At 58.1% G+C, this 115,343-nt stretch carries 99 protein-coding genes, 4 tRNA genes and 1 pseudogene (1 of these 104 running past the window's edge); 28 read left to right on the forward strand and 76 right to left on the reverse strand.

The annotated features are described in order from the left end of the window. Nucleotides 1-78: 78 nt before the first annotated feature. From tyrS to uvrA, 18 genes are all read right to left on the reverse strand, one after another. On the reverse strand, nt 79-1,338 hold the full coding sequence (gene tyrS / locus IEU99_RS06455) for a tyrosine--tRNA ligase (protein ID WP_128889910.1): 1,260 nt from the start codon (nt 1,336-1,338) through the stop codon (nt 79-81). A gap of 67 nt (nt 1,339-1,405) precedes the next feature. Then, a complete protein-coding gene (locus IEU99_RS06460) occupies nt 1,406-1,576 on the reverse strand; it encodes a Trm112 family protein (protein WP_128889911.1) in 171 nt (56 codons plus the stop codon). A 169-nt stretch (nt 1,577-1,745) separates the two neighbouring features. Beyond that, nucleotides 1,746-3,185 (reverse strand): argininosuccinate lyase, encoded by a 1,440-nt coding sequence (gene argH, locus IEU99_RS06465; RefSeq protein WP_128889912.1) that lies wholly within the window; start codon nt 3,183-3,185, stop codon nt 1,746-1,748. Further along, the gene (locus IEU99_RS06470) at nt 3,186-4,385 is read right to left on the reverse strand and encodes an argininosuccinate synthase (protein WP_128889913.1); all 1,200 of its coding nucleotides are present in this window, start codon (nt 4,383-4,385) and stop codon (nt 3,186-3,188) included. Between the two features lie 122 nt (nt 4,386-4,507). Continuing rightward, entirely contained in the window at nt 4,508-5,023 is a 516-nt protein-coding gene (locus IEU99_RS06475) for an arginine repressor (protein ID WP_128889914.1), read from the reverse strand. Nucleotides 5,024-5,175: 152 nt separating this feature from the next. Next, entirely contained in the window at nt 5,176-6,135 is a 960-nt protein-coding gene (argF, locus tag IEU99_RS06480; RefSeq protein ID WP_128889915.1) for an ornithine carbamoyltransferase, read from the reverse strand. Nucleotides 6,136-6,144: 9 nt separating this feature from the next. Beyond that, entirely contained in the window at nt 6,145-7,329 is a 1,185-nt protein-coding gene (locus IEU99_RS06485) for an acetylornithine transaminase (RefSeq protein ID WP_128889916.1), read from the reverse strand. After that, nucleotides 7,326-8,300, reverse strand: coding sequence for an acetylglutamate kinase (gene argB / locus IEU99_RS06490; RefSeq protein ID WP_128889917.1), 975 nt, complete (start codon nt 8,298-8,300; stop codon nt 7,326-7,328). The genes IEU99_RS06485 and argB overlap by 4 nt, the downstream gene beginning before the upstream one ends. 90 nt (nt 8,301-8,390) lie before the next feature. Further along, nucleotides 8,391-9,569, reverse strand: a complete 1,179-nt coding sequence (argJ, locus tag IEU99_RS06495) for a bifunctional glutamate N-acetyltransferase/amino-acid acetyltransferase ArgJ (protein ID WP_128889918.1) — start codon at nt 9,567-9,569, stop codon at nt 8,391-8,393. Nucleotides 9,570-9,628: 59 nt separating this feature from the next. Continuing rightward, complete coding sequence (gene argC, locus IEU99_RS06500) at nt 9,629-10,696, reverse strand: N-acetyl-gamma-glutamyl-phosphate reductase (RefSeq protein ID WP_128889919.1); 1,068 nt, start codon at nt 10,694-10,696, stop codon at nt 9,629-9,631. 115 nt (nt 10,697-10,811) lie between these two features. Continuing rightward, entirely contained in the window at nt 10,812-13,316 is a 2,505-nt protein-coding gene (gene pheT, locus IEU99_RS06505) for a phenylalanine--tRNA ligase subunit beta (protein ID WP_128889920.1), read from the reverse strand. 101 nt (nt 13,317-13,417) lie between these two features. Beyond that, nucleotides 13,418-14,455 carry a phenylalanine--tRNA ligase subunit alpha gene (gene pheS, locus IEU99_RS06510; RefSeq protein ID WP_128889921.1) on the reverse strand — a complete coding sequence of 346 codons (1,038 nt, stop codon included), beginning with the start codon at nt 14,453-14,455 and terminating at the stop codon, nt 13,418-13,420. A gap of 65 nt (nt 14,456-14,520) precedes the next feature. After that, on the reverse strand, nt 14,521-15,351 hold the full coding sequence (locus tag IEU99_RS06515) for a TrmH family RNA methyltransferase (protein WP_128889922.1): 831 nt from the start codon (nt 15,349-15,351) through the stop codon (nt 14,521-14,523). Between the two features lie 113 nt (nt 15,352-15,464). After that, nucleotides 15,465-17,423: a hypothetical protein gene (locus IEU99_RS06520; protein ID WP_128889923.1), complete on the reverse strand. Its 1,959-nt coding sequence runs from the start codon at nt 17,421-17,423 to the stop codon at nt 15,465-15,467. 101 nt (nt 17,424-17,524) lie between these two features. Then, the gene (gene rplT, locus IEU99_RS06525; protein WP_123960305.1) at nt 17,525-17,908 is read right to left on the reverse strand and encodes a 50S ribosomal protein L20; all 384 of its coding nucleotides are present in this window, start codon (nt 17,906-17,908) and stop codon (nt 17,525-17,527) included. 61 nt (nt 17,909-17,969) lie between these two features. Then, nucleotides 17,970-18,164, reverse strand: coding sequence for a 50S ribosomal protein L35 (gene rpmI / locus IEU99_RS06530; protein ID WP_123960306.1), 195 nt, complete (start codon nt 18,162-18,164; stop codon nt 17,970-17,972). A 34-nt stretch (nt 18,165-18,198) separates the two neighbouring features. Next, entirely contained in the window at nt 18,199-18,720 is a 522-nt protein-coding gene (infC, locus tag IEU99_RS06535; RefSeq protein WP_128889924.1) for a translation initiation factor IF-3, read from the reverse strand. A gap of 309 nt (nt 18,721-19,029) precedes the next feature. Then, nucleotides 19,030-21,879: an excinuclease ABC subunit UvrA gene (gene uvrA / locus IEU99_RS06540; protein ID WP_128889925.1), complete on the reverse strand. Its 2,850-nt coding sequence runs from the start codon at nt 21,877-21,879 to the stop codon at nt 19,030-19,032. Nucleotides 21,880-22,113: 234 nt separating this feature from the next. On the opposite strand from uvrA, the gene IEU99_RS06545 reads away from it, so the two are divergent. The 3 genes from IEU99_RS06545 to IEU99_RS06555 all read left to right on the forward strand — a co-directional run bounded on the left by IEU99_RS06545 (nt 22,114) and on the right by IEU99_RS06555 (nt 26,063). Continuing rightward, complete coding sequence (locus tag IEU99_RS06545) at nt 22,114-22,728, forward strand: MBL fold metallo-hydrolase (protein ID WP_229718414.1); 615 nt, start codon at nt 22,114-22,116, stop codon at nt 22,726-22,728. Nucleotides 22,729-22,845: 117 nt separating this feature from the next. Next, nucleotides 22,846-23,688, forward strand: coding sequence for a DoxX family membrane protein (locus IEU99_RS06550; RefSeq protein WP_128889926.1), 843 nt, complete (start codon nt 22,846-22,848; stop codon nt 23,686-23,688). A 137-nt stretch (nt 23,689-23,825) separates the two neighbouring features. Next, entirely contained in the window at nt 23,826-26,063 is a 2,238-nt protein-coding gene (locus IEU99_RS06555; protein ID WP_503826567.1) for a HelD family protein, read from the forward strand. A 53-nt stretch (nt 26,064-26,116) separates the two neighbouring features. Here the strand turns inward: IEU99_RS06555 and IEU99_RS06560 are convergent, their stop codons facing one another. From IEU99_RS06560 to coaE, 3 genes are all read right to left on the reverse strand, one after another. Further along, complete coding sequence (locus IEU99_RS06560; RefSeq protein WP_128889927.1) at nt 26,117-26,557, reverse strand: universal stress protein; 441 nt, start codon at nt 26,555-26,557, stop codon at nt 26,117-26,119. Nucleotides 26,558-26,696: 139 nt separating this feature from the next. Beyond that, nucleotides 26,697-28,802 (reverse strand): excinuclease ABC subunit UvrB, encoded by a 2,106-nt coding sequence (gene uvrB, locus IEU99_RS06565; RefSeq protein ID WP_128889928.1) that lies wholly within the window; start codon nt 28,800-28,802, stop codon nt 26,697-26,699. Between the two features lie 5 nt (nt 28,803-28,807). Then, complete coding sequence (gene coaE, locus IEU99_RS06570) at nt 28,808-29,407, reverse strand: dephospho-CoA kinase (RefSeq protein WP_128889929.1); 600 nt, start codon at nt 29,405-29,407, stop codon at nt 28,808-28,810. Nucleotides 29,408-29,541: 134 nt separating this feature from the next. Between coaE and IEU99_RS06575 the strand changes: the two genes are divergently transcribed. From IEU99_RS06575 to IEU99_RS06585, 3 genes are all read left to right on the forward strand, one after another. Next, the gene (locus IEU99_RS06575) at nt 29,542-31,842 is read left to right on the forward strand and encodes an exo-alpha-sialidase (RefSeq protein ID WP_229718416.1); all 2,301 of its coding nucleotides are present in this window, start codon (nt 29,542-29,544) and stop codon (nt 31,840-31,842) included. 69 nt (nt 31,843-31,911) lie between these two features. Next, the gene (locus tag IEU99_RS06580) at nt 31,912-33,390 is read left to right on the forward strand and encodes an MFS transporter (protein WP_128889931.1); all 1,479 of its coding nucleotides are present in this window, start codon (nt 31,912-31,914) and stop codon (nt 33,388-33,390) included. Nucleotides 33,391-33,403: 13 nt separating this feature from the next. Further along, nucleotides 33,404-34,285, forward strand: coding sequence for a DUF4862 family protein (locus IEU99_RS06585; RefSeq protein WP_128889932.1), 882 nt, complete (start codon nt 33,404-33,406; stop codon nt 34,283-34,285). Between the two features lie 60 nt (nt 34,286-34,345). Here IEU99_RS06585 and IEU99_RS06590 read toward each other — a convergent pair whose 3' ends face one another. Both IEU99_RS06590 and IEU99_RS06595 read right to left on the reverse strand, forming a co-directional pair. Further along, a complete protein-coding gene (locus IEU99_RS06590; RefSeq protein ID WP_128889933.1) occupies nt 34,346-36,400 on the reverse strand; it encodes a glucose PTS transporter subunit IIA in 2,055 nt (684 codons plus the stop codon). Between the two features lie 283 nt (nt 36,401-36,683). Further along, complete coding sequence (locus IEU99_RS06595; RefSeq protein WP_128889934.1) at nt 36,684-37,199, reverse strand: hypothetical protein; 516 nt, start codon at nt 37,197-37,199, stop codon at nt 36,684-36,686. Between the two features lie 294 nt (nt 37,200-37,493). On the opposite strand from IEU99_RS06595, the gene IEU99_RS06600 reads away from it, so the two are divergent. Further along, entirely contained in the window at nt 37,494-38,240 is a 747-nt protein-coding gene (locus tag IEU99_RS06600; protein ID WP_128889935.1) for a CPBP family intramembrane glutamic endopeptidase, read from the forward strand. Nucleotides 38,241-38,343: 103 nt separating this feature from the next. Here the strand turns inward: IEU99_RS06600 and rpsA are convergent, their stop codons facing one another. Beyond that, nucleotides 38,344-39,804, reverse strand: coding sequence for a 30S ribosomal protein S1 (rpsA, locus tag IEU99_RS06605; RefSeq protein WP_123960318.1), 1,461 nt, complete (start codon nt 39,802-39,804; stop codon nt 38,344-38,346). Between the two features lie 227 nt (nt 39,805-40,031). On the opposite strand from rpsA, the gene IEU99_RS06610 reads away from it, so the two are divergent. Continuing rightward, nucleotides 40,032-40,781, forward strand: a complete 750-nt coding sequence (locus tag IEU99_RS06610; protein ID WP_128889936.1) for a class I SAM-dependent methyltransferase — start codon at nt 40,032-40,034, stop codon at nt 40,779-40,781. Here IEU99_RS06610 and polA read toward each other — a convergent pair. Further along, nucleotides 40,778-43,417, reverse strand: coding sequence for a DNA polymerase I (gene polA / locus IEU99_RS06615; RefSeq protein WP_128890835.1), 2,640 nt, complete (start codon nt 43,415-43,417; stop codon nt 40,778-40,780). The genes IEU99_RS06610 and polA overlap by 4 nt on opposite strands. A gap of 118 nt (nt 43,418-43,535) precedes the next feature. Here polA and IEU99_RS06620 point away from each other — a divergent pair. From IEU99_RS06620 to IEU99_RS06640, 5 genes are all read left to right on the forward strand, one after another. After that, nucleotides 43,536-43,612, forward strand: a tRNA-Leu gene (locus tag IEU99_RS06620). Between the two features lie 78 nt (nt 43,613-43,690). Then, nucleotides 43,691-44,590 (forward strand): DUF368 domain-containing protein, encoded by a 900-nt coding sequence (locus IEU99_RS06625; RefSeq protein WP_128889937.1) that lies wholly within the window; start codon nt 43,691-43,693, stop codon nt 44,588-44,590. A gap of 37 nt (nt 44,591-44,627) precedes the next feature. Beyond that, a complete protein-coding gene (locus IEU99_RS06630; RefSeq protein WP_128889938.1) occupies nt 44,628-45,530 on the forward strand; it encodes an ABC transporter substrate-binding protein in 903 nt (300 codons plus the stop codon). Between the two features lie 9 nt (nt 45,531-45,539). Beyond that, entirely contained in the window at nt 45,540-46,448 is a 909-nt protein-coding gene (locus IEU99_RS06635; protein ID WP_128889939.1) for an amino acid ABC transporter permease, read from the forward strand. 2 nt (nt 46,449-46,450) lie between these two features. Continuing rightward, complete coding sequence (locus IEU99_RS06640; protein ID WP_128889940.1) at nt 46,451-47,215, forward strand: amino acid ABC transporter ATP-binding protein; 765 nt, start codon at nt 46,451-46,453, stop codon at nt 47,213-47,215. Here IEU99_RS06640 and coaD read toward each other — a convergent pair. The 7 genes from coaD to IEU99_RS06675 are packed head-to-tail and all read right to left on the reverse strand — an operon-like array spanning nt 47,212 to nt 53,679. Continuing rightward, entirely contained in the window at nt 47,212-47,691 is a 480-nt protein-coding gene (gene coaD, locus IEU99_RS06645) for a pantetheine-phosphate adenylyltransferase (RefSeq protein WP_128889941.1), read from the reverse strand. The two genes, IEU99_RS06640 and coaD, sit on opposite strands and share 4 nt — an antisense overlap. Beyond that, the gene (gene rsmD, locus IEU99_RS06650; protein ID WP_128889942.1) at nt 47,692-48,270 is read right to left on the reverse strand and encodes a 16S rRNA (guanine(966)-N(2))-methyltransferase RsmD; all 579 of its coding nucleotides are present in this window, start codon (nt 48,268-48,270) and stop codon (nt 47,692-47,694) included. After that, nucleotides 48,271-48,483, reverse strand: a complete 213-nt coding sequence (locus IEU99_RS06655) for a biotin/lipoyl-containing protein (protein ID WP_128889943.1) — start codon at nt 48,481-48,483, stop codon at nt 48,271-48,273. It abuts the gene before it with no gap. A 10-nt stretch (nt 48,484-48,493) separates the two neighbouring features. Then, the gene (locus IEU99_RS06660) at nt 48,494-50,584 is read right to left on the reverse strand and encodes an ATP-dependent DNA helicase RecG (RefSeq protein ID WP_128889944.1); all 2,091 of its coding nucleotides are present in this window, start codon (nt 50,582-50,584) and stop codon (nt 48,494-48,496) included. Next, nucleotides 50,584-52,035, reverse strand: coding sequence for a DAK2 domain-containing protein (locus tag IEU99_RS06665; protein ID WP_128889945.1), 1,452 nt, complete (start codon nt 52,033-52,035; stop codon nt 50,584-50,586). Before IEU99_RS06665 ends, IEU99_RS06660 begins: the two co-directional genes overlap by 1 nt. Before the next feature lie 2 nt (nt 52,036-52,037). Continuing rightward, complete coding sequence (locus IEU99_RS06670; protein ID WP_128889946.1) at nt 52,038-52,703, reverse strand: uracil-DNA glycosylase; 666 nt, start codon at nt 52,701-52,703, stop codon at nt 52,038-52,040. A gap of 10 nt (nt 52,704-52,713) precedes the next feature. Then, complete coding sequence (locus IEU99_RS06675) at nt 52,714-53,679, reverse strand: thiamine-phosphate kinase (RefSeq protein WP_128889947.1); 966 nt, start codon at nt 53,677-53,679, stop codon at nt 52,714-52,716. A gap of 52 nt (nt 53,680-53,731) precedes the next feature. On the opposite strand from IEU99_RS06675, the gene IEU99_RS06680 reads away from it, so the two are divergent. Then, nucleotides 53,732-54,670, forward strand: a complete 939-nt coding sequence (locus IEU99_RS06680; protein WP_128889948.1) for a DUF3515 domain-containing protein — start codon at nt 53,732-53,734, stop codon at nt 54,668-54,670. On the opposite strand, the gene IEU99_RS06685 is transcribed toward IEU99_RS06680, so the two are convergent. Together IEU99_RS06685 and IEU99_RS06690 are read right to left on the reverse strand one after the other, a co-directional pair. Next, complete coding sequence (locus IEU99_RS06685; protein WP_229718417.1) at nt 54,630-55,709, reverse strand: D-alanine--D-alanine ligase family protein; 1,080 nt, start codon at nt 55,707-55,709, stop codon at nt 54,630-54,632. The two genes, IEU99_RS06680 and IEU99_RS06685, sit on opposite strands and share 41 nt — an antisense overlap. A gap of 174 nt (nt 55,710-55,883) precedes the next feature. Beyond that, entirely contained in the window at nt 55,884-56,888 is a 1,005-nt protein-coding gene (locus tag IEU99_RS06690) for an NAD(P)H-dependent glycerol-3-phosphate dehydrogenase (RefSeq protein ID WP_128889950.1), read from the reverse strand. 75 nt (nt 56,889-56,963) lie between these two features. Here IEU99_RS06690 and IEU99_RS06695 point away from each other — a divergent pair, with 75 nt between their 5' ends. Next, nucleotides 56,964-57,971, forward strand: a complete 1,008-nt coding sequence (locus tag IEU99_RS06695) for an NUDIX hydrolase (protein ID WP_371869477.1) — start codon at nt 56,964-56,966, stop codon at nt 57,969-57,971. On the opposite strand, the gene leuD is transcribed toward IEU99_RS06695, so the two are convergent. Next, on the reverse strand, nt 57,949-58,551 hold the full coding sequence (leuD, locus tag IEU99_RS06700) for a 3-isopropylmalate dehydratase small subunit (protein ID WP_128889951.1): 603 nt from the start codon (nt 58,549-58,551) through the stop codon (nt 57,949-57,951). The two genes, IEU99_RS06695 and leuD, sit on opposite strands and share 23 nt — an antisense overlap. 9 nt (nt 58,552-58,560) lie before the next feature. Then, complete coding sequence (gene leuC / locus IEU99_RS06705; protein WP_128889952.1) at nt 58,561-59,976, reverse strand: 3-isopropylmalate dehydratase large subunit; 1,416 nt, start codon at nt 59,974-59,976, stop codon at nt 58,561-58,563. Between the two features lie 54 nt (nt 59,977-60,030). On the opposite strand from leuC, the gene IEU99_RS06710 reads away from it, so the two are divergent. Continuing rightward, nucleotides 60,031-60,741, forward strand: a complete 711-nt coding sequence (locus IEU99_RS06710) for an IclR family transcriptional regulator (RefSeq protein ID WP_128889953.1) — start codon at nt 60,031-60,033, stop codon at nt 60,739-60,741. On the opposite strand, the gene IEU99_RS06715 is transcribed toward IEU99_RS06710, so the two are convergent. The 6 genes from IEU99_RS06715 to gltX form a co-directional block, all read right to left on the reverse strand. Then, entirely contained in the window at nt 60,738-61,262 is a 525-nt protein-coding gene (locus IEU99_RS06715) for an HD domain-containing protein (protein WP_164931162.1), read from the reverse strand. The two genes, IEU99_RS06710 and IEU99_RS06715, sit on opposite strands and share 4 nt — an antisense overlap. A gap of 9 nt (nt 61,263-61,271) precedes the next feature. Further along, nucleotides 61,272-61,347, reverse strand: a tRNA-Glu gene (locus IEU99_RS06720). 381 nt (nt 61,348-61,728) lie between these two features. Beyond that, entirely contained in the window at nt 61,729-62,880 is a 1,152-nt protein-coding gene (locus IEU99_RS06725; protein ID WP_128889955.1) for a cutinase family protein, read from the reverse strand. A gap of 133 nt (nt 62,881-63,013) precedes the next feature. Continuing rightward, nucleotides 63,014-63,086 (reverse strand) — tRNA-Glu (locus IEU99_RS06730). 16 nt (nt 63,087-63,102) lie between these two features. After that, nucleotides 63,103-63,174: transfer RNA gene (locus IEU99_RS06735), tRNA-Gln, on the reverse strand. 82 nt (nt 63,175-63,256) lie between these two features. After that, nucleotides 63,257-64,729, reverse strand: coding sequence for a glutamate--tRNA ligase (gene gltX, locus IEU99_RS06740; RefSeq protein ID WP_128889956.1), 1,473 nt, complete (start codon nt 64,727-64,729; stop codon nt 63,257-63,259). Between the two features lie 25 nt (nt 64,730-64,754). Here gltX and IEU99_RS06745 point away from each other — a divergent pair, with 25 nt between their 5' ends. Beyond that, nucleotides 64,755-65,873: an isochorismate synthase gene (locus IEU99_RS06745; RefSeq protein WP_128889957.1), complete on the forward strand. Its 1,119-nt coding sequence runs from the start codon at nt 64,755-64,757 to the stop codon at nt 65,871-65,873. Nucleotides 65,874-65,924: 51 nt separating this feature from the next. Here IEU99_RS06745 and IEU99_RS06750 read toward each other — a convergent pair whose 3' ends face one another. From IEU99_RS06750 to IEU99_RS06810, 13 genes are all read right to left on the reverse strand, one after another. Next, nucleotides 65,925-66,722 (reverse strand): fumarylacetoacetate hydrolase family protein, encoded by a 798-nt coding sequence (locus tag IEU99_RS06750; protein ID WP_128889958.1) that lies wholly within the window; start codon nt 66,720-66,722, stop codon nt 65,925-65,927. 28 nt (nt 66,723-66,750) lie between these two features. Then, entirely contained in the window at nt 66,751-67,401 is a 651-nt protein-coding gene (locus IEU99_RS06755; protein WP_128889959.1) for a 3'-5' exonuclease, read from the reverse strand. Nucleotides 67,402-67,404: 3 nt separating this feature from the next. Then, on the reverse strand, nt 67,405-69,258 hold the full coding sequence (locus tag IEU99_RS06760) for a putative nucleotidyltransferase substrate binding domain-containing protein (RefSeq protein ID WP_128889960.1): 1,854 nt from the start codon (nt 69,256-69,258) through the stop codon (nt 67,405-67,407). Between the two features lie 41 nt (nt 69,259-69,299). Continuing rightward, nucleotides 69,300-70,313, reverse strand: a complete 1,014-nt coding sequence (locus IEU99_RS06765; protein WP_128889961.1) for a 3-isopropylmalate dehydrogenase — start codon at nt 70,311-70,313, stop codon at nt 69,300-69,302. Between the two features lie 52 nt (nt 70,314-70,365). Beyond that, a complete protein-coding gene (locus tag IEU99_RS06770) occupies nt 70,366-71,397 on the reverse strand; it encodes an acyl-CoA dehydrogenase family protein (RefSeq protein WP_128889962.1) in 1,032 nt (343 codons plus the stop codon). Beyond that, a complete protein-coding gene (locus IEU99_RS06775) occupies nt 71,398-71,946 on the reverse strand; it encodes an OsmC family protein (RefSeq protein WP_128889963.1) in 549 nt (182 codons plus the stop codon). A gap of 161 nt (nt 71,947-72,107) precedes the next feature. After that, nucleotides 72,108-73,700 (reverse strand): phosphoglycerate dehydrogenase, encoded by a 1,593-nt coding sequence (serA, locus tag IEU99_RS06780; RefSeq protein WP_229718418.1) that lies wholly within the window; start codon nt 73,698-73,700, stop codon nt 72,108-72,110. 327 nt (nt 73,701-74,027) lie between these two features. After that, nucleotides 74,028-75,650, reverse strand: coding sequence for a hypothetical protein (locus tag IEU99_RS06785; protein WP_128889965.1), 1,623 nt, complete (start codon nt 75,648-75,650; stop codon nt 74,028-74,030). 68 nt (nt 75,651-75,718) lie between these two features. Continuing rightward, nucleotides 75,719-77,509 (reverse strand): GmrSD restriction endonuclease domain-containing protein, encoded by a 1,791-nt coding sequence (locus tag IEU99_RS06790; RefSeq protein ID WP_128889966.1) that lies wholly within the window; start codon nt 77,507-77,509, stop codon nt 75,719-75,721. Nucleotides 77,510-77,519: 10 nt separating this feature from the next. Further along, nucleotides 77,520-78,407, reverse strand: coding sequence for a cation diffusion facilitator family transporter (locus IEU99_RS06795; protein ID WP_128889967.1), 888 nt, complete (start codon nt 78,405-78,407; stop codon nt 77,520-77,522). 209 nt (nt 78,408-78,616) lie between these two features. Beyond that, nucleotides 78,617-79,630 carry a ketol-acid reductoisomerase gene (gene ilvC, locus IEU99_RS06800; protein ID WP_128889968.1) on the reverse strand — a complete coding sequence of 338 codons (1,014 nt, stop codon included), beginning with the start codon at nt 79,628-79,630 and terminating at the stop codon, nt 78,617-78,619. Between the two features lie 107 nt (nt 79,631-79,737). Next, the gene (ilvN, locus tag IEU99_RS06805) at nt 79,738-80,259 is read right to left on the reverse strand and encodes an acetolactate synthase small subunit (RefSeq protein ID WP_123960351.1); all 522 of its coding nucleotides are present in this window, start codon (nt 80,257-80,259) and stop codon (nt 79,738-79,740) included. Nucleotides 80,260-80,270: 11 nt separating this feature from the next. Continuing rightward, a complete protein-coding gene (locus IEU99_RS06810) occupies nt 80,271-82,223 on the reverse strand; it encodes an acetolactate synthase large subunit (RefSeq protein WP_128889969.1) in 1,953 nt (650 codons plus the stop codon). Nucleotides 82,224-82,541: 318 nt separating this feature from the next. Here IEU99_RS06810 and IEU99_RS06815 point away from each other — a divergent pair, with 318 nt between their 5' ends. From IEU99_RS06815 to ilvD, 3 genes are read left to right on the forward strand one after another with little or no spacing between them, the layout of a single operon-like run. Further along, on the forward strand, nt 82,542-83,984 hold the full coding sequence (locus IEU99_RS06815; RefSeq protein WP_128889970.1) for a mechanosensitive ion channel family protein: 1,443 nt from the start codon (nt 82,542-82,544) through the stop codon (nt 83,982-83,984). A gap of 12 nt (nt 83,985-83,996) precedes the next feature. After that, nucleotides 83,997-84,515 (forward strand): PH domain-containing protein, encoded by a 519-nt coding sequence (locus tag IEU99_RS06820; RefSeq protein ID WP_128889971.1) that lies wholly within the window; start codon nt 83,997-83,999, stop codon nt 84,513-84,515. A gap of 2 nt (nt 84,516-84,517) precedes the next feature. Beyond that, nucleotides 84,518-86,359 carry a dihydroxy-acid dehydratase gene (gene ilvD / locus IEU99_RS06825; protein WP_128889972.1) on the forward strand — a complete coding sequence of 614 codons (1,842 nt, stop codon included), beginning with the start codon at nt 84,518-84,520 and terminating at the stop codon, nt 86,357-86,359. Nucleotides 86,360-86,684: 325 nt separating this feature from the next. On the opposite strand, the pseudogene IEU99_RS11105 reads toward ilvD, so the two are convergent. Continuing rightward, a pseudogene (locus IEU99_RS11105) lies at nt 86,685-86,967 on the reverse strand (DoxX family membrane protein); the annotation flags it as partial. Between the two features lie 434 nt (nt 86,968-87,401). After that, nucleotides 87,402-88,088 carry an HNH endonuclease family protein gene (locus tag IEU99_RS06835; protein ID WP_128889974.1) on the reverse strand — a complete coding sequence of 229 codons (687 nt, stop codon included), beginning with the start codon at nt 88,086-88,088 and terminating at the stop codon, nt 87,402-87,404. Between the two features lie 89 nt (nt 88,089-88,177). Here IEU99_RS06835 and IEU99_RS06840 point away from each other — a divergent pair, with 89 nt between their 5' ends. Beyond that, on the forward strand, nt 88,178-89,260 hold the full coding sequence (locus IEU99_RS06840) for a glutathione S-transferase family protein (RefSeq protein ID WP_128889975.1): 1,083 nt from the start codon (nt 88,178-88,180) through the stop codon (nt 89,258-89,260). Here IEU99_RS06840 and IEU99_RS06845 read toward each other — a convergent pair. After that, nucleotides 89,257-90,126: a LysR family transcriptional regulator ArgP gene (locus tag IEU99_RS06845; RefSeq protein WP_128889976.1), complete on the reverse strand. Its 870-nt coding sequence runs from the start codon at nt 90,124-90,126 to the stop codon at nt 89,257-89,259. The genes IEU99_RS06840 and IEU99_RS06845 overlap by 4 nt on opposite strands. Nucleotides 90,127-90,196: 70 nt before the next feature. Here IEU99_RS06845 and IEU99_RS06850 point away from each other — a divergent pair, with 70 nt between their 5' ends. Further along, nucleotides 90,197-90,874 (forward strand): LysE/ArgO family amino acid transporter, encoded by a 678-nt coding sequence (locus IEU99_RS06850; protein WP_128889977.1) that lies wholly within the window; start codon nt 90,197-90,199, stop codon nt 90,872-90,874. On the opposite strand, the gene IEU99_RS06855 is transcribed toward IEU99_RS06850, so the two are convergent. From IEU99_RS06855 to IEU99_RS06880, 6 genes are all read right to left on the reverse strand, one after another. Then, nucleotides 90,871-91,533, reverse strand: a complete 663-nt coding sequence (locus IEU99_RS06855; RefSeq protein WP_128889978.1) for a TetR/AcrR family transcriptional regulator — start codon at nt 91,531-91,533, stop codon at nt 90,871-90,873. The two genes, IEU99_RS06850 and IEU99_RS06855, sit on opposite strands and share 4 nt — an antisense overlap. 206 nt (nt 91,534-91,739) lie before the next feature. Then, nucleotides 91,740-93,245 carry an Asp-tRNA(Asn)/Glu-tRNA(Gln) amidotransferase subunit GatB gene (gene gatB / locus IEU99_RS06860; RefSeq protein WP_128889979.1) on the reverse strand — a complete coding sequence of 502 codons (1,506 nt, stop codon included), beginning with the start codon at nt 93,243-93,245 and terminating at the stop codon, nt 91,740-91,742. Between the two features lie 221 nt (nt 93,246-93,466). Continuing rightward, nucleotides 93,467-94,495: a 6-phosphofructokinase gene (locus IEU99_RS06865; protein ID WP_128889980.1), complete on the reverse strand. Its 1,029-nt coding sequence runs from the start codon at nt 94,493-94,495 to the stop codon at nt 93,467-93,469. Nucleotides 94,496-94,616: 121 nt separating this feature from the next. Further along, nucleotides 94,617-95,687: an ABC transporter substrate-binding protein gene (locus IEU99_RS06870; RefSeq protein WP_128889981.1), complete on the reverse strand. Its 1,071-nt coding sequence runs from the start codon at nt 95,685-95,687 to the stop codon at nt 94,617-94,619. Further along, nucleotides 95,674-96,534: an ABC transporter ATP-binding protein gene (locus tag IEU99_RS06875; protein WP_128889982.1), complete on the reverse strand. Its 861-nt coding sequence runs from the start codon at nt 96,532-96,534 to the stop codon at nt 95,674-95,676. The genes IEU99_RS06870 and IEU99_RS06875 overlap by 14 nt, the downstream gene beginning before the upstream one ends. Then, complete coding sequence (locus tag IEU99_RS06880) at nt 96,531-97,553, reverse strand: FecCD family ABC transporter permease (RefSeq protein WP_128890837.1); 1,023 nt, start codon at nt 97,551-97,553, stop codon at nt 96,531-96,533. Before IEU99_RS06880 ends, IEU99_RS06875 begins: the two co-directional genes overlap by 4 nt. Before the next feature lie 262 nt (nt 97,554-97,815). Between IEU99_RS06880 and IEU99_RS06885 the strand changes: the two genes are divergently transcribed. Then, the gene (locus IEU99_RS06885; protein WP_128889983.1) at nt 97,816-98,154 is read left to right on the forward strand and encodes a hypothetical protein; all 339 of its coding nucleotides are present in this window, start codon (nt 97,816-97,818) and stop codon (nt 98,152-98,154) included. A 63-nt stretch (nt 98,155-98,217) separates the two neighbouring features. Here IEU99_RS06885 and IEU99_RS06890 read toward each other — a convergent pair whose 3' ends face one another. After that, nucleotides 98,218-99,579, reverse strand: coding sequence for an MDR family MFS transporter (locus IEU99_RS06890; RefSeq protein WP_128890838.1), 1,362 nt, complete (start codon nt 99,577-99,579; stop codon nt 98,218-98,220). Nucleotides 99,580-99,704: 125 nt separating this feature from the next. Between IEU99_RS06890 and IEU99_RS06895 the strand changes: the two genes are divergently transcribed. Then, nucleotides 99,705-100,199: a GNAT family N-acetyltransferase gene (locus tag IEU99_RS06895; RefSeq protein WP_128889984.1), complete on the forward strand. Its 495-nt coding sequence runs from the start codon at nt 99,705-99,707 to the stop codon at nt 100,197-100,199. Nucleotides 100,200-100,256: 57 nt separating this feature from the next. On the opposite strand, the gene gatA is transcribed toward IEU99_RS06895, so the two are convergent. After that, nucleotides 100,257-101,741: an Asp-tRNA(Asn)/Glu-tRNA(Gln) amidotransferase subunit GatA gene (gatA, locus tag IEU99_RS06900; RefSeq protein WP_128889985.1), complete on the reverse strand. Its 1,485-nt coding sequence runs from the start codon at nt 101,739-101,741 to the stop codon at nt 100,257-100,259. Beyond that, complete coding sequence (gene gatC, locus IEU99_RS06905; RefSeq protein WP_123960369.1) at nt 101,742-102,041, reverse strand: Asp-tRNA(Asn)/Glu-tRNA(Gln) amidotransferase subunit GatC; 300 nt, start codon at nt 102,039-102,041, stop codon at nt 101,742-101,744. A 157-nt stretch (nt 102,042-102,198) separates the two neighbouring features. Between gatC and IEU99_RS06910 the strand changes: the two genes are divergently transcribed. After that, nucleotides 102,199-102,861 carry an ACT domain-containing protein gene (locus IEU99_RS06910; protein WP_128889986.1) on the forward strand — a complete coding sequence of 221 codons (663 nt, stop codon included), beginning with the start codon at nt 102,199-102,201 and terminating at the stop codon, nt 102,859-102,861. Here IEU99_RS06910 and ligA read toward each other — a convergent pair. After that, nucleotides 102,858-104,906, reverse strand: a complete 2,049-nt coding sequence (gene ligA / locus IEU99_RS06915) for an NAD-dependent DNA ligase LigA (RefSeq protein ID WP_229718420.1) — start codon at nt 104,904-104,906, stop codon at nt 102,858-102,860. The two genes, IEU99_RS06910 and ligA, sit on opposite strands and share 4 nt — an antisense overlap. A gap of 97 nt (nt 104,907-105,003) precedes the next feature. On the opposite strand from ligA, the gene IEU99_RS06920 reads away from it, so the two are divergent. After that, complete coding sequence (locus IEU99_RS06920; protein WP_128889987.1) at nt 105,004-105,684, forward strand: 3'-5' exonuclease; 681 nt, start codon at nt 105,004-105,006, stop codon at nt 105,682-105,684. 7 nt (nt 105,685-105,691) lie between these two features. Here the strand turns inward: IEU99_RS06920 and IEU99_RS06925 are convergent, their stop codons facing one another. Then, a complete protein-coding gene (locus IEU99_RS06925) occupies nt 105,692-106,645 on the reverse strand; it encodes a uroporphyrinogen decarboxylase/cobalamine-independent methonine synthase family protein (protein ID WP_128889988.1) in 954 nt (317 codons plus the stop codon). Next, nucleotides 106,642-107,742, reverse strand: coding sequence for a tRNA 2-thiouridine(34) synthase MnmA (gene mnmA, locus IEU99_RS06930; protein WP_128889989.1), 1,101 nt, complete (start codon nt 107,740-107,742; stop codon nt 106,642-106,644). The genes IEU99_RS06925 and mnmA overlap by 4 nt, the downstream gene beginning before the upstream one ends. A gap of 211 nt (nt 107,743-107,953) precedes the next feature. On the opposite strand from mnmA, the gene IEU99_RS06935 reads away from it, so the two are divergent. Beyond that, a complete protein-coding gene (locus IEU99_RS06935) occupies nt 107,954-108,844 on the forward strand; it encodes a spermidine synthase (RefSeq protein WP_128889990.1) in 891 nt (296 codons plus the stop codon). A gap of 15 nt (nt 108,845-108,859) precedes the next feature. On the opposite strand, the gene IEU99_RS06940 is transcribed toward IEU99_RS06935, so the two are convergent. The 6 genes from IEU99_RS06940 to IEU99_RS06965 all read right to left on the reverse strand — a co-directional run bounded on the left by IEU99_RS06940 (nt 108,860) and on the right by IEU99_RS06965 (nt 114,634). Continuing rightward, nucleotides 108,860-109,978: a cysteine desulfurase family protein gene (locus IEU99_RS06940; RefSeq protein ID WP_128889991.1), complete on the reverse strand. Its 1,119-nt coding sequence runs from the start codon at nt 109,976-109,978 to the stop codon at nt 108,860-108,862. 3 nt (nt 109,979-109,981) lie between these two features. Beyond that, nucleotides 109,982-110,938 carry an electron transfer flavoprotein subunit alpha/FixB family protein gene (locus IEU99_RS06945; protein WP_128889992.1) on the reverse strand — a complete coding sequence of 319 codons (957 nt, stop codon included), beginning with the start codon at nt 110,936-110,938 and terminating at the stop codon, nt 109,982-109,984. A gap of 13 nt (nt 110,939-110,951) precedes the next feature. Continuing rightward, nucleotides 110,952-111,740, reverse strand: a complete 789-nt coding sequence (locus IEU99_RS06950) for an electron transfer flavoprotein subunit beta/FixA family protein (RefSeq protein WP_128889993.1) — start codon at nt 111,738-111,740, stop codon at nt 110,952-110,954. Between the two features lie 96 nt (nt 111,741-111,836). Then, the gene (locus tag IEU99_RS06955) at nt 111,837-112,982 is read right to left on the reverse strand and encodes a THUMP-like domain-containing protein (protein ID WP_128889994.1); all 1,146 of its coding nucleotides are present in this window, start codon (nt 112,980-112,982) and stop codon (nt 111,837-111,839) included. Next, a complete protein-coding gene (locus IEU99_RS06960; protein WP_128889995.1) occupies nt 112,983-113,771 on the reverse strand; it encodes an NUDIX hydrolase in 789 nt (262 codons plus the stop codon). Between the two features lie 17 nt (nt 113,772-113,788). After that, complete coding sequence (locus IEU99_RS06965) at nt 113,789-114,634, reverse strand: ABC transporter ATP-binding protein (RefSeq protein WP_128890840.1); 846 nt, start codon at nt 114,632-114,634, stop codon at nt 113,789-113,791. Nucleotides 114,635-114,738: 104 nt separating this feature from the next. Here IEU99_RS06965 and IEU99_RS06970 point away from each other — a divergent pair, with 104 nt between their 5' ends. Next, on the forward strand, nt 114,739-115,343 hold the 5' portion of the coding sequence (locus IEU99_RS06970) for an alpha-1,4-glucan--maltose-1-phosphate maltosyltransferase (RefSeq protein WP_128889996.1). 1,414 nt of this gene lie beyond the right edge of the window; the window shows 605 of its 2,019 coding nt (coding positions 1-605); the start codon lies at nt 114,739-114,741; the stop codon falls past the right edge of the window.

Consider the following 115,343-nt stretch of genomic DNA (forward strand, 5'->3'; position numbering starts at 1 on the left):
TACACACACCCCAACCAACACACAAACCCCCAGCTCAAACACACAAAAGCCGGGGGCGTGATGGAAAAGGAGCGAGAACTACTCGCCGATTCTTGCTCCAGCGAAGTTCTTCTTACCTTTACGCAGCACGAGCCAGGAGCCGTGCAAGAGATCCTCTTGAGATGCAACCCAGTCTTCGGATTCGATGCGCTGGTTGTTCACGTAGGCACCACCCTCCTTGATGGTTCGACGTGCAGCGCCCTTGGAAGCGGCGAGGTTGGCGTCGACAAGCAAATCCACAATCGAAGGCGTTGCATCTGCCGGGTAGGACGCAATCGTGGTCTCTTGGAGCGAAGACGCAAGCGTGCGCTGGTCTAACTCTTCCAAGGATGCGCGGCCAAACAGTGCCTGAGCTGCAAGTTCAACAGCCTTGGTGGCATCTTCACCGTGAACCAGGTTGGTCATTTCCTGAGCGAGTCGGCGCTGCGCTTCACGCATGTGCGGACGCTCCTGAACAGCCTGTTCGTATTCCGCAATCTCTTCTTGGTTGAGGAAGGTAAACCAGCGAAGGTAATCGATCACCACCGAATCCCCGGCGTTGATGAAGTACTGGTACCAGGAGTATGGGCTGGTCAGCTCGGGGTCGAGCCACAACTTGCCGCCACCGGTGGACTTGCCAAACTTCTGGCCATCGGCATCGGTAACCAAAGGCACAGTAAGGCCGTGAACCTTTGCGCCATCGACGCGCCTATTGAGATCCACACCAGAAACGATATTGCCCCATTGATCGCCACCGCCGATCTGCAGTGTCACATCCTTGGTGCGGCGCAAGTGCACGAAGTCATTGGCCTGGAGCAACATATAGGAAAACTCGGTGTAGGAAATGCCGTCGCTTTCCAAGCGACGCTTCACCGTATCCCTATCCAGCATGGTGTTCAGTGAGAAGTTCTTGCCCACATCGCGCAGGAACTCGATCACATTCATCTCGCCGGTCCAGTCGGCGTTATTCACCATCTCGGCTTTGCCGTCTTGGAAATCGACGAACCGCGAAATCTGCGTTTTGATGCTTTCCATGTTCTGCTCGACCTGCTCCTGGCTCAGCATCGAGCGCTCCCCCACATCACGAGGATCACCGATCATGCCGGTGGCGCCACCTGCCAGAGCGAAGGGCTTATGTCCCGCCATCTGGAAGCGCTTCAGCATAATCAGCGGCACGAGGTGACCTGCGTGGAGGGAAGATCCAGTGGGATCGAAACCGCAATAAAGAGCGATTGGTTGCTTGGTGTGCTCGCGCAACGCATCCACATCGGTGGAGTCATTGATCAGGCCACGCCACAGCAGTTCATCGATGATATTCAAGGGTTGTCCTTTTAAAACTTGAGAAAATGTCGGATGCTCACGGCAGCTAGGAGAAAACTGTGAGGCTTTAAGACCAGGGTTGTGCTTGATCAATCAGCATGACCGGGATGCCATCTTCAATGGGATAGGCAATGCCCAAGCGGGGATTGAGCAGCACTGATTCCTGCTCGCGATATTCAAGCGGGCCGTGATCCTTTGGACACACCAGGATTTCTAGTAACTCAGGATCAATACTCATGGGTACACAGCTTAGCTTTCGGGTTTAAGAAGATGGTGAATGCAGAAGCCAAGGCCTCCCGATCCACCCCACAATAGTGGGGATTGAATCTCGGAGGCCTGTGGTGCCAAAGCATATCTGGCGAGTTGTTGGTGCTAGACGCTGCGATGAAGCGCTAGCACCACGGGCGTTAGTCTGCGCTGTCGATCACCTTGGCGCTGGCCCAAGCTCGCAGATCCTCGGAGCGCTGGCGGGCGCGTTCGCGTTGCTCTGCAACACGCACACCTGCGGTGCCACCACGGGTGGCACGAGAGGCAACGGCACCTTCGACGCTGAGCACTTCGCGCACACCTGCGTGAAGCGCTGGGTGCACAGAAGCCAGTTCCTCATCGCTGAGCTGGTCAAGGCCTTTGCCTTGTTCCTCTGCGATACGCACGCAGGCACCGGAGGCCTCATGCGCTACTCGGAAGGGCACGCCTTCACGCACCAACCACTCGGCAAGATCGGTGGCGAGGGTGAAGCCTGCCGGGGCGAGCTCTGCCATACGCTCCTCATTGAAGCGAAGCGTGGACACCAGGCCGGTCATTGCTGGCTGCAGCAAGCGCAATTGCGCGACCGAATCGACGATCGGCTCCTTGTCTTCTTGCAAGTCGCGGTTATAGGCCAAAGGCTGTGCCTTGAGCGTGGCCATCAAACCAGCGAGGTTGCCAATCAAACGCCCAGTCTTGCCGCGGGTCAGTTCAGCCACGTCAGGGTTTTTCTTTTGGGGCATGATAGAGCTGCCGGTTGACCAGGCATCGTCAAGGATGACGTAGCCGTACTCCGGGGTGCACCAGTAGACGATTTCTTCTGCCAGGCGGGACATGTCTACAGCGATTTGAGCCAAGACGAATGCTGCTTCCGAGGCGAAATCGCGCGAGCTCGTCGCGTCGATGGAGTTATCGGCTGCCTCATCAAAGCCCAATTCCTCTGCAATAGCCTCGGGGTCTAGCTTGAGGGAAGAACCTGCCAAGGCGCCGGATCCATAGGGGGAAACGGCCAGGCGCTTGTCGAGGTCTTGGAGACGATTGACATCTCGAAGCAATGGCTGTGCATGCGCGAGGAGCTGATGCGCGAGCAGCACGGGCTGCGCCGCCTGGGAGTGCGTTTTACCCGGCATGATGGCCTCGGGATGATCCGCAGCCTGGGTGATAATCGCATCGACGAGGTCGAGCGTGTCTTGGGCAACGTCACGGATGGCGTCGCGCAGCCACATGCGAAACAGGGTGGCCACCTGGTCGTTGCGGGAGCGACCAGCGCGCAGACGGCCACCGACCTCAGGGCCAACGCGATCAATCAGTCCACGTTCCATCGCGCCGTGAACGTCTTCATCACTAGGCAAAGGCCCGAAGCTGCCATCGGCTACGTCACGACCGAGTTGCTGCAGACCTTCAAGCATGGTCTTGAGGTCTTCATCGGAAAGCAGGCCTGCTTTGTGCAGTACTTTGGCGTGGGCCTGGGAGGCCAGCACATCGTAGGGTGCGAGCACCCAGTCGAAGTGCGTGGACACGCTCAAGGCGAACATGGCCTCGCTTGGCCCGCCCGAGAAGCGGCCACCCCACAGGGCACCCTCGTTGGTTCCGTGTGACATTTACTGTGCCTCGCGGTCGCGCTTATTGGCGATCTTGGAGGAAAGGCCGTGGAGTTCCACGAAGCCCTTAGCCAGGGTCTGGTCGAAGGTATCGCCGGTGTCGTAGGTGGCGAGGTTGAAGTCGTACAGGGAGGAATCGGACTTACGGCCATTCACCGTGATCTTGCCGGCGTGCAGCACCAGGCGGATATCGCCCGAAACGTGTTCCTGGGTGGATTCGATGAAGGCATCCAGCGAACGCTTCAGCGGTGCGTACCAGAGGCCGTCGTAGACCTCCTCAGACCAGCGTGCGTCGATCAGGCGCTTATAGCGAGCAAGCTCTCGTTCCACGGTGACATCTTCGAGTGCCTCGTGAGCGGCGATCAAGGTCATGGCACCGGGGGCTTCGTACACTTCGCGGGACTTGATGCCCACGAGTCGGTCTTCCACCATGTCCAAGCGGCCAACGCCCTGTGCACCTGCGCGACGGTTGAGCTCCTCGATGGCCTCGAGCACGCTGACCTTGCGGCCGTCGATGGCTACCGGCACACCGGATTTGAAGGTGATGACGAGTTCATCGGGGGCGTTACCCAAGCCCGGATCCTCGGTATAAGCGTAGAGATCCTTTGTGGGTGGGTTCCAGAGATCCTCAAGGAAGCCGGTTTCTACCGCACGGCCCCACACGTTCTGGTCGATGGAGAACGGCGACTTCTTGGACTGCTCGATGGGCAGGTTGATTTCTTCTGCGAAGGCGATGGCCTTATCGCGAGTCCAGGCGTAGTCACGCGCAGGAGCAATGATCTCCAGGTTTGGATCCAGGTTGCGGAAACCAACCTCGAAGCGGACCTGGTCATTGCCCTTACCGGTGCAACCGTGGGAGATGTGGGTGCCGCCGTGCTCTTGAGCGGCCTGCACGAGGTGCTTGACAATCAGAGGACGGGAAATAGCAGATACCAGCGGGTACTGCTTCATGTACATACCGTTGGCCTTGATGGTGGGCAGGCAGTACTCTTCTGCGAACTCATCCTTGGCGTCGATCACGATGGATTCGACTGCACCGCAGTCAAGGGCACGCTGGCGCACGGACTCCATATCCTCGCCGCCCTGGCCGAGGTCGAGCGATACGGCCACAACTTCGCCGCCGGTCATCTTGGCCAGGTAGGGAATGGCAACGGAGGTATCCAGACCACCGGAATATGCGAGAACTACGCGGTTGCTCATAAGAATGCTTGCTCCTTGAAAATATGTTTTAAGTGTTGAACATGGCTAATGCAGCGCTCAGTGCGTATGAACACCGCAGCCAATCCTGTGGGGTTGGTTCGCCTGCTACTAGCAGTGGCAGTTTAGCGCTCGTGGTAAATATCTTGAGGCAACGCGTCGAATTCGCGCTGCGTCATGTGCGTGATGAGGTCTTTGCCGTTGAGCGGGTCGCGGGCCAAGACGAATACTGTGTCGTCGCCGGCAATCGTGCCAACGACTTCCTCCATGCCTACGCGGTCGATGAAAGAAGCCAAGAACGGTGCGGCTCCTGGTGGTGTGCGCAGCACCGCCATATTGGCGGAGTGATCGATGGAAACCAGGAGTTCATCGAGCATTTTCCTGAGCTTTTCGCGCACACCGGCCGTTTCCGCCAGTGACACTTCCTCGGCACCAATGACGTAGTATCCGCGTCCGCCTTCTGGGCGAAATTTCCTTGCACCAAGTTCATCCAGGTCGCGCGAGAGCGTACCTTGGGTGATTTTGACACCCTTTGCTTCCAGCAGCTCAGAGAGCTCCATCTGGCTATGCACGCGGTTTTGCTGCAGGATGTCAACGATCAGCGTTTGGCGAACGGTGCGCGTTATCGGGCTTCGAGGCATCAATCATCACTTTCTGCGACTCGCAGGTGTATTTGGGTGAACACTCCACAGGATGTCTACAAATAGGGCGCTTGAATATTGGCATCGGATGTATCCAATATTTCAATCCACCTTATTTTATTCTATTTCTGCAGAAATACACAAGAGTTGTGCTACCCATTTGCTTGGTGCTCAAACAGCCACACTAGCAGCGCTTTTTGGGCATGGAGGCGGTTTTCTGCCTCATCGAAGACCCTCGACTGCGGCCCATCAATCACCTCAGCGGAAACCTCGCTGCCACGGTATGCAGGAAGGCAATGCAAGAAGATGGCCGAGTCTTTTGCCTTAGCCATGACCTCCGCATTGACTTGGTAGGGCAAAAATGGTGTGCGGCGATCCATGCCGTCGTCCTCCATGCCCATCGATACCCACGTATCAGTAATCACCACATCGGCGTCGCGCGCTGCTTCTACATCATCGCTGACTGCAACGCTTGCGCCAGTAAGATCTGCGCGTTGGCGAGCTCTTTGCACAAATTCCGGCTTTGGTTGGAATTGTTTGGGCGCAATGATGGTCACGTCGATGCCTGCGTTGGCAAAGCCGAGCATGTAGGAATTGGCCATATTGTTGTCGCCATCGCCAAGGTAGACGGCCTTCAGCCCACGCAATTGCTCTGCTTTGCCGTCTGGGGTGCAGTGCTCGGCAATAGTTTGCAAGTCGGCCAGAATCTGGCAGGGGTGGAAGTCATCGCTCAGCGCGTTAACGATCGGGACCGTGGCCGTTTCAGCCATGGCCTCAAGGTTGCTCTGGGCATAGGTGCGCCACACGATAGCGGAGACGAAGCGCGATAACACCGCTCCAGTGTCTTGGAAGGTCTCGCCCTTGCCCATTTGAGACTTGCCCGTCTCAGTGATGATCGGGTGCCCGCCGAGTTCCGCGATACCTGCGCTAAAAGAAAAACGCGTGCGGGTGGAGGTTTTATCAAATAACACGGCAACGGATTGTGGGCCTTCGAGCACTTTGCGTGAAAAAGGCTCGGCTTTTAGTTCTGCCGCAAGGGTTAAGACCTCTGCTTGTTCCTGGGGGCTGAGGTCATCATCGGCTAAGAAGTGCCGAATCTTCGGGTTCGTCATGGTTCTTCCTTATTCTCCTTGAGCTGCGCTGATCGCCTTGGCCAATCGGGTGACGGCTGCTTCTAATTCCTCTTGAGTAATCACCAGTGGCGGGGTGAGGCGGATGACGTTGTCTGCTGGGTTATTCAGAATCAGCCCCTGCGCTAACCCCTCGGCAACCACCTGTTTGGCGATGGGTGCATCGAGTACTACACCGAGCATCAACCCGCGGCCACGCACCAGGGAAACACCAGGGATCTGCTCGATGGCCTTGCTCAAGTACTCCCCTTTTGCTTTGACCTGCTCAAGGAAATCGGCGTCGAGCTCTTTGAGCACCGCCGTTGCTGCAGCACATGCAACAGGGTTGCCACCGAAGGTGGTGCCATGGGCGCCCGGTTGCATGAGCTCTGCTGCCTTGCCTTGCGCCAGCACTGCCCCGATTGGCAGGCCTGCACCTAGGCCCTTGGCCATGGTGACCACATCGGGGACTACCTGGGCATGCTCAAAAGCAAAGAAATCGCCGGTGCGTCCGGCGCCAGTTTGCACCTCATCGACGATCATGAGAATGCCGTGGGCGTCGCAAAGCTCTCTTACGCCTTCGAGGAAGCCCTCGGGTGCCGGGATAACCCCGGTCTCGCCTTGGATAGGCTCAAGGAAAATGGCCGCAACATCATCGGGGTCGGTGGCAACCATGGAACGCAAAACCTCAAGGTCGCCATAAGGGTAGAACTCCACGTCCGGAAGCAGCGGGCGGAAGGGGCGCTGTTTTGCCGGTTGCCCCGTGATGGAAAGCGCGCCTAAAGTCCTGCCATGAAATCCGTGCTGAGCGGCCAATACGCGCCTCTTGGAACTGAGTTTGGCAATTTTTAATGCGGCCTCATTTGCCTCGGTTCCGGAATTGCAAAAGAACGCCTTCACGTCCTCGCGATCCGGAGCAAAGCGCTGGCGCAGTTGCTCGGCTACCTCAATGACTGGCTGGGAGGCAAAGAGGTTTGAAACGTGGCCGAGCGTGGACACCTGCGCCTGCACGGCTTCGATCACAGCCGGGTGGGCATGGCCAAGGGAATTGACCGCGATGCCGGCGAGCATATCGATATATTCTTTGCCCTCGGCATCAACGACCTTCGCTCCCCTGCCCTCAACCAAGGCGACGGCAGGAGTGCCGTAGGTATTCATCAATGATGCAGACCAGCGTTGCTGCAATGTTTCGCTCATGGCTGTACTCCTTGCTCCTCAGCTTCGCGGTAGAGCGGCTCGGGAAGTTTATGCACATTGTCATCAGAGTCGCTAATAACCATCGTGCCGATACCGCCGGAGGTCAGCAGCTCCAGCAGCACCGAGTGCGCCACGCGCCCATCAATCACGTGGGCCGCATCCACGCCCGCTTCCACAGCGTGCAGACAACTTTCCATCTTCGGAATCATGCCGGAATCCAGGCCACTAAGAATCTTGGCAAGGTCGCCGACGCGGATCATGGATGCAAGCGAGCTGCGATCGGGCCAGTCGGTGTAAAGGCCTTCGACGTTGGTCAGGATCATCAGACGCTCAGCACCCAGTGCTGCTGCAAGAGCCCCGGCAGCAGTATCGGCGTTGATGTTATACACTTCACCGTCTTCACCAGGGGCGATAGTGGAGACTACGGGGATGCGGCCGGCTTCGATAATGTCGTTGATCGCGCTGGCATCTACATGGGTGATATTGCCAACTTGGCCAATATCCGTCATTTCACCGGCGACATCGATCAGTCGCTTTTCGGCTCTAAACAGCCCGGCGTCTTCGCCGGACATGCCCACCGCATAAGGCCCGTGGGAGTTAATCAAGCCCACCAAGTCGCGGCCAACCTGCCCAAAGAGCACCATGCGCACCACGTCCATGACCTCAGGGGTGGTGACGCGGAAGCCACCTTTGAATTCCCCTTCGAGCCCTAAGCGTTTGAGCATGGCGGAAATTTGGGGGCCACCACCGTGGACGACCACGGGTTTTGCTCCCACGGTGCGCAGGAAGACCATATCGGCCGCAAATGCGGCTTTTAGGTCCTCATCCACCATGGCGTTGCCACCGTATTTCACCACCACGATTTTGTCGCGGAAGTGTTGGAGCCAAGGCAGAGCCTCTGCAAGCACATGGGCTCGCAGTTGCGGGGTCAAGGTTGGCTCATCGCTGTTGGAATGTTCGCTTGTGCTCATCGTGTCTTCTTTCGGCGCTCGTTGCTACAGCGCTCCATCGTTCGGCGCTCGTCGCTACAGCGCTCAGTCTTTTTGTCCTTCGGCGCGGAGCTAGGAGGAGTATGCGGAGTTGATTTCTACATAGGCGTGGCTCAAGTCGGTGGTACGCACGAAGGCCTCGCCTGTTCCTCCTGTACCGAGGTCAACGCGCACATCGATATCTGCCCCGCTGAGGTCAACATCTCGGGCTCCTGGTGCGCCGGTGCTGCCGAGGCATACTGGTTGATCGTTAAACCAGACCGAGATATTTTCGGGATCCATCGCGGCATCGGCCATTCCCACGGCGGCAAGCACGCGCCCCCAGTTCGGGTCTGAGCCGAACATGGCGCATTTGAATAGGTTGTCCCTACCGATGGTGCGCGCTGCTGCAAGGGCTTGTGCATCGCTATCGGTACCCGTGACGGTGATCCGCACGCGCTTGGTTACGCCCTCGGCATCGGCTTGGAGCTGATTAGCCAGATCTGCGCAAGCCTTCAAGACGGCCGCTTCGAATGCTTCAACGCTCGGGGTGACACCCGATGCCCCATTGGCCAGCAGCAACACGGTGTCGTTGGTGGAGGTAGAACCGTCCACGTCAAGGGTATTGAAGGTCACTGCCACGGCCTTGGCCAAGGCTTGTTGCGCTACTTCTTGGCTTATCGACGCATCAGTGGTCAAACACACCAGCATGGTGGCGAGCGAGGGCGCCATCATGCCAACGCCCTTGCCCATGCCGCCAAGGACCCAACCATCGCCTTGGACGAGCGTTTCCTTGCGTACCGTGTCGGTGGTCATGATGGCCGTTGCCGCATCATGGCCGGCTTCTGGGGATGCTGCGAGTGCAGGGGCAGCCTGATCGATGCCACTGAGCAGGCGTTGCATGGGCAGCAATTCTCCGATGAGCCCCGTGGAGCATGCGGCGATGCGATCGGCGGCGATACCGAGCGTTGCGGCGAGGTGCTCAACGCTTTGGGCGCAGTCTTGATCGCCTTGGGTGCCGTTGCAGGCATTGGCATTGCCTGCGTTGAACAGCACGGCTTCGAGCGTGCCATCTGCCACTGCCTTCTTTGACCACTTCACAGGCGAAGCCACTACTCGATTTCGGGTGAACACTCCTGCCGCGGTGTATTCAGGGCCGAGGTTTCGAACGATGGCGAGGTCGGTATTGCCCGAGGGCTTGATGCCAGCAGCAATACCGACTGCAGCGAATCCTTGGGCTGCGGTCACGCCGGTAGCGGTGTCAGATGACATGGATACTCCTTGAGGGAAGAACAATCTTGGTGATTGCGGTGTAAAGATGCTCCTGGTGTTTATGGTGCCACGCCGGCAATAGCGAGGCCGGCAGTTTCCTCATAACCCAGGCTAATATTCATGCACTGCACTGCCGCACCAGCAGTGCCTTTGCAGAGATTATCGATGGCGGACGTCAGCAGCACCGTGCCTGCTTTGTTATCTACTTCTACCTGCACGTGACAGGCATTCGATCCCACGACCGACTGGGTTTGAGGCTGCTGGCCTGCGGGAAGCAGATGCACGAAAGGCTCATCGGCATAGGCCTGCTCATAGGCTGCACGCACACTGGCCTCATCAGCGCCATCGGCGAGCAATGCGGTGGCGGTGCTCAAGATGCCTCGGGGCAAAGGCGCAAGCACGGGAGTAAAACTCAAGGCGATGTCCTTGCCACCTACGGCGCAAAGATTCTGCACGATTTCTGGGTTATGGCGGTGTTTGCCAGCGGTGTTATATGCCTTCAGCGAGCCCATGGTTTCAGAGCCGAGCAACCCTACCGAGGCTTTCTTTCCGCCACCGGATACCCCGGTGATGGATACGACGTTGATCTGGGATTGGATTAATCCACTTGCAACTGCTGGCCAGAGCGCCAAGGTGGCGCCGGTTGGGAAGCATCCTGGAATTGCTACCCGCTTGCTCTTGGCAATTGCCTCGCGCCCACCGGGCATCTCAGGGATGCCATAGGGCCAGGATCCTGCATAGGTTCCGCCGTAGTATTCCTCCCAGTCTTCAGCATTGCGCAGACGGAAATCGGCAGCGCAGTCGATCACCAGCGTTTCTTCTGGCAGTTGTTGCGCGATGACGGCGGAGTGTCCGTGCGGAAGGCCGAGAAAGACCACATCGTGTTCGCGCAATTTATCAATATCGCTTGCTTCGATCTCGCGGTGAGCAAGCTGCGGCAAATGGGGCATGGCTTCTGCCACGCTGGTGCCTGCTGAGCTGCCCGCCATGAGCGCGCCAATGCTGAGTTTGCCTTGGAGATACGCTGGGTGCTGCAGCAGGAGCCTTAAAACTTCTCCCCCGGCGTAGCCGGTGGCGCCCACTACGGCTACCCGCAGTGGATGATCGCTGGAATTCGAAGCATTCATACTCAAGAACTATACACTTTATGCAGTCATAAACAATTTATTTGCCGTTCGTGGCAGATTATGCAAAACGCCCATGCCATCACGGCATGGGCGAAGCGAAGGTTTCGATCAACCTTTAGGCACGCATCTGGGCACCGTGGTCGCGCTGCGCACGATCGGCGGCAGCCAAACGAGCCTCATTGCATTCCTCATCGGTAAGCGTGCGATCAGCAGCGCGGAAAGACAAGGAGAACGCGAGCGACTTCTTCTCAGCGCCAAGAGATTCGGAACGGTAGACGTCGAAAAGCTCCACCTGCTCCAATAAATCACCGGCACCGGCGATGATAGAGGCGCGAACCTCCTCGGCGGGCGTGGATTCATCCACCACCAAGGCCAAGTCCTGGTGCAAGGCCGGGAAGCTTGAGAGCACAGGAGCCGGCAACACGGCATCAAAGGGCAATGCCGTGACATCAAGCTCCATGGCACAGGTACGCGCAGGCAGGTTCAAACGCTCCAAGACCTGGGGGTGAAGCTCACCGGCGTAGCCGACAACCTGCTCGCCGGCAAGCAAGGCGGCACAACGACCCGGGTGCCAAGGCAGCTTCTCCGCGTTGCGAACCTGCAACTCCACACCGGCGGCGCGAGCGACGATACGAGCGGATTCGATCGCATCAGCAAAGCTATACACCCGGCCCTTGCCCCACGGCCCGCTGTACTGCTGCTCACCTGCACCAACGGTGGCCACATGCAGCGGCTGGTACGGCAGAGAATCCAGAAGCTGCGCTACGTCTGCTTCGCTCGGACGCGAACGGACATCCAGCATGGGCGAGGTGCCATCGCCTCGGCGGAAAGCCACCTGCTGCAAGCCGAACATCGCTACATCATTGCGGCCACGGGCAACATTGCGGCTCAAAGCCTCAAGCATGGAGGGCAGCAAGGTGGTGGCGAGCACGGCATAGTCGCTATCCAGCGGATTTTGCACCTTCACCGTCTCACGGCGGGGATCATCACTGTCGAGGCCCCACACATCAAAGGCATCATTGCGAATAAAGGGCGTGGGAAGGATCTCTGCGTAGCCGGAATACGCCAGGGCGTGGCCGATGGCTCGACGGCGACGCTGTGCAGGAGAAAGGCCACGGCCAACGGCCGCAGGCGGCACGATCGAGGGCACAGACTCTAAGCCCTCCAGGCGCAGCACCTCTTCAACCAAATCGGCCTGCTCGCCAAGATCGGGACGCCACGTGGGAGGCACCACCGTGAGCTGATCGCCCTCGCGTGCGACCGCGCAACCTACTTCTTGCAGGCGTGCAATAACGGTTTCGGGGCTATAGTCCACACCGGCAACCTGGCTGGGACGGTGCACCGACATGCTAATTTCTGCCGGAGCCTGCGTGCTGCCAACCAGTGTGCGCTCCGCGCTGACGCTGCCACCGGCAATCTGAGTAAGCAAGGCACAGGCTGCATCAAGGGCGATTTCAATGATCGCCGGATCAACGCCGCGTTCGAAGCGACGCGATGCCTCAGAGCTCAGCTTATGCCTCCGCGAGGTGCGCGCGGTGGTGATGGGATCCCAGTTCGCTGCCTCGAAGATCACATCGGTGGTGTCGTCTTGAATCTCGGAGGAGCTACCACCCATCACACCGGCAAGCGACTGGATGCCGGAATCGTCGACAATCACCACATCTTCTTCATGCAGTTCGCGTTCCACATGGTCAAGGGTGGTCAGCTTCTCGCCCTTCTGCGCGCGGCGCACCACCAAGTTGCCCTGGACCAAGGAGGCATCGAAGGCGTGCATCGGTTGGCCGAGAAGGAACATCACATAGTTGGTGACGTCGGTGGCGGCATTGACAGGGCGCTGCCCACACAGCATGAGTTCACGCTGCAACCACAGCGGAGACTCCTTCTTCGGATCAATGCCTTCGACCTTGCGCAGGCCAAAGCGGCGGGCTTTGGTGTCTTCTTGCAGATCAACTGCCAACACCTCGCCTGCTGGCGCAGGTACAGCGGAGGTATCAATATCAGCCACCGAAAGATCCTCGGCTGGATCAGCAAATTGGAGCTCAAAGGCGCTGGCCAGCTCGCGGGTTAAGCCGCGTGCAGAGAGGGCATAGCCGCGATCGGGCGTGATATTCACGTCGAATACCGTGTCGGAAAGGTCGAGGATTTCGCGGGCATCTTGGCCGGGCTCGCCTTCTTCTAACACGATGATGCCAGCGTTTTGTTTATCGCTTAATCCAAGCTCAGCGGCCGAACAGATCATGCCGGCAGAGACCTGCCCATAGGTCTTGCGCTCGGCAATGGCGAAGTTGCCCGGCAGCACAGCGCCTGGGAGGGAAACGACAACAAGGTCGCCTTCTTGGAAGTTGCGGGCACCGCACACGATGGACTGCAGTTCCCCGCTGCCATTGGCTTGGCCAACATTGACGTGGCAGTGGCGGATGGGCTTTTTAAAGCCCTCGAGTTCCACGATGCTTTCTACCCTTCCTACTACCAGCGGGCCGGTGGTTTCAGGGATGGGGGCGTAGCCTTCTGTTTCGAATCCGACGCGAACATAGCCTGCGTCGAGTTCTTCCGAGGAGACAGACCAGCCTGGATTGGCGTGTGCGAGCAGCCTCGTGACCCAGTGTTGAGAGATCAGCATGGAGCGGTTCTTCCTTTAATAATCTTTTTGTGTACTACAGCGATCGTTGCTCTTTGGTGGTCTGTATCGCATCGCGTGCGCCAGCACCACCACGGTGGCGTTTAGGCCTGCACTCCGAACGGGAGGGTAAAGCGAAGGTCGCCTTCGACCATGTCACGCATATCGCTTAAGCCGTTGCGGAATTGCAGGGTGCGTTCAAGGCCCATGCCAAATGCAAATCCTGAGTACTCATCAGGGTCGATGCCTGCAGCGCGCAGCACATTGGGGTTCACCATGCCGCAGCCACCCCATTCGATCCAACCGGCGCCGCCTTTCTTATTGGCAAACCAGACGTCCACCTCCGCCGAGGGCTCGGTGAAGGGGAAATAGTTGGTGCGCATGCGGGTGCGGGTTTCTGGGCCAAAGAGCGTTTTGGCCATGTGGTCGAGGGTGCCGCGAAGGTGCGCCATGGTCAGGCCCTTATCTACGGCGAGGCCCTCAATCTGGTGGAAGACCGGGGTGTGCGTGGCATCAAGTTCATCGGTGCGGAACACCCTACCCGGGCACACCACGTAGATGGGCACCTCGCGCGAGAGCATGGTGCGCATCTGCACAGGCGAGGTGTGGGTGCGCAGCACCTGTTTGGATCCGGGCACGCTCACGTGGAAGGTATCTTGCAGGGTGCGTGCGGGGTGATCGGGGATGAAGTTCAAGGAATCGAAATTGAAGTATTCCGCCTCGATTTCTGGGCCATCGGCAACCTCGTAGCCCATGGCAACGAAGATATCGGCGATCTGCTCGCTCAAAGTGGTAATCGGGTGCAGTGCACCTGTTTGGCTGCGGGTGGTTGGCTCGGTGACGTCCACGCGCTCTGCGCGAAGCACCTCGGCGTTGCGCTTTTCTTCCAAGCGCGTTTTGGCCTCAGCGAAGGCCTTCTCCACCCGGCCACGGGCCATATTGACCAAGCGACCAGCATCTTTGCGCTGTTCTTTGGGAATGCTGCCGAGCTGGCGACGAGCTTGAGGAATGGGTGCCTCATCGCTCAGATGCTCCCGGCGAAGCTCAGCTAATTCCTCCAACGAGTCCGCCTCGGTGAAGGCTTGGACGGCCTTTGCGGCTGCATCGTTGAGGAATTCTTCATTCAATTGGATTTCAGACACCCTTGTGTAGACCCTTCACGTTGGAGTTTCGAGGCAATCAACCCAGCCATCATACCTTGTAGTGGCTACTCGCTTTTCGACGAACCCGCGTGGAGCACTTTCGAGGACTCATAGAGGCAAATCGATGCGGCCGTGGCCAAGTTCAGCGATTCTGCACGCCCCCGGATAGGGATACGCACCCGGTGGTCGGCTTGTTCCAGCAATGCGGGGCTTAAGCCATGGGCCTCATTGCCAAAAAGCCAGGCGGTGGGCTTTGCCAGCAGTTCCTCGGCATCATCGAGGTCTACTTCTCCATCGGCACTGGTCGCCAGCACCTGCATCCCGCGGGCGCGCAGGCTTTGGAGCACTGCTTCAATATTGTTTTCGCGAGCTACTGGCAAATGAAACAGTGAGCCAGCAGATGCGCGCACACACTTCGAGGACTGCGGATCAACCGTTTCTCCTGCAAACACCACAGCATCTGCACCCATAGCATCTGCCACACGAATCAATGTGCCCGCGTTACCCGGCTCATTGGTTTCTACTGGAATGCTGAGCAATTGCGGTGTGCCGCGAAGCGCCTGCTTGACCGGCCAGAGCACCGGATTGCAGATGGCAAACAAACCAGTGGTGGTTTTGGTATCAGACATGTGCGCCGCCGCGCGGTTATTGATGGGATGGATGTACACGCCCATGTTCTGCGCCAAGGTGAGGATGTGGCCAAACCGCGTGGCCGCCTGCTCGGTGATAAACAGATCCGTGGCGGAGCCTGTGGCTAGGGCTGCTTCTACTGAGTTTTCGCCCTCGACGATGAACTTCTGCGCCTTCTTCCGGGCGGCGCTGCGGTGCAGCTTTGCTGCTTGCACCACCCGCGGGGTGCGTTCAGTAAATGGATCTGAAAAATCAATGGAGGCCATGTGGCAAATGTAGCAACAGACCTCCGATGGCATGGGTGTTGCACCGATCATCGACTTCGATGCCCCAAAACGCCCAAGCTAGCGCTGCGCAACGCTGTTGCGTGCGCACAGCGCTAGGAACGAACCAGCGTCCAATCCAAAGACTCAAAGTCGGCGCGATCCCCGGAACTGAACTGCTCTAATAGGGAGATGGCGTAGCCGAAGTCCTTGGTCTTGATCTGGAAGCATTCGACCTCACCAAGGTCGTGGCCCCATTCGATCAGATACTCCTGTTCCCCGATGCGGTCTACCTGGCAGTAGTCGCCGACGATGCGCGTGTCATTGAGCGCGATCCAATCACTGACACTAGGCAGGCCGGCCTCAAGAAGCTGTTCCAGCAAGCAGGGATCAAAATACTGCGAGCCATAACAGCTCGAACCGAAGATGAAACGTGGCTGGTCTTCCGTCTCGCCTAAAGCGATGCTTTCGTCCCAAGCGAATTCCTCTTCAAGGAATTTCACGCCGAAAGTCAAGCAGTAGAGCGTGAAGAATGCCATATAAAGAGGCACCTCTTGGCTGCGGTAGCCGGTGGTGGGAGTCATCAGTGTGACGCTGAAGCCTCCCTCGTCAAATTCGGTGCTTAACGAGGATCGTTGCGCCAAGGGGGTGGAACGTGGCGAGGAGGCTTCAAGGCGTAACCATGGTTGGTATCGGTGCGCAGCTTCAATGATGGACGCGGTAGTAGTGGAGTTCCACTGGCCTACCGGGAATGGCCCATTCCACAGCGTCAATGGACACAATTCGCGCTCGGGTTCTGCGGACCCGGAGGGGTTATAGAGCACGAGCTCGCCATTGACCACCAGGGAAATATTGCGATCTTCGGCGAGGTGCAATAAGCGCTCGAAGGCCGCGGCTGCGGTTTCTGCTGCAACCATGATGGTGACCACGGGCGCGGCTTCTAATTGCTGCTCCGAGATCAGCAGCTCACTGCCAATGCGCTCATTGGCTGCGTCGATAAAGCTTTGCATCATGATGCTCGGCTCAGTTTCTGCAAAGCGCATGTGCTCATGGAAGGCACGAACCGAAGCTTCGCGCCACATTTCATCTCTGTCTGGCAACTCGGCTGCACTGATCGTCCAGAGGGAGGTGTGCCACACATCGTCGGCTACTTCCCAGTTGCGGGCTAGAGGCGCTATCTCCCCTGCCACATAGATCTGCACGACCTCAAGCAGGGACGCAAGGGAGTCGAAGGTGCGCGAATAGCGCATATTGAAGTCTTCTACCCAGATGGCCTCCCATTGACCATTGCGGTTGCGGCCATAGCTCAGCGGCTGCCGAGGGTTATCACTGAGGGTGAGCATCTGGCCGGGTTTGAGTGTGTCTACTGCATCGAAAGCTCGAAGCGGCAACGCCAAACGTTCAGCGGGTGTGACGGAGGGGTGTTCTACGTCGAAGGCAGGCTCCCAGTCTGCATCAAGCAAGACGGGGCAGCGGTCGGAAAAGAGCAAGAGCAGCTCGACGGCACGATCGATGGAATCAGTCGTTGTCTCTTCTTCCCAATCCTCGCCCTTTCTAAACACCCTTATGCTGCCGTCTGGGCGTGGGCTAAAGCCGCACACGTGGCCGAAGGATTCCGCTTCCACCGGTTTCATGGAGCTGACCACTACTTCCGGTTCTGGTCCACGAAGCGCATCTTCAAAGGCTGCATGCAACGCCGAAGCGGTGACCTGGTTCCATACCGAGCCGAGGCTATTAAAGACGAAACTTTGGGCGATTCCCGGATCGGGCCACACAGAGAAATTGAACAACACGCCACTCGATCCAAGCAGCACTGCCAGCCGGTGTTCTTGCGCAAGCTCTTCGGCGAGTTGCATTACCTGGTGGAAGTCTTCTTCCTCGATTTCGACCTCGATCAGCAGATGCGGCTCGATGGATGTACCAAGGAATTCCCCGAGCGCGGCCGCCACTGGGACCATTTGCTCACTGTGAACCCGTAACTCTTCGGGCTCTGTTTGGGCCAGCATTTCCGCTAGCGGGGTATTGCAGGCCAGCAGGGTCGGCGGTGCTGCATAGAAGGTCAAAGGGAAAGCCATGTCGCACAGATTACATTGAGAGCTGCACGACTGCTGGTTTTTAGCAAAAAATAAACCCGGATCCCTTTGGGGAATCCGGGCTGAAAGCTCAGTGCCTTGTATTAGGCAGCCTTGGGAGCGTTGACGTCCTCAGGCAGAGCAGCCTTGGCGGCCTCGCAGATTGCGGAGAATGCGGCGAAGTCGTTCACGGCGAGATCGGCAAGCACCTTGCGGTCAACCTCGATCTCAGCAAGGCGCAGACCCTGGATGAGACGGTTGTAGGTGATGTCGTTCATGCGAGCTGCAGCGTTGATGCGGGTGATCCACAGCTTGCGGAACTCCGACTTGCGGGCACGACGATCGCGGTATGCGTACGTCATGGAGTGGAGCCACTGCTCCTTGGCCTTACGGTACAGGCGGGAGCGCTGGCCGCGGTAGCCCTTAGCGGACTTCAGAATATCGCGACGCTTCTTCTTTGCGTTCAGTGAGCGCTTGACACGTGCCACTTGAAAACTTCCTTAATCTATTTGGTGTGTTATTGGGAACTGAAGATTGTGTTGGCGGTGATTAACCGCGACCAAGCAGGCGCTTCACGCGCTTGGTGTCTGCCTTGGCAACGTCTTCGGTGCCCTTCAGGCGGCGGGTACGAGTCGAGGGCTTGCCCTCGAGCAGGTGGCGGCGGTTAGCCTGCTCACGACGGAGCTTGCCGGAACCGGTGATCTTGACGCGCTTAGCGGTGCCCTTGTGGGTCTTCTGCTTCATTGGATTAACGTCCTTTTTCGAATCTGTTACGTTTCTACTTCTTGCCCTTGCGCACAGGACCAAAGACCATGGTCATGTTGCGGCCGTCCTGCTTCGGCTTGGTTTCCACCACGCCATAATCAGCGACGTCATCAGCGAGGCGCTCAAGGAGACGGAAGCCAAGTTCGGGGCGAGACTGCTCACGACCGCGGAACATGATGGTGACCTTGACCTTCGAGCCCTTCTCAAGGAAGCGAATCACATTGTTCTTCTTGGTCTCGTAGTCGTGATCATCGATCTTCGGGCGGAACTTCTGTTCCTTCACAACGGTCTGCTGTTGGTTCTTGCGAGCCTCACGAGCCTTCTGGGCTTGTTCGTACTTGAACTTGCCGTAGTCCATGATCTTGCACACCGGAGGCTTCGCGTTGGGCGCAACCTCAACCAGGTCAAGATCTGCGTCATAAGCGAGCTTCCGTGCATCCTCGATTCGAACGATGCCTACCTGTTCACCATTTGGGCCAACCAAACGGATCTCAGGGACTCGGATACGCTCATTAATGCGAGCTTCAGCGCTGATGGGGACTCCTCAAGTAGCAAATTGAACTTTTGACGTACCGCGTCAATCGCCGGGTTTTCACAAGATGAGCATGTGCGCTCATGCGAAAAACCCGTTCACCCTCGGGGTGAACGGGAGATCGTGTTCCAGACATACGCAACACCGCGTGTGTCCTTTACCTTGACCCTTGTCCAGCGTTGTACCGGAGTACTCAGCGGCTTCGGGTGGGATGATCTCCACTTGCGACCTACTACAGAGCAAAACCCTTAGTAGGCGGTAGTGGAAGATACCTTAGCAGTATCCCCACCCGAGATGCAACGCGACACGAACTTAGAGGATTTCTTTGAGGAACTGCCCCGTGTGCGATCCGGATACTTGAGCAACCTCCTCGGGCGTTCCTTGGGCTACCACTTGGCCACCACCAGAGCCACCTTCTGGGCCCATATCAATGATCCAGTCGGCGGCCTTGATCACGTCCAGGTTGTGCTCGATCACTAACACTGAGTTGCCCTTATCCACCAGGCCCTGAATCACCAGCATCAATTTGCGGATATCTTCGAAGTGCAACCCGGTGGTGGGCTCATCGAGGATGTAAATGGTGCGCCCATTGGATCGCTTCTGCAGCTCCGATGCCAGTTTCACGCGCTGAGCTTCACCACCGGACAAGGTGGTGGCCGACTGCCCAAGGCGCACATAGCCTAGGCCCACCTTGTTCAAGGTGGCGAGGTAGCGATGGATCGAGGTAATCGGCTCGAAGAACTCCGCTGCCTCGCTAATGGGCATATCGAGCACCTCTGCGATGTTCTTGCCCTTGTACTTCACCTCAAGGGTTTCCCGGTTATAGCGCGCACCTTGGCACACCTCGCAGGGAACGTAGACATCCGGCAGGAAGTTCATTTCGATCTTCAGCGTGCCATCACCCTGGCACGCCTCGCAGCGGCCACCTTTGACGTTAAAGGAGAAACGCCCGGGCTTATAGCCTCGCACCTTGGCCTCGGTGGTTTCGGCAAAGAGGTTGCGGATCTTGTCAAAAACACCGGTATAGGTGGCAGGGTTTGAGCGTGGGGTGCGCCCAATTGGTGATTGGTCTACCTGCACCAACTTATCCAGATGCTCCATGCCCTCTACGCGCTTGACCCTGCCGGGCACCTGGCGTGAACGGTTGAGCTCATTAGCCAGCACCTTGGACAAGATTTGGTTAATCAAGGTGGATTTACCCGAACCGGATACGCCAGTAATGCAGGTAAGCACGCCGAGTGGAATATCGACGTCGATATTGCGCAGGTTGTTTTCCTTCGCGCCGATAACCTTGAGCATTCTTTCGCTATCAATGTCGCGACGCTGCTCGGGCACGCCTAAAATCTTGCGCCCGCTTAAGTAGGCGCCAGTTACGGAGGCCTCGCACTCATTGATGCCTTGAGGCTCGCCCTGGTAGACGACCTCACCGCCAAATTCACCTGCCCGAGGTCCAATATCGACCAACCAATCGGCGGCACGAATGGTGTCTTCATCGTGTTCGACCACGATCAAGGTATTGCCAATATCGCGCAGGTGCTCCAGGGTGGCAATGAGTCGTTGGTTATCTCGTTGGTGCAGGCCGATCGAAGGCTCGTCTAGGACGTAGAGCACCCCGGCCAGACCGGAACCAATCTGGGTAGCAAGACGAATGCGCTGTGCCTCACCACCAGAAAGGGTGCCTGCTGCGCGATTTAAGGTGAGGTAGTTCAAGCCAACATCGAGCAGGAATTTCAGGCGTGCCTGGATTTCTTTGAGCACTGCCCCGGCAATCATTTCCTCGCGCGCACCGAGCTGCAGGGTATGAAGAAATTCCGCAGCCTCGGCAACCGATAGGGCGCTTAAGCCGGCAATCGACTGCTCACCATGCGAGCTTGAGGCAAGGCGAACCGACAATACCTCCGGGCGCAAGCGTGCCCCCTGGCAGCTTGGGCAGGCAATCTCTCGGGTGTAGGCCAATAAGCGATCCTTCTGGCTTTCGCTATCGGTTTGATCCAATTTGCGCTGGATATACCCCAGAACTCCCTCGAAGGGCGCAGACCAGCTCCTCATGCGGCCATAACGGTTTTTATAGCGCACCGCGACTTCTTGGTCGCTGCCATGCACGAGGGCATGCTGCTGTTGTTTGCTCAGTTGGGAGTAGGGGGTGCGCGGATCAAAGTCCATAGCCTTGGCTAGGGCCTCGATGAGCTTTTCAAAGTAACGGTGGTTGGGGCTGGCATTCCACGGCTGTACCGCTTTGATAACGGGAGCGTCTTCATCGGGAATGATGAGGTCTACATCCACCTCGGTGCGCGTGCCGAGCCCATCGCAGGCAGGGCACGCACCGTATGGGGAGTTAAAAGAAAAGGCACGCGGTTCCAGCTCGTCAATATCGAGCGTGTGGCCATTTGGGCACGCCATCTTTTCGGAGAAGCGACGAATGCGGTTCGGATCTTCCGGATCAAGGCCGACGAATTCCAACGCCACTACGCCGTCGGCAAGCCCAAGGGCAGTTTCGACGGAATCGGTGAGCCTTTGACGCTGCGAGGCTTTGACCTGCAGACGGTCTACAACCACATCAATATCGTGCTTGACTTGCTTTTTCAGCTTCGGCGGATCGGTGAGTTGATACACCTGGCCATCAACGCGCACGCGGGCAAAGCCTTCAGCAGCAAGCTCGGCAAAAAGCTCGACAAACTCCCCTTTCCTGGTGCGCACCACTGGTGCGAGCACCTGGAATTTCGTGCCTTGTTCAAGTTCGAGGACTTGATCCACGATTTGCTGTGGTGTTTGGCGCTGGATTACTGCATCACAGGTTGGGCAGTGCGCGGTGCCTGCGCGCGAGTAAAGCAAACGCAGATAGTCGTACACCTCGGTAATGGTGCCCACGGTTGAACGCGGGTTGCGGTTGGTGGATTTTTGGTCAATCGACACCGCAGGCGAAAGGCCTTCAATAAAGTCCACATCGGGTTTATCCATTTGGCCTAGGAACTGCCGCGCGTAGCTTGAAAGTGACTCGACATAGCGGCGCTGACCCTCGGCAAAGATGGTGTCGAATGCGAGCGAGGATTTGCCCGATCCCGAAAGGCCGGTAAACACAATGAGGGCATCGCGTGGCAAGTCGATATCAACGCCTTTGAGGTTGTGTTCTCTTGCTCCGCGTACTACCAAACGATCAGCCACGTACTTTGCACCTTCTATAAGTTATTCTTCGCTGCGCCCGAGATGCGCTGGTTGTTTATCTCTACGTTTTTTACAAGGGGTTGTGACCCCACTATTACAGCGCATGGCTTGGGAGAAAAATTGCATCTTCTTGCCATTGCGGCCATCCCTGCCGGGCCCATGAGGCCCCATTCTAGCAATATATCGAACAGATGGCCGAACACTATGGGGCTTGGGGCGCTACACTTTCTCAGCATGGAAGAAAACTCAAGCAACACCACGATCCTCGACCAAATCTCGGTGTCCGATATGGACAACAACTGCTACCTCCTCGTCCGTGGCGATCAGGCTTTGCTTATCGACGCAGCCGATAACACCGAGGAACTGCTCGCATTGGCAAAGCGCCACAACGCCACCATCACCGCGGTAGTGACCACCCACCAGCACTGGGACCATGTGCGCGCCCTAGAAGAGCTGCTCGAACGTACCCAAGCTACCCACATTGCTCCTGCCCCGGATGCCTCAGCACTACCGGCAGAAGTTGATATTGCGCTGGAGGAAGGCGACGCTTTAGATTTCGAAGGCCTCCAGCTTGAGGCGCATATTCTTCGTGGCCACACCCCTGGCGGTTTGGCGCTGTCCTGCGACATTGACGGCACCACGCACCTCTTTGTAGGAGATAGCCTCTTCCCCGGCGGAGTTGGCAAAACCAATTCCCCCGAGGAATTCGAGCAGCTCTTCTCCGACGTCAAGGAGCGCATCTTCGATGTCTATCCAGATGAGGCCATCGTGCATCCCGGCCACGGCAAGCCCACCACGCTTGGCCAGGAGCGACCACAGCTCGACCAGTGGCGCGAACGCGGTTACTAAGCAACAAAATATAAACAATTTCGCACAAGGTGGCGCTTTATGCGTTCATCTTGGCAATCGAGCGCTATACTCCCCCAACAAGAACGCTTTGCATCTATCTCAAGGAGATTTCTTTTTATGATCCGCAAGCTCGCACGACCGATGATCGCATCGGTATATATCGCCGATGGTGCCGATACCGTCATGAACACCCAGGCACACGTCGATGCCACCGAGTCGGTAGTAAATAACGTCCGTTCCTTGCTGCCACGTCAGTACCGCACCTTCATCCCGAAGGACCCCGAGACCGTGGCCAAGGCTGTTGGCGGCACCAAGATCGGCGCCGGCGCCCTGCTGGCTCTTGGCAAGGCTCCTCGCCTGTCTGCCGCTGTGCTGGCTTTGCTTGCACTGCCCAGCTTGATCACCCGCAACGCCTTCTGGGCTGCTGATTCCCGCGAGGAGAAGGTTTCGCGCCGCCAGGGCTTCCTTACCAACCTCGCGCTCATCGGTGGCCTGGCCATCACCAGCCTGGATACCGAAGGCAAGCCAGGCTTGAAGTGGCGCGCAGGCCACGCTGCCAAGGTGGCCAATAAGAAGGTGCAAAAGGCGCTGCCCACCAAGTCTGAGACCGAGAAGTTCACCGAGAACGCTCAGGAGCAGGCTTCTGCTTTCGCTGCATCTGCCAAGGACTGGATCGGCGATGCCTCCGATAAGGTCGCCGAGGTTGCCGGCAACGCCAAGGATTATGTTGACGACAACAAAGACGACTGGCTCAAGAGCGCTCAGAAGAACTCCAAGGTAGCCAAGAAGAAGGTTGTGAAGGCTGCCGCCAAGGCTCAGGATCGTGCACAGGCCGCATTGGAAGACGCCGAGAAGGCATCTGGCCGTGCAGCCAAGAAGGCCGATAAGCGCTACGGCAAGCTGCAGAAGGACGCAGCAAAGGCTTTGAAGAAGGCCCAGAAGCGCGTGAAGAACATCTAAGGCGTCTGCAACGATCAACACCTCACCATTCGCCCCGCCGGAACTCTTGCTTCGGTGGGGCGTTGGTGTGCCGGGGAACAAAACAGAGCCCTTGCAGCGTTGTACCTGATCCGGAGAGCAACAGAAAGGATGCGAGCATTCCCAAGCAAGATCAAGCGGCGTTAGTTGCCGAGCAGGAAAACGTCGATAAGCTCATCGCTACCTTGGACCAAGAAGTTGCCCAGGCAAATGCGCGGCTCAAGGCCGTGATGCTCGAGGTAGATCCCTGCAACCCCGATGCCGAGGCACTCGTGCGCCGCGAAACCGAGTACCACAGCCTGAACGAGAAAATCGATCGGCTGAACCTTGCGCAGCTTGGGTTGGTGTTTGGTCGCATCGATGTAGCCGATGTACCGGAACACCTGATTGATAACCCGGTTGAGGGCCAACCTGGTGTAGATCGTCGCTATATCGGGCGCATGGGGCTGATGGACCGCGAGGATAATTACCGCACGCTGCTGCTCGACTGGCGTGCGCCCATGGCTCGCCCCTTCTATCTGGCCACCACCGCGCACCCAGAGGGCGTGCAGCTTCGGCGTCATATCCGCACCAAAGGCACGAAGGTCACTGGCGTTCACGATGAAGTGCTGTCAGGCCCTGGCAGTGCCGAAGGTTCCGGTGTAACCAGCGAGGCTGCCTTGCACGATGCGCTCGAAGCCGCGCGCACTGGCCATATGGCCTCAATTGTGCAGACCATTCAGCGCGAACAAGACCAGATCATCCGCGATGAGCACCGCGGTGTGATGGTGGTAGAAGGTGGCCCTGGCACGGGTAAAACGGCGGTGGCCTTGCACCGGATTGCCTATCTGCTTTATACCTGGCGTGAGCAACTAGCCAAGACCGGCGTGTTGATCCTCGGCCCCAATGCCACCTTCTTGGAGTACATCTCGCGGGTGCTGCCGGAACTGGGTGAAACGGGCGTGGTGCTTTCTACCGTTGGGGATCTCTACCCAGGGGTCGAAGCCACTGCGGAGGAGTCCCTACTGGCCAGGGAAATCAAGGGCAGCGAGGAGATGGTGGTGCTCATTGATCGCCTGATCAAACATCACCAGCAGTTGCCGGAGAGCACGCGAAGCATCACTATCGACGGCTTGGAGCTTGCGCTTGAGCCGGCGATGGTCAAGGCCGCTCGCACCCGCGCAAGGAGGAGCCGAAAGCCGCATAATGAGGCCCGTCCGGCATTTTGCACCGCGCTTGCCGAGCAGATCGCCAACGCCATGCGCGATCGCATCGGCGCCGATCCCCTTGGCGGGAAGAACTTGCTGGGCGAAGGCGACTTAGCTGAGTTGCACGATGATGTGCGCCAAGCGCCGATCTTTGAGCAGCTTTGTGCTGAATTCTGGCCGGAGCTTGCCCCCACCACCGTGCTGGCGGAATTCTTTGAAGATCCATCGCTGATCCGGGCCATTGCCTTTGATTATGACGAAGATACCCAGCAAGCCCTCTATCGGCGCGATGGTGATGCTTGGGCATCCTCCGATGCGGCTTTGTTAGATGAACTCGCCGCCCGAATCGGAGGTCTTGATCCGGAAGAGCAATTGGAGGCCCAGCGCAAGCGTTGGCGTGAGCAGGTGGCGGAAGCCGCCGAGGCCCTCGATGTGCTGACCGGTTCCCAGAACACCGACCTCGATGATGAAGCCGATGCTGAGATTTTGTCTGCCCATGATGTGGTGGATGCCGAGACCTTGGCGGCTCGTCAGGAGGTGCGCGACCAGCGCAGCACTGCCCAGCGCGCTGCAGAGGACCATCGATGGGCCTTTGGGCACGTCATTATCGACGAAGCCCAGGAGCTCACCCCGATGGAGTGGCGCATGGTGTTTCGCCGGAGTCCCTCGCGTTGGATGACCATTGTGGGCGATCCTGCACAGACCGGCTCGCCTGCCGGTGTCGATGCGTGGGCTGACACGCTTGAGCCCTATGTGCAAGACCGCTTTCATACCCACCGACTCAGCGTGAATTATCGAACCCCGGTCGAGATCATGGAGCTTGCCCACCGCGTGCTCGATGTCTATGCACCTCATGCCCCCAAAGCCCAAGCTTTACGACGTTCCAATGAGCCCATCCGCTACTTCCCCGAGGGAAGTGACCCGCTCGCGATTGCCCGGGAGATACAACAGCGCGAGCCGGAGAGGCTGTGTGCCGTGATCGGCCCGGATGCCTTAGCTGGTGAAGGCATCCTTGGCATTAGTGCCGCCAAGGGCCTGGAGTTTGACCATGTCGTGTTGCTTGATCCGAAGGCCATGGTGGAAGAGTCACCCCAAGGGTGGCAGAACCTCTATGTGGCCTGCACCCGCGCAACTCAGACCTTGAGCGTTATCGGCGAACTTCCCCTATAACAAACACCCGCCTTCCTTGAAGGGAAGGCGGGTGTTGTTTTGCAGGTGTTTGCTTAGCTCACGGTGTGAACGATCATCACATCGCAGTCCGATTGGCGAGCTACATCGGCAGGCACCGAGCCGAGCAGGCGACCGGTGAGCGAGTTAATGCCGCGGTTGCCCACAACGAGCAGGTCGGCGCTGTTTTCGTTGACAATAGCCATGAGCGCTTCAACCGGGGTGCCGGGGCGGATTGCAGTTTCAATCTTCTGTGCACCGGCAGCGCGTGCGTGCTCTGCTGCCTTGTCCAGGTTCTGCTGCGCTGGGTCATTACCCAGCACCGTTACTGAGTCTTGGCGCAGCGTTTTCGAAGCGTCTTCCTTGCTTTCGTAGTAGGCACAGCCGACGATCAAGGTGGCGTCGAACGCTGCGGCGATCTTAGCGGCACGCTCCACGGCAAGCATGGAGGACTTGGAGCCGTCAGTGCCAACAACGATGGTGGAGTAATCGCTCATGAGAACCTTTCTGAAAGCAATATGTTTATTCAAAGAGCCCTTGAGGCTCGCAATGCTCCAAGTCTAACAACTTCCCGGCCACGTGCACGCCAAGGTGAGTATCAGCGCATCACTGGAGCACTGTGTTGGATCTGGCAGATTACATGCCGGCGTCTTCAAGGCCACGCAATTCCTTCTTCAGATCCGCGATCTCATCGCGAAGCCGCCCAGCTAGTTCGAACTTCAATTCCCTAGCTGCGGCCGCCATTTCAGCGCTGAGTTCATCAATGAGGGTGCGCACCTGCTCTGTGGGCATGGCCGATACATCGCGACGTTGCGCCACCAAGGTATCGCCGCTCGCACTTGGTACTTCTTCCCCATTGGCCTCTGCCACCTGATCCAAAATATCTGCGATCTTCTTTCTTAAGGGCTGAGGATCAATGCCGTGCTCGGTGTTATAGGCGATCTGCTTCTCGCGGCGGCGTTCCGTTTCATCGATGGCGTATTGCATCGACTCGGTGACCTTATCGGCATACATAATGACCTCGCCCGAAACATTGCGGGCAGCACGACCGATGGTTTGCACCAAGGACCGAGTAGAACGCAAAAAGCCTTCCTTGTCCGCATCCAGGATCGCCACCAGTGATACCTCGGGCAGGTCGAGGCCCTCGCGCAGGAGGTTGATGCCAACAAGCACGTCGTATTCACCCAGGCGCAGTTGGCGCAGCAGCTCGACGCGCTGCAGGGTGTCGATATCGGAGTGCAGGTAGCGCACCCTGATGCCGTTTTCCAGCAAATAATCGGTGAGGTCTTCTGCCATCTTCTTGGTCAAGGTGGTGACTAAGACGCGCTCTTGTTTCGCGGTGCGTTCGCGGATCTCGTGGATGAGATCGTCGATCTGCCCCCTGGTGGGTCGCACATCCACCTTGGGGTCCAACAGGCCGGTGGGGCGAATGACCTGCTCTACAAACTCACCGCCGGCGGCAGCCATCTCATAGTCGCCGGGTGTGGCCGAAAGGTAGACGGTTTGGCCGACGCGCGCTTCAAATTCTTCCCAGGTCAATGGTCGGTTATCCAGCGCGGAAGGCAGGCGGAACCCGAATTCGACGAGGTTGCGCTTTCGCGACATATCACCTTCGAACATGCCGCCAATCTGTGGCACGGTCACGTGGGACTCGTCGATGATGGTGAGGAAGTCTTCAGGGAAATAATCTAAAAGCGTTGCCGGTGCGGATCCGGCAGGCCTGCCATCGAGGTGGCGAGAGTAGTTCTCAATGCCGGAGCAAAAGCCCACTTGCTCGATCATTTCCAGGTCGTATTCGGTGCGCATGCGAAGGCGCTGCGCTTCGAGCAATTTGCCGCGGTTTTCTAGATCTTCGAGGCGTTCGGCGAGCTCTTCTTTGATATCCGCGACGGCCTTTTCCATCCGTTCGGGCCCTGCCACGTAGTGGGTGGCTGGGAAAATCCTGATCTCATCGACTTGTCGCACCACATCGCCTGTGAGCGGGTGGATGTAGTACAGGGAGTCGATCTCATCGCCGAAGAACTCCACTCTCACGGCGAGTTCTTCATAGGCGGGGATAATGTCTACCACATCCCCTTTCACCCGGAAGGCGCCGCGGGTAAAGCCCACGTCATTGCGGGCGTATTGGATATCCACTAAGAGGCGCAGGAAGCGATCGCGTTCTACTTCTTCACCTACTTTTAACACCACCGAACGATCCAGGTAGCTCTGCGGGGTGCCTAGGCCGTAGATGCAAGAAACGGAGCTGACCACCACCACATCGCGACGAGAAAGCAGCGAACTCGTAGCGCGGTGGCGAAGCCGTTCTACGTCGTCGTTGATGGAGGAGTCTTTTTCGATGTAGGTATCGGTTTGGGCGATATACGCCTCGGGTTGGTAGTAGTCGTAATAGCTTACGAAGTACTCCACCGCGTTATTGGGCAGTAATTGGCGCAACTCATTGGCTAATTGGGCAGCCAGAGTTTTATTGGGCGCCATGACCAGGGTGGGGCGCTGTTGTTTTTCAATCAGCCACGCTGCCGTCGCGGATTTACCGGTACCGGTGGCACCAAGTAAGACCACGTCGCGTTCGCCTTGGTTGAGGCGTTGATCCAGCTCGGCGATGGCCGTTGGTTGATCGCCGGCGGGTTCATATTCAGACACCACCTCGAATACGCCATCGCTGCGTTCCACTTCCTCGACGGGGCGGAAATCTTCCAAATCGGCGTTGATCTTTTCGGGGTGCTCAGAAGCAAAAGCCATGGGCACTACTGTACCGCGTGCAACCACTCCCAGAGTTTGGCCACCTCGGCCTCAAGCGCTTGTTCATCGCCTGAATTATCCACGAGATAATCAGCGCGGGCGCGACGCTGCTCATCCGGCATTTGGCGTTCGATGCGGGCCTTGGCATCGGATGCTTCCAACCCGCGGTAGGCCACGAGCCTGCGGATGCGCTCATCTGCTGGAACATCGACCACGATCACGCGATCGACCAAGGCATCGGAGTTGGTTTCAAGCAGCAGTGGGTGATCGAGCACCACGAGGGCTGCTTCATCGGCACTATTGGCAGCCTCGAGCATCGTTTTGATGCGTTCGGCGATGGCCGGGTGGGTAATGGCGTTGAGCTTCGCGGTGGATGCTTCATCGCGAAAGGCACGCTTTGCCAGTTCTTGGCGGCGTAGGCTGCCATCGCTTTCGATGATGTCTTGGCCAAAAGCCTCGGCGAGTTCGGCTAGGACCGGACTTCCCGGCGCTACCACGTCGCGGGCGACTTGGTCGGCGTCGATAATATTCGCACCTTGTTCGCGCAGAAGTCGAGCCACTGTGCTTTTCCCGCTACCGATTCCGCCGGTCAGTCCTATCTTCATAGTTTCGCCATTGTAGCGAAGTAGAAAACGTAACACACGCCACATTGCCAAGGTCGATGCAGGCGGGTCACAATTCCTATATAACTGAACTTGTCAGACGTCCTACAATTATCTCTCTGATGCGGAGGACCCCGGTGAACGCACTTTCACCCTCACTGCATATCGATGCACCACTACCCCAAGCAATCGAAGGCACAGCTCTCGAACCCCTCGCCCAGTGCAGCCACGGCACCCTCCTGCTGCAATTCAGCTCCACCATCGACGGCACACTCTTGCGTATCGACGGCGCCTGTGGCCACATCGAATTAGGCATTGCAGGAGGCAGGATTGACGGCGCGGTGTGCGTCGACAAGCAAGAACGCCACATCGACGCCGAAGACACCCTCGGTATTGACGACGGCAAACCCCACACCCTCGGCCTGGTGGCCAGCGCCGAAGGCCTTGCGCTCTACCTCGATGGCTACGCAGCGTTTCACACCACCCCGATTGGCTGGTTCAAGGAACTCCAGGTTCAACGTATTGCCACCGATCCTGCGGGCATCATGCAGGTCAGCGCATTGGACGTGTTCGAAGAAGCCCTCCAAGCCCCGCAGATGGTAGCCAAAGCTCACCCGGCGGCACCCTTTGTGGAGTTCGCAGCCTCTCGCCTGTCTGATCGCGACGCACAACGCTGCGGCGCACTGCATTCCGGCGCCTGGCGTGCACGCTTTCGCTCCCGCGGTCTAGGCCAAGGCGGCACCATCATCGAAGCCGGCGGCGAGCACGGCACCCTCACCCTGGAGATGATCAACGGCGGATTGCGCTATAGCGCCAAAGACCAAGGCACCACGCTGGCAAGCGTTGAAGCCCCAGGCCACTGGGACGATGGCGAATGGCACGATGTGGTCTTAGTATCCGGCCGCGGCGCCTTGGTGCTGTATGTGGATGGCTACCAAGTGGCACTGGCCCCTGGGGCATGCTTCTTTGCCGATGTCGCCCCCATCAAAGCCGTGACCGTGGGCATGAACCTGGAACAAGCACGGCTTTTTGGCGAGGCCCAAACCGCGGCGATTTTCGACGCAGTGCTCAGCGACGCCCAGGTCAAGCGCCTTGCCGGGGTAAGCCCCATCGAAACCAGGGCACTATTTGATACTGGATTTCATGGATCCAAAAGCTACCGCATCCCCTCCCTGCTCCGGCTCGCATCGGGCGTGATTCTTGCGGGAGCAGATCGCAGAGTCAGCATCGCCAACGACAGCCCCAACGATATCGACTTCGTGTTACGCCGCAGCCTCGACGATGGCCGCACCTGGGAGCCGATGCAAACGCTCATCGAATACCCCGGCGAAGGCCGTAAGGGCGCCAGCGTCATCGACTCCGTACTTGTTCAAGACCGCGAGAGCGGCAAAGTGATCGTGCTCATCGATCACTTCCCCGGCGGCATTGGCCAACCAAACTGCGAAGTAGGCACCGGTTTTGATGATCAACGGCGCATGCTGCTGCATAACCGCCAGGGTGAGCAATTCCTGCTCAACACCGATGGCAGCGTGGTCACCCTCGATGGTCACAGCACCGAATACCGCGTTGATGCCAAGGGCAACGTTGCTGAAAACGATCAGCCCGCAGGCAATATCTACCTCGCCTACGGCGTCGACCCCAACGAGAGCCTGTTGAGCCACCGCAGCGCCTATGTGCAGATGATCACCAGCGATGACGACGGCGAAACGTGGAGCGATCCGGTCGATATCACCGCGGATATCAAGGCACCATGGATGCGCTTTATCGGCACCTCGCCTGGCAACGGCATCCAACTGCGCCACGGCGAACACGCCGGAAGGATCCTCGTGCCCGCCTACTACAACCATGAAGAAGGCAAAACTTTCTCCTGCTGTGCGCTCTACAGCGACGATGCCGGATCCACCTGGCACCGCGGCGCCTCGCCCAATGATGGCCGAGAGCTTTTTGGCGCCACCCTCGACTCGCGCGCGCTTGAAGACGACCGTGGATCCCTGCATGAGTCCGTGCTGGTAGAAGATTCCCACGGGCGCGTGCATGTGTACATGCGCAATCAGCACCCCTCCGGGCGCGTCGGCCACGCAGTATCCACCGATGGAGGCGCCACCTGGGGCGACGTTGATTACCACCCCGAGCTCACAGAGATCTTCTCTCAGCCAAATGCCATTGAAGTTGATGTGGCAGGCGAGCCCGCAGTGGTGTTTGCCAATGCCTCACAGATGCTGCCCTTCCGCGGTTGCGGGGTATTGCGCCTGAGCTTCGATGAAGGCCGCACTTGGCCGCATAACCGCGTATTCCAGCCTCGGCACTACGTCTATCAGTGCATGACGCAACTGGACAATGGCGACATTGGGCTGTTGTGGGAACGCGAAACCCAGGGCCTGTTTTTTAGCCGGATCCCCCTTGCCTGGCTCCTCGCTTCGCGCCAAACCTCGAGCTAAATCCCTTTCACGCTCGCCCCTCACACAAGCCCCTCACACAAGCCCCTTGAACATAAAGGAACACATGCAATGAATGCGGACCGGGCAGTACCAACTGCCACTGCCCAACTCCCCTGGTATAAGCAGCTCAGCAAAGAAAAATGGAAGGCATTCTTTGCCGCTTGGCTCGGCGTCTTGCTCGATGGCTACGACTTCGTGCTCATCTCCTTTGCACTTCCAGCAATCCGCGATGCCTTCGGCCTCAGCCTCGTGCAATCAGCAGCGCTTGTCTCTGCTGCCTTCATCTCCCGCTGGCTCGGCGGCCTCGTGCTTGGTGCCATGGCAGACAAGATGGGCCGCAAACCAGCCATGGTGGCCTCCATCATCCTCTTTGCAGCAGGATCTATCCTCATGGCGTTTTCGCCAGGGTTCTGGCTGCTATTTATCTGCCGCCTCATCATCGGCTTTGCCATGGCCGGCGAATACTCCTCCTCGGCCACCTACATCATCGAATCCTGGCCCAAGCACATGCGCAACAAGGCCTCGGGCTTTTTACTCTCCGGTTTCGCCTTCGGCGTGATTCTGGCAGCACAGGTAGATAAATACCTGGTGGCTTGGGTAGAAAGCTGGCACCCGGGCTGGGGTTGGCGCGCGCTTTTCCTTACCGGCATCGTGCCCATCGTGGTGGCCATCTACATGCGCCGTTCCCTGCCCGAGGCCGATGATTGGGAGGAGCGCCAGCAGTCTTCCGACACCAAACACGATATGCTCGCGGTGCTCTTCGGCGGCTCTCGTCGCGTGCTCAACTTGGTACTCGTGGTGCTCGCCGCGCTGTTTTTGTTGCTGATCTTCTCGCGCCTTGTTGGTGCCGCGGTGATCGTGCCGCTGAGTGTAATCTGCGCCGGCATCTTCATCTTCTTCGTCTACCAATTCGATCCGAAGCGTTGGGTCATTGGTGTTGCGATCATGGTGACGATCTTCGCCTCCTTCATGTACACCTGGCCTATCCAAGGACTCCTGCCCACCTACCTCAAAGACGTAGGCATGGATCCCAACACCGTGGCCAACGTGATCACCTTCGCAGGCTTTGGTAACGCCTTGGGCTATATCATTGCCGGTTTTGCCGGCGACCGTTTTGGCATGCGCCGCTGGTATGCCATCTCCATCATCATTTCCCAAACCATCGTCTTCCCGCTGTTTATGCAAAACGGCGAGCTGGTAGCACTCGTGGCGATCTTGCTCTTTGTCAATCAGATGTTTGGCCAGGGCATTTCGGGCCTTTTGCCCAAGTGGGTGGCCTCCTACTTCCCCATCGAACGTCGCGCCGCTGGCCTGGGCTTTTGCTATAACGTTGGCGCCTTAGGCGGTGCCGTAGGCCCCGTACTCGGTGCCGCGCTGGCTGGCAGTTCCCTTGGTTTTGGTGGCGCCTTGGCCGTACTTTCCGTGGGCTTCGCTGGCATCGTGGTGCTTTCCATCGGACTGAACTTGCCTCGGATGCTGCAAAAGCTTGTCGACGCCTCCGCGGTTCGCCCCGAAGACGGCAATGACGAGATCATCGCGAAAGCATAGGAAGTGCACCAACATGTCGTACTTTGTTGTAGGAGCATATGCCTCCCAACCACCCGAGCTTGATGCGCAGCGTCGCTACTATGACCTGCTGGCTGAAACCGGTTGGGTGGATGGACTCGAGGTGCCGTATCCAGGCCAGATGCACGAGGGTTTCCTCGGCTCCTTGTTAGAGGGACGGTTCCAGCACAGCGTGCTCACCGCAATTCCAGGCACCATGGTCAATGTGTGGGATGATCCCGATTTCGGGCTTGGATCTCCCACTGCCGCCGGCAGGGCCAAGGCCATGGAGTTTTGTGCCCAGCTTCGCAATTCCCTTGAGGCGATGCACCGCGAGCATGGCCATATCTTCGACTGGGTGGCGTTGCATTCTGCGCCGAGCAATCGCTCTACTGCCGAGGATTTCCAGGCATCGCTGAAAGAACTGCTCACCTGGGATTGGTGTGGTGCCAAGATCGTGATTGAGCATTGCGATGAGCGATCCGATGAGCATGAAGCAGAAAAGGGCTTTTTATTGCTCGAAGAGGAATTAGCCATTGCCCAAGAACTCGGCCTGCATTGCTCTTTGAACTGGGGGCGCTCCGCGGTAGGTTCCCGCGGTGATATCCGGCCTCAACAGCACGTTAACCAGGCCAAGGCAAGCGGCGTGCTTGCCGGGGTGATCTTTTCTGGGGCCTCCCCGCAGACCACGCAATACGGCCCGGCTTGGATCGATGGGCACTTGCCTTTAAGCCTTGATGAGCCCGCCTCGTTGATGACGCCCGAACAGGTAGCGCAGTCATGCGCGCTTGCCGGTGATGTGGATTATCTAGGCGCTAAATGTTGTGCGCCCAAAGATGCCAGCCTTGAGCAACGCTTGGCCATGATCGAACGCATTTATCGCTGCTGCCAGGCCTAATACATGGCAAATGCCGTTGCCCTTTGATCGGGGCAACGGCATTAATTTTGGGCTGTGCGCTTAGGCGTCCTTAGCGCGGGTGGTGATGACCACGCTGTCTGCATTGGCGTGGTCGACGGCGGTGCCTTCCACATCAGCAAACTTCGGAGTGTTGGTCACCAGCACAGGGGTGATCAGGTTGTAGCCCTGAGACTCAATGAAGTCAGGATCAAAGCTGATGAGCTTCTCGCCAGCCTTGACGTGCTGCTTCTTGTCTACGTGGACGGTGTAGCCCTCACCATTGAGCTGGACGGTGTCGATACCGACGTGCACCAGCAGGTCCACACCGGAATCCAGGCGCAGGCCAACTGCGTGACCGGACTTTTGCACGGTGAGTACGGTGGCATCGGCAGGTGCTACGACCTCAGTACCCGAGGGCACGATGGCGACACCCTTGCCCAGCTTGCCGCCGGCGAAGATGGGATCGGGAACCTCAGACAGCGGCACTGCCTTGCCCTCAAGCGGAGCAGTGATTTGGGTCAGCGCACCGGGCTCCAGTGCGGTCTTTACAGGCTTGGTGGCGGTAGCAACCCCACCTGCGGCTGCAGCGCCAGCGGCAGCAGGAGCAGCGGTGGTGGCGGCGTCTTCCTGAGCAGACTCGGATTCAACGGCTGCGGATTCTGCGGCGAGGCGCTCAAGCACCTCAGCCTTTTCTTCCTTGGTGCGGTAATCCATCACGAGGACCAAGGCCATGGAGGTGAAGAAGGCAACGCCGATACCGATGAGGTAGCCACCCATTGGCTCCATCGCAGGGAAGGTGAGCAAGGAGGTGAAGACGAAGGCCTTTGCCTTGACGTCGAAGAGGCCGATGATGAAACCGCCGATGGCACAGCCGGGAAGCAGTGCTAGGTAGGAGCGGCGGAAACGCAGCAGCACACCGTAGAGCGAAGGCTCAGAGATACCGCCGAGCAGGCCGGCCATCATACCGCCCATGGAAACCTGACGCATGGTGGCGTTGCGCTCCTTGATGGAGAGGATGAGCACGCCGGTGACCACACCGAAGCAGGCGAAGTTCCATGCACCCATGGGGCCTTGGATGAAGTCGTAGCCCAGGGTTGCGATGTTTTGGATCATGATCACGTTCAGCGGCCAGTGCAGACCCAGTGGCACGAGGAATGGGTACAGCAGCGGTACGACGATCGCCAGGATCAGCGGGCTGAAGTTGTTAATGGCGGAGAGCATGTTGGAGATGCCAACGCCGGTGTAGATACCGAAGGGGCCGAGCAAGAAGGCCGTCAGCGGGATCATAATCAGCAGCGAGAAGAATGGCACGAACACCATGTGCACGGACTGAGGGATGATCTTCTTAAAGAGCTTTTCTACCCAGTACAGGCCGATCGCGGCGAGCAGCGGTGGGAACACCTGTCCGCCGTAGTCGTTGAGCACCATGGGCAGGCCGAAGACGGTGACCTTGTACACGTCGGCACCATTGGCGGCCTGGGAGACTACCGTTTCCGGCAGCTCTTTCATGGCGATGAACTGGGGAGTCATCAGAGCTGCAGGGATTGCTGCACCGACCCACTCATTAGCGCCGAGCTTACGAGCTGCGGTAGCGCCCACCATGATGGGCAGGAAGTAGAACACGGAGTTCCACATCGCGTGCATGAACTGGTAGGTCGGCGGCTGCTGTTCTGCACGGAAGTCCTGCCAGCCGAAGGTATCGGCCAGCACGAGCATGGTGATGATCAGCGATGCGCCGAGCAGAGCCCAAAGGATTGGGCGGAAGGTATCAGACAGCACCTCGAAGCCGTAGTCGATCCACGAGTACTTGCCGCGAGCCCCGCCGTATTCCTTCTTGCCGCTCGCGGCCTTCTTGGTTTCACCACCGGTGAGCTTTTGCAGTTCTTGGTAGTAGTTCGCAACAGCACCACCCATAACAACCTGCAGGCCGGTGGAGCCTTGGGGGACGACGCCGAGCACGTCGGGGTTGTTGTCGAGGGCGGTTTGGTCAGCCTTGGACTGGTCTGCGAGCTGGAAACGAAGTCGTGTTGCACAGTGCGTGAGCGACACGATGTTCTCAGCGCCACCGACCTTGTCCAGGATGAACTCTGAAGTCTGCTTCACAGAAGACGCCATGAGTCACCTTTCAAGAGAGGATGGAGGTTCTTCGCCCGAAATGTTGTAACAGTCACATACGGAACTAAAACCGGAAAACAATCACATCATAATGTTCATGCGGGCAAAAATACAACACTAAGCCAAACAACTTCCAACCCGAACGCAACGTTTCCCAAGTTTTAAGAGACGGAGCTCACAGCTTACGCCAAGGGCGATCCTCCCCCACCCAGGATAAGCAGGCTAAAAAGCAGGAAAACCCGAGGAATTTTCATTCCCCGGGTCACACCTCAGCGTGTCGTGCTTAGCGCGAGGTGGCTTGGCGCACGCCGTAGAAATACCAGCCATCCGACATTCGGAAGCACTCAGAGGTGCCGGCTGGCCACTGACCTTGAAGTTGCACACAGTTGCTTGAGGTGCCGGTGCCATAGGGACCCATGGCCACCCACTCAAAGCCTTGCCCCGCTGGATACGGCGGGTCGGGGAAACGTTCTTCTTGCTGCTGCGGAGCATAGGTAGGTTCCGGAGCAGACTCCGGCTCTGGGCGGTTTGCCTGATCGCTGACGATTCCGTCCAATTCCCTTTGGAAAGCATCACGGCGAGCACTCAGCGATGCCGCTTCCTTTTCGGCCTCCTCTTTCCTGCTGCGCTCAGCAGCAGAAGCGCTCTCGAGCTCACGCTCGCGACTTTGCTGGGCTTGGCTTTCCTTTACTTGTGCAAGCTCAGCCGAAAGGGACGCCGCCTCTTTCTCAGCATCTGTGTTACCGCATCCTGCCAACATCACCGCCGCTAACCCCAGCGCCAGGAATCGCTGATTCATGTCCACCTCTTGCTCGATCGAGTTCCGCTTCGGTGTTTTAGCCTATCGGTTTGGCCTCGCTACCGTGCAAGCACGCCTGCGCCTACCCCCAAACTCTCCCCTGAAGCAGACCTTTGCACCAGCCTTCTTGCTCCTTCAGCTCATCACTCCCCCGCGGCAAGCTCAGGCACCAATGGTTTCACAGAAACTACTCAGTTAAGCAACAGCATCCGGGGAGTATCGCCACATCTGCGGCAGACTATGATGAGCATCCGATAATCATTGTCACTTCTACCAAAGGATGGTCTTTGACTCTTGGTTAAACAATTAGTCCTACCCACGCTGATCTATGCCTCTATCTCGGCACTGGGTTTTGTCATCATCAATGCCATATTCGATGTCGAATACAGCGATCCGGCGATGCAGTACCTCGGCATCAGCTTCATGCTTGTATCCGCAGGCTTTGTTGCCTACCTTTTACGCGGGCGCCTCCATCTTCACGGATGGCTGGGCACCACAGCACTGCCACGGCACTACCGCTTCACACTCCGGGTACTGATCGTTGCCACGTTGATCCTCTTTTTGGCCGCACCGATTGAGTTTGCGCTCAGGGGTGAGTTCTCGCCAATCATCTTCGCTTCAGTGGTGCTGAGTCTGCTCATTGGTTTTTCCGAAGAGGGCTTTTTTAGAAAGTTCATCCTGGACCACACCAAGGATTCAGATTCACTCAAAACCAAATGCATCTGGCTGATCGGCTCGATGGTGCTCTTCGGTTTCCTCCACATGACGAACGTGCTCAGCGGCATGCCGCTTGGAGCGGCCTTTGATCAATCGCTCAAGGCGATGCCCATGGGCCTGGTAGCAGGCGCCATTTATCTTCGCACCCGCGCATTTTTGGCTGTGGTGTTGTGGCACGCAAGCATCGACTTCACCTTGTTCGCAAACGCCCAGAAGCCATTTTATTTTGGCGGCGTGTGGGGCATCATCATCGATCTTTGCATCATCGCATTGAGCATCTTTGTTATCTGGGACGCCATTAAGGCGCTGCGCTCGCGAAGCTAAGCGCCAATCGCACGAGTCGAGAGCACAAAGAAAACCCCCAATCCCGAAAGGGATTGGGGGTCTGTCTTAGTCTCTGGCTTGGATAACCAAGCGATGAGGCTTTTTACTCACCACCAGCGAGCTTCTCGCGCAGTGCGGCGAGCTGCTCGTCGGAAGCAAGGGAGCCACCTTCAGCTTCGGTAGCGGCGGCCTGAGCCGGCTCGTTGGAAGCAGAGGAGTAGTTGGCTGCCTCGCCGGAAGCTGCTGCCTCGGCTGCGGCTGCACGGGAACGCTCGATCTGAGCGGTGTGGAGCTGGAAGCGACGCTCGGACTCTGCGTAGCGAGCCTCCCACTCCTGGCGCTGCTCGTCGAAGCCCTCGAGCCACTCGTTGGTCTCGGGGTCGAAGCCCTCGGGGAAGATGTAGTTGCCCTGCTCGTCGTAGGAGTCGGCCATACCGTACTTCGACGGATCGAACTCTTCGGTGTAGTCCTCGTCGGCCTGCTTCAGCGACAGGGAGATGCGACGACGCTCAAGGTCGATGTCGATAACCTTGACCATTGCCTCGTCACCGACGTTGACAACCTGGTCCGGCACCTCAACGTGGCGCTGAGCCAGCTCGGAGATGTGAACGAGGCCCTCGATGCCTTCTTCAACGCGAACGAAGGCGCCGAAGGGAACGAGCTTGGTAACCTTGCCGGGCACAATCTGGCCAACGGCGTGGGTACGTGCGAATACGCGCCAAGGATCTTCCTGGGTTGCCTTCAGCGAGAGGGACACGCGCTCGCGGTCGAGATCAACGTCGAGCACCTCAACGGTGACTTCGTCGCCAACGGTGACAACCTCAGAGGGGTGATCGATGTGCTTCCAGGAGAGCTCGGATACGTGCACGAGGCCGTCCACACCGCCGAGATCGACGAATGCGCCGAAGTTGACGATGGAGGAAACGACACCCTTGCGCACCTGGCCCTTTTGGAGCTGGTGAAGGAACTCGGAGCGAACCTCGGACTGGGTCTGCTCGAGCCATGCACGGCGGGAAAGCACCACGTTGTTGCGCTGCTTGTCCAGCTCGATGATCTTGGCTTCGATTTCCTGGCCGATGTAGGGATCCAGGTCGCGAACGCGACGCATCTCAACCAGGGATGCAGGCAGGAAGCCGCGCAGTCCGATGTCGAGAATAAGGCCGCCCTTGACAACCTCGATGACGGTACCGGTAACCGGCTCGTCCTTTGCCTTGAGATCCTCGATGGTGCCCCAAGCACGCTCGTACTGAGCACGCTTCTTGGACAGGATCAGACGGCCTTCTTTGTCTTCCTTGGTCAGCACGAGAGCGTCGATCTGGTCGCCGACCTCGACAACCTCATCGGGATCTACGTCGTGCTTGATGGAAAGCTCGCGGGTGGGGATAACACCCTCGGTCTTGTATCCGATGTCGAGCAGAACCTCGTCGTGGTCAACCTTAACCACGGTGCCTTCGACGATATCGCCATCATTGAAGTACTTGATGGTGGCGTCAACGGCTGCGAGGAAATCCTCAGCGGAGCCAATGTCGTTGATGGCTACCTGAGGGACGTTATTGGTGGGCATAAAGTAAGTGCTCCGAAAAGTAAGTAGGAATCGAGTTTGGACAGGAACGCGTCTCTCAAAAACCTATGGCTTACGCTGGGCTTTTGATCTCACTAGAGATGGATCATTGCCGTCCTACATCGACAATCTCGCACCTTAAGCACAGACACGCCCGAACAACATTAGTGCATTTGCCCAGCTAGATCAAGCGATAGGACTTCCCCGTGTCGCCTTGCAACAATATTCACATGAGCCACACTTCCCCGGATCAAGCACGCCTGGCCAACCAACGCTGGTGGAACTTCGATGCCGAGCAATATCACCAAGCCCACCCCGAATATCTTTCGAGCTTTTATTGGTGCCCCGAAATGCTCTCCGAACAACAGGCCCAGCTTTTAGGCGATTGCTCCAATCAGCGCGTACTGGAAATTGGCTGCGGTTCCGGCCCCTGCGCATCGTGGCTGGCCAGCACCTATCCCTCCGCCACCGTGATCGGCATCGACATCGCCAAAGGCATGCTTTCCCGCGGCGAGGGTTTTCACGGCTTGCTTGCCGACGTCCACAGCATTCCCCTGGCCGATCAAAGCATGGACTGTGCGTTCTCGGCTTTTGGAGCCTTCCCCTTTATCCCGCAGCTCACCCCTGCCCTGCGTGAGGTGGCTAGAGTGCTCAAACCCGGTGCCCGGCTGGTCATTTCAGTCAATCACCCAATGCGCTGGGTCTTTCCCGATCACCCAGGTACGCAAGGGCTCATCGCCACCCATTCCTATTTTGAGCACTCCTATGTAGAACACGATGCAGATGGCGAGCTTAGCTATGCCGAATTCCAGCACACGATGAGTGACTGGATTCGGGCCTTTGACCACAGTGGCTTCCGGCTGCACCGGCTGATCGAACCGGAGTGGCCAGAAGATCTGCACATCACCTGGGGGCAGTGGTCACCGCTGCGCGGCAAGCTCTTTCCAGGCACCGTGATCTTTTGCGCCACCAAGGATTAGTGGGCTGCTTCCTCCCAGTTTTTTCCAACGCCACTGGCTACCTCAAGAGGCACATTCAATTGCACCGCGGCGTCCATTTCGCGCTCGACGATGTCTTGGACACGGTCTTGCTCGCCTGGGGCAATTTCCACCACGAGTTCGTCGTGGACTTGCAGCAACACCCTCGATTGCACACCGGCAGCCCGCAACTTCCGATCCACCCGAATCATCGCCACCTTAATAATGTCGGCGGCAGTGCCCTGGATGGGCGCATTCAGCGCGGCGCGCTCGGCGGTTTCACGAGCCACCCGGTTCTCGCTTGAAAGCTCCGGAAGATAGCGCCTGCGACCAAAAAGCGTGGCGGTATAGCCATCGTGGCGGGCTTGTTCTACTACCTGGTCAAGATAACGTTTCACCCCGCCGAAGCGCTCGAAGTAGCTTTCCATGATGCTCTTTGCCTCACCGGCAGGAATATTGAGCTGCTGGGAAAGACCAAAGGCCGAAAGACCATACACCAAGCCATAACTCATCGCTTTTACGCGGCGGCGCAGCTCGGGAGTCACTTGATCTACTGGTACTTCAAAGACTCGCGAGCCAACGAAGTTGTGCAGATCCTCACCCTCGCGATACGCCTGGATGAGCCCTTCATCCTCAGACAGGTGGGCCATCACGCGCATCTCAATCTGGGAATAGTCGGCGGTAAGTAAGCTCTCATAGCCCTCGCCTACGACAAATGCCGAGCGGATCTTGCGCCCGGCTTCGGTGCGCACGGGGATGTTTTGCAAGTTGGGATCGGTAGAGCTCAAGCGGCCGGTAGAAGCCTTGGTCTGGTGGAAGGTGGTGTGGATACGCCCATCATCGGCCACCGAGCGGATCAAACCTTCCAGGGTGGACTTCATCTTGGTGTATTCACGGTGAGCCAAGAGGTGGTCAAGGAAGGGGTGCGGGTGCTTTGCAGCTAAGGCATCAATTTCCTTCGCGGCAGTGGAATACCCTGTTTTGGTCTTCTTCGTTTTCGGCAGCGCCAAGGTATCAAACAACACGCCCTGGAGCTGTTTCGGACTCGAAAGATTGAGCTCGGGTTCGTCGACAAGCTCCCTGGCGGCCTGTTCCTCTTCAGCAACCATGGCCTTGAAGTCGGCCAGTTGCTCCTCCAACGTCTCCACATCCACGGCGATGCCAGTTTGCTCCATGCGACCCAAAATGAGGGCGAGCGGAATCTCCAAATCGCGGTAGAGCTCAAAAGCGTTAATCTCTACGAGCTGCTGGGCCAAGGCCTCGGCCAATTCCATCACCGCAGCACTATGGCTTAGAAGCTCTTGATGCTCACCGGCATCCAGGAGGGAAAGCTGCTCACCCGAGGGCTGCTCAGATTGGAGTTGGCGCTGTAAGTGGCGCTGGAATACGTCCTTGAGCTCATAGGTGCGCTGCCCGGGCCTTAAAAGATAGGCGGCGATCTCGGTGTCTTGGACTACCCCATCAAGCTCAAAACCGCGTGCGGCAAGCATGTGGTAGGTGGCCTTAGCACCATGCACGCACTTCGGCTGCTTGGAGGAAACCCAGCTCGCGAAAGCGCGTTCGTCTTCCACATCTAAATCTTCAAAAGACGCCACCACACCGTGGTACTTAGCGTCGCAGAGCGCGAAGGTGTGAGCGTCTCCACCGAATGGCGCTGGATTACCCGCAACGACAAGGGCTAGGGCTTGATCCTTGTGGTCTTCGAGCCACTGAGCCACGCCAACATGGTCAAGGATCACCTCCGGTGCATCCTCGGCCTCAATGGCACTGGCATCGACGCCAAAGGCCTTAAACACGCGCTCGCGCAAGCTCACGCCGAACTCCAAGGCATCAAAGGCCTCAGCCGCGGCGTTGACGTCCACGTCATTGCGCTGCAATTGCTCAGGGGCAAGTGGCAATTCCACATCACGCACCATCTGCGTAAGTTCGCGGTTGGTACGCACCTGCTCCACAGCATTGCGCAGGTTCTGCCCCGCCATGCCCGTGATCTCATCGGCGTGTGCGATCAGGGATTCTAAGTCTCCGTACTGCACGATCCACTTGGTGGCCGTTTTTTCTCCCACCCTGGGGATGCTGGGCAAGTTATCGGAAGGATCTCCACGCAACGCGGCAAAGTCGGGGTATTGCGCTGGAGTAAGCCCGTACTTTTCTTCCACCGCCTCCGGGGTGAAGTGAATCAGGTCCGAGACTCCCCTGCGCGGATACAGCACCGTCACGCGATCGGTGATGAGCTGGAAGGAGTCACGATCGCCGGTAACGATCTGAGTATCAAAATCCTGCTGCTGCGCGGCAGTGGCCAAGGTGGCAATAATGTCATCGGCCTCGAAATTTTCCTTTTCCAGATACGGCACACCCAGCGCATCCAGCATCTGCTGGATCAACGCGATTTGGCCTTTAAACTCCGGCGGAGTGGCCTCGCGCTGCGCCTTATAAGCAGGAAACATCTCGGAGCGGAAGGTGCTTCGTCCCACGTCGAAGGCCACAGCCAGGTGGGTGGGGCGTTGTTCGGCAACCAAGGATGCCAACATGCCCATAAATCCATACACAGCATTGGTGGTTTGACCGCCGGAGGTAGAGAAATTCTCCGAAGGGATGGCAAAAAAGGCACGGAATGCCATGGAATGGCCGTCGATGAGCATTAAACGCTTGGTAGTCACGCGCACCAGTGTAGCGAGCACCATGGCGCAGGCTTTTCTAGCGTCCCTGCCACGGTGTTTCTTAATTGTGCGAATGGTGTTGTATGCTTTCAGCTCGTACGCCCCAGTAGCCCAATTGGCAGAGGCAACGGATTCAAAACCCGTCCAGTGTGAGTTCGAGTCTCACCTGGGGCACCACGACAAGGCGCTGCAAAGCGCCTTTTTTCATTTTCCGGGCTAGAATCTCCTGGTCTGTATCTATGAAGAAGGATCTTTATGAGCACACCGAAGGAATCTCCCATCAAACACGTGCTGTACGTCATCTTTGGCGGACTCATTGGCCTTGCAGAGATGGTGCCCGGCGTATCCGGCGGCACCGTGGCCTTGGTGGTAGGCATCTATGAACGCGCCATCCGCAATGGCGATGCCTTGCTGCATACTCTCCGCACTGCGATTACTGATCGCAGCAAGCTCAAGGAGGCAGCAGCCAAGGTCGAGTGGTTCTTCCTCGCCGCGGTGGGCGTGGGCATGATCGGTACGGTGCTGGCGCTTTCCTCGGTCATGCATCACTTCGTTGATAACCACCCCGAGACTTCCCGCGCCTTGTTTATGGGCATGGTGGCCGTCTCGATCTTGGTGCCTCTTAATATGATCCGCTCGGATAAGCTGGCACAACACCGTGTCGGTGCATATATTGCCTTCATCGTGGCCGCTATTGCCACGTTCTTGCTCACCGGTGTGACCTCGGCAGAAAAGACTGATCCCTCGCTGGTGGTGGTGTTCTTTGCCGCGATGATTGCCGTGTGCGCACTGGTGCTGCCGGGCGTATCGGGTTCGTTTATCTTGCTCTCCCTCGGCCTGTATAGCCCGGTCATGGGGGCTGTGGCCGATCGCGATCTAAAAGTGATGGCGGTATTCGTCCTGGGTGCCATGCTCGGCGTCGCGCTGTTTATTAAGGTTCTGGATTACCTGATTAACACTCACCGCACGATCACGCTGGCGACGATGGCCGGCCTCATGCTGGGCTCCCTGCGCGCCCTGTGGCCTTGGCAAACGGATCGAGCAGAGCTGTTGAGCCCCTCGGGCAATGTGGCCTGGATTGTGTTCATGGTGATCCTCGGCGGCGCCATCGTTGCCGCGATCATGGCGGCAGAAAAGTTCAGCAAGCGCCACTAAATTCAAATATTATGCCCCTGACGGTATGCTATCTGCTATGAAGTTTCCCTTTCAGCGCATAGGTGGCTTCCTCGGGGCTGTTTGTTTAGCGCTCAGCTTGAGCGCATGCGTCACCAACGAGGAACAAGGCCACCCCGAAGGCTGGGAAGAAATAACCCCCAAGCCGGTGCCATCGATCGAGGCCTTGGTGCCAAAAGACATTAAAGATCGAGGCGTGCTTACGGCCGGTACCAACCCGCCGTTTGCACCTTTTGAATTCCGCGACTCATCCCACACCATCATCGGTGTGGAAATGGATTTGATGCACGCCGCGGCCGCAACAATGGGATTAAAATTCCAACCCAAAGAGCAGGATTTCTCTTTGATCCTTCCCTCGCTTTCTGCCGGTTCCATTGACGTGGGCGCCTCTGGCTTTACTGATACAGAGGAACGCCGCGAAAACTATGACTTTGTTGATTTCCTCTATGCCGGCGTGCAGTGGGGACAACAAACCGGCGACGATATTTCGCGCGAAGACCCTTGCGGCCTCAGCATCGCTGTGCAGCGCACCACCGTCTCGGAAACCGACGATGTTCGCCCCTTATCTGAGCAATGCGTAGAAGAAGGCAAAGAGCCCATCGAGGTGCTGTCCTATGACACCTCCGATGCTGCTGCAACCGCATTGGTGCTTGGCCGCGCAGATGCCTTTAGCGCAGACTCCCCCGTGCTGGCATGGGCCGTAGAACGCGCCGATGGCAAGATCGAACCAACTGGTGAGATTTTCGATGCAGCACCTTATGGCTTTGCAGTGCCAAAAGATTCCAAGCTCGGCCCAGCACTTGCGGCCGCACTGCAATACCTGATTGATAACGGCGACTATCAGAAGATCCTCGCGCAGTGGGGTATCGAAGAAGGTCTCGTCGATGCAGCCCTGATTAATGAAGAACCAGTGAACAACTAGGACACCACCATGACTCAACCGAAGCCAATCCAGGCGAAGCCCCTTCGCCATCCCGGGCGCTGGGTGGCAGCAGCCATCATCCTCGCGCTATTTGCCTGGTTCCTTATTTCTGCCGCCACCAACGAAGCCTATGGCTGGGACACCTACCGGTCATATCTCTTTGATACCCGCATCGCCACGGCCGCAGCCCACACCCTCGCCATTACCGTTTTGGCCATGTTGCTCGGCGTGGTGCTTGGCTGCGCCGTCGCTGTGATGCGCATGTCGCCGAACCCGGTGCTTTCCTCGGTGGCCTGGTTTTATCTCTGGATTTTCCGTGGCACCCCGGTGTATGTGCAGTTGGTGTTCTGGGGTCTTTTGGGCTCCATTTACCAAAGCATCAACCTTGGCTTTACCGAGGTTTCGCTGGAAAACGCGCTGAAGAACATGTTCTTGCTGGCCGTGATCGGCCTTGGCCTGAACGAGGCTGCATACATGGCTGAAATTGTGCGCTCCGGTATTCAGGCAGTGCCCGAAGGCCAAACCGAAGCATCGAAGGCGCTGGGTATGAGCTGGTGGATGACCATGCGCCGTACCGTACTGCCCCAAGCCATGCGCATCATCGTCCCGCCCACGGGCAACGAGTTCATTTCTTTGCTCAAAACCACATCGCTGGTGGTGGCTATCCCCTACACCGCCGAGCTTTATGGCCGCGCCACCGATATTGCCGCCGCATTATTTGATCCGGTGCCGCTGCTTTTGGTGGCAGCCACCTGGTATCTGGCCATCACCTCGCTGTTGATGGTGGGCCAGCACTTCCTAGAAAAGTATTATGACCGCGGTGCCTCTCGTGAACTCACGGCTTCGCAGCTTGCAACCTTGGCAGATGCAGAAGGCGCCCTGCCAAAGAACATCAACGTCATTGGAAAGGGCAAGTGAGCATGGAAAACCTCATGATCGACGCACAACAATTGTGCAAAAGCTTCGGCAGCCTTGAGGTGCTCAAGGGCATTGACCTGCAGGTGCCCAAAGGCAGCGTGACCTGCCTGATCGGGCCTTCCGGCTCGGGCAAATCCACGCTTCTGCGCTGCGTGAATCACTTGGAAAAGATCACCGCCGGCCGCTTGTACGTCGATGGCGAGCTCATCGGCTATAAAGAACGCGACGGCGTGCTCTATGAAATTTCCGAGCGCGAGGCCGCCCGCCAACGTTCGGGCATTGGCATGGTGTTCCAGAACTTCAACCTCTTCCCGCACCGCACGGCACTTGAGAACGTGATGGAAGCGCCGGTGCATGTCAAGGGCATCGCTGAAAAAGACGCCCGCGAGCAGGCGATGGAGCTGTTAAAGAAGGTCGGTTTAGGCCATAAGGCAGACGCCTATCCAGCCCAGCTTTCCGGTGGTCAGCAGCAGCGCGTGGCCATTGCTCGTGCGGTGGCGATGGAGCCAAAGCTGATGCTTTTCGACGAGCCAACCTCCGCACTTGATCCGGAGCTCGTCGGAGAGGTGCTTCGCGTGATGCGTGAACTCGCCGCCGATGGCATGACCATGCTGGTTGTCACCCACGAGATCGGCTTTGCCCGCGAGGTTGCCGATACGGTGGTGTTCATGGATGGCGGCGTGGTGGTAGAAGCAGGTGATCCCAAGCAGGTTATCGATCACCCGCAGCACGAACGCACCCAGGAATTTCTTTCCAGCCTGCTTTAACGCAGTTTCTCCTGCATCGCCCGGTTCACCGCATCGGGCAACATATCGGATACATCTCCCCCATACTTGGTCACTTCCTTGCACAGTGTGGAGGAGATGTAGCCGTATTTGGGGTCGGTCATCAAAAAGACCGTATCGATCCCGGCGAGTTTGCGGTTCATCTGCGCCATGGGCAGCTCATAGTCATAGTCCAATGAGGAACGCAGGCCCTTGACGATGGTGTCGATCCCATTGTTTTGGGTGTATTCCACCAGCAGGCCTGACCAGTGCTCCACGCGAATATTCTCGTGGCCTGCTAATGCCTCACGGATCAGCGCCTTGCGTTCTTCTACGCTAAACAGCCCACTGGGTTTATTTGGGTTGGCGGTCACCAGCACGGTGACGTGCTCAAAGAGTTGGGTTGCACGCTCGATAATATTGACGTGCCCCATGGTGACTGGGTCAAAGGATCCTGGGCAGACTGCATGGGTGCTCATTTAGGCCTCCTCTTCGTGGTACACGGCCATATCCATGCGCGCGATACCGAAGGTTCGCTTCTTTAATTTCTGCGGCGTTGGCACCATCCACGCAGGCCAATCGGTGTGGGCGGAGTCTCGATGACGTTCGATTACGACCACGGCGCCGTCGACAAGCTTGGGCTTGAGCGCCTGAATCATCTCAGCAACGGCTTCATCCGAAAGCTCATAGGGAGGATCGGCCAGCACCATGGAGAAGTATCGATCGGGTGCGGTGGCCAGGTAGGTGGAAGCCTTCATCTCCTCCACCGTTACCTGCGGATGCCCAACCACCTGCGCGTTGCTGCGAATAATCTCCGCAGCCTGGTGGTTTTGCTCAACCAGCACCACTTCCCTGGCGCCGCGGCTGGCGGCCTCTAACCCCAGCGCGCCGGAACCTGCGAAAAGATCCAGCACCACGGCGTCTTGGAAGCCAAAGCGCACCTGCAAAGAGGAAAAAAGCCCCTCACGTGCGCGATCCGAGGTAGGCCTGGTGCCTTGGGGTGGGACCTTGATCTTTCGGCCCCTGGCTTCTCCTGAGATGATGCGAGCTTGTCCCATTTATGCTTCCTTCACTTCGATCACGGCTTCGCCGCCGATAACGTCACCAAAATCCTCTACCAATAAACGGCTGACCACTCCAGGGCCCGGCGCCACCACGGGGGCTTCGAGCTTGACGGCTTCCACTGAGGCGAGGGCTTGGCCGGTTCGGACGTGTTCGCCTGGTTCGACTAAAAAGTGCACAATCCCGGCGAAGGGGGCATGAATGTTCATAAGCGGCATTTTAGCTTTTATCGATATAGGCCTGGCGTTGGTCGTCGATATCGCGAACTAACGCTCGTGCGAGCTCGGGATCTTCTTCCACAATGGTGGCTGCATCGCTATTGGCTCTGGCGATCAGTTCGCGGTCTTTGCTCAGGCTTAACAGGCGCAGGTGGCTGCGTCCTGATTGTTGGGCGCCGAGGATATTGCCTTCTTGTCTAAATTCCAGGTCGACTTCTGCCAGTTCGAAGCCATCTTGGGTTGCTGCCACGCGGCCGACTCTTTCTAAGGTGTGTGAGCCGGGTTCTGCGTGGGTGTAGAAAAAACAGATGGAGGCGTTGCCGCCTCGTCCCACGCGGCCGCGGAGTTGGTGGAGCTGGGATACGCCGAATGATTCCGCCCCGTAGATCAACATGGCGGTGGCGTTGGCGACGTCGACGCCCACTTCGATCACAGTGGTGGCTACGAGCACGTCGATGTTGCCGGCTGCAAATTCTGCCATGGCGTGGGCTTTGTCTTCGCTGCTTTGTTGGCCGTGGAGGACGGCGATGCGGAAATCTCGCATTGTGTGGGCTTGGAGTTCCGCGGCGAGCGCTTCTACCCCATCGTCTCCGCCGATCTTCGGGCACACCACATACACCTGGTGGCCTGCGCGGCATTCTTCTTTGAGGCGTTCCCACATGCGATCTACCCACACTCGGTTGCCGGCGGGGATGACGTAGCTGCTGATGGGTTGGCGGCCGCCGGGCAGTTCGCTCAGGGTGGATACGCTGAGATCGCCAAAAGCGGTCATGGCGATGGTGCGCGGGATTGGGGTGGCCGTCATTACCAACAGGTGCGGGGTGAGCCCTTCGCGTCCTTTTCCTCGCAGGGTGTCTCGCTGTTCCACACCGAAGCGGTGTTGCTCATCGACAACGCACAGCCCGAGGTTGAAAAACTCTACGGTGTCTTGGATCAGTGCGTGGGTGCCGATCACGATGTCTGCGTCACCGCTGAGGATATCCAGCAGGGCTTGTTGGCGTTGCCTGGTGCTCATGGAGCCGGTCAGGAGCGTGACGTTGACGTCGATGCCCTTGAGCATGGCGCTGATGTTTTGGGCGTGTTGGGTAGCGAGCACTTCTGTGGGGGCAAGGAGTGCACATTGGGCTCCTGCATCGACGCATTGCAGCATGGCCAGCAGCGCTACGACTGTTTTGCCGGAGCCGACTTCTCCTTGGAGCAGGCGTTGCATGGGTGTGGAGATGCTTAAGTCTGCGCGGATATCGGCCAGGACTGCTTCTTGGCCTTTGGTGAGGCTGAAATCCAGTGATGCTCGGAGTGCTTTGGTATAGCCTGCGGTTTCGCTGCGCATTGCCGGTGCTTTGCGGGCTTGGGTATCGGCGCGGCGAAGTGCCATGAGCAGGCCAAGGCTTAAGGCCTCGTCGTAGGTCAGGCGCTTGAGGCACAGGTCCGGGCCTTGTGCCGGTGGTTCGTGGATGCCTCTAAGTGCTTGGTCAAAGCTGGGGAGATCCGCTGGGGCGAATGGGCCGAGTGGATCAGCAACGGGCTCAAGGGTGCTGAGCACCTGGTGGATAGCGCCGAGGATTTTCCAGGAGGGCACTGCTTGTTTTGCCGGATAAATGGGCACGTAGGGAAGGTGGAGCAAAAGCTGCATCACGGCGTATTTGCTGCCGTCTGTGCCTTCTTTTGCGATCTCGAGTTTGCCCAGGGGGAAAAAGTCTGGGTGCTGGAGTTGGGGTTGGCCGCGGAAGAATTTGAGCTTGCCACTAAAAATTGCGCGGGTGCCGTTGCTTAACACCTTTGGCTGCCAGGTGGCGCGGAAGAAACTGGCGGTGGTGTGGATGCCGGTGCCATCGTCGATCCAGATGGTGTAGACCTTGCCCACCTTGGGGTTGCTGCGGGTGGTGTTGTGCACGATCTCGCCCACCAAGGTTACGGTGTCGCCTTCTTCTGCTTGGCCTGCACCTAAGCCCACGCCTTGGGCTGCATATCCTCGGGGGAAGTGATTAAGGAGGTCCTGGGCGCGTTTGAAACCGAAGTGGCGCGCGAAGGCGCGGGCTTGGGATTGGTCCAGGATGGAGCCAAGGGGGCGGGTGTCGTTCCAGCCGAGCATTATTCCACCCCGACCTCGGCTAAGACTTGGAGTTCTTCTGCTTGCAGGATCATCGACTCGACACCTTCTACGCTGCCGATTTCGATGGGTGCTTGGGCGATCACGCTGACCTGCTCTCCCCCGCCGGGCAGCAGCACGGCCAGAGCGGCGTGGATGGCGTCGTTGACGTTATCGTGCTTGGAAAGCTCATAGTCGCCGATGCAGAGCCGACAGTGTGATGGCGTGCCCTCGATGGTGGCGACTCTCATGCCCACGATGGCTTCTTGGAGTTGGAGCACAGAAGTAGCCGCGGCCGCTTCTGCATCAAACACGCTGCTGGCCGCCAAGGTTCGCAGCACGCTGGTGGTATGGATCCAGTGGCAGCGCAGGCCACGTTGTTGGAGTTGGGTATCCAGTTCTGCCACAAGATGCAGCGGCAGCATCGCACCGCTCAGGACGATCGCTTCACCTTGGTATGCCCCGAGCTTTTCGACGACCTCCGCCACGCTCGCTTGCGCCGGCAAAGGCACCGGCGTGGCCCCGACATTTTCGAGCATCTGGGCGATCTGGCCTTGATCGCTTTGGGGGCACAGGGCAAGAAGCTGCAGGCTGGTGGCAGGTAGCGCTTCAAGGCGAATATCACTGATGGTGCCGTGTTGGAGGGCGCAATTCAGCACGGCATCGGGGGTAGTGCTGTGGATGTGCACCAGGGCGCTGGTATCGCTTTCGCGTCCAAAGACGATGGAATCTCCAAGGTGGCTGAGGGCTTGTTCGCACTGATCCAGGTCGGCGTTTTGGATATAGAACATCACCTCAGTGGTGCCAAGCTGCGCTGCATCTGCATGCGTTTCATGCGGCGGCTGCTCCAAGGCGGTGCCATTGAGCACATCGCCAAACACTTCGAAAACAAGCACCAAACCAGCCGCGCCGGCATCGACTACCCCAGCCTGTTCTAGTACCGCTAGCTGGGAGGTGGTGTGTTCGAGTGCGCTTTGGGCGCTGTGGAGCATCTGCTCGAAGGTGGCGCGCAGCGTTGGCTGAGGAGGCTGTTCTGCGATGGCACGCAGCACGCTTACGATGGTGCCTTCTACCGGTTCATGGAGGGCTTGGTGAACAAAATTCAAGCCCAACTCGGCTGCTTCGTGCATGCCTTCGGCATCGATATAGCCTCGGGCATTGGCTACTTGGGCAATAGCGCGGAAAATTTGGCTTAGCACCACCCCGGAATTGCCGCGTGCCCCGCGGATGGCTCCCGATGCGAGTTCTGCACTGAGTTTGGAGAGGTCTTCTGGATGCTCGACCGCGCGTACCGCCGCGGCCAGGGTGTGGGCCATATTGCTGCCGGTATCGGCATCGGCTACGGGGAAGACATTAAGCTGATTGATTCTTTGGGCCTGCTTGGAAAGCGCAGCGGAGGCTTGTTGCGCCCAGCTCCATAGCAGGGGTGCATCGATACGCTCAATGGTGGCCATAGCTATGTATGGTACAAGCGCCAATCGATGGGCTCGGCGCCCTGGGTGCTTAAAGCTTCATTAGCGCGACTAAAAGGCTTGGAACCAAAGAAGCCTCGGGAAGCCGAAAGCGGCGATGGGTGCGGGGAGGCAATGATCGGGGTATCGCCTAGAAACTGTTGGGCGCTTTGGGCATCTTTGCCCCAAAGAATTGCCACCAGTGGCGTTTGGCGTTGGGCAAGCGCTTCGATGGCGTGCTTGGTAATTGCCTCCCATCCCTTGCCCCGATGTGAGGCAGGCGCACCGGCTTGCACGCTTAATACTCGGTTGAGCAGCATGACGCCTTGTTCGCACCAGGGGCGCAGATCACCATGAGGCGCGGGGCTAATGCCGAGGTCATCATTGAGCTCTCGGTAGATATTGCTCAAGCTTCGTGGGATTGGCCGCACATCGGGTTGCACGGAAAACGAAAGGCCCATCGCATGCCCTGGGGTTGGGTAAGGATCTTGACCAATGATGAGTACTTTGACCGCATCGAATGGGTAGCTAAAGGCACGCAAAATATCGTTGCCGGCAGGTAGGTAGGTTCGGCCAGCGGCGATCTCTGCGCGGAGGAAATCACCCATGGCGTGAATATTGGGCTCTACGGCAGCAAGTGGTTCGCGCCAGGATTCGTGCACTGGAAGCATGGCTGCAAGTTTAGGCGAAACTATTCCAGCCCTTATTCCAGCTCGGTGCGCGCCCATCGAGCAGCACCTCGCCTTCGGAGCGGTGATCAACCGAGCCGATCACGCGGAAACCCGTGGGCGCTGCCCTAAAGGTGGTGCCCAGCAACGTGTGGTCTTCTCCCCCACTTAAGACCCATTCCCACGCATCTGCCTCGAGCACCTCGGCTGCTTGGCGCATCAGTGGGCTTGGGGCGATGGCCGCTGGGTCGAGGTTGATGCTCACATTCGACCGGCGCGCGATGGTGGTGGTATCGGCCACCAGCCCATCGGAATTATCAGTCATGGCCGATACTCCAGCAGAACGTGCCACAAAGCCCCTGCCCTCGCTGACTCGGGCAGCACAGTGGGAGGAGACTAGGGGCAGAAATTCTCGTGGTACGCCATCGCGGCCGAAACGCCGAAGCAATGCCAAGCCTGCGGCCGAAGCGCCGATCTCACCGGAGGCCACCAAGATTTGCCCCGGGCGTGCTTGGTCGAGTCGAAGCTCTGCTAAAGAACCCCCTAATTGGCCCACAGCCGTGACCGACACCACCACCGCATCGCCGTCGGTGATATCCCCACCTACAAGTTCTGCGCCATAGTCACCCACGCGATCGCCAATGCCGCGGGCAAGCTCTGATACAAATTCCAATCGCGTATGTGCCGGCACCGAAAGGGCCAGCAGTGCCGCGATGGGACGAGCCCCCATGGCCTCCACATCGGCAAAGTTTTGGGTAATGGCCTTGCGCCCGATCTCTGCAGGCGTAGACCAGTCGAGGCGGAAGTGGCGGCCTTCGACCAACATGTCGGTGGTGACGACCGTGCGTGAATTAGGTGCATCGTGATCAAGCACTGCCGCATCATCGCCATTGCGTGGGCTTGGGGCGTGCGCTGCGATCACATTGATTGCTGCTTGTTCGCCTACCTCAGCCAGGGTGGGGTTTTGCGGTGCTTTCATTCAAGGTCCTTTTGGCCTGATCGACAACAGACTCAGACTACACTTTTGATCCATGAGCCGCCCCGAAGCCTCCTTTAAGAAAACCCCGATCGCCCTGGCATTAGTGTTAAGCCTCCTGTTGGTTCTTGGAGTGCTCATTGGTGCGAAAATCGCCTATGAGCGTGCAGCGCAACAACCCGTGGCCATGCCGGCGCTGGATTCACCAGAGGCTGACTCCCAGGCATGTAAGCAGCTCGTTGATGCCCTGCCCGATAAGCTCGCCGGGCACAAACGCGCAGAGCTTGCCGCTCCTGCCCCGGCGGGCGCTGCAGCGTGGGCATCGAGTTCCACTGAGAGGATGACGCTGCGTTGCGGGGTATCAGCCCCCTTGCAGTACACCGAAATCACCCCGGTGGAAGACGTAGATGGCATCAAATGGATGCGCGTTGATGATGCCACCCCCGGGTCTTCCCTGCACACCTGGTTTGCCGTGAACCGCACACCACTGGTGGCATTGACCGGTGACGACGTGGCATTAGATGGGCAGTCAGCTCCACTGGATGCTTTAACGCCAGCGCTTGATCAGCTTGAAGATGAAGCACTGAAGCCTCATCCTTTGCCGCTGGCTGATGTGGCAACGCAGTCGTCGAAAAGCTGTGATGCACTCCTGAATAATCTGCCGGACACCCTCGGTGAGGATCTCAAGGCCACGAAGACTTCGCTGGCTCAGACCAAGGCGTGGACTGCCTTTGGCAAGGAGCCGGTGGTGCTTCGCTGCGGCGTGCCCTTCCCCGAGGAATACAAGGCAGGGGTGCAATTACAGCAGGTTGATGGGGTGCCGTGGTTTGAAAATACGATTTTGGGCAACGGCACCACCGCCTCCACCTGGTATCCGATGGGGCGCGATGTAGTGGTGGCGGTATCGATGCCTGCCGATGGCAATCAGGTGCTCGTGCAGTTGACCAAGGCCATTAAGCAGCAGACGAAAGCGCTTGATCAATCAGAGCGCTAAGCAGTTGCGGGTAGGCCACACCGGAGGCCTCGAAGACCTTCGGGTACATCGAGATGGGTGTAAAGCCCGGCATGGTGTTGATCTCGTTGAGCACGGGGCCTTGTTCGCTGACGAAAAAGTCCACGCGGGCTAGGCCTTCGCAGTTCAACGCATCGAAGGCTTTGAGGGAAAGCTCGCGCAATTGTGCTAACAGTGCCTCATCGAATTGCGCGGGGATCTCGGCAGAGACCACATTGTCGAGGTATTTGGTGTCGAAGCCGTAGAAGCCCTCCTCGGAGCCGTCGGTATTGATCAGACGAGCCGGAACCGAGGCCACGCGGGTGCCATCGGCGTATTCGAGCACGCCGCATTCGACTTCTTCACCAACGATTTCGGCCTCAACGATCACCTTCGAGTCATATTGGCGTGCGAGCTCAATTGCTGCTTTGAGCTCATCGCGAGAATCAACACGAGAGATACCGATCGAAGATCCACCGCGGGCGGGCTTGACAAACACCGGCAACCCAAGACGTTCGATTTCTTCTTCGCTTAAGTCGCGGCCATCGCGTAAGACCACTTCTTCGCCCACCGGCAGGCCCTCGGCTTTGAGTAGCTTTTTAGTAAATTCCTTATCCATGCCACAGGCAGAACTTAAGACCCCGGTGCCTACATAAGGCACGCCCGAGAGATCGAACAGGCCTTGGATCGTGCCGTCTTCGCCATATGGGCCGTGCAGCACGGGGAAGATCACGTCCACCGTGGCGTGCAGGGAGCCATCTTCGAAGCGGAACTCACCGCGATGCGCTGGATCAAGAGCCAAGCTCAGCGGCTGGCGCATCTGCACCGTTGGCATCACGCGATCGTGGGTGCGAAGTTCCTCCGCATCAGTGGTGCCCACAGTCCAGGCACCTTCTTTGCTAATGCCAATGGGATAGACCTCGAAGCGCTCCGGATCGAGGTGGCTCATCACGGCACCTGCAGAAACGCAGGAGACGGAATGTTCGGAACTTTGGCCGCCGTAGACCACGGCGACACGAATCTTATTTGCAGCAGAATTCACGGCTGCCCAGTCTACCTGTCTTAGCGCACCGACTGCCCAACCGTGCTGGGAGTGGTGGATTGGCAGGGCTGCCTGGCTTACTGGCTGCCTGGCTGCCTGGCTGCTTGGATCTGCGCTGGGCTGTTGGCTGGCTGCCTTGGTGGCTGCCTGGCCGCTTGGTTCGGCTCGGCCTGGCTAGGCGTGTTCTGATTTCTTGGATCGTCCCATCAGCGCCTGGACCATATCGCCCACATCCAGCCCCAGGTGGCACACACCGTAGACGGCCTGAGTGATCGGCATTTCCACGCCCAAAGAGGTAGCGAGGCTAAACACAGACTGGGAAGAGATCACGCCTTCTGCCACCTGGCCGTTGGAGGCCTCCCTGGCCTCGTCGAGGCTGCTGCCCTGACCGAGGCGCGCACCGAAACTTCGGTTGCGCGACAAAGGAGAAGAACAGGTAGCAACGAGATCCCCCAGGCCGGCAAGACCGGAGAAGGTGCGCGGATCCGCACCAAGAGCCGCGCCCAGACGAGAGATTTCTGCCAAGCCGCGGGTAATCACGGAGGCAAGGGTATTTTCGCCAAGACCTTTACCGGCAGCCATACCGCAGGCAAGGGCAATGACATTCTTGCAGGCACCGCCGATTTCACAGCCCACAACATCGCTATTGGTATAGGGGCGGAAATAGCTCGTGGCCACCGCCTGCTGCACGAATTTTGCATTGGCCTCATCTTCGCAGGCAATCACCGTGGCAGCGGGCTGTTCTTGAGCAATTTCCTTAGCCAAATTCGGCCCACTGAGCACTGCGATCCGATCCTGGGGCACAGCGGTGACCTCCGCGATGACCTGGCTCATGCGTTCAAAGGTCTTCGCCTCTACGCCTTTAGCCAGGCTGAGCAAGATGGTGTCTGGTCCGATATGTGCTGCCCACTGCTCAAGATTGTGGCGCAGGGTTTGGCTGGGTACGGCGAGCACTAAAATATCGGCGCCTTGGATCGCTTCGTCCGGCTTATGTGTTGCCACAAGTGAGGTTGGTAGCGGGATATCGCCGAGGTATTTGGGGTTGCGGTGCTCGCGGTTGATTTCTTCTGCTACCGCTTCGCGCCGCGCCCACAATGTCACGGTGTTGCCGGCATCGGCGAATACCTTGGCCAGGGTTGTTCCCCACGAGCCTGCTCCCATCACGCCGATGTGTGCCATGCGATCTCCTTGTGTGGCCGATAATAAGTACCCCACGATGATACCGTTGCGCGAAAATCTCTCGCAGGCTTTACCATGGAAACGCAGCGAAAGGACGTAGAAGTAATGGCCAAAGAAGAGCACAAAGATCACAGCGCACTCACTGAGGTTCGGGGGCGTTACCAGCGCATCCCTAGCAATCCTGCCAAGGAGTTCCAGCGATCGACCCTGGCTGCCGGCGCAGTGTTATGGCGCGATAATGACGGTATTGAAGTCGCTGTGATTCACCGCCCTCACTACGATGATTGGTCGCTTGCCAAAGGCAAAGTGGATCCGGGTGAATCCCTGCCTACCACCGCCGCCCGCGAGATTTTAGAGGAAACCGGCTATGAGGTGGCCTTGGGCAAATTGCTTGGCAGGATCACCTATCCGGTCGGTAGCCGCACGAAGGTGGTCTACTACTGGACCGCGAAGGTCCTTGGCGGGAAGTTTGAAAAGAATAAGGAAGTAGACGAGATCCGCTGGCTGCCGCTCGAGCAGGCCAAGGAACTGCTCAGCTATGAGGTAGACCGCCTCTTGGTGGACAAGGCTGCAAAGCGTATGCAGACCCCCGCTAGCACCAGGATCCTTTATGTTCGCCACGCCAGGGCTTTTCGACGTCAAAACTGGGCCGGCAACGACAACTTGCGCCCGCTGGATAAAAAGGGGCGCCGTCAGGCCGATATGTTGGTGCCCATGCTCAAGGCGTTTCGGCCCGAGGCCATTTATTCCGCTGAGCCTGATCGCTGCCAGCTCACCGCAGCTCCCCTCGCCGAAGATCTTGGCCTTGAGGTGACGGTGGATGACCGCTTAGGCGATCACGGCTGGATGCACAATATGAATAGCTCCAAGGCCGCGTTCAAGGAGATCATCGATCGCGGCGGTGTTTCCGTGGTGGTGGCCCAAGGCGGAGTCATCCCCGATGCGCTCGCATGGCTTTCTGCCGAAGGCACCTTGCCTTTGGAAGATACCGAGGCCAAAAAGGCCAGTGTGTGGGTGTTGTCCTTCCACGAAGGCGAGCTCACCGGGGCGGATTATCTGGCTAGCCCGCTACCTGTGAAGTAGCAGGCTTAAAGGCTGGGCGCTTAGCCTCGTAGGCCTCGATGGCTTCTTCTTGGCGAAGCGTCAGCCCAATATCGTCTAAGCCTTCCATCAGGCGCCAGCGGGTGTAATCATCCACCTGGAATTGATAGGTGGCGCCGTCGCAGTGCGCGGTTCTGGTTTCAAGGTCCACGGTGATGCTGGCACCGGGGTGTTGTTCGAGCTGCTTCCACAGCAGCTCAATGTCGCCTTGATCCATTTGCGCTGCAAGCAGGCCGGCTTTACCTGCATTACCGCGGAAGATGTCGGCGAAGCGGGAGGAAAAGACGACGGCGAAGCCGTAGTCCATCAGCGCCCACACGGCGTGTTCGCGTGAGGATCCTGTGCCGAAATCCGGGCCTGCTACAAGCACCGAACCTTGTGCGTATTCGGGCTGGTTGAGCACGAAGCCTGGTTCGTTGTTTCGCCAGTTGCTAAAAAGGCCGTCTTCAAAGCCGGTGCGCGTGACGCGCTTGAGGTACACCGCGGGGATGATCTGGTCGGTATCCACATTCGAGCGCGTAAGTGGAACGCCAACGCCTGTGTGCTGGGAAAATTTCTCCATGTTGTGCTCCTAAAGATCAGCGGGGCTTGCCAGGGTGCCTTTGATGGCCGTTGCTGCGGCTACCTCGGGTGAGACGAGGTGGGTGCGTCCACCGGGGCCTTGACGCCCTTCGAAGTTTCGGTTGGAGGTGGAAGCCGAACGCTGGCCTGGTTTGAGTTGATCCGGGTTCATGCCAAGGCACATCGAACAGCCTGCGGTGCGCCATTCTGCGCCGGCGGCTTCAAAGATTTTGTCCAGGCCTTCTTCTTCTGCCTGAAGTTTGACCATGGCAGAGCTTGGCACCACCATCATGCGCACGCCTTCGGCCACCTTGTGGCCTTGGATGACATCGGCGGCTGCGCGCAGATCCTCGATGCGTGCATTGGTGCATGAGCCCAAAAAGACCGTGTCGATGCTGATGTCGCGCAGCGGGGTGCCTGGGGTAAGCCCCATGTATTTCAGGGCTTTTTCTGCTGCGGCGCGCTCATTATCGCCGGCAATAAGCTCTGGGTCCGGTACGGATTCAGACAAAGGCAGGCCCTGGCCAGGGTTGGTGCCCCAGGTAACGAAGGGGGTGATGGCAGAGCCGTCGATTTCTACCACGGTGTCAAAGTGGGCGCCTTCGTCGGTAGGCAAGGTCTTCCAATACGCCACTGCCTCATCCCACTGCTTGCCCTTTGGCGCCATCTCGCGACCTTTGATGTATTCAAAGGTAGTTTCATCGGGGGCGATCATGCCGGCGCGTGCGCCTGCCTCGATGGACATGTTGCAGATGGTCATGCGTGCTTCCATGGAGAGCTTCTCAATGGCCTCGCCACGGTATTCGATCACATGGCCTTGGCCACCGCCGGTGCCGATCTTGGCGATGATGGCCAAGATGAGGTCTTTAGCGCTCACCCCTGGCTGCAGCTCGCCGGAAACTTCGATGGCCATGGTTTTAAAGGGTTTGAGCGAGAGCGTTTGGGTAGCCATCACATGCTCCACCTCAGAGGTGCCGATACCGAAGGCCATCGCGCCAAAGGCTCCGTGGGTGGAGGTGTGGGAATCGCCGCACACGATGGTCATACCGGGTTGGGTTGCGCCAAGCTGTGGGCCTACCTGGTGCACGATGCCCTGGCGGCTATTGCCCATCGGATATAAGGTCACGCCGAATTCTTCGCAGTTCTTGCGCAAGGTTTCAACCTGGGTGCGCGAGGTCTGATCCTTGATTTCTAATAACGAGCCCTGCTCGATGCCTTCGGTGGGCACGTTGTGATCTTCGGTGGCAAGGTGGAGCTCAGGGTGGCGCAGGGAGCGACCGGCGAGGCGCAAACCATCGAAGGCCTGCGGTGAGGTCACTTCGTGCAAAAGCTGAAGATCGATAAAAATGAGGTCTGGTCGGTCATCTTCACCTTTGACCACGATATGATCGCGCCACACTTTTTCTGCGAGTGTCAGCGGAGCCATGCTTCATCACCTTCCGAGCTAGATTCCCGCATTATGGGATGGTAGTATCATTCTATGGGAAAGATTAGCACAGAAAGCGGCATTAAAGTTCTCGACCGGGCAGTCACCATCCTGCTTGCCCTGGCCGACCACCCCATGAGCCTCAATGAATTGTGCGAATTCACCGGCCTGCCTCGCGCCACCGCACACCGCCTGGCCACCGCACTCGAAGTACACAATATCCTCACCCGCACCAACGACGGCAGGTGGACCATCGGTGCCGTATTGGCAAGCCTTGGCGCCAGTAGCCAGACCAAGCTTATCGACGTAGCCACGCCGATCATGTCTACCCTGATGCACACCACCAATGAATCAGTGCAGCTCTACCAACTCGCTGGAGCAGTACGCGTGTGTATTGCTGCCCAAGAACCAGCCATGGGCTTGCAAAATACCGTGCCCGTAGGCACTCGCCTACCACTGAGCGCTGGCTCTGCAGCCCGCATCTTCTTGGCCTATTCCTCTGCACACCTTCGCGATGCAGTGCTATCGGAGGGCACCAAATTTAGCCAAGAAGATCTGCGCGAAGCCCGTGAACAAGGCTGGGCTGCCTCCATGAGCGAACGCGAGGTCGGGCTGGCCAGCGTTTCTGCCCCCGTATTCGATTCAGAAGGCACCTTCTGCGCCGTGCTTTCTATTTCTGGTCCTGCCGAAAGGCTGAAACCCAGCCCCGGCAAGTGGGCAGATGAATTAGTCGCTGCAGCCAATAGGCTCTCAGCACAGCTTTAAAGCTTGTCTACCAAGCCCCGCAACTGCAGCACCAAGGGATGATCCAGGCGTGCTTCGAGCTTGGCGAGCACGCTGTGATACCACCAGCATTGGCCCTCATAGCCGCTGCGAAATCTTTCCCACACTTCTTCCCCGGCATCGCGATCTCTGAGTGTGCACAGCAAATTATGCACCTTATCTGCGGCAATAATCTTTAACGCCTCAATCGAGGCATCATCCATACGCTCTAGATAGTCCTCCGCCCTAGCCTGCCAGGTGGGTAGGGACTGATCCTTACTTACCATCGACACCAGCGTGCGCACCTCGCGGCCGAATTCTTCTTCTAATACCGCAGGATCAAGGGACTGGTCTTCGATACTGTCGTGCAGAAGTGCTGCGATGCGCGTGGTGTCCGATTCGCCTTCGAGCAGCGTTGCCACGGCAAAGAGGTGCGAGACATAGGGGGTGGCCGTGCCTTTGCGCACTTGGCCGGCATGGATCTCGGCGGCGCGCTCAATAGCAAAAAGGAGACGTGTGTTCACGTCTCCTGATGGTACCCCGTACGGGATTCGAACCCGTGTTACCGGCGTGAGAGGCCGGCGTCCTAGGCCACTAGACGAACGGGGCTAGTAGCAAGCGGTTGCTTCTCAAGCAATAGTAGAGTGCCGATGTTGTACTCAACAAATCGGCACGTCAGGGTAGTAAAAGCGCGGATCCTGAGAAACATTCTCGTCGAAAAGCGAAAGTATCAAGCAGTGGTGTTCTGCGTCCGCTAGAAGGGGTTAGGACCGATGCTTCTTATAAGGATCGCGCTGTGCGTTTCCTCTTCCATAGCACCTCCGGGTCTCGGGGAATGTTTCCACAGAACCGCTCTGCTCGACCACCTTCACCTCATGCCCTTAAGAGCATGAACTTCGTTATTTCTTTCGATGGGGCGAAACTGCTCTGTTAGCTCTGATGCTAGACCCAATGCTGGCTTCTGGGAAGAGAAAAACGAGAAATTTTTTTCTAAAGATCAAACACCTGCCACGTCAATTGCGCCTGATCAGATTTGGGGCCATAGAGCTTATCCATCAGCTTCCACAGCGGATAGCCAATCATCTGCCAATAGCCGTGGTGGATATCGGCGGGTTTCGGCTCAATATCCTTGTGCTCACCGGTGACCTCGGAGGCAATGCGGCTTAATTCCATCGCCATCCAATCATCCACACGCACCCCATCGATGGTGGTGAAATCCCTGCGCTCGCCGGTATAGGTGGTGTGTTGCGAGGCCTGCAGCATCACCTTGGCCAGCGAGGTTGAGGGCAACTGAGCCACCATCGCCATCTCACTGGCAAGTAAGCGGGCTTGATCAAAGCGGCTATCGCTTTCCAAATACGGTGTGGCATCGCTGCGCTCATCTTGGGCGCGGGCAAAGGCAATCACAGGATCGCCTTGGATGATCGAGCACACGGGATCATGCAGCGCGCACACCTGCACCACATTGAGCCCCTCAAACTCCCCCGGTTGGCGCTCGCCAAGAACGCCGTGACGATCCGATGGGATGGCGCCTTTGTTCGTAAGCGGAAGCGTGGCACCTGCTGCAGTCTGGTTGCCGATAGCCCTGGAGCGCTTGGGATCAGAAATGAGGTACACCGCCGCCACTCGCTCAGCCGGGATCTGTGTGGCTACATTGCCGGCAATGTGAGCACCTTGAGAAAACCCAACCAGCAGCACCTTGGTGTCGCTGCACTGGGCTAGAAGCTCCTGGAGATGCTCAAGCAGCCTGCGTTCCCCCTCGCGCCGTGACACGCCATAGGGCATGGCTTGGGCTTCTTCTTTATCAATGGAGGTGACCATACCGGCACTTGCCGGATAGGGGGTTTGCCAGGCATCTACCCCATCGAATTGCTCAGCTACTTCTTGGACGAAGTTCCTGCCCTTGCTTAAGCCCGTGATCTGCCCTGGATCCTCCTGGGCGTGGGATTCGCCTGTGCCGGGGGTAATAGCGATATGCAAGGCCGGGCATTGCGATTGGTGGAAGCCTTCTTGTTGTGACGCCGCTTGCTGGGCTGCTGTTTGCTGGGGCGCTGTTTGCTGGGGTGCTGCCTGGGCCGGCGGAGCAACAAGTGAAGAAGCAAGCAGGAACGAGACGATGCCAAAAGCTGCAGATCTGCGCATATCACTACACTACAATGCCCGATTTGGGCCTTGGGTGAAGTTGCGAAAGCAAAATGAGTGGGTGCGAAAAGCTGCGAAGGCGAAAAAGCCCTGAATGCAAAAAATCAGCCGACGTTTGTCGACTGATCATTTGTACCCCGTACGGGATTCGAACCCGTGTTACCGGCGTGAGAGGCCGGCGTCCTAGGCCACTAGACGAACGGGGCATAGGCATAAAGCCTGCTGGCCTACCAGGACTCGAACCTAGAATGACGGTACCAGAAACCGTAGTGTTGCCAATTACACCATAGGCCAATGTTGTGCGGCTGGGCTTTCACCCTGCTGTGCAACGAGGCTTAATATAACCACATCTACGAAAGCCACACAAACCTGCTGGTCAGGCCGCCTGGTATGGGGTTTGCTGGCGCGCAGCGCGCAGGCGAGCAAGGGTGGATTCCTTGCCCAGCAACTCCATGGACTCGAAAAGCGGCGGCGATACAGCGGCACCCGAGATACCAACGCGCAGCGCACCATAGGCCACGCGGGGTTTCAGCTCCAGCTTTTCAATTAATGCGCCGTGCAATGCCTGCTCGATATTGGCGGTATTCCACTCCTCCACGCCCTCAAGCGCGGCGATGCCCTGTTCAAGGGGTTCGATTGCGGTTTCCTTGAGGTTCTTCTTGGCGGATTTTTCATCCAATTCCAGATCCTCATCGGCTGTCACCAGGAACTTCAGCAGACCATAGGCATCGGAGAGCGTCTTGATACGGGTTTGCACCAGATCTGCTGCGATGGCGAACTTCTCCTCCGGGTACTCAAAGTCGTAGTACTCGCGCAGGTAGTCACGCAGGCGATCGCGGAAATCTTCAGGCGATAGCAGGCGAATATGATCCGCGTTGATCGCTTCGAGCTTCTTTTGATCAAAGCGAGCAGGGTTCGGGAGGACATCGGCGACGTCGAAATGCTCAACGAGCTCTTCTACCGAGAAGATGTCCTTATCGTGGCTCAAGGACCAACCAAGCAGCGCCAAGTAGTTCAGCATGCCCTCAGGGATGATGCCGTGATCGCGGTGGTTGAACAGGTTGGACTGCGGATCGCGCTTGGAAAGCTTCTTATTGCCCTCGCCCATAACAAACGGAAGGTGGCCAAATTCTGGGGTGCGCTCAGCAACACCAATGGCCTTCAAGGCCTCGTAGAGGGCCAGTTGGCGCGGGGTGGAGGGCAAAAGATCTTCGCCGCGCAGCACGTGGGTGATGCCCATGAGTGCATCATCGACGGGGTTTACCAGGGTATATAGCGGTGCACCATTGGAGCGGGCGACCACAAAGTCTGGCTGCGTGGAGGCCTTAAATTCGATCTCGCCGCGGACCAGGTCGTTCCATTTCCAGTCCTGATCTGGCATGCGCAGGCGCCACACGGGCTTGCGGCCTTCTGCCTCAAAGGCATCGATCTGTTCTTGGCTGAGGTCGCGATCGAAGTTGTCGTAGCCGAGTTGCGGGTCGCGGCCTGCGGCCTTGTGGCGTTCTTTGACTTCTTCGGCGGTGGAATAGGCCGGGTAGATGTAGCCGCCGGCTTTGAGCTTTTCAAGCACATCGGCGTAGATATCCATGCGCTGGCTTTGGCGGTACGGCTCATCCGGGCCGCCTTTGACTACACCTTCATCCCAGTCCATGCCGAGCCACTGGAGGGAGTCGATAATGGCCTGGTAGGACTCTTCGGAGTCGCGCTGGGCGTCGGTATCTTCGATGCGGAAGATGAGCTTGCCGCCGTGGTGGCGAGCATAGGCCCAGTTGAATAAGGCGGTGCGCACCATGCCTACGTGGGGCGTGCCGGTGGGCGAAGGGCAGAAACGAACGCGTACTTCAGACATGGGTTTTATACTAGACTGTCCTGCCATGTGTGCATCCTCTCGCCCGGCTTCCGCGCCCGATTTTCTACTTTCTCGAGCGCATGGGTCTATCCGCACCCAGGGGGCGAAGGAGCAGTTTAATAATATCGACGACGCCATCGAGGCACTTCGCCGCGGAGAAATGGTCGTCGGTGCCTTAGCTTTTCGACGCGACCACGCCTGCGCTTTCACCGTCCCCGAAAACATCATCCGCGAAGATGGCCCGCTAGAACCCCATGGCTACTACCGCCAAGGACCGGGGGCGCAGCTTCATGCAAGCCTCGATGCCCTGGTGCCAGATGAGGCCGAGCACGCCCACCGCGTGGCTGCTGCGATTGAGACGATGCGATCAACGGTGCTGCGCAAGGTGGTGCTTGCCCGCGCGGTCGATGTGCGCTTTGATCCCCCTGTCGATCCACGCCTGATTGCTGCGCGCCTGATTGATTTATCCCTGCATCGCGACGGCTTCATTGTGGATCTCTCCCCTGCCGGTGAAGACTTCGTGGGCAATATGCTCGTTGGTTCTTCACCGGAGGTGCTGATTAAAAAGCAAGGCTCAACCGTGAGTGCTTACCCGCTGGCTGGATCTGCACCAAGGGCGGTGGATCCGATTGAAGATAAAAAACGTGGTGAGGCCTTGCTGCGTTCCACCAAGGACCTCGATGAACACCGCTTTGTGGTCGATCATCTGCGCCGCAAGCTTTCACCACTGTGCAGCGATTTAAATATTCCCGATAACCCGGAATTAACCTGCACGAATGAGATGTGGCATCTTGCCACCCCGGTGGTGGGCACGCTCAAGGATGCACAGATGACGGCCCTGGAGCTCGCCCAGATCGTGCACCCCACCCCCGCGATCTGTGGCACGCCAACCGATGACGCCGAGGAGCTGATCTCTTTTGCCGAGGCGGATCGGCGCTTCTATGCCGGTGCTGTTGGTTGGGCCGAAGGCCTCGATGGTGAGTATATGGTGGCCATTCGCTGTGCTGAGGTATCCGGTGATGGCACTCGTGCCCGCGCCTGGGCCGGTGGTGGCATCGTGGAGGCTTCCGATGCGCAGGCCGAGGTGGCAGAAACCAGTGCGAAGCTGCGCACCATTATGAAAGCCCTTGGGCTTTCTTTATAGGCAGCAATGAAAAAGCGCCAGCGTTATCGCTGGCGCTTTTTGTCATGTTCTTTAGGCGCGTTCTACTGGGTTACCTAGCTTGCCGATGCCAGGAATTTCAATCTCGATGAAGTCACCGGGAAACATTGCCGCGGTGCCTGCAGGAGAGCCGGTGCAAATAATATCGCCGGGCAGCAGCGTCATCGAGGCGGTAATAAATTCGATGATCTCGCCCAGATTCATAATCATCTGGTTGGAGTTCGAATCCTGCTTCGTCTCAGTCTTGCCCTCGTGGGTCAGGTGAGCCTTGATGGGCAAATTCGAGGTATCGATGGATTCAAGGTCGGTTTCGATCCAAGGCCCAACAGGGGCGAAGGTATCAATGCCCTTGGCGCGAGCCCACTGACCATCGGCAAATTGGAGGTCGCGGGAGGACACGTCGTTGATGATGGTGAAGCCGAGCACCACCTGCTTCCAGTCCTCAGCCTTGACATTCTTGCAGGGCTTGCCAATCACCAGGGCAAGCTCGCCTTCGAATTCCACCTTGGTGGCAAAATCGGGGATCTTAATGGCGGCACCAGGGCCAATCACGGCTGTCGGTGGCTTCAAAAAGAGCGTCGGCGGCAGGTGCTCAGCACTCTTTTGGAACACCTCTGCCACGTGATCTGCATAATTGCGGCCAATTGCCACGATCTTGGAAGGCAGCATTGGTGCAAGCAGGCGAACGTCGCCAAGCTTCCACTCCTTGCCTGTGAACTTTGGTTCGGTAAACGGAGTACCTTCAATCTGGCGGCACAGGGCGTCGTCGCCTTCACCCTCTACTACGCAGAAGGCCATTCCTTCGGGGGTAGCAATTCGTCCAAAACGCATGGAGGCCATCCTACTACGAGGGGTGGCCTCAAGGTTGGGAATTCTGCAAAGCTTTCAAAGTATTCGCTTTCGTGTGCACCCTCAATGCCAAATACAACTCGGCACAGGCAAGGGCATCGCTTAAGGCATTGTGGTTGCCATACCAAGGAAGCCCATAGCGCTCACGCACACGCGCCAGGCGGAGATCCTCACCACGGGGATACGTCCCCATGCGTTCCATGTGCCGACGCTCTAATGCAAAGGTATCTACGACCGGGGCACGCAGGGGCGCATTGAAATACTGCTGGCACAGCACATCCAAAAAGGACGTTTCCAAGCTGGCAAAGTGCGCTAATAACACCCGCGATTCCAGGGCTTCTAAGAACAACTCCAACGCGGTTTGTTGCTCCACACCCTTGGCCACCATGGCATCGGTGAGCTGGTGGATCGTTGCCGAATCCCCCACCGTGTGTTCTGATTTCACCACCGTATAACCGGCGCCCGAAAGCTGGATTTCTCCACCATTGATCGGCACCCACCCAATGGAGATGAGGTGGTCGCGCTTGGCGTCAAAACCAGTGGTTTCAATATCTACTGCCAGTAGATTGAGTTCATCCAAGGGGGTCGCAGGTGCTGGCCAGGCAGGCATCTGCGCGAGTGCCCCGGTGGGCTTGGCTTTTGATTGAAACAATCCAAACATGGCTTAGATATTCCGGATCGGATACTTAGTACTCAGGGCATTTTGCATGTTTTTAATGATCTGGAAGGCATCACGCAGGTGCTCTCGATCCAGCTTCTTCAACGCATTCGGGTCCACGTGATAGTCCGGCCGCTCCCCTGCCCTGATCTGCGCGGCCTGGTGCCTCAGGGCGATGGTGCTTAAAAATTCAAAGGCGTCGATCAGGTCTTGTGCGCCGCGCTCCGACACGCTGCCGACTTGGCCTGCTTGCTGCAGGCGCTGTCGCGTACCAATCTGATCGATGCCACCGGCGACGGCAAACAGGCGCGCGAGTTGGGTAACGGCATAGATACCGCCCTTTTTCAGATCGAGCTGATGCACATGCTCCCCGCTTCGCTCGACCACAAAGCCACGGAAGAACCCCAGGGGTGGTTCACGGCGCGCGGCCAAGGTTGCCAGATGGGCGTGTAAGCGTTTCGACGTTTGCGCCATCGCAATCGCCTCTGTGTGCACCTCTTGGGCCAATTCCCTTGCACCATGAATCGCGCGGAAGTCAAAGAATGTCTGGGCATGCAGCAAGGCATCTGGTTCGGGTGCTGTGATCCAGTGCTGGAATGTATCTACCCATTCTCGCTGCGTCATACGCCATTGCGGGTTGGTGGCCATCATATCGCCGGGGCAGAGCACCTGGCCTGCTGCATCGAGCCCAGTGCATACCCGTTGAGAAAGAGCTTCAAAGTATTCATTGTGCTCGGGTTGGTACTCATTGCTAAGCACCAGGCAATTGTCTTGGTCCGATGCAAGCCCCATGCCCTTTCGTGCCTGGGAGCCTGCCACCACAAAGGCATAAGGCACCGGCGGTGGCCCAAGTTCTTCCTCCGCTAGGGTGCACAGCCTGCGAGCAATGCCATCGGCAGCCAACGTCAGCACGCCACTGACGGCCTCTGCGCCAGCGCCACGCTCGATAAAGCGCAGCGCGACGTCATGGGCCATGCTGTAGGCCTGTGCAAGCTCTTCAGGAGTTTGCCTCGATGAGATATCTGCGGTGATATACATTGGGTCGTTTCGAAGCAGCCGCATGATATCGGCGGCAGAGACGATGCCAATGAGTTGCTGTTGCGCATCTACCACCGGCAAATGGTGAATGCCCAGTTCAGTCATAGTGAGCATGGCTTCAAGGGCGGTTGTTTCAGCTTGGGCTGTGACCGGTTCATGCGTGGCAATGCGCTCAATCGACTCGTGGGGATCGCGGGCCTGGGCAACGACCTTGCTGCGCAGGTCACGGTCTGTCACGATGCCGCGCACCCGGCCGTCTTGGGTAATGAGCAGCGACGAAACATTGCGGCTCGTCATGACTTGGGCGGCTTCGCGAATGCTGACTTGTCCCACGGTGGCTGCGTCGCGAATCATAAATTTTTCTAGAGGCGTTCGCAGCAGCTCCGAGGAGGAATCAGAGCGCAAGTGCTGTGCAGCCGCGCTCATGCGTTTGGATTGGCTAGAAAAGAAGCGCTCAAATGCTGCGTCTTGCTGTGCCACATGAAGGAAGTCTTGACGAGGCAGCAGGAGCAAGAGGGAATCTTCTACCGCCACCATCTGATAGCGGGAGCGGTTTTCTCCCAGGATGGTGGAGTAGCCAAAACAACGCCCCGCGTCGCGTCGATCAAGCAATACGCCTTGTTCATCGAGGACATCGACTGCACCTGAACGGATAATGAAGCAGAAATCGTTCGGGCTATCGAAGGCCACCACCGTTTCACCGGCGCGGATATACCGCATGGTGCAAGCCTGAGGGAGTGGCGCGAGCAAGGAGTGGCTCAGTTGCGCAAAGGGGGCGTGTTCGGCGAGGAAGTTATGTACCTCTTGCAGTTCCACTGACATGGGCTCATTTTAATAGTGAGCCATGCCATATGTCTTGATTTTTAAGAAGAAACTGCAGCGGCGATGCGATCGCCTACCTCTGTGGTACGGATTTCTCCGCGATCTTGCACATCGGCGGCGACTGCCTCTTCGATCTTGCGGGCGTTTTCTTCATCACCGAGGTGACGAAGCATCAGTGCCACGCTCAAAATTGCCGCAGTCGGGTCAGCGATGCCTTGGCCTGCAATATCGGGTGCCGAACCGTGAACCGGTTCGAACATCGAAGGGTGGGTGCCGGTGGCGTCAATGTTGCCGGAGGCTGCAAGCCCGATGCCGCCGGTGATGGCACCGGCGAGGTCGGTGAGGATATCGCCAAAGAGGTTGTCGGTGACAATCACGTCGTAGCGCGAAGGGTCAGTGACCATGTAGATGGTTGCTGCGTCGATGTGGTGATAATCCACCGTTACCTCGGGAAATTCCTTGGCAACGTCATCGACGGTGCGCTTCCACAAACCGCCAGCATTGACCAGCACGTTGGTCTTATGCACCAAAGTCAGATGCTTGCGGCGCGCTTGGGCGCGGGCAAAAGCATCACGCACTACGCGTTCCACGCCGTAGCGGGTGTTTTGAGAAACTTCGGACGCTACTTCGTGCGGGGTGTTTTCACGCAGGGTGCCACCGTTTCCGCAGTACAGCCCCTCGGTTCCCTCGCGCACGACGACAAAGTCGATCTCTCCTGGATGCGCCAGAGGAGATTGAGAAGAAGGATAGAGCTTTGAAGGCCGAAGATTGACGTGGTGATCCAGCGCAAAGCGCATCTTGAGGAGGAGGCCTCGTTCGAGCACTCCCGGAGGTACCTCACCTGGAGCGCCGATGGCTCCAAGCAAGATGGCATCGTGTTCGCACAATGCTTCCAAGTCGGCATCGGGAAGAATTTCGCCATTGCGCAGATAGCGTTGGGCGCCGAGGTCGAATTCCGTGACCTCGACGTCATCGCGAAGCGCACGAAGCACCTTGAGTGCTTCATTGGTTACTTCTGGCCCGATACCGTCGCCGCCAATCACTGCCAGTTTCATTCTATGGAACTCCAATTCCCACTAGGTGAACTTACCGGCAGTCTAACACAGCCTAGGCGGCCTGTTTGGCCTGATCGAGCTCCCACTTCAATTGAGCCTCGCTCGGCGATTGCACGGGCAGGAAGGCCGCCTCGCGGAAACGTCGAGAAGCTGGGGAATGCTGGGCATAACCTGCGCCACCAGCAACACGAACCTCAAGCTGGGTAGCGTTCACGGCAGCCTGCGCAGCAGCCAGACGAAGCTCAAGCAGCTTTACAGGCTGAGGGGCATCCTTCTCGGCGAGTGCTTCTTGCACACGAATCAGCTCTGCAATATCAGCCTGGACCTGCTCTACCTCAGCAGCAAAGACCGCATTCACGCCTTCAAGGCGCTTCGATGCCTGCTCGGCGGCAGACTGGGCAACGCCAAGGCACTCGGAAGTTTGCAGGAGCACGAAGGTGGGGCGAATGCCCTTTGCAAAGCTTGCAAGATCACTGGAAAGGATCTGACGTTCCGGCACAAAGACCTGGTCAAATTGCAAAGAGGTCGAAGCCGTAGCATTCAGGCCAAGCAGTCCGAAGGGGGTGCCAAGGCTCACGCCTTCGGCATCGGCATCAACAGCGAAGACCACGGGCTTGCCTTCGAGCTTGGCGCCGGTAATGACCAGCGACTCAGGCTTGAGGTTCGATGCCCAACGCAGGGTTCCGCTGACCACGAAGCCACCCTCGGCAGGCTCAGCTTCAAGTTCAACCTCACCACAGCCGGCTGCCTCTTTGAATACCGAGGCCATGCCGGTCACGCCGGGGCGCTCGCCGCGCTTGAGGCCCGGGAGCACTTCCTGGGCGTACTCCCCGCCTGCGAGGTTGAGATACTCAATCACCATGCTGTGAGCCCAGAGGCTAAAAGCCGCAGACAGATCCAAGGTGGCAATCTCGCGGATCAAACGGATGGGCTCAAGCAATTGCCCGCCACGCGGAACGCCTAGACCAAGCAGATCCTGCTGTGCAAGCAGGCCAATGATGTAATCTGCGCCGAGCTCGCCCTTATCTACAGCCTGGGCGTTATTGGCGATCGTCTCGGCAATATCTCGGGGTAAGGCGCTCATTTAGACCAGCTCGGAGGTGAGGTTTGCTGGACGGGTGTAGGTGTTGACCACAGGGGACCACTTCACGGCGTCGCGCTGGATCTTGTCCAGGGTCTCGCGGTCTGCATCGCCTTCGAGCTCGATCTTGACTCGAACGTCGGAGACACCGGTGCGCTTGTCATCGTCAAGGTCACCAACGCCCCATACAGCAGAGATGTCGATATCGGACTCGATATCAATAGCAATCTTGGTCAGGGTGACGCCACGGTGGGTAGCGATGGCCTGGATGCCAACGGAGATGCAAGAAGCTAGAGCAGCCTGAGCAACTTCGGTGGGGTTGCCAGCGCTGTTATCACCAAGAAGCTGCGGAGGCTCAGCGACAAGCACGGGCTCCAGATCGCGGATCTGGGTGTAGTTGCGGAACTGGCCGTCTGCCTCGGTGTGGGTCTTAATCTGCTTTTTGCCACCTGCGGGGTTTTCCTGGTTCTTCTGAGCCAGGGAGGCAAGACGCTCAGCATCGATCGGTTCGAGTGCTTCGCCGGGCTTGTGGTTCGGGGTGAGATCAGACATTCATGTTCCTTTCAATTGGTCGGTCTAGACCATACTAAAGGGTTCCGTCTATTTTTGCCATACCGAGCGGTCTATTTTATTCATACAAAAGAAAACGCCGCCCAAAGGCGACGTTGTTCCAGTCACGCAAGAAGCCCAAGACCTCGGGCTAGAAGCGCAATTTAAGCATCAAAATCAACCGCGAAGCACTCGGCGTCGATCTCAGCGGCGATCTCGTTGAGCAGATCTTCCTCCACAGCGCGATCAACACGCAGGATCAAGGTAGCTCCGCCACCTTCGGCATCCTGGGACAAAGCGGCCGCATCAATGTTGATGCCATTGCCACCGAGCTTGGTGCCAACCTTGCCCAGCGCACCGGGAGCATCGCTGTACTGGAAGAAGAGGTTGTAGCCGCAAGCGCGAAGATCCAGGCCTCGAGCGTTGATCCTGACGATCTTCTCCACGCCAGTAAGACCGGTCAGTGCACCAATGACCGAGGCGCTCGTGCCATCGGCGGCCACTGCGCGCACCTCAAGCACCGAGCGGTGCGTCTTGGATTCGCTGTGGGTGGAAACCTCCACCTCTACCCCACGCTCTTCTGCAATTCGCGGAGCATTCACAAAGGTCACCGGCTCCTCGACGATGCCGGAGAACAGACCGCGAAGCGCTGCAAGACCAAGCACGTCGACGTTCTCGCTGGAAAGCTCGCCGCGGGCTTCTACTTCCAGAGACACCGGAGCCTGATCCAGCAGGCGGCTGGCCACCAAGCCGAGCTTGCGTGCAAGATCGAGCCACATCGAAACTTCTTCACCCACCTGGTTACCAGCAACATTGACCGCATCGGGCACGAAATCGCCGGCCAGGGCCTTGAGCACCGAATCAGCCACATCGGTGCCTGCACGGTCTTGAGCCTCCACAGTGGAAGCACCCAGGTGCGGAGTCACAACGACCTCGTCGAGCTCGAACAGAGGAGAATCGGTGCACGGTTCGGTTTCAAACACATCGAAGCCTGCACCACGGATCTTGCCCGCACGGATGGCGTCGGCAAGCGCCTGCTCGTTGACCAATCCACCACGTGCAGCATTGATGATGATCTGGCCCTGCTTGGCCTTTGCCAGCAGCTCGGCGTCGAACATGCCGGCAGTCTCTTTGGTCTTGGGCAGGTGAATGGTCACAAAATCGGAGCGCTGCATGAGCTCTTCAAGCTCTACCAACTGCACACCCAACTGTGCCGCACGAGCCGGGTTGGCGTAAGGATCATAGGCAATGATGGTGGTTTCAAAGGCCGCGAGGCGCTGGGCGAAAAGCTGGCCGATGTGGCCAAAGCCCACGATGCCGATGGTCTTGCCAAAGATCTCCACACCGGAGAAAGAAGAGCGCTTCCACTGGGCATCACGCAGGGTCTTATCTGCCGCCGGGATTTGGCGTGCGGTGGACAAGAGCAAAGAAATAGCGTGCTCACAAGCAGAGTGAATATTAGAGGTGGGGGCGTTTGCCACCATCACACCGCGTTCGGTTGCAGCGGCAATATCCACGTTATCGAGGCCAACGCCTGCGCGACCAACAATCTTGAGGTTCTTGGCGGCGTCGAGCACTTCCTTATCAACGGTGGTAGCAGAACGCACCAGCAGTGCATCGGCGTCAACGACGGCCTTGAGTAACTCGGGGCGGTTTGGGCCATCAACCCAACGTACTTCTACGGAATCTCCCAACGCGTCCACGGTGGACTGGGCGAGTTTATCGGCAATGAGGACGACCGGACGGGTGTTGCTCACGAATATTGCTCCTGAAATGCAAAATGCTGCTTTGCCGTGGCGACACGACCGCGCCACCGCGCCAAAGGACCACGCCTTCCCAAATGTGGCGTGCGACGCGACAAGCATAACGCCATCGGCCCGCGACTGAGACACCCATCGGCTTGACACTCCCCCCATTTGCGCACGCCGATCGTCTGCCTACAACCACGCCTCACCCCCAAACGCGGGTCACGCCTCGCAGCGCCAGACCGCCCCGTCCGTGCCACCCAAGCGAAGGACCCAGTGGTGCCACCGACCCGGCGCGATCGACTCAAACACCGCTGTACAGCGAAGTTATGGGGTGGGCTAATACCCCATGAGGGCAAGCCAAGGTATTGGTTTGAGTTGCTCAGATTCAAGCAACCAATCGCTGTGTTGCCCATCTTCTTCTCCGATAAAGGAGCCATCACGAAGGATTGCTGCATGCCACGGGGCTTGAATATTAAAGGCTTCGTAGCGTTGCTGTGCTTGCGCTAGCGTGCCCGCTCCTCGCACATCAGCGGCGAGGGTGAAGGCTACTTGTGGGAAGCGGAAATTGAGGTCTTTCGGGTGGCCGATTTGTTCTTGATCCTCGGCGATTACGATCAACGCTTTTTGGGCCAACTGTTCTTCTTTGACGATGGTGGCAAGCAGCTTCGCCACAGCGTTGAGCTCCTCGCTTTCCAGCGGTTCCTTGCCCACCTTGGAGGCGTCAACGGCGACGTGGATATTGGGCAAGCTCAACGCTTGGCTGAAGGTATTGACCTGTTGTACGAGCAGTTCATCGCCCGGTTCGAACAACAGCACTCCAAATTCACCGGCTGCTTCGAGGCGTTCGGCCCATTCGAGAACGCGCTGCTGATTGGCTCTAAAAGAATCTTGCCCAACCAGTGTTGAGGCGCGCATCCATTTACCGCTGCTGCTTGGTGTGCTTGCTTGCCCCTCCCCAACAGCAATTGCTGCCGCCGCTTCGGTGTTCGCATCGACTTCGTATTCATCTACCCCACCGGGTTCAATGTAGATCGGCTCCCGGCTAAAGACGATGCCGCGGCCATTGGGCAGCCAGTGGCGAATATGCTCGGCTTCTTCGATGCGCCGGCTCAGCGTTTCTGCATCGCCAAATTGAGAACCCAGGGCGATTAATGGTTCTTCTGCTAATCCGGCGACACTCAGTGCGGTCTGAGCATCAAAGCGGGGGTCTGGGTAGGGCAAGACTTCTAGGGCGGCGCCATAGGCCCGAGCGGTTGCGGCCGCGGCGATGGAAGATTCCGGGCTGGCGATCACCAGTGGGGTCTGATCAGCATCGCGTTTTGATTGTCCTGGGAAACCGTGTGGGACGTCGTCTTCGCTGGCTTTTGCAATCTCTGGTGCAGCGCCAACATTTGGCCAATCAGGCACCAGCAGCATCGCGGCGTCGGCTTCCAGCCCTGCGATGGCGGAGGTGACGTCGCGGCGGTTATTTACTGGCACCGGATTGAACTTCAAGGCCGTTAGGTGCCCCAAGGCTTCTTCGGTACCTGGATCTTGGATCACCATGACTTCGCCTCGAGTCGTGGCAATACTGACGTCTCCAACCAGCAACACATAGCGTGCTTGGAGGCGATCCACCTCGTTGAGCACGGTGGAGCGGTTATTCTCCCGCATGGTCACCATCGGCGAGTGGCTCACCACCGCCAGCGATGCGGCACGGAGTTGGGAGTGGATCTCGTCATCAGAGATGATCAAGGTGTTGGAATCTTTAAAAAATCTCTGGGAGGCTGCTACCCCATCGCCGTAGGGGTCGCCGATGACCTGTGGGGTTTGCTCGAAGTCGGTGGAGGCATGGTGGCTGAGGTTTTCCGCCCGTGCATTTTCCAGGGCTTGCTCATAGGTTGTGGGCTCATCGCTTCCGAATACGCAGGCACTCAGCAGCATGGTCAACGCACTCGCCACTGCCAGTTTCGCCTTCACCGAACTATGCCTCCTTGGGTTAAGCAAAGAAAACCCCACACTGCGGTGGGGTTTTCAAGAGTAGCACCTTAACTATGGAAGGCCTGCGGGCCTTCTTCACCTGCGCTTAAGTCTGCCTCGTCGACGTCATGGACGGCCGTGGTGCCCATGGCGTCTTCGATCATGGCAAGCAGCCTACGGCGGCGATCGTTAAAGAAGGCCTCGGCGTTGGCGCTAAAGAGCAGATAAGGATCGAGCTGGTGGCTTCCAAGGACCTGATCGAATTCCTCATCATCCATCAAGGACTTGGATTGCACACGGTAGAGGTAGCGCGCCGGGGAGCTTTCTTCCACCATGACGTAGGTGCGCCGCCCCATGGGCGTGCGGTTGAGCACCGAGTGCGCAAGGACCGGGTCGATGCCGTTTTCTTCGCACCAACGCAGCGGGAAGATGGCACGGAAATGCACGCCCATTGCAGGAGCGGTGTGCTGATCGATGATGGATCCAGTGCGCCAGTCCCTAGCACCCAGACCCTCAAGCAGGGCGTAGATACCTTTATAAAGTCCGGAGTCGGGGCCTGCGGACAACAAGCGGGATTCCACAAAGCGTGCACCGCTGATGGAGGAGGGCACGGCTTCGCGTTCCCCGCGGATCCACGCGGTGACTTCATCAACGTCTTGTCCCATGCGGATCGTCAGCGCCGGCGAACCGTAGAGTTCTCCGAACACACCGCACCAGAACCAGCGATTGAGACGATCCCAGGATTCTTTTTGCGTCATGACGTGTGAATCTTCGGCCAACACGGCAATGATCGCTGCCAGCGGTACGAGCTGCTGGGTATAGGGAACCTGGGAGGTGGTGAGCATGCAACGCTGCTGCATATAGTTCGCTGCCTCGTGGAAGGCTGCGCGAACCTTGGTGGCCGCGGGCAGGTACTCACTAAGCGATAGCGCCAGCACCGCTTCACGCTGGCCACTGGCATGGCCTTGGAGTGCGGTGACATAGAGTGCCACTGCGCTGAGGAAATCAGTTTTGGTGATCCCATCGAGCGCCGGGTATCGGCGCAGTACCGACTCAGTTAAGGCCCAGTCGTCTTGGAGGCGGAAATCTGGATCCTCCGCGGCGAACACTGCGGTGAGCAGTTCGAAGACGTCCATTTGCAGCCCGTGCGCATTGGCTTGGGCGAAGATGGATCCGATGCTGGCCTGGGCTGTTTCGCGGTCGAGGCGCGTCATCGGCACTGCGTAGCGCACCAGTGGCCGCAGCACGGCATTGTGGAAGCGCTTGGTGCGCTCTCGTTGCCCTTCATCGGAGCGTCCGGCGAGATCAAAGAGCATGTCTGATCCGCGGTCGGTGAGCAATGTGTGCACCGGGATGAGTCCAGCTTCAATCGCGGTGTCTTCGGTGATGGTTTCTGGGAATCCAACGGCGAAGTGCGATCGAACATGGCCGTGCTCATCAACGGAGATCACAGCCTCATCGGGCATCACTTCGCTTTCCACTGCGCGGTTGATGTCCACATAGAAGCGTCGTTTAGCTTTTTTGTTGCGTAGATCCACTGATTCCACAAGGCCATCGCCGCGAAGGCACTGGTACAAGGTGGTGATGCGCTGCTGACCATCGAGCAGTAGCATGCCTGGAGCCACACCAGTATCCGGTGCACCTTGGATTGCGCGAGGCCTAAATCGCATGGGCTCATTGCGCGTATCCAGGGCCATGAGCGTGCCGATTGGATAGCCTCGCAGCACCGTTACCAATAAGGATCGAATGCGGTCGACGTCCCAGCGGTAGTCGCGCTGGAAATCTGGAAGCTGCAGATCGCCTCGGTCGATGCGGTTGAAGATATCAATGAGGTCGTAACTTGGAGTACTAAAACCCATGGCGTCGAGTCTAGCTGTGATGGCAAACTTCCTCGTGGGCACCGTGGCCCGAAACTTCGATTTGGATCGTGGAATGCCCCACACCATGACGCTGGAGCGCAGCTTGAGCACGGTCGAGCAGGTCGCAATCGCCTGTTACCGGCCCTTCCACCACCAGGTGGCAGGTGGCCAAAATCTCAGCGCCGTCAAGGCTCCAGACGTGAAGATCATGCACGGCGGTGACGTGTTGAAGGGATTCCAGGCTCGTGCGGATCTCATGCACATCAACCTCGGCGGGTACGCGCTCAAGTAAGACGCTCATGGCATGCCACAGCAGTTGCATTGCGCGCGGCAGGATCAAGGCGGCGATCACGAGCGAGGCGATGGTATCTGCCCATGTCCATCCGAATGCGAGCATGCATACCGAAGCGATGATCACGGCCACGGAGCCGAAAAGATCGACAAGGACGTGCAAATAGGCGCCCTGGATATTCAGGCTGTGCTCGCGATCGCGACGTAGCACCAGCGCGCTAATGATATTGGCCGCCAGACCAATGGTGCCGATGAGCAATGTGGTGCGCGCATCGACATCAGCGCCATTGCTCAAGCGGTGAAACGCCTCGAGCACGATCCAAATGGACACCCCTGCAACCGTGGCCGCGTTGAGCATGGCGGCAAACACTTCCAGACGCTTATAGCCGTAGGTGGCCTTGGCGCTGGCCGCCTTACGAGCGATGAGGGTGGCCACGAGCGCTACGACGAGGCCCGTGGAATCTGAAAGCATGTGCATTGCATCAGAGATCAAGGCCAGTGAGCCAGCAAGAGCACCGCCGATGAGCTCGACGAGGAAGATACTGCCGGTTACGCAAAGGGCGATGAGCAAGGAGCGCGTGCCGCGGTTTTCAGCGTGGGAATGCATGGGAGAAAGTCTAACCTAAGTTGGAGCTTATTGAAACACTATTGAAAACATTTCTTCCGGGCTAACCCTTTTTGCGCCCCCTTTTTCGCCCCTCATGCGTGCCCCCGATGCAACCCCACCGACACACCACCCTGCCCAACCCCAACTAAGCAAAACAAAACCCCACACCCGAAGGTATGGGGCTTGCTGCTTAAGCTTCGAATGAGCTTTTAGGCAGTCTCGGTGATGGGGTTCTTAACCCAGCTCATCAGATCGCGCAGCTTGGCACCGGTCTTTTCAATCGGGTGCGATGCCACTTCTTCACGCATGCGCTTGAGCTCAGGCTGGCCGTTTTCAACGTCCTTGACCATGTCCTGAACGAACTTGCCGGACTGGATATCAGCCAGCACGTCTTTCATGCGCTGCTTGGCGCCTTCGTCGATAATGCGCGGGCCTGCAACGTAGCCACCCAGCTCCGCGGTCTCGGAGATGGAGTAGTTCATGTTGGCCAATCCGCCTTCCCACACGAGGTCGACGATGAGCTTCATCTCGTGCAGAACCTCGAAGTAGGCCATTTCGGGGGCATAACCAGCTTCGGTCAGCACCTCGAAGCCGGCCATCATCAGGTACTCGAGGCCACCGCAAAGCACGGCCTGCTCACCAAAGAGGTCGGTTTCGGTCTCTTCGCGGAAGGAGGTGGGGATCACGCCAGCGCGGGCGCCACCAACGGCTGCTGCATAGGACAGCGCCAGTGCCTTGCCTTCGCCGGTGGGATCTTGGTCCACGGCGATCAGGCAGGGCACGCCCTTGCCGTCGACGAATTGACGACGCACCAGGTGGCCTGGGCCCTTCGGAGCCACCATGGCCACGGTGAGGTAGTCGGCCGGCTCGATCAGGCCGAAGTGAATATTCAGGCCGTGAGCGAAGAAGATTGCGTTGCCTTCGCTGAGGTTAGGGGCAATTTCTTCGTTGTAGATCTTCGGGATGGAGGTATCCGGTGCGAGGATCATCACCACATCGGCCCATGCAGCGGCGTCTGCGTTGCTCATGACCTTAAAGCCAGCCTCTTCGGCCTTTGCCGCAGACTTCGAGCCCTCACGCAGGCCGATAACAACCTCAACGCCGGAATCACGCAAACACATGGCATGCGCGTGACCCTGGGAGCCATAACCCACTACGGCAACCTTGCGTCCTTGGATCAAGGAGAGATCAGCATCTGCGTCGTACAAAATTTCAATAGCCACTGCTATCACCTTTCTATCGCTTCCACACTCATCGTATATCAAAATGTGGGACGGTGGAAGCTAATTTGTCTCATTTTGTGGGATTTTTAAGCTTTTCGACGGCCGCGTTAGCGATTTCCGCTCGGCGCCATGGTCTTAGGACCGCGCGAAAGCGCAATTTGACCGGAAGAAATCAGCTCGCGGATACCGAATGGCTCAAGCACATCCAGCAATGCCCGGAGCTTGCCCTTGGTACCCGTTGCCTCGATCACCACGGACTCCGGTGCCACATCGACGACTCGGGCACGGAAGATATTGGCGGCGTCGACAACCTGCGGCCTATTCGTGGCATCAGCGGAAACCTTCACCATCATCAAACCGCGAGCCACAGTGGTGTCTTCATCCAAGCGCACCACCTTGAGCACCGGCACAAGCTTGTTGAGCTGCTTGGTGATCTGCTCAATGGTGTTCTCATCGGCGTCGGCAACGATGGTCAGACGATTGATGCCCTTTTGCTCGGTAATGCCCGAGACGATGGAAACGAGGCTAAAACCACGGCGCGAAAACATCGCGGCAACGCGAGAGATAATGCCGTCGGAGTCTTTAACCAGCACACTCAAGATGTGCCTGGAAATTTCAGTATTGCTCATTACATATCCTCCTAGGCCTGCTCGTCTCGGCGCTCGAGGGCTTCTTCGATGCCCTGATCGACAGCCTCATCGATTTCGGAAAGTTCAACTGCAGCGGAGTCTTCGTCGTCGAAAAGCGGGCGAAGATCACGGGCATACTCAATTTCTGAGTTCGAATTACCCGCAGCCACCATCGGCCACACCTGCGCGTCTTGACCAACGATGAAGTCGATCAGCACCGGGCGATCATTGATCGAACGAGCCTTTTCAATCGCCGGGACAATTTCTTCTTCCTTGGTCACGCGGATGGCCACGCAGCCCTGGGCCTCGGCAAGACCAACGAAATCGGGCAGATAATGATCCTGCTCGCGCAGCTTGGTATTGGAATAGTGCCCGCCATAGAACAGGGTCTGCCACTGACGCACCATGCCCAGGTTGCCGTTGTTAATCACGGCCACCTTGATCGGGAACCCCTCGACGGTGCAGGTAGTGAGCTCCTGATTAGTCATCTGGAAGCAACCATCGCCATCAATGGCCCAAACCTCGGCGTCGGGATCGCCAGCTTTCGCGCCCATGGCAGCAGGAACCGAATAACCCATGGTGCCCAAACCACCAGAGTTCAACCACTTCCGAGGCTTTTCAAAATCAAGGAACTGCGCGCACCACATCTGGTGCTGGCCAACACCTGCACAGAACACGGCATCGCTATCAGCATGCTCGGCAATAGCGCGGATCACGGCCTGCGGCTCGAGCATGCCGTCATCGCTTTCGTCCCAGCCGCGCGGGAACTTCTCCTTGAGATTGTCCAGGTAATTGCGCCAACGAGCGATCTGGGGCTTTGGCAAGGCGAGTTGCTTCGAAGTTTCAAGCAACGCGCGAAGCACCTCTGCGGCATCGCCGACGATGGGCACATCAGCGCTACGAATCTTGCCAATTTCGGCCGGGTCAATATCGGCGTGAATCACCTTGGCATCGGGAGCGAAGCTATCAACAGCACCGGTGACGCGATCATCAAAGCGAGCGCCGATGGCAATCAGCAGATCGGAACGCTGCATCGACGCCACGGCAGGAACCGTGCCGTGCATACCGGGCATACCCATGTGCAGCTCGTGGGAATCAGGGAAGGCACCGAGCGCCATCAAGGTGGTGACCACGGGGATACCCAAGTATTCAGCCAACTGGCGCAGCTCTTCAGAAGCGTTGGCCTTCACCACACCACCGCCGATATAGAGCACCGGGCGCTTTGCCTCGGAGATCATGCGGGCAGCCTGTTCGATCGGGCGGTTGTGAGGGGTAAGCACCGGACGATAACCGGGCAGATCAATCACCGGAGGCCATTGGAAATCCATCTCCATGGCCTGAATATCTTTAGGAATATCCACCAGCACCGGACCAGGACGCCCAGTGCTTGCCAGGTGGAAGGCCTCGGCGATGGCCTGCGGAATCTCCTCGGGCGAGGTCACCATGAAGTTGTGCTTGGTCACCGGCATGGTGATACCGCGAACGTCGGCTTCTTGGAAGGCATCAGAACCAAGCAAGCTTCGGCCCACCTGGCCGGTGATTGCCACCATGGGCACTGAGTCGAGGTAGGCGTCTGCGATGGGCGTTACCAAGTTGGTTGCACCCGGGCCGGAGGTGGCAATACACACACCAACCCGGCCGGTGACTTGTGCATAACCGGTGGCTGCATGCCCTGCGCCTTGCTCGTGACGCACGAGCACGTGGCGGAGTTCTTTGGCCTCGTAGAGGGCGTCGTACAGGGGAAGCACTGCGCCACCAGGTAGACCAAACACAGTGTCGGTGCCGAGTTCCTCAAGTGATCGCACTACAGCTTGCGCACCGGTCATGCGCTGTGGTTGCTGGGCCTTTCGACGCGCGGCGAGCATCGCCGGGCTAGGTGTTGTGGGCTTGTTTGGGGCTGCCACGACTTCAAGCTCCTTTTTCCATCTCAGTGCTACGGAGGTGTACCGCAACTTCGCAATCATCCCACCGGGTCATACAACAAAACCCTCGCTTCAGCTACTGCTGGCGAGGGCGTCTGACGTTACGACTTGTAGGCCGCTACGGCAGGCGCCGTTCGGTAATTACTACAAGTCGGAGGATGTTCACAGGGCGTTATTTTACACAGCACGCCCCGGCATAGAGATTCTTCCCCCTGCTCCACCCCCGAAATGCCCTGCAACGTGGAAAATGAGCTGCTTCACACTACCCCCGCGCTATGCCGAAGATTTCACCTTGCGCCCCTTGCTTGAGATTGCTCACCGATCAATGAGTTCCTCCCTGAAGTGTCTATAGTTGGGCGCATGCCGTTTAGCTATCTTCTACACAAATTCTGGATTTGGATGGTGGAGACTGGCTTTAACCTCGGTCTTCTCATCATCATGCTTTTCCTCGTCCCGCGTGCGGGACGTCTTGCCATGCGCATCGTGGAAAGAAAGGTGATCGATCAAAACGATCGGGAGTCTAAAACCCACCTCGCCTTTGCTGGCGTAGCTGTCTACATTGCGCAGCTTATTGCTTACTTTGTCTTATTTGTCTTTATCCTGCAGCAGCTCGGCTTCTCGCTGGCAGGTGCAGCTATTCCCGCAACTGCCGCCTCGGCAGCCATTGGTTTAGGCGCACAGTCGATCATCGCCGACTTCCTCGCGGGCTTTTTCATTTTGAGCGAGCGCCAATTTGGTGTGGGCGACTGGGTGCGTTTCGAAGGTGGCGCCGCCACCGTCGAGGGCACGGTCATTCAGATCACCATGCGCGCAACCCGCATCCGCACCCTGGCCGAAGACACCGTCATCGTGCCCAACTCCAAGGCCGGGGTGTGCATTAACAGCTCGAATTATTGGTCCAAGGCTGTATGTAAGGTCTCCGTTCCGCTCCTTGGTTCTGATTCCATCTATCAGGCCATTGATCGCGCCGGCAAGGCAGCCCAGAAGGCCTTGAACCAACACGATGTGGCCGAGAAGGTGCTTGGCACCCTCGATGTGCACCCCTCACTCGATGTCACCCCACCGACCACCGTGGGTATGCCGTGGACCTCGGACATGCGCTTTGTGGTCCAGGTTCAGCCCGGCACGCAGTGGTTTGTAGAGCGCGCTATTCGCACCGAGATCATTAATGAATTCTGGCGCGAGTATGGTTCAGCCCCCACGCTCACCGGTGCGTTTGCCGAGGAATTCCAAACTGCTGCCCCAGAGGCATCTGTTGCCACCGAATCGGGTACTGCGCCGCAGACCGATGCCCACGGCCACAGCGTGAAAAACTCCATCGAGAGGATCGACCACCCCGAGGATCCGGCTGCAGAAGAAGAAGCACCTGCCACCTTGAGCAAGGCCGACGACCCGGTGCATTACACCGGTTGGCGCAAGGTGATTACCGGCGGCGGTAAGACGCGAATCTCGACCGCGCTTCTGCTTGGTGCCTTTTTGATTCTGCTGGTGCTCAAGGGCTTGACCTGGTCGCCGGATGATCAAAACTACGACGGCACCGTCGGTTTGCTCGCACCCGAGCGCTTTAGCTCTTCTACCGCCACCCCCACTCCTACTGAGGCCCCAGCCACCAACGCTCCTCAGCAGCAGCAGCAACAACAACCAACGCAGCAGCCTTCGCCGCAACCAACTGCCACCTCCCCGCAGCAGCCAACCGGCGAGCCGACCACGACTGCTGAGCCTCAAGGTGGCGAAACTGAAGGTGGACAAGGCGAACGCGCCCCTGAACAGGACGGTGGCGGAGGCCTTTTCCCGCTGCGCTAGAATCACATGCTTATGAGCCAGGAAACCTCTCCCCAGCTATTTAGACCCGATCGCACCCACCTGCTTTCTGCAGGCATCATGATTTGCATCTTGCTGATTGGCGTGAGCTACAACCCGCTCATGCTGGGGTGGGTCTTGGTGTTTCCCATTGTGTTCATCGTGTGGGTACTGAAGGTAAAAACGGTACTCAACGAGGACGGCATTAGCGCCCACTATCTGTTTGGCAAGCCGAAATCGGCAACCTGGGACACCATCGCTGGTATCAGTTTCAAGGGTTCCAAGGCCTTGGTGGAGCGCAAAGACGGCACGAGCTTTAGCCTGCCGGGGGTATCATTTAGTAGTTTGCCTAAACTTGAAGAGGCATCACGGGGTCGAATCCCCGATGCCTTGACGGCTGGACGTCGCGCCGCTGATGAAAAAGTGGTGGTGGTACACAAGGACGGCCGTCAGGTGATGATGACCCAAGAAGAATACGAGCAGTACCAAGCACGTGCTGCAAAGCCTGGCCAAACCCCATCTGCTAAGGAATAACGATGATTCCCCTTCGTTCACGCGTTACCACCGTTGGTCGCAATGCTTCGGGGGCGCGTGCCCTCTGGCGGGCAACCGGCACTCAGGAACACGAATTTGGCAAGCCAATTGTGGCAATTGTGAATTCTTATACCCAGTTCGTGCCAGGCCATGTGCACCTGAAAAACGTCGGCGATATCGTCGCCGATGCGGTGCGCGCCGCTGGCGGTGTACCAAAAGAATTCAACACCATCGCCGTCGACGATGGCATTGCCATGGGTCACGGCGGCATGCTGTATTCCTTGCCCTCGCGTGAAATCATCGCTGATTCCGTGGAGTACATGGTCAATGCCCACACCGCCGATGCGATGGTGTGCATTTCTAACTGCGACAAAATCACGCCCGGGATGTTAAATGCCGCGATGCGTTTGAATATCCCTTCGGTCTTTGTCTCCGGCGGACCGATGGAAGCTGGAAAAGCAGTAGTCGTTGATGGCATTGCCTCTACGCCCACCGACCTGATTACCGCCATCACCGCTTCTGCTAACGACGCCATTAGCGATAATGACCTCGCCACCATTGAGGCCTCCGCATGCCCGACCTGTGGATCCTGCTCCGGCATGTTCACCGCCAATTCAATGAACTGCCTCACTGAAGCTTTAGGTCTTTCCTTGCCGGGTAATGGCACCACGCTTGCCACCCACTCCGCCCGTAAGCGTCTTTTCCAACAGGCCGGCGAATTGGTAGTAAAGCTGTGCGAGCGTTACTACGGCGAAGAAGACGAATCCGTGCTGCCACGCAATGTGGCTACCAAGGAGGCATTCTTAAATGCCATGGCCTTGGACATGGCTATGGGTGGTTCAACAAATACCGTGTTGCACACCCTGGCTGCAGCCCAAGAAGGTGAGGTTGATTTCGACCTCTCCGATATTGACGAACTCTCCTACCGCATTCCCTGCATCTCGAAGGTAGCCCCCAACGGCAGCTACCACATCGAAGATGTACACCGCGCCGGTGGCATTCCTGCAATCTTGGGCGAGTTGCACCGCAAAGGCCTCCTCGAGACCAACGTGCATTCGCTCACGCACTCCAATGTGGATGAGTGGCTGGGCGAATGGGATATCCGCGGTGGTAAAGCAAGCGATGAGGCCATTGAGCTTTTCCACGCAGCCCCCGGTGGTGTGCGCACTACCGAAGCATTCTCCCAGTCCAACCGTTGGGAATCACTCGATACCGACCAAGAGCATGGTTGCATCCACTCAGTTGATCACGCCTTTAGCGAAGACGGCGGCCTGGTGATCCTGCGCGGCAATCTTGCCCCCGACGGCGCGGTGGTGAAGTCGGCTGGTGTGGAAGAAGAATTGTGGAAGTTCACCGGCCCTGCCCTGGTATGCGAAAGCCAGGAGGAGGCCGTATCCAAGATCCTGAACAAGGAAGTCACCCCCGGCGATGTGGTGGTCATTCGTTATGAAGGCCCTTCCGGCGGACCGGGCATGCAGGAGATGCTGCACCCGACGTCCTTCCTCAAAGGTGCCGGCCTTGGTAAAGCCTGTGCGCTGATTACCGATGGGCGTTTCTCCGGTGGCACCTCCGGGCTTTCCATTGGCCACATGTCTCCAGAAGCAGCACATGGCGGCCTCATCGGCATTGTCGAAGACGGCGACTCCATCACCATCGACATTCACAATCGCGTGCTCTCTTTAGATCTCAGCGAAGAAGAAATTGAGCAAAGGGTGCAGGCGATGCAGGCCAGCGAGCATCCTTGGACTCCAAAGGATCGTCAGCGTCCGGTAAGCAAAGCACTTCGCGCCTACGCAAAGATGGCCACCTCGGCCGATAAGGGTGCTGTGCGCCAGGTGGATTAAACCACTCGGGCAAAAGAAGAACTCCCCACACGCCAACCACGATTGTTGGCTGCCTGTGGGGAGTTTTTTTAAGTGCTAAGCAGTTAGCGCTGAATCGGATTGACTGCCGCACCGAACCACCACAGCGCGACTGCGCCGGCGATGGCTGCAAGAACGAAGAACCAGGAGCTTGCCAGCGGACGGCGTGCCCAGGAACGGCTGGTATCAAGAGAGATAATGCCAGGGCCGGTAAATTGCACCACCACGCTCAGCGCCGCAAGAAGACCGCTGAGGAAGAGGGTGTTTTTCACCGAAGCGAAGGCCTCGCCATTTGCCAAGAAGACCTGGTGGAGGAACATAAAGGATGTTGCCACTGTGGCCAGTGCTGCAGCGATCGGGGTGAGCAAGCCAAATAGCAAGAATACGCCGGCTGCGAGTTCCAAGGTAGGCAAGACAATGGAGAGCAGGTTCGGGTTGGCATAAGCGCCAAAATCAGACTCAAGAGCACCGAGGCTACGATCGCCTACCCCGAAGAAAACAGTAATGGAGTCGTAAAGCAGCCATGCGGCAAGTACGACGCGAAGCAGCAGCAAACCGAAGTCAATGGTGCCGCGCTTGGCACCTTCGGCGGCACCTACTGCAGCAACTTGCTCCACCTGCTCATCACTGAGCACCTGGGCATTGGGATCTGCATATACCGCGGTGGCAGGTGCAACAGGTGTTGCACCCGTTGGGGCATAATCCTCATCGGCGTAGGAGGAGGGCTCATAGTTGGCCGGTGCATCAGAGGCCAAAGGCGCACTGCGGTCTACCTTCGGTTCTTCGAATACCGTGGTGGCCTCAGGGTCTTTAGCGCTTTGGGGTTCAATCTTCTGCGGTGCTACACGGCCGGCGCGGCGATACACGTCGTTATCTTTTGTGGTCTTGTCTGCGCCATAGGTAGGAATATCGTCAAAGTCGCTTGCGCGATCGGGGATCTCATTGTTGCTCATGGGCACCAGCGTAGGTGATCACCTAGGTTTTTCTGCGCTGCCACTCAGCCGCTGCAACAGAATCGTTACTTTCAATCGCAGCCGGCCAGCACTCTTGCCATGGCATCGTGTTCTTGTTGCGTCACGCTTAATTGGTAGTGCAACTTCAAATCCACTTGGCGTTGGACATAGGTGCATACATAGGCGGGATCAGAGGGAAGCCACTGATCTGCCGTTTTAGCTTTCTTATTTTGGTTTTCTTCGGCCAATGTGGCTTGGAGGTTTGCTGGATCGTTGGCGAAGTTTCTTCTCAAGTCTGGATCCCAGCGCCACGCCCCGGATTCCCAGGCATCGGCCAGGGCAATGACGTGATCGATTTGCACTTCCGTGGAGGTGCGATTGCCTTTGACAAAGTGATGGCCACGACCTGAATAGGGATCCTGCAGGTAGCCAGAGGCGACCACACAATTGCGGGTATTTGCCTTGAATTCAATATCCCGGAGATCTCGCTGAAGCATATCGTTGCGGGTATCGCAGCCATTGTGGCCACCTGGAACATTGACATCATCGCTCCAGGCTTGGCCGAAGGCATCGCGGTCATAGGGCGGGATGGCTTCTGGGCCGCGGATGCTGAGTTGGTCTACCACCCCGTGCGATGGTGCCGGCGGAGTAATCGCCTCTGGAACCCACCCGCGATCTTCGGCCACCTGCCATGCGACGCTCACGAGCGTAATAAAGATGGCACAGGCAATGAGTAGTCGAGGAAACCTGGATCGCATAGTCAAAGAATCTAGCAAGCAACCCCAGAGATAACCGAACTGACATTCGAAGGCTTGCGCCCATAAGGCTCTTGCGCTATTTTGTTGATATGTCTACTTCTAAAGATTGGGCCGGAGACGCCAAGAACGCATCAACCACCGGAGAATTCGTCCGCGATACCCGCTATATCGACGATCGTATCCTCGCCAGTGTAGAAAAGCCCGAGCAGCAAGAAGATGGCCGCACATTCTGGCCAGTTGTACCCGGCAAATATCGCCTCATGGCCGCGCGTGCTTGCCCTTGGGCGCATCGCTCGATTATTACCCGCCGCCTCAAAGGCTTAGAGGATGTGATCTCGCTTGGCCTTGCCGGACCGACCCATGACAAACGCTCCTGGGTCTTCGACCTCGATCCAGGCGAAGTCGATCCGGTCTTGGGAATCCATCGCCTCCAGGAGGCGTATTTTGAGCGCTTCCCAGACTACCCTCGCGGAATTACCGTACCGGCGATCGTCGATATTGAGTCCAAGTCCGTTGTTACTAACGACTTCCCCTCGCTCGTGCCCGATCTGAACGATCAATGGTCTGAATACGAGCGCGAAGGCGCACCGGATCTCTATCCCGAGTCGCTACGCGAAGAGATCGACGAATTGACGTCCTACATTTTCAAGGAGGTCAATAATGGCGTGTACCGTTGCGGCTTTGCATCAACCCAAGATGCCTATGACCAAGCCTATGAGCGGCTTTGGGATGCCCTCGATTACCTCGAAGAGCGCCTCAGCACGCGCCGCTACCTGGTTGGCGAGCACATCACCTTGGCCGATATCTACCTCTACCCCACCCTGGTTCGCTTCGATGCCGTCTACCACGGCCACTTTAAGTGCAATCGCAACAAAATCAGCGAGATGCCCGCGCTGTGGGGATACCTTCGCGATCTCTTCCAAACCCCCGGCTTTGGCGACACCACCGATTTCAAAGAAATCAAAGAGCACTATTACATCGTGCATACCGACGTCAACCCCACACAGGTCGTGCCTCAAGGCCCCGATCTGTCCGGTCTCGTGAGCGAACATGGGCGCGAGCAGCTCGGCGGCAGCCCCTTTGCCCCTGGCGCCACGGCACCGGGGCCTGTGCCTGAGGGTGAGCGTGTACGCAATATGTTGCCGGAGCAACAAGCCTTCTTTGAAGGCTAATGCGCCAGTGATGCTGCCGCTTCAACCACGGCAGCACTTAACATACGCAAGGTTTCCGATTCCAGCCTCCAGGACTGCCAATACAGTGGAACTTCGATGCGCTTGGCGTCGATAAGCACTAGGGCAGATCGCTCAAGAAGTGGAAGCGCCTGGACCTCCGGCAGCAAAGCCCAACCGAGGCCAACGCGCGCGGCCTCCAGAAAAGCGTCGACGGAGGGAATCTCGGAAACATTTCGGCGCGAGGGCACGAAACCGATACGGCGCTCGAGGTCGATATCTTGGAGGCGGTCGCGCGGGCCAAAGCGCAGCACCGGCATCGCCTCCCAATCCACCTGCCCGCCCTTTGTGTGGCGATCCAACAACTCTGGATTGGCTACCGAAACATAGCGCATCGCACCCAGCGGTCGAACCTCGCAGCCAGGCACGGCCTTGGACTGGCTTGTCACAGCTCCCATCACATCACCGCGGGAAAGTAACTGGGCCGAATGCTTTTCATCTTCGATGCGCACGTGCAGCGCGGCTTGTTGCCAACCGGACACCGCCTGCAACACCGGGCCAAACCAGAGCGAAAGCGAGTCGGCATTCACTGCCACCGAGAGGGGCAAGGCCCCCATCTTTCCACCGAGTGCTACATCGACTTCGCTGCGCAAGAGTGCAATTTTTCGTGCCATTTGGGCAATCACTTCTCCTGCCGGCGTCGGCACAGGCGGCGATGAGCGGCGAATCAGCACCCTGCCATAGGCGTGTTCGAGTGCTTTGACTCTTTGGCTGACCGCAGAAGGCGAAATACCTAAGGCCGAGGCGGCGCCTTCGAAGCTGGCTTCATCAATAATTGCGAGCAATGTGTCCAGGTGAGCGGGGTTCATGAAGCTATGCTACATCAGGTTTATTTTCTTTAATTTTACTTCATCTTCGGGACAGGCCAAGCTACAAGGCATGGGAATCTTTATCACTGGTTTGCTCATGGGGCTGTCATTAATTATCGGCATCGGCCCGCAAAACGCGCTGATTATCAAACTTGGCATGCGCCGAGAAGCCATCGTGCCAGTGATCCTGATTTGCCTGATCAGCGACGTGCTGCTGATCATCGGCGGCACCCTCGGCGTAGGCGTCATCATTGACACCGTGCCCTCTGTGCTCACCGTCTTAAGCATCGCCGGCGCGGCCTATCTTTTATGGTTTGCCTGGACGTGTTTCCGCGACGCCAGCCGCACCCAACCCACCACCGTTGTGATGGAGGCACCAGCAGGAGCAGGAGCAGAAGCAGAGTCTTCCGGAGGTGTGGCCCTGGCAACGCGCCAAGCAACGCAAGTAGCCACGCGCACCTGGGTCAAACCAGTGATGATGATTCTTGCCATGACCTGGTTGAACCCAGCAGCATACGTCGATACGGTGGTCATGCTCGGCGGCATGGCCAATCAATATGGCAGCGAAGGCCGCTGGATTTTTGCAGCCGGCGCGCTTGTTGCCAGCACCCTGTGGTTCCCGACGATCGGGTGGGCATCGGTGCGGTGTGCACACCAGCTTGCACGACCAAAGGTGTGGCAGTGGATGAATATCGCCGTTGGCTGCATCATGGTCTTGCTCGCCATCCGGCTCATCGCCCATATCTAGGAATTGCACTCCAGAAGATAACCGGATACTAGGCGGTGGAGCTCCTGGCACCACTTATCCGGGCGGGGCACGATGGAGGCAACCGCCGGGGCGGACAAAATGGCCGACTGCACCGTCATCACCACGAAGATGGCAAGCACCTCGGGATCACCTTCGCGGATCCTGCTGGCGCTATCCTGCTCAATGGCTTGGGCCCGAACGGCGTCGATCAGGCGCTTGAGGTAATCCACCAGGCGTCGTTGGGTGCCAACGAGGTGGCCGAACAGGAAGTGGTGCAAGATATCGGGATCGCTTTGAGCCACCGAGGTAATGAACTCATTGGACCTTAAAGAATCAGCCACATAAACGATCTGATCGATGAACTGTTCTGGGCTGGTGACGCGATCAAAAGCGCCTTCGAGCACGGTGAGGTACTCGTGCCTGAGTACATCGCCGGTGAGCAAATCGATGTTGCGGTAACGGCTATACAGCGTTGGACGGCTCACGCCTGCGGCTCGTGCCACAGCGGACATAGATGTTGCGCGGATGCCATTTTTGATAAATGCCTCGCGGCCTGCATTCAGCAGCAAGCTATCGATGTCACGATGCCTCGTATTATTGCGCTTCTTCGGAGTGTCGAAGTGCAGCACCGAGGATGCCCTTGGCAAATCGAATGGCATGAGTGTCACTCTTTCTTGGCTCGAGACGTCCAACAAGGTTTTGCTTTACACAAAGCATAACCCGTGCAAGCTATCAGTCAGGATTCTCACAGCTCGGAGTCCACCCCCGAAAGGTGAGCCTGAAAGTTTTAAAAAGCGCCACGCAGTACCTGCGTGGCGCTTCATTTGGGATTTGCTAAGTCTCACTCAGCTTCTGAGCAATAAACCTAGCTCAGCTTCTTGGCAATCAATTGGTTGACCTGCGCAGGGTCAGCCTTACCACGCGTCGCCTTCATCACGGCACCCACGATGGCTCCGGTGACCTTGGTATTTCCTGCCTTGTACTTCTCTACGATGTCCGGGTTCGCAGCCAAAGCCTCGTCCACGGCCTGCTCGATTGCGCCATCATCGCGCACAACCTCAAGGCCACGAGCCTTGACTACCTCATCCACATCGCCTTCATCAGCCAAGACGCCGTCAACGGCCTGGCGAGCCAGCTTATTGGTGAGCTTGCCTTCCTTGACCAACTCGGCCACGCGGGCAACCTGCTCGGGGCGGATATGCAATTGATCGAGCTCAACGCCTTGCTCATTGGCCTTTTGTGCCAGGTAGGAAACCCACCAGGAACGAGCCTCGCTCGCAGAGGCGCCTGCTTCTACGGTGGCCAAAATGAGCTCGAGTGCGCCGGCGTTGACCAGATCGCGCATTTCCTTATCTTTGAGCCCCCACTCCTGCTGGATACGCGCGCGGCGAACCCATGGCAGCTCCGGCAAGGTGGCACGGATTTCTTCTACCCATTCACGCGGTGCAATCACCGGGGGCAGGTCGGGATCATTGAAGTAGCGATAATCTTCGGCGGTTTCCTTGGGGCGTCCCTTCGAGGTGGAGCCGTCGCTTTCTTGGTAGTGGCGCGTTTCTTGCACCACTTCCCCGCCGTCGCTAATGACCTGCGCTTGACGCTGCATTTCAAAGCGCACAGCCTGCTCCACAGACTTCAAGGAGTTAATGTTCTTGGTTTCGGTACGGGTACCAAAGGCTTCTTCTCCGCGCGGGCGAAGCGAAACATTGGAGTCCACGCGCATGGAACCTTGATCCATGCGGGCATCCGAAACGCCAAGAGCCTTCACCAGGTCGCGCAGCGCTGCAACATAGGCGCGGGCCACCTCTGGGGCGCGTTCGCCTGCGCCTTCAATCGGCTTGGTCACGATCTCGATCAGCGGGATGCCTGCACGGTTGCAATCGACCAGCGAGCTTGTAGCACCACTGATTCGGCCGGTGGCGCCGCCGATGTGGGTGAGCTTGCCGGTGTCTTCTTCCATGTGTGCGCGTTCGATCTCCACGCGCCACGTGGTGCCGTCGTCAAGCTGCACGTCGAGGTAACCGTCATAGGCGATCGGCTCGTCGTACTGCGAAATCTGGTAGTTCTTCGGCTGGTCCGGGTAGAAGTAGTTTTTGCGGGCGAATCGGGAAGACTCCGCAATCTCGCAATTAAGCGCCAAACCAATCTTGATGGCCCACTCCACGCCCTTGGCGTTTACCACGGGCAATGCGCCTGGTAGACCCAAAGAAACGGGATCGACGTTGGTATTCGGCTCGGCACCGAAATGCGCCGAGGGAGCAGAAAACATCTTGGTTTCTGTTGCCAGCTCAACGTGGACCTCAAGGCCCATCACCGGGTCAAACTTCTCCAATACCTCATCGAAATCCATGAGGTCATACATCGCAGCAGTCATGCCGGCTAGTCTAACCCATCGCGGTTGAAAGCCCGGAGAGTGTCTGGCAATAGCGAGAAAGCAACAACACCGCACCAAAGAAGCGATGCGGTGTTGTTGCTTTTTCAGAGCTCAGGCTCAAGGATACTCAGCTCAAGCTCAAGCATGCTCAGGCTCAAGCATGCTCGGCTCAGGCGCGAGGTCCCTCAGCTCACGCAAGGAGCTCAGCCTAGTAAAAGGGCTTAGCCGAAGAGTGCCTTCGCGGTGAGGTAACGAGCCTCGGGCACGGTCTTGAGCTTGCCCACGGCCTCTTCAAGCGGGATGAGGTCGATATGTTCGCCGTGCAAGGCCACGACCTTGCCAAACTCTTCGTTGTGGCAGGCGCGCGCTGCGTGAACACCATATCGGGTAGCCAACACGCGGTCATAGGAGGTGGGAGTACCGCCGCGCTGAATGTGGCCAAGTACCGAGGTACGAACATCGTGGCCAAGGCGCTTCTTGATCTCATCACCGATGACTTGGCCGATGCCATTGAAGGTCTGGTGGCCGAACTGGTCTACCCCACCGGCTTCAAAGTCCATGGTGCCTTCCTTAGGAAGCGCGCCCTCAGCGACGACGATAATGCCGTACTTTTCACCCATCTGGAATCGACGTTCCATGGCTTTGCAGATCTCTGCAATATCGAATGGTTGCTCGGGGATCACCGTGTAGTGGGCACCACCGGCCATGCCTGCATGCAGCGCAATCCAACCGACGTGACGGCCCATAACCTCGACGATCATCACACGGTTGTGGGATTCAGCGGTGGTGTGCAGGCGATCAATCGCATCGGTTGCTACAGATACTGCGGTATCGAAGCCGAAGGTGTAGTCGGTGCCATTGACGTCATTGTCGATGGTCTTTGGCACGCCAACGACGGGGATGCCGTTATCGGAGAGCCATTTTGCGCCCTTGAGGGTGCCTTCACCGCCGATGGGGATCAAAGCGTCGATACCGGCATCTTCGAGGTTTGCTTTAATCTGATCCAGACCATTTTTAAAGCGATCCGGATGCAGGCGGCCGGTGCCGAGGATGGTGCCGCCGCGCAGCAAAATACGGTCGATGTTTTCATCGTCGTAGAGCTGAACGCGCTTATCATCCATCAGGCCAACCCAGCCGTCTTGGTAGCCAACCACGGTGGAGCCGTATTGGGAACAGGTTCGGACGATGCCGCGGATCACTGCATTGAGGCCTGGGCAGTCGCCGCCGGAAGTCAGGGTGGCAATTCGCATAGCCCCAAGTCTAAACCCTCATCTGTGTTTATGCCCGTCCGGAAAAGAGACACCGGGCAAAATATGTCCGTTTTGTTGCGAAACTCATAAAAGCCTGCCCGGAAACCCACGCCTTTGAGTCTTAGGAATTCTGGAAATACTGAAGGCCAGGCGTGCTCTGAGGAAGCGTCAGGCTCGGCGCTACCTTGCTTTCTGGTACCAGCTTGAAGTGTTCAAGTGCCTTGCGCACATGCTCTGCTGCATCAATATTCAAAGGCCCGGAAGTCCACATTGCATAGGGCAAGTTAATAAACCGCTCCTCTTTGACTGCTGGCAGATTCTTCGTGGCCGGGTTGTTTTTTAATTGCTCAATCTTTTGCTCAAGCTCTTGGCCGGGGTATTCCACAAACACGAACACATCCGGTTCTGCCTGCGCCAGCTTCTCCCAGCCCACGCTCACCCAGGTATCTTCGATGTCTTCGGTGGCGTTTTTGGCACCAGCCATAGAAAGGATGGCTTGGGGTGCGCCGAATTTGCCGGAGGTGAAGATGGCATCGGTGCCGGAATCGTAGAGGAATGCCACGGGTGCTTGTTCCGGCTTCGGGGCTTGTTCGAGCGCTTCGAGGCGCTGCTGCTGATCCTTGATCACCTCATCGGCTTTGTCTTCGTGGCCGGTGATTGCACCGAGGTTTTGCAGGTCTTGTTCCACAGCCTCCCAGGGATCCATGGTGCCGCGCGCGGAGGAATCACCCTGGCGGCAGGCCTCGCTCAAGATATAGGTGGCAATCCCGTGTTCTTGGAGCGCCTCGGGAGTAATGCCTTTGCCATCATCGAGTCCGTATCCCCAACCAGCCACGTAGACGTCCGGAGCTTGGGCAATGATCTGCTCAAGTGAGGGATATTCTTTGGCAATATCGTCGAGGTTGCTCACTGTTTGCTCGCCATATTTTGCGCTCAGGATTGGGGTATCGCGCTGGATCGAGCTGACGGCTTTGATTTGATCTGCCGCATCAACACTCAATGCACTAGCAATCAAGTTTCCGTCATTGACCAGCATGTGGTCTGCTCGCGGAAGTTCGCGCTCCTGGCCGCAATTTTCAATGCTCACCGTTTCACCAGCGGCGGATTCCGCTTGGTTGCTATCGCTTTGATTGGCGCAACTTGCCAGCAAGGCGCCTGCACACATAAGCGCTAGGGGTTTAGTTAGTTTCATGGTGTTCCTTTCGAGGTTTTTCTAAAAGCAGATGTGGCCGTTGCAATGGCACATCGAGTTGGAAGTCATTGGCCTGAGCCACATATCCCCTCACCCCAAAGATCCGGTGTAACAATGGATCCTGCAGTGCGTTCACGGGGGCGTCGCAAAGCACCTGGCTGCCAAGGTCACCTTGCTTATCAAGCACCACAACCTGATCCGCGTAGCCGATAGCAAGATTGAGATCATGAAGGGTAATCACCACCGTTTTGCCCGAGGCAGCAAGAATTTCAAGCAGGTTGAGTTGGTGATAAATATCCAGATGATTGCTCGGCTCATCCAGAATCAGCACCGGGGTCTCTTGGGCAAATCCCCGCGCAATCATCGCCCTTTTGCGCATACCACCTGATAAAGCGCCACAGGGGGTATCGGCATACGCTTCTAATTCACACGTGGCAATCGCCTTGTCGACGATCCCCTGATGGTTTTTTGCAGAAAACTCCCAAGGGGTCGTATGTGGCAGCCTGCCAAGCGTGACTACTTCGCGCACCGTCAGATCCTCGGCCAGATGGCCTTCCTGCGAGACCATCGCAATCTTTTTCGCGCGTTGTTTCGCACCCATCTTGGCCACATCCCAGCGCTTTGTTGCTCCCCCGCTGCCATTGGGGTGCTGCAAGAAAACCCCGCCAGATTGGATTGGGTGGATCCCCGCTAAGGCCCGAAGCACAGTGGTTTTACCAGCACCATTGGTGCCCACGATGGCCGTCATTGTGCCCGGTTCGCAGCGAAACGCCACGCCTTCGACCACGGGTGTGGTGCCGAAGCCTACCTTGAGATCCTGTGCCTCCAAACACAGTTTCTCGCTCATGCCTGGCCTCCTTGGAAACGCAATGTTTTCCTGCCCATCAGGATCAAAAACAGTGGCGCGCCGAGCACACCGGTGACTACTCCGAGGGGGATTTCTTGGGGTGGCGCAGCGATCCTGGCAAGCACGTCCACCCAGAGCAAAAACAGTGCGCCGCACAGCATCACCACGGGGATCAAACGGGCGTGCAATGAACCCACCAGCAATCTGCCCACATGGGGTATCACGAGTCCGACGAAGCCGATGCCACCTGCTACTGCCACCATTGCACCCACGAGCAGGGCTTGGATCACAAAGAGCAGTTGACGCATCGCATCAACGCGCACACCCAGCGAGGCAGCTACATCCGGGCCGGCCATTAGCGCATCGAGGTTACGATGCACCGCCAGCATGATCAGCGCAGCGATGACCAAGACGACGCCGGGGATAATCAACTTGGAAAAGTTCGCTCCCGCCACCGAGCCGAGCAGCCAGAACATCACCGACTGGGCGGCGCGAGGATCTGGCCCTTTGAACACAAGAAAGCTCGCGGCGGCAGAAAACGCACTCGACATCACCACTCCGGTGAGGATGAGTTGGAGTGGATGAAAGCCCCCTTGAAGGCGGGTGATCGCATACACGGAAGCCGTGGCCGCAAGCGCACCGATGAGCGCTCCACCTGAAAGGGCGTAGACGCCAAGGCTGCTAAAAAGACCGAAGGTCAGCACCGCCGTGGCGCCGACACTGGCGCCCGAGGCAACACCAAGCAGGTATGGATCTGCGAGGGGATTTCGCACCAGGGTCTGCATAGCTACACCCGATAGCGCCAGGCCGGCGCCAACGAGCAGGGCCAGAAGCCCGAGCGGGGCTCGAAGCTGCCAGATCACGGCATCGAGTGACGTATCGGCGACGGGTTCACCGCGCAGGTGGGCTAGCACTACCTGCCATACCTGTTCGCGGCTATAGGCCACAGAGCCGAAGCTCAAAGAAAGCACAAAGCTTAGCCCTAGCAGCACCAGCAGCGTGATTATTAATGCCAACAACGCCCATGTGGATCGAAGCTGACTCGTGGGCGCATTATTTCCCACGCATCCTCAATTCTGTGTCGTGCACTCTCCCGGCAGTGTTCTTGTGCGCGAAGAACGCTCTGCTCGTTGTCTGGTTAAGGGGGCGATAATCGGGCTTTCACCGTTGCGCGCCAGTCCCGGAATTCCACCGGTGTTCCCGCCTCCGCATAACCCTGGTTCGCGAAAACCTTACCCAAGTCCGCACGCGATCACGTAACCGGGGGTACATTGCAGTGGTATGAGCATCTGCGATAACTCAAAGTTCCCCTTGAAGCCCGCCAAAGAAGTCAATACCGCCTCAGTAGTGGTCACCGGATTGATCGGTGGCTGGCTCACCGCCCGTGAAACTGGCATCCGCCCACTCGGTGGCGTGATCCTTGCTGCCGCTGGTGCCTACGCTGGCCGCTCTTGGGCAAAGAAGACTGATATCCCCACCACCGCCGCCCTTGTTGGCACCTATGTTGGCGCATTTGGTCTCAGCCACCCCTTGGCTAAAAAGATTGGCCCATGGCCTGCGGTGCTCACGGTTACCGGTGTTGCCGCTGGTGCGGCCTGCGTACTTAGTGATCTGAAGTAAGCAACGCCAAGAGGCTCACATTTCTCCACGCCGTCGCTTTAAGACTTCCGGGCAGCTTCGCGCCTAGTCTTTAGCGGCGGCTGAACTTATGGCGCCGATGATCAATACGGCTGCGGCCAGGATGATGGCTTGACCATAGGCCGTGCCCATATCCGTCACGCTCACGCGCCATTGCAACACCGCACCCACAGCGGCCGAGCCCACCACTGAACCCACCTGGCGGGTGGTGTTATATACCCCTGAGCCTGCGCCCATGAGCGCGTGGGGCAAATCTCGCATGGTGGAGGTGGAGTTCGGTGCCCAGATCACGCTATTGCCCAGGCCTTGGATCACCATGATGCCGAGGAACCAACCACCTGCAAGCCCAAGTGTCATGGCAAATCCCAGCAGGAAGAAGGACAAAGAAAGCACGCTAAAGCCAAGTGCGGCTAAACGCCCTGGTGAAACTCGGTCGGCTAGACGGCCCACAAAAGGCGAGAGCACAGCAGAAATCAAGGCCTGCGGCACCATAAACAATCCGGCCTTTAAGGCACTGTATTCATGCACCTGCTGCAGGTAGAGCATCACGGGCAGTGGCGTGCCCGCAACGGCAAAGCCCATAACCGCAATGCCGATATTGCCCAGGGAGAAGTTCCTAAAACCAAACAGCTCCAGCGGTGCCAGTGGTTCTTTGGAGGCGGCTTCTGCTCGTGCTTGCTGGCGAACAAATGCGTAGGCGGTAAGAAAGCCGAATGCCAAAAGCACCCAGATCGGCCATCCCCATTGTTCACGCTCGCCTTCTTGGAGTGCGACGATCACCGAGGCCACGGCCACCACTGAAAGCAGCATGGAAAGACCATCGATGCTCCTTTCAATGGGCCGGAATCGCGGAACCCACTTGGCCACTGCCAGTACCGAGACCACACCGAGCGGGACGTTGATAAAGAAGATCCATTGCCAGCCGATGGTGGAGGTGATCAGCCCGCCGAGGGTGGGGCCTGCCAGGGTGGCTAAACCGGCAGTGGTGCCCCACACGCCAAGTGCCGCGCCACGGCGGTTGCGGGCGAAAATGCGGTTAATCACGCTCATGGTCTGAGGCGTGAGCAGCGAGGCACCCAAACCTTGGACGGCACGAGCGATGATCAACGTGGTCATATTGGGGGCAAAGCCACAGGCCAAGGAGCTTAACGTGAAGATGGCCATGCCGAGGATATAGACGTTTTTTGGCCCGAACTTATCCCCGAGGCGCCCGGTGATCAGCAGTGGCACCGCGAAGGTGAGCAGATACGCTGAAGTAACCCAGATGACTTCGTTATAGGAGGCATGCAAGGAATCCTGCAGCACTGGGGTTGCCACTGCGACGATGGTTTGATCCAGCAGGATCATGAAAAATCCCACACAGAGTGCGATCAGTGCCGGCCAAGCTTGGCGTTCCGGTAGCGGCATACTGGGGTATTCGGCGTTGCGCTGTGTCACTCGGCTCCTTCTTCGACGTTGCACTCGCTGCCCTATGGGCACCTATGCAAAGGCTTGCCTGGCAAGAATACTCCTTCCAGCTACACTGCAAGGGTATGAGTAAGACATCTAATAAGTTCGATTTCCGTGCCACCAATGAACGTGACGTTAGCTATATCGCGCGCCTGAACTTCCTCACCGATACTTTCGGCGATGAACACGGCGAGCTCAGCAAGGGCTTTGACCAGGACACCGACTTTTATGTCCATAGCTGGAAACCCGAAGACGGTGTGATCATCTTCGACCAGCACTTCATCCCCGCAGGCGGGATCTGGTGGACCTGGGGCGATGAGCAACACCACGGCCGTGGCTTTGTCGACGCCGCCTACCCCGAAATCGCCATCGCGGTGGAAGCACGCTTCGGCGGCATGGGCCTGGCAGGCGAGCTGTTCCGCCGCTGCTTCGAACGCTTAGAGACCGAGGGCGTCCCGGGGGTTTCCTTGTGCGTTTCCGACGACAATGATCGCGCCCGCAATGTGTATGAGCGCATGGGCTTTGAGCTCGTGCGTCAAAGCGACGAGGGCTACCAGGTCATGCAGAAGGTCTTCTAATCCCTCACACCAAAAGCAAATGCCCCGGTTTGTCACCGGGGCATTTTTCTTTCGCTTTTAGCCTTGGGCTGCTTCGAAGGCGGCACCAACCTTGTAGAGGCGTTGATCCTCAAAGGCGGGAGCCATGATCTGCAAACCAACTGGCAGCTTGGTATCCGAAGCCAGACCAGCGGGCACGCTCATGCCGCATAGTCCGGCCAGGTTCAGCGGCAGGGTGCACAGGTCGAAGTTATACATTGCCAACGGGTCTGCCACTTTTTCGCCCAGCTTGAAGGCGGTGGTGGGCGTGGTTGGCGAGACGAGCACATCAACTTGGTTGAACGCCTGGGCAAAGTCCTGGGCGATCAGGGTACGCACGCGCTGTGCTTGGAGGTAGTAGGCGTCGTAGTAGCCCACCGATAGCGCATAAGTGCCCAAGATGATGCGGCGCTTTACCTCAGGGCCGAAGCCTTCGGCACGGGTTAGCGCCATCACCTGTTCTGCGGAGTGGGTGCCATCGTCGCCCACACGCAGGCCGTAGCGCATGCCGTCGAAACGCGCGAGGTTGCTTGAAACCTCGCAGGGCAGAATCAGGTAGTAGGCAGCGAGCGCATCATCGAAGTGCGGGCAGTCCACCTCGACGATTTCCGCGCCCATCTTGGTGAGCTTGTCGACGCTTTCGTGGAAGGCCTCGAGCACACCCGGCTGATAGCCCTCGCGGTCGAATTGCTTGACCACACCAACTTTGAGGCCACGCAGATCGCCCTTCGCGCCCTCGCGGGCTGCTGCCACAACATCGGGCACGGCACGCTCAACGCTGGTGGCGTCGTATTTATCGTGGCCTGCAATCACCTCGTGCAGCAGTGCCGTATCGAGCACAGTGCGAGCGGTAGGGCCACCCTGATCCAGTGAGGATGCGCAGGCAACCAGACCGTAGCGAGAAACGGTGCCATAGGTGGGCTTGACGCCAACGGTGTTGGTCAATGCGGCTGGTTGGCGAATCGAGCCGCCGGTATCGGTGCCGATGCCAAGCGGTGCCAAACCGGCAGCAAGGGCCGCGGAGGTGCCACCACCGGAACCGCCGGGGGTGCGCTCAATATCCCAGGGGTTCAAGGTAGGCCCATAGGCGGAGTTTTCCGTGGAGGATCCCATGGCGAATTCGTCCATATTGGTTTTGCCCAAAATGGGGATACCAGCTTCGCGGATCTTCTTGGTCACGGTCGCGTCATAGGGGGCGATATAGCCCTCGAGCATTTTCGACGCACAGGTGGTGGGTGCATCGGTGGTGACGAAGACGTCTTTTAAGGCCAACGGCACGCCGGCAAGATTGGAAGCCGGTGCCTCTCCGCGACCCAGTGCCTCATCGACGGCGTCGGCGGCCTTGAGCGCCTCCTCCGCACCAACGTGCAAGAAGGCGTGCAGGGTTCCATCGACTTCTCCGATGCGGTCAAGGTGAGCCTGGGTGACTTCGCGTGAGCTGACCTCACGGGAATGAATCATCTGCGCCAGCTCGGCGGCAGTTTTCGAGGCAAGGCCTTCATTTGGTACCAGGTAGTTGTTCATTTAGTCCTGCTCCCCCAAAATCTGCGGAACTTCAAAGCGGTGCTGATCAACCTTTGGTGCCTGGCTCAAGGCCTGCTCCTGGGTAAGGATCTGTTCCACCACGTCTTCTCGCATTGCGGTATCGATCGAGTGAGGGTGGCTCATTGGCTCAACTCCCTCGGCCGCCACCTTTTGCACATCGCTGACGTTGCCAATGATGCCGTCAATCTGCTCGGCAAATTGATCCAGTTCTTCATCCGACAGTGCCAGCCGGGCAAGCTTGGCCAAGTGGGCGACTTCGTCGCGCGTAATCTCGGGCACGGGCGTTCATCCTTATGATCGTTTGTCATGCTCAAGCCACCGTCTGATGCGGTGGCAGTGGTTGCCAAACCATAGTACTGCACCCCGGCGCTCAGCCTCGGGTGGGGCGGGGCGTTAGGATAGGTGGCACTGTACCGCTACTGCTGGAGAATTCCCGATGTCTTATCTGATCCGTGTTTTAATCCCCGACAGCCCGGGCAGTTTGGGTAGGCTTGCCGACGCCATCGGCACCGTCGATGCCAATATCGTCTCCGTGGATGTGGTGGAAGCCTTTCCTGATGGCACCGTCATGGACGACATGGTGATTGATCTGCCAAGTGGTGTCATGGCCGATTCAATCATTAGCGCTGCTCAAGAGGTAGAGGGTGTGGAAGTTGATTCCATCCGCCCCTTCTCCGGCCGGGTTGACCGTCGCGGGCAAATCGCGATGCTCGCCTCTGTTGCCGGCGAATCCACTCGTTCTCGTGAGCTCGACCACCTGGTGCATAAAATCCCCCAGGTGCTGACCTCTGCGTGGGCAATTCTGCTTGATGGCAACACCGAGCGTTTCCAGCGTGTGACTGCTTCGGTGGCTGCTCCTGAAGAAAGCGGCCAAAACCCTCCAGCGGTGCGTATTGATCAAGCCAGAATTCTCAATGCAGAATCCGAATCGTGGATCCCTGAATCTTGGGCTTTGCTTGACTCTTCCCTGGCCGCAGCGCCCCTAGAGCGCCACGGCCTGGTGCTGGTGGTTGGCAGACCCGGTGGCCCGGACTTCTTGGCCAGCGAGGTGGAACACATTGGCCACCTCTGCCAGATTCTCGATGCCGTGCTGAGTTAATCCAGGCCCGCCGGGCCTTCTTCGAGCAGACGCACAAAGGCTTGCTCATCCAAGATGGTGAGTCCCAGATCGCGGGCTTTTTGCTCCTTGGATCCGGCGTTGGCACCAACCACTACGTAGTCGGTCTTTTTGGATACTGAGCTCGCTGCCTTGCCACCTCGGGCAAGGATCGCCTCTTTGACGGAATCGCGGGTAAATCCTTCCAACCCGCCGGTCACCACAATGCTCAAGCCTTCGAGCGTCTGCTCGGCGAGGGTCTCTGGGTTGGATTCCATGGTCACGCCATCGGCTGCCCACTGTTGCACGATGGCGCGGTGCCAGTCGTGCTTGAACCACTCATGGAAGCTCTGGGCGATGACGGTGCCCACGCCTTCGACACTGGCGAGTTCTTCAACGCTTGCCGCTTGAGCGGCCTCTAGGCTGTGGTACTTTCCGGCGATTGCGCGAGCGGCAGTGGGCCCTACGTGGCGAATGGAAAGCGCCACGATCACGCGCCATAGATCCGTTTGCTTTGCCACTTGGAGGTTCCGCAAAAGCTTTTCTCCACTTTGGTTGAGTTGGCCATCGCGGGCGCGCACATAAATCTTGGTTTTAAGCAGGTCTTCTCGGGTTAATGAGAATAAGCCTGCTTCGTCTTCGAGCACCTTCGATGCCACGAGGTCTTGGGCTGCTTTTTCTCCGAGAGCTTCGATATCGAATACTGCTCGGCTGGCGATGTAGGTCAGGCGAGCAGAAAGCTGCGCCGGACAAGAGCGACGGTTCGGGCAGCGCCAGTCGGCATCGCCTTCCTTTTGCGGCGCCAAGGTGGTGCCGCAGCTTGGGCAGTGCTCGGGGAAAACGAACTCCCGCTCTTGGCCTGTGCGCTGCTCTACTACCGGGCCGAGCACTTCGGGGATAATCTCCCCTGCTTTTCGCACCACCACGTGATCGCCGATGAGCACGCCTTTGCGCTTGACCTCAGTCTGGTTGTGCAGCGTTGCCATGGAAACGGTAGAGCCTGAGACAAACACCGGCTCCAGGATGGCAAAAGGTGTGACCCTTCCGGTACGGCCGACGCCGCATTGGATGTCATTGAGCTTGGTCACGGCCTCTTCCGGTGGGTACTTATAGGCGATGGCCCAGCGCGGCGCGCGCGAGGTTGCCCCGAGTTGGCGTTGCAGTGCGAAGTCATCCACCTTGACTACCAGCCCATCCATTTCATGGGTGGCATCGCCGCGGTGCTTTTCCCAGTAGCGCACCTGTTTGAGCACTGCTTCGGCACTCTTTACTTGCTTGGTGTAGGGAGAGACAGGCAAACCCCATGCCTCAAGCGCCTGATAAGCCTGGTGCTGCGATTCAGGCTGGAAACCCTCACGAGCCCCAATGCCGTGGCAGATCATCTTGAGCTTGCGTTTGCGCACCGAGGCCACATCGTGCTGTCGCAACGATCCTGCAGCAGCGTTGCGAGGATTAGCAAAGGGCTTACCACCCTCACGCTGGCGTTGTTCGTTGACTAAGCCGAAATCTTCCACCGCGATGAATACCTCACCGCGCACCTCAAGCAGCTCGGGAATGGGGTAGGTCTTTGAGGCTTCGAGCTGATGCGGGATGCCTTCAATCACCTTCGCGTTTTCGGTGACGTCTTCTCCTACTCGGCCATCGCCTCGGGTGGCCGCCCTTTCGAGCACGCCATTTCGGTAGACCAGGTCTAAAGAAAGCCCGTCGATTTTGAGCTCGCATAAGTATGCCGGCGCTGGTGTGCGTTGCAGCCAATCGCGCATCTCATCTTCGCTAAACACATTGTCTAGGCTGAGCATCCGCTCGAGGTGCTCGACGTTGGCAAAGCTGGATTGTTCGGATACTGGAGCACCCACTTCCCTGGTGGGGCTATCGGGAGTGCGTAGCTCGGGATATTGCTCCTCTAAGCGCTGCAGGGATGAAAAGAGCTCGTCGAATGCTTGGTCGCTGAGCTCGGGAGTGCCGTTATAGTACAGCTCTCTGTGATGCCGGACTTCTGCGGCGAGTTGTTGCCATTGTTGATGAGGATTATTGGGGTGCTCAGTCACGCCCCAAAGTGTAGCTAAAGACCCCCGATCCCAGCGTCTGCGCTGTTCTTGGCACATATGGCACGGGAATCGGAGGTGGTTGTCTATGGTTTGAGTCATGAACTCCTTCGATCCCACCAAAGTGCTGTCCTTTGACCTTGAAACCACCTCCGCGAATCCCTTTGAGGCAAGAATTGTCACCTCTGCCCTAGTGCGTATCGACGCTCAAGGCGCCCACCCCACCGAGTTATTGGCAGATCCTGGCGTAGAAATCCCCGAGGCCGCCGCCAAAGTGCACGGCATTAGTACCGAATACGCCCGCGAGCATGGCAAACCACATGCCGAGGTGTTAGCGCATACCATTCAGGCCATTCAGCAGGCCTGGGAGCAGGGCTACTGCTTGGTGGTTTATAACGCAGCCTATGACCTCACGGTGCTCAATCAGCTTGAGCCATCGTTTTATGTCACAGGCCCGGTGTATGATCCCTTCGTCATGGACAAGGTGCTCGATCCATACCGCAAGGGCAAAAGAACCTTAAGCGATGTGTGCGAGCACTATCACGTCAAGATCGACAATGCCCACGAGGCAACCTCGGATGCACTGGCGGCAGCTCGCGTTGCGTGGAAGCAGGCAAAGCAAGTCTTTGCCGAGGAAATTGCTTCTAAATCGCTCGATCAGCTTATGGAGTTTCAGGCAGTGCAATACTTTGAGGCTCAGCAGCGTTTCCGCGAATACCTTGAGCAACAAGGCAAAGACGCATCAACGGTCAATACCTCCTGGCCGATGCAAAGCCGCTAAGGCGGGATTATCCCTGCAGCATCCGCGAGGCTTCGCGGGCATGGGCGATGCTTTGTGCGGCACCAAGGAGATCGGTGTTTGCTTGAGGATCATCAAGCATGATCGCCTGCGTTGCCGTTTCTGGCGGGTAGCCGAGCTCGCGAATCAGGTTGAGCACGCCCGTGGCACGATCACGCGGATCCTCTGAGCCGGTGCATGCCAGAGCTCCGCGGCCAAGCCAAGCGGCTAGACCATCGAGCTGGTCATGTGGCCACTGCAGCGCCGCTGTAGGAGACAGCACCAATGCATCGGCGGCGGCAATCTGTGCCATCGGCATCAAAGGGCGGGTGCCCAGGTCTAAGAAAACCTTCGCGCCTGTGCGGGCTCGAAGCTGCTCGATCACGCCGTGTTCGTGTTCACCGAGCAACTTCGGGCTGCGGGCAGCAATCACGTCAAAATCGCTCGTCCCGGGCATGGTGCCACTGGCAAGGCGATGCACGGCTGGTTCAAGGATATGCACCACCACATGATCTGCAGCGAAGCGCTGTTTCAGTCCTTGGATATGCTCTGCGGTGGCGTCGACAAGCATGGCGCTGATGTCGTGGCTTGCACCCGCATCAGAAAGCACGCGGTGGCCATTGCTTAATTCAACGGCGCTGATGAGCGTCCACGGCCCGCAGATTTGCAGTTTGAGCTCGCCGTATTCACCCCATTGCGCCTGGATCAGATCGAGGTCATCGCGGAGGCGTCGCCGAAGCCTCATGGTGGCCAATTGTGGGCGCTGCTGGATCATCCAAGCACGAGGGCCAAGGTCGACGGGCAGCTCTTGGATAAAGGCCAAGGTCGATGCGAGTGCATCGGAATAGACGCCGCGTTGGGGCAAAATCGGCAGTGCGCGCGGGCCTTCGGATTCCCCGGCAATAACGTCTGCTGCCTGCTCGATGGATTGACCCGGCAGGAGCCCATAGGCCATCGAGCTCATGATCGAGCCGTGGCAATGATCGTTCCGGAGCCCAGGACGATATCGCCATCGGGATCCTTCAGATACAGCACCGCTGCCTGCCCACGGGCCACGCCACTGAGCGGTTCATGCAGATAGAGCTTCATCTCATCGGCTTCCAGATCCACCTCGGCGCGGCACGGCACCACAGAGCCGTGGGCACGCACCTGCACTTCTGCCTCAAACTCGCCACGCATGGCCGGGTGCAACACCTTCAGGCGATCGGCCACGATCTGATCCACCAGCAGATCTTCACGCGAACCCACAGTCACCGTGCCGCTTTGGGCATCAATATCGGTGACATAGCGTGGCTTGCCATCGGCGGCAGGCTGTTTGATGTCAAGCCCCTTGCGCTGGCCAATGGTGAAATTCCACGCGCCATCGTGTTCTTTCAGGGTGTTGCCTTCAGTGTCTCGAATAGCCCCCGGGCGCACACCAATGTGCTTGCCTAAGAAAGCCTGGGTGTTGCCATCGGGAATAAAGCAGATGTCATAGGAGTCTGGCTTTTTGGCCACAGAAAAGCCCATGCCTGCTGCTTCTTCGCGAATCTGCGGCTTGTGCGTATCGCCGACCGGGAACATGCAGTGGGCGATTTCTTTCGCGCTGAGCACGCCAAGGACGTAGCTCTGATCCTTGTTTGGATCCACGCCGCGGCGCAAGTACCCATCGCCGCCATCGGCTGGTTGCGTAAGCCGTGCGTAGTGGCCGGTGACAACGGCATCGAATCCAAGGGCGATACCGCGTTCCAGCAGAGCCGCGAATTTGATCTTCTCGTTGCACCTCAAGCAAGGGTTGGGTGTTTCGCCTGCGGCATAGGAGTCGATGAAATCATCGATCACGTCTTCTTGGAAGCGCTCGGAAAAGTCCCACACATAAAAAGGAATGCCGAGCTTATCGCACACACGGCGGGCATCTGCGGAATCTTCCAAGGAGCAGCAGCCTCTGGAGGATTCGCGCACGGATTGGGGATCTCGCGATAACGCAAGATGCACACCTACCACCTCGTGGCCTGCGGCAACAGCTCGTGCTGCAGCAACGGCAGAATCGACTCCACCAGACATCGCGGCTAACACCCGCATCGCTGAGTTCCTTTCCCTTGTTCAAACGCGCAACAGTTATAAAACACTGCACCGCTGCCCTTTCAGCACGGCACTGCTGCTTATCGGTACAGCACTGCTGCAATTCCAAAACCATGCCAGCATAGTCGCTTGGCTACGGCAGATGCGAACACATGCGGCGATCACCAGCGTTCGAAGCCATAGTGCCAAGGCGATTAAAGTAGCCCACATTATGGGACGCAGCCGCAGCCAACGCCAATCATCACAGCGCCGATCTTCGCAACACCAAGCACAACAACAAGCATTGAGTCCGCATTCCGTTGCCACCTCCACCGGCGAGGTGGAGGTGCGCGAAGATCCCTTCCAACCGGGCGCCTGGGAGGTGCTCGTCAATGGTGTGCCGTCGAGCCATATTCACCCGGATCCTTTGCAATTGGAATTTGAATATATGCGCTGGATGGCGGAGATGCTGGCGTGGTTCGAGTCCACAGCAGTACCCGAACACCAATTGCGTCTTACACATCTCGGCGGCGGTGCCTGCAGCCTGGCCCGGTATTGTTGCGCCCGCTGGCCAAACGCGCGCAACACCGTCATCGAATTGGATGAAAAGCTCACCCAATTAGTGCGCCAATGGTTCGATCTACCTCGCGCGCCGCAATTGAAAATTCGCGCGGCAGAAGCCCGCGAATCCGTGGAGGCATTTCAGCCGCATTCTCGCGATGTGATCATCCGCGATGTCTTCCTAGGCAATCGCACCCCCGAACGCTGCAGCAGCGTGGAGTTTATGCAGGCCTGTGCCCGATCCTTAGCCCCCGGCGGGCTCTATTTGGCTAATTGCGGCGATCACCGGGATCTGCACTTAGCCAAGTCCGAGCTGCGCAGTATGCAGGAAGTCTTTGCCCACACAGCCTGCATTGCAGATCCAGCGATGCTCAAAGGAAGGCGCTACGGCAATATCGTGCTCATTGGCAGCGACCGACCACTGCCCCAAGACACCGCACTGCAACAGATTCAACGCAATCTCTTAGCCGGTGCCGTACCCGCTCAGTACAAAGATCAGCGCTGGACCAGTGACTTTAGTTCTGCTGGGTCTGTGTTGTATGATCCAGCAGATGAGGCCTAGCCACCACCGCAGAAGCTAGGCCATACCGGCCAGGCGGGCGCGCTCTACCAGCGACGGCAGCGCTGCAATGAGCTCTGCAACATCTTCCTCGGAGCTCGCGCGACCAAGGGTGAAGCGAACCGCACTGCGTGCGGTGGTATAGGGCACTCCCATGCTCAGCAGGACTTCGCTGGCGCGATTAACACCATTAGAACATGCCGAGCCCGTCGAGGCCTCAAAGCCTTGAGCATCCAGCAGCATGATCAAGCTATCGGCTTCTGCCCCTAAAAATGATGCATGCACATGCCCTGGGAGGGAATCCTCCGGTGTGTGGATGACCGTATCTTCAATCCCCGCAATAGCACTGCGCAAGGTTTCCTTTAAAGCAGTCAGGCGTTGCTGCTCGCTGTGCATCTCTTCTACGGCTTCGCGCAGGGCCGCTGCGGTTGCTGCGGCTCCGGCTACATCGTGAGTGCCGGGGCGGATTCCGCGTTCCTGGCCACCGCCATGCAGTACTGCCGAAGGAGCTGGGCTGCGTTGTGCAAGTAAAAGGCCCATGCCCTTTGGCCCGCCGAATTTGTGGGCGCTGGCTGCAAGGGTGGTCGCGCCAAGTTCATGGAAGTGCACAGGGATGTGGCCGACTGCCTGTACCGCATCAATGTGGACGGGAATCCGCCCTGCTGCATCGCAGAAGTCCTGCACAGGTTGGATGGCCCCGGTTTCGTTATTCGCCATCATGAGGGTGGCTACCGAGGCTTCGCCCTCAAATGCCTCGCGATACCCTTCGACCACCCCATCGGAGCCGACCGGCAGCCAGGTTACTTCCGCGCCTTGAGATTCAAGGTGACGAACAGTCTCCAGTACCGCCGGGTGCTCGATACCGCTGGCGATCACTTTGCCGCGGCCTTTGTTCAGCCATAGGCCTTGCAGTGCGAGGTTGTCGGCCTCTGTGCCTGATGCACAGAAGATCACCTCGATCGGCTCGCAGCCTAAAAGCTCGGCGATGCTTTCTCTGGACTCATCCAGCACGCTTCGCGCTCGCCTACCCGAGGCGTATTGGCCGCCGGCATTGAGCAGGTCGGCGTGCTCCAGCCATGCCTTCTGAGCCACCGTGCGCATGGGCGCGGTGGCTGCGTGATCAAAAAAGCGAGGCACGGTTTAGCTGCGCTGCTCGCGAATTGCTTCGATTAGCGCTGGCACGATTTCTTCGGCGTTACCGACGGCACCCAGGTCCGCCAATTGGAAAAATGGCGCGTCTTCATCGGGGTTGATCACCACGATCTTCTTCGCCGTCTGCATACCGGAGGTGTGCTGGATTGCGCCTGAGATTCCGAGGCCGATGTAGAGATCGGGTGAGACGGTCGCACCGGTTTGGCCGATTTGGTACTGCGCTGGGTAGAAGCCCTCATCGACGGCATCGCGGGTAGCACCAACGGCGGCGCCGAGCTCGTCGGCAAGCGGCTCGACGAGCTCGCTAAAGCCTTCGGCGGATTCCACTCCGCGGCCACCTGCTACAACCACCTTGGCCTGGCTGAGTTCGGGGCGATCCCCGCGCTCGGTGGGGATAAAGCGCGTGACCTTGACGTCTTTCTCGCTGGCTGCTGGCAAGGCCAGGGTATCGAGTTCTCCCGCGGCAGCCTGGGGCTTTGCCTCGATGGCGCCGGGGCGCAGCGTGTAGATGGGGCAGGTGCCGCCCACGGCTGCGGAGACGTCGATGGAATCGCCAAAGATGGACATCGATGCCGTGCGATCGGCGTGGATGTCCACCACGTCGCACAAGACGCCAGAGGAAAGCCGCGCGGCGAGGCGTCCGGCGATCTCATTGCCGTGGGCGCCGCCCTCGATCACGATCGGGCCTGGCTGCGCTGCAGCCAGCATGGAGAGTGCGTCGGTGTGTGGCATGATGATGCGCTCATCGGCATCTTCGGCTTCGGCGGCCACAACCTTCGCGGCACCGAGTTCAGCGAGAGCCTCACGCAAAGGCTCTGCCGTTCCGGGCGTGCCAACAACGACCGCGGTGACTTCTCCGAGGTTCTTGGCGGCGGTGATCAGTTCAGCGGTGGTGGGTACGAGTTCACCCTGGGCGTGCTCGACCAGTACATACACAGTTGCCATAGGGTTTGCCTTTCTAAATCAGCTTCTCGTCGGCCAGGAACTGAGCAATCTTGGCAGCCAATTCCTCTGGGTTGCCGTAGATTCGCTCGCCGGCTTCGCGCTTGGGGCGCTCTTGAGCCTGGGTCACGGCGGTAGCGGCATGAGCCAAACCAACCTGTTCTGCTGCCACACCAATGGCTGCGAGGTTGAAGGTCTGGATCTCGGCCTTCTTCGCTGCCATGATGCCCTTGAAGTTCGGGAAACGCGGCTTATCGGCTTTATCGCTAATCGAGACAACGGCCGGAAGGCTGGCTTCGATCTCAAAGTCGCCATCGGCGGTTTCGCGGGTGCCGCGGACGGTATCGCCTTCGATGCTGATGCTCTTGAGGTAGGTCAGCGCCGGCTGTTGGCGGTACTCGGCCAGGATGCCAGGCACCTGCCCCATGGATCCATCCGAGGATGCGGCACCGGTGATAACGAGTTGCACATCCGGAATTTGGTTGATGGCATTCAACAGCGCCCAACTGGTGCCAAGGACATCGGAACCGGCAAGGGCATCGTCTTGGAGCAGCACAGCGCGATCTGCACCCATGGCAAGCGCCTTGCGCAGTGCCTCTTCGGCACCGGCAGGACCTGCGGTAAGTGCTACAACCTCGTAGCCATCATTGGCTTCTTTGAGGCGAAGCGCCTGTTCCACGGCGTACTCATTGACTTCATCAATAACCAAGTCGACATTGTCGCGATCCATGGTGAAGTCTTCTTCTAACGTGCGCGTTGACCAGGTATCTGGCACGTGTTTGACCAACACAACGATTGCTGGCATCTACAACATCCACCCTTCGGCGTTTTTCGTTTTATTCCTATCAAAACCGGCAGCCCCACCAGTGTTGAAAGCGTAGGCTGCCCAACTCTCAGCAGTCTACGCTACTGCGCGGTGTTGGCGCGGATGGCAAATCATCGCGCAGGCACCATCGCCGATGCGGGCAATCACCACCGCCATCGGCTTGCTGCCGCGCAATTTCAATTGCTTGCGCAAGCGATCGGGATCAACATCCACCCCGCGCACCAAAATCTCAAGCGAACCACAGTCGTAGGCTTTGAGTTTCGCTTTGAGCTGTTTGAGCCCCACCGTTTCGATGAAGGGGAAACCACTCGTACCCTCCGGGATGCTATCGCCGGTGAGGTAGGCAATATGTGGATCCAGCATGCTCAGCGATTCGCGGTGAGCATAGTGGCGCACCAGCCCGGCGCGCACGATGGCACCATCGGGGTCGATGATGTAGCGGCGCGGTTCGCTGATGTCTACGTCATCTGGCATATCCGAGTACAGCGTGTCCATAGCTCCAGTACTACTGATCACCACTGCTTCGCGGCCTTGCAGCAGCGCAGGTGAGTAGAGGCAGAGTTCTTTTACACCCCCATCCACGCTGATCACTGATACGCCGCCTTCCCAAAACGAGTACTGCAACCCTGGGGCGCATTTAATGGCACAGGGGGTGTGCTGCCAGGTGTCGAGCAAGGTGGGAAGCGGTGGTTGAAGATCTTCGGGCTTCCAGATCCTCCTGCCTGCGCTGCGGCGAGCCGGGTCGGCAATCATCACATCTGCCCGCACTGCTGGGGCAAGCGCATCGGCCTGGAGCAAGGCGGTGCCTGGAACGTTGTGCTGGGCCATGGCCAGGCGCGCTGGGTCGATGTCCGAGCCGATGGCGCGTAGCCCTTCGGCGGATAAGGCTGCAAGTTCTGCACCGATCGAGCAGGTCACGTCTGCCACGGTGGCTCCGGGCATGGCATTGGCGATGCGTTTGGCTCGCTGTGCTGCCACTAGCGGGTGGGTGGCTTGTTGTGCGGAGTCTTGATCTACAAGCCAGGTGTGCGGCAGGTTGCTTTTGGCCCTGGCGCTTGCCAATTCCATGACGGCTCGGCCAGCGTCGCCGAATTGTTGGCGAAGCTCCGTCGCCTGGCGCATCTGGTCTTTTTTGTGCTGCGGGCCTAGTGCTTCGAGTGCTGCTTGCACGCGCTGAAAGTGCGTGCGCAGGTAGCGCACTTCTTCGATGCTCAGTGCCACTTAGAACCGCCTTGGGGGCTGGAATGTCATGAACTCTTCAAAGTAGTCCCCGGCGGCAATGTGTTCGCTCATTGGTTGCATGTTTGGGTCTTTGAGGTGTTCGAGCACGTCCTGGACGCAGTTGAAGTGGCTCAACGCCTTGAGTTGGGCCCAGGTGGGTAGCACCAGCCTGAGCAGCCCGGCGCGCCATCCGTCGAGCACGAGTGAGGGGGCAAACCATCCCGTCGAGGACACCTCTGGGGTGTTGCCATCGGGTTCTTGGCCGGGTGGTTGGACTGCCACGAAGGAGAAAACGTCGAATTGGTGGCGGTCTTGTTTGGGGCTGTGCCAGCGCGCGAAAGGCCTGAGCAGGTCGGTGCGGATTTTGAGGTTGTGATCGTCTAACACCTCGGCCAGCGACATCTGGTGGCTTTCGAGCATGATCCTTTGTTGGTGAAAAGGCGCTGCGGTGCCGATGCGTTTGCCGTTGGCAAAGGCGACGAGGAAGGTGCCGGTTTCTTCGAAGAGCTCTCGCACTGCGGCAAAGAGCAGTGCTTGGGCTTGGTTTTGGTTCACATGCAGGCGCTGGGCCCAGTCTTCGAGGGAATCCCCGATGAGTGGGCTATCGCATGGGTCGAGCAGGAAGTCGCGCGGGTCTACTCCCCCACCCGGAAAGACGGTGGTGTTGGGGAATGTGGGCATGGAAGACACGCGCTCTTGGACGTACACCTCAAGTCCGTCCACGCTATCGCGCAGTAGCAGCACGGTAGCGGCTAATCTTCGCCCGTCGAGCGCCGTAGCGCTAGTCATTCCCACGCCTTTCTAGCTTATCGACGATGACTGCCCGCGCGTCGAGCGCGTCGAGCAAAGTATCGGCCATCTAATTGGGTGATCTCGATTGGTTGATGGAAGGCCTTGGTCAGGTTCTCACTGGTGAGTACATCTTCAATGAGGCCTTGGGCTACGACGCTGCCTTCATCGAGCAGCATGGCGTGGGTAAAGCCAAGGGGGATCTCCTCGACGTGGTGGGTGATGACCACCATGGCTGGGGCGTCCGGATCCATGGCTAGGTCCCCCATGTAGGCCACGAGGTCCTCCCTGCCACCGAGGTCCATGCCGGCTCCGGGTTCGTCGAAAAGCAAAAGCTCAGGGTCGGTCATGAGCGCGCGGGCGACCAACACGCGTTTGCGTTCGCCTTCGCTCAAGGTGCCCCATGTGCGATCGACCAGGTGATAGGCGCCAACTTGTTCCAAGATATCGGTGGCGCGTTCGCGGTCGAGCTCATCGTATTCTTCGCGCCAGCGCCCCAAGATGGCGTAGCCGGCTGAGATCACGAGGTCGCCTACGTTCTCGCTCGGGGGGATGCGGTTGGCGAGGGCCGCGGAGCTCATGCCGATGGAGGCGCGAAGGTCACGCATATCGGTTTTGCCGATGCGTTCTCCCAGCACCCACAGCCTGCCCTGGGAGGGGAATTCTTCTGCTGCCGCCATGCGCAGCAGCGAGGTTTTTCCGGCGCCGTTTGGCCCGATAATTACCCAGCGTTCATCTAACTCAACCTGCCAATTCACCGGCCCTACCAGGGTGGTTCCTCCGCGGATCAGGGAGACTTCATCGAAGTCGAGCAAGAGGTCGGGGTCGCGGGGCGCGGTGTGTGAAGAATCCATACCATCCATAATGACGTATTTCTCACTCTGCATGTGGAAGTGACACAGCTAAACTACTCTGGAACACGATTGCCTCAACCCTAACGATGAAGCGAAAGTGAGCCATCAACGACATGATCGGCAGACTAGCGATTGAAGATGTCCGCCCCCAGGTTTCCGGCAGGTCACAGCCCTCTAAAGCAGTCGTTGGCGAGGTTGTAGCCGTGAGCGCGCTGATTTGGCGCGAAGGCCATGACGCTATCTCAGCCACCCTCAATCTCACAGCACCCGACGGCAGCGTGCGCACCACCACGATGGTGCGCGACCCCTTCGACCAAGACAAGATGCACGCCACCTTCAGCGCTGAGGAAGAAGGCCACTGGAGCTTCCGGGTGGATGCCTGGTCTGATCCGATTGCCACCTGGCGCCATGCCGTGACCACCAAGATCGAAGCGGGCCAGTCCGAAGCTGAGCTGGCCAATGATCTTGCCCACGGCGTTGAGCTTTTCGAGGCTGCCGCAGCACAGGTTGCAAATAAGAACGACAAGGCCGCGCTGCACCAGGCTGCAGATGCCTTGCGTTCCGATGATTCGCTGCGCGCCCGTGTGGCTCCTGCGCTTTCCAACCGGGTGACGAAGATCCTCAACGACACTCCCCTGCGCGAGCTTCTTACCCAAGGTGAAGAGCACCCGGTGCTGGTGGAACGCAAGAAGGCACAGTTTTCCAGTTGGTATGAGTT

The organism is Corynebacterium pelargi (assembly GCF_014635485.1).
Lineage (GTDB): Bacteria > Actinomycetota > Actinomycetes > Mycobacteriales > Mycobacteriaceae > Corynebacterium > Corynebacterium pelargi.

Coding starts and splice junctions, on each gene's coding strand:
- rpsA (WP_123960318.1), bottom strand. CDS start 39,804: ATGCCCACCAATAACGTCCCTCAGGTAGCCATCAACGACATTGGCTCC.
- IEU99_RS06765 (WP_128889961.1), bottom strand. CDS start 70,313: ATGAAACTGGCAGTGATTGGCGGCGACGGTATCGGGCCAGAAGTAACC.
- IEU99_RS06790 (WP_128889966.1), bottom strand. CDS start 77,509: ATGGGTTTTAGTACTCCAAGTTACGACCTCATTGATATCTTCAACCGC.
- IEU99_RS06810 (WP_128889969.1), bottom strand. CDS start 82,223: ATGATTGCGAAGTTGCGGTACACCTCCGTAGCACTGAGATGGAAAAAG.
- IEU99_RS06460 (WP_128889911.1), bottom strand. CDS start 1,576: ATGAGTATTGATCCTGAGTTACTAGAAATCCTGGTGTGTCCAAAGGAT.
- IEU99_RS06580 (WP_128889931.1), top strand. CDS start 31,912: ATGAATGCGGACCGGGCAGTACCAACTGCCACTGCCCAACTCCCCTGG.
- IEU99_RS06610 (WP_128889936.1), top strand. CDS start 40,032: ATGAGCCACACTTCCCCGGATCAAGCACGCCTGGCCAACCAACGCTGG.
- polA (WP_128890835.1), bottom strand. CDS start 43,417: ATGCTCATCGACGGCCATTCCATGGCATTCCGTGCCTTTTTTGCCATC.
- IEU99_RS06590 (WP_128889933.1), bottom strand. CDS start 36,400: ATGGCGTCTTCTGTGAAGCAGACTTCAGAGTTCATCCTGGACAAGGTC.
- argJ (WP_128889918.1), bottom strand. CDS start 9,569: ATGTCATCTGACACCGCTACCGGCGTGACCGCAGCCCAAGGATTCGCT.
- IEU99_RS06630 (WP_128889938.1), top strand. CDS start 44,628: ATGAAGTTTCCCTTTCAGCGCATAGGTGGCTTCCTCGGGGCTGTTTGT.
- IEU99_RS06795 (WP_128889967.1), bottom strand. CDS start 78,407: ATGCATTCCCACGCTGAAAACCGCGGCACGCGCTCCTTGCTCATCGCC.
- IEU99_RS06925 (WP_128889988.1), bottom strand. CDS start 106,645: ATGAGCTCGATGGCCTATGGGCTCCTGCCGGGTCAATCCATCGAGCAG.
- argH (WP_128889912.1), bottom strand. CDS start 3,185: ATGTCACACGGAACCAACGAGGGTGCCCTGTGGGGTGGCCGCTTCTCG.
- argF (WP_128889915.1), bottom strand. CDS start 6,135: ATGACGAACCCGAAGATTCGGCACTTCTTAGCCGATGATGACCTCAGC.
- IEU99_RS06845 (WP_128889976.1), bottom strand. CDS start 90,126: ATGAACCCCGCTCACCTGGACACATTGCTCGCAATTATTGATGAAGCC.
- IEU99_RS06945 (WP_128889992.1), bottom strand. CDS start 110,938: ATGGCAACTGTGTATGTACTGGTCGAGCACGCCCAGGGTGAACTCGTA.
- leuD (WP_128889951.1), bottom strand. CDS start 58,551: ATGGAGAAATTTTCCCAGCACACAGGCGTTGGCGTTCCACTTACGCGC.
- IEU99_RS06840 (WP_128889975.1), top strand. CDS start 88,178: ATGTCTACTTCTAAAGATTGGGCCGGAGACGCCAAGAACGCATCAACC.
- gatB (WP_128889979.1), bottom strand. CDS start 93,245: ATGACTGCTGCGATGTATGACCTCATGGATTTCGATGAGGTATTGGAG.
- IEU99_RS06595 (WP_128889934.1), bottom strand. CDS start 37,199: ATGAATCAGCGATTCCTGGCGCTGGGGTTAGCGGCGGTGATGTTGGCA.
- IEU99_RS06560 (WP_128889927.1), bottom strand. CDS start 26,557: ATGAGCGATTACTCCACCATCGTTGTTGGCACTGACGGCTCCAAGTCC.
- IEU99_RS06875 (WP_128889982.1), bottom strand. CDS start 96,534: ATGAGCGAGAAACTGTGTTTGGAGGCACAGGATCTCAAGGTAGGCTTC.
- IEU99_RS06675 (WP_128889947.1), bottom strand. CDS start 53,679: ATGAAAGCACCGCAAAACCCCACCCTGGCTGAGGTAGGCGAACAAGCA.
- IEU99_RS06835 (WP_128889974.1), bottom strand. CDS start 88,088: ATGCGATCCAGGTTTCCTCGACTACTCATTGCCTGTGCCATCTTTATT.
- IEU99_RS06870 (WP_128889981.1), bottom strand. CDS start 95,687: ATGAAACTAACTAAACCCCTAGCGCTTATGTGTGCAGGCGCCTTGCTG.
- IEU99_RS06745 (WP_128889957.1), top strand. CDS start 64,755: ATGTGTGCATCCTCTCGCCCGGCTTCCGCGCCCGATTTTCTACTTTCT.
- IEU99_RS06585 (WP_128889932.1), top strand. CDS start 33,404: ATGTCGTACTTTGTTGTAGGAGCATATGCCTCCCAACCACCCGAGCTT.
- ilvN (WP_123960351.1), bottom strand. CDS start 80,259: ATGAGCAATACTGAAATTTCCAGGCACATCTTGAGTGTGCTGGTTAAA.
- IEU99_RS06815 (WP_128889970.1), top strand. CDS start 82,542: ATGCCGTTTAGCTATCTTCTACACAAATTCTGGATTTGGATGGTGGAG.
- uvrB (WP_128889928.1), bottom strand. CDS start 28,802: ATGGCTTTTGCTTCTGAGCACCCCGAAAAGATCAACGCCGATTTGGAA.
- ilvD (WP_128889972.1), top strand. CDS start 84,518: ATGATTCCCCTTCGTTCACGCGTTACCACCGTTGGTCGCAATGCTTCG.
- IEU99_RS06885 (WP_128889983.1), top strand. CDS start 97,816: ATGAGCATCTGCGATAACTCAAAGTTCCCCTTGAAGCCCGCCAAAGAA.
- argB (WP_128889917.1), bottom strand. CDS start 8,300: ATGAGCACAAGCGAACATTCCAACAGCGATGAGCCAACCTTGACCCCG.
- IEU99_RS06775 (WP_128889963.1), bottom strand. CDS start 71,946: ATGTCTGATCTCACCCCGAACCACAAGCCCGGCGAAGCACTCGAACCG.
- IEU99_RS06895 (WP_128889984.1), top strand. CDS start 99,705: ATGAGTAAGACATCTAATAAGTTCGATTTCCGTGCCACCAATGAACGT.
- IEU99_RS06965 (WP_128890840.1), bottom strand. CDS start 114,634: ATGGATGGTATGGATTCTTCACACACCGCGCCCCGCGACCCCGACCTC.
- IEU99_RS06515 (WP_128889922.1), bottom strand. CDS start 15,351: ATGGCCTCCATTGATTTTTCAGATCCATTTACTGAACGCACCCCGCGG.
- mnmA (WP_128889989.1), bottom strand. CDS start 107,742: ATGCGGGTGTTAGCCGCGATGTCTGGTGGAGTCGATTCTGCCGTTGCT.
- argC (WP_128889919.1), bottom strand. CDS start 10,696: ATGAATGCTTCGAATTCCAGCGATCATCCACTGCGGGTAGCCGTAGTG.
- IEU99_RS06950 (WP_128889993.1), bottom strand. CDS start 111,740: ATGCCAGCAATCGTTGTGTTGGTCAAACACGTGCCAGATACCTGGTCA.
- IEU99_RS06910 (WP_128889986.1), top strand. CDS start 102,199: ATGTCTTATCTGATCCGTGTTTTAATCCCCGACAGCCCGGGCAGTTTG.
- leuC (WP_128889952.1), bottom strand. CDS start 59,976: ATGGCTCCGCTGACACTCGCAGAAAAAGTGTGGCGCGATCATATCGTG.
- IEU99_RS06660 (WP_128889944.1), bottom strand. CDS start 50,584: ATGCTCGGCTGGAACGACACCCGCCCCCTTGGCTCCATCCTGGACCAA.
- IEU99_RS06640 (WP_128889940.1), top strand. CDS start 46,451: ATGGAAAACCTCATGATCGACGCACAACAATTGTGCAAAAGCTTCGGC.
- IEU99_RS06890 (WP_128890838.1), bottom strand. CDS start 99,579: ATGCCGCTACCGGAACGCCAAGCTTGGCCGGCACTGATCGCACTCTGT.
- IEU99_RS06920 (WP_128889987.1), top strand. CDS start 105,004: ATGAACTCCTTCGATCCCACCAAAGTGCTGTCCTTTGACCTTGAAACC.
- IEU99_RS06665 (WP_128889945.1), bottom strand. CDS start 52,035: ATGGCCACCATTGAGCGTATCGATGCACCCCTGCTATGGAGCTGGGCG.
- IEU99_RS06710 (WP_128889953.1), top strand. CDS start 60,031: ATGGGAAAGATTAGCACAGAAAGCGGCATTAAAGTTCTCGACCGGGCA.
- IEU99_RS06695 (WP_371869477.1), top strand. CDS start 56,964: ATGGAAACGCAGCGAAAGGACGTAGAAGTAATGGCCAAAGAAGAGCAC.
- gltX (WP_128889956.1), bottom strand. CDS start 64,729: ATGTCTGAAGTACGCGTTCGTTTCTGCCCTTCGCCCACCGGCACGCCC.
- IEU99_RS06935 (WP_128889990.1), top strand. CDS start 107,954: ATGGGACGCAGCCGCAGCCAACGCCAATCATCACAGCGCCGATCTTCG.
- IEU99_RS06755 (WP_128889959.1), bottom strand. CDS start 67,401: ATGTTTGGATTGTTTCAATCAAAAGCCAAGCCCACCGGGGCACTCGCG.
- IEU99_RS06770 (WP_128889962.1), bottom strand. CDS start 71,397: ATGAGCGCCTTACCCCGAGATATTGCCGAGACGATCGCCAATAACGCC.
- IEU99_RS06750 (WP_128889958.1), bottom strand. CDS start 66,722: ATGCGTTTTGGACGAATTGCTACCCCCGAAGGAATGGCCTTCTGCGTA.
- IEU99_RS06550 (WP_128889926.1), top strand. CDS start 22,846: ATGATCCGCAAGCTCGCACGACCGATGATCGCATCGGTATATATCGCC.
- IEU99_RS06670 (WP_128889946.1), bottom strand. CDS start 52,703: ATGCTTCCAGTGCACGAATCCTGGCGCGAACCACTTGCTGCCGTAGAG.
- IEU99_RS06960 (WP_128889995.1), bottom strand. CDS start 113,771: ATGACTAGCGCTACGGCGCTCGACGGGCGAAGATTAGCCGCTACCGTG.
- IEU99_RS06635 (WP_128889939.1), top strand. CDS start 45,540: ATGACTCAACCGAAGCCAATCCAGGCGAAGCCCCTTCGCCATCCCGGG.
- IEU99_RS06690 (WP_128889950.1), bottom strand. CDS start 56,888: ATGGCACACATCGGCGTGATGGGAGCAGGCTCGTGGGGAACAACCCTG.
- IEU99_RS06470 (WP_128889913.1), bottom strand. CDS start 4,385: ATGAGCAACCGCGTAGTTCTCGCATATTCCGGTGGTCTGGATACCTCC.
- IEU99_RS06625 (WP_128889937.1), top strand. CDS start 43,691: ATGAGCACACCGAAGGAATCTCCCATCAAACACGTGCTGTACGTCATC.
- IEU99_RS06680 (WP_128889948.1), top strand. CDS start 53,732: ATGAGCCGCCCCGAAGCCTCCTTTAAGAAAACCCCGATCGCCCTGGCA.
- coaD (WP_128889941.1), bottom strand. CDS start 47,691: ATGAGCACCCATGCAGTCTGCCCAGGATCCTTTGACCCAGTCACCATG.
- pheT (WP_128889920.1), bottom strand. CDS start 13,316: ATGCTGATCTCTCAACACTGGGTCACGAGGCTGCTCGCACACGCCAAT.
- IEU99_RS06850 (WP_128889977.1), top strand. CDS start 90,197: ATGGGAATCTTTATCACTGGTTTGCTCATGGGGCTGTCATTAATTATC.
- IEU99_RS06725 (WP_128889955.1), bottom strand. CDS start 62,880: ATGCGCAGATCTGCAGCTTTTGGCATCGTCTCGTTCCTGCTTGCTTCT.
- IEU99_RS06545 (WP_229718414.1), top strand. CDS start 22,114: ATGGAAGAAAACTCAAGCAACACCACGATCCTCGACCAAATCTCGGTG.
- rpmI (WP_123960306.1), bottom strand. CDS start 18,164: ATGAAGCAGAAGACCCACAAGGGCACCGCTAAGCGCGTCAAGATCACC.
- gatA (WP_128889985.1), bottom strand. CDS start 101,741: ATGAACAACTACCTGGTACCAAATGAAGGCCTTGCCTCGAAAACTGCC.
- rsmD (WP_128889942.1), bottom strand. CDS start 48,270: ATGGGACAAGCTCGCATCATCTCAGGAGAAGCCAGGGGCCGAAAGATC.
- IEU99_RS06475 (WP_128889914.1), bottom strand. CDS start 5,023: ATGCCTCGAAGCCCGATAACGCGCACCGTTCGCCAAACGCTGATCGTT.
- IEU99_RS06760 (WP_128889960.1), bottom strand. CDS start 69,258: ATGTCAGTGGAACTGCAAGAGGTACATAACTTCCTCGCCGAACACGCC.
- IEU99_RS06855 (WP_128889978.1), bottom strand. CDS start 91,533: ATGCCATTCGATTTGCCAAGGGCATCCTCGGTGCTGCACTTCGACACT.
- IEU99_RS06520 (WP_128889923.1), bottom strand. CDS start 17,423: ATGGCTTTCCCTTTGACCTTCTATGCAGCACCGCCGACCCTGCTGGCC.
- IEU99_RS06655 (WP_128889943.1), bottom strand. CDS start 48,483: ATGAACATTCATGCCCCCTTCGCCGGGATTGTGCACTTTTTAGTCGAA.
- IEU99_RS06820 (WP_128889971.1), top strand. CDS start 83,997: ATGAGCCAGGAAACCTCTCCCCAGCTATTTAGACCCGATCGCACCCAC.
- coaE (WP_128889929.1), bottom strand. CDS start 29,407: ATGAAGATAGGACTGACCGGCGGAATCGGTAGCGGGAAAAGCACAGTG.
- IEU99_RS06865 (WP_128889980.1), bottom strand. CDS start 94,495: ATGCGAATTGCCACCCTGACTTCCGGCGGCGACTGCCCAGGCCTCAAT.
- IEU99_RS06485 (WP_128889916.1), bottom strand. CDS start 7,329: ATGAGCGAAACATTGCAGCAACGCTGGTCTGCATCATTGATGAATACC.